The organism is Streptomyces javensis (assembly GCF_039525925.1).
In the GTDB taxonomy this organism is placed as follows: Bacteria; Actinomycetota; Actinomycetes; order Streptomycetales; family Streptomycetaceae; genus Streptomyces; species Streptomyces asiaticus.
Genome location: NZ_BAAAIF010000018.1, coordinates 1 through 108415 on the forward strand (window position 1 = coordinate 1; position 108415 = coordinate 108415).

Sequence of the window (108415 nt, forward strand, 5' to 3'; positions counted from 1 at the left end):
GGGTATCGACGAACCCCAGCAGCACCACCGAACGGTGTGCTAGACGACCAAGATCAATCTCACCGGCACTTTCTGTACCGCAACTACTCACACCCGGGCCCGGCGCGCCCTGCCCGAAGCCGATGCGCCGGGCACCTTCACGCCTGGGGCCGGCCAAGCGGCGGGGGCCGGTGCCGGCCGATGTCCGTCAGGCGGTGCGCCGACCCGCGAGAGTCGCAGGGCGTACCGCGCCAGCGCCGAAGCGCCGGTTGGCCCGGTCGATGGCCGTCTCGATGCGGCGGACGTTCTCCTCGGTGCGGTCCAGCGAGATCTGTTCCGCGACGCGGTCGGCGTCGACGAGCTGATCGGCCCGTACGGTCACCGCGCGGATGCGGGCGCGCTGCAGCCCCATCGCGTCGATGATCCGGTACGCGTGGTCGCGTAGGTCGGCGCTGTGCGCGGTGGCCGTCAGCTTGCGGGCCCGGGCGAGCAGGGAGCCGTCGGCCATCCGCAGTTGCAGCTGGAGGCTGGCGGCGGCCTGCTGGCGCTCCCGCAGCCGGGCGCTGATGGTAACGACGGCGTCGAGGATCGCGGCACGCACCCGCGGGCCGTCGAGTTCGTCGTAGTCGAAGTGGCGGACCTCGGTGGTCGACCGGGGCAGCGCGGTGGGGGTGACGCGCCGCGGGTCCTTGCCGCGGGCGCGCTGCTGCAGAGCCCGGCCCGCCCGGCCGCCGAGGATCCGCTGGGCAGTGACGGTCGGGATGCTGGCGAGTGCGCCGATGGTGTGGACGCCGAGGCCACGCAGAGTCTCGGCCTGGCGGGGGCCGACGCCGTGGAGGGCGTCAATGGGCAGCGGGTGCAGGAAGGAGGCGATGGCGACAGGGTCGTCCAGGACGAGACGGATGCCATCGCGGAGGGGGCGGGCCGAGGCGGTGGCGGCCAACGCCCAGTTCGGTGCGACACCCAGGTGTACGTCGACGCCGGTGTGGGCGAGCGCTCGGACCCGGACGATGTGGGCGAGCTCGAGGGGAGTGCGGCGGTACAGCCGCAGGACTCCGGCGACGTCGACGAGGGCGGCGCCGGGCGGAATAGCCTGGACGACGGGCGAGATGCGCTCGAGCACGGTGAGCACGGCGCGGTACGCGTGCTCGGCAGTGCCGGGCGGGACGCGCAGGTGCAGAACGTGCGCGCGCCGAGCTGCCTCCTGCGGGTCGGGCGCCGATGTGGTCACCCTCTCGAATGTATCGAACCTTTGTTCCAATCGCAGGGGAAGGCCACTCCCCCGTGTGACCTTCCGTCTCATACGGGGCCAGGGCTATGGTGACTCTGGGAGCTGCCCGCCCCCTCGGTGCGGTCGCCTCGGCGGCCGGCGTGCAGGAAGCCCAGCAGGGTAGCGGGCCTCATCGCCTGCCGGCTTTACGCTGTAGCACGGTGCCAGCTCAATTGGTGCGCTTGTTCGTCAGGTGCGGCCCGACGTACCCCACCGACACCAGTCCGGACGCGCCTTTGCCCGCCAGGTCGTCCAGGAAGTGCACCCGCGGGCAGACGGTCCCGCGGGCCGCGAGCTTCAGATGAGCCTGCATCTCCACCTTCCGCCCATCGGCGGCCGGGAACATGCGCTCGTGTCCGTACGCCGCCATGGTGGCCGCTGCCTCGGTCATGGCGACCTGGCTCACCGGGTAGACACGGGCCCCGGCGGGCGGGTTCTTGCAGAACTGGTGGAAGCCGCCAGCGTAGCCCTCCTGTTTGATGTGCTCCGCGTACGAGTTCAGTGCGGTCAGCCCGCTCCATGCCTTCGCCGCCCACGTCCTGGCCTCGGCGTGCTCGTCCAGCCCCAGCGCGATGCGCCGGTCCGCCGTCACGCACAGGTGCGGGAAGGCATCGACACGGTCCCACAGCTCCTCGAACGACACCGGGATTGCGGGCACCACCTCGGTGGCCGCGGCCACCTCCTCCCAGCGACCCTGGCGCAGCAGCATGCTCCGCAGGGCGTCGGCCTCGGCACGCGCCTGCTCCAGCCCCGACAAGGTCAACAGGTGATCCTCCATCTCAGCGTCCAACACCGCGGCCGCCGCCTGCAGCTGCTCGGCCAAGGAGGCATTGGCTCGCTCGGCCAGCCCAACGGACCGGCCCGCCTCGTCCAACTGCACGCTCGCCACCTCAAGCAGCTCGTTCAACACGGCGATCTCGGAGCGCAGGGCATCCTCCGTCTCGCTGGCCTGCGGCGCCGACGTCATGGTCATGGCGCGGGCCTTCTCCATCGACTCCTGCCGCTCCTGACGCCCCTGCTGGGCCAGATCCGGGAAGGACACCGTGCGCAACGCCACCGGCTGGGGCCGGTCGAGGGCCATCCGCTGCACAGTGCGGGCGACGCCGTGCCACGCCCGGTCGCCGGGATCGGCCCAGCGGGCCAGCGCCAGCCACCGATGACGTGCGGCGTCCGGCTCCCAGGCCGGGTCCACCTCGGGCAGATACGTACGCACGGCTCCCGGCGTGACCCGGTGATGCTCACCGACCGCCTCCCGCAGTGCGTCGGCCGCGTCGGTGTCCCACAACACGTATAAGGAGGCGTCCCCAGCAGCTCGCGGCATCGTCGCCGCGACCCGCTCGGACCACAGCGGATCGGGATGTCGAGGACGGGAGGCGACGATGACCGGCAGGGTCCGGTCCGGGTCGCACAGCACGTCGACGAGCTTGGGTACGTTGTCCGCCGTGACGCGCAGCCCCTGCACGCTCAATCGGGACACACCATCGTGGGGCTCGAGTTCCCGCACCAGTTCCTGCACCAGCCGGGGTTTACCGGCGCGCAGCGGTCCGGGGCTGTTGGGGAAACACTCCAGGTCGACCTTCACCGCGCCGGGATGCTCGAGCGGGCACACCGCCGTGACGGTGGTCCGCCAGGTCGCCTCGTCGGTGTCCTGCCGGAGCTCCAGCCGCATGGCGCACTCCGAGCCGTCCGCTGCGTAGGCGGCATGTGAGGTCAGTAGAGAGACACCGTCGATGCGATGCTGCCCGGAGCCGAGCGGGACACGGCGGCGGTACTTCTCCGCCAGCCACTTACCGAAGGCGCCGCGGACGACGTCCAGGAGGTCGCCGCCGACGTGGCGTGCGGTGCAATGCGGGACGGGTAGGACGGACCGGTAGGCGAGGGTGGTGATTGGGCTGGTCATCTGGCTCCTTCCGAGGTCAGGATCACGCGGGCACGCGGCCGCGAGGTGTCCGGTACGGCTGTGGGCCGCCCCCGGCAGAGGGGCGGCCCACACAGGTAGTGACGGCGACGATCAGGGGAAGGTGTTGTTCAAGAAGTCGGCGAAGTGCCGAGCGGCCCGGCGGGTTCTGCGGCTCCCGTCGCCGGAAACGGTGCGCATCTTCTCCAGCAGCACGTTGGCGTGCACGATGTTGATCTCCCGTTTCTCGCCGACATAGTCGCGGTGGAACTGCAGGTGGCCTTCGTTGGCGACAGTGGCCTGGTGGACAGGGAGTACTTGGCCCACGCCGATGCTTCCCAGCGTCTTGCGATTGCGCTCCAGGGCGTCGCGTACCGTCTGGCTGGCCTCGAGCACCCACTCGACCGCAATGTCGCCGTCCAGGGCGCCGCTGTGCAGCGCGCCGTCCTCGTCGAGGTAGATCTCAGCGGCAGTGGGCCATGCCCAGTCCATCAGGACCATGACGGTGTTGGCGGACGGGGGAACGCACAGGTGGTAGACGCGGTCGGGATCCTGGCCGATCGCGCGGGCGTGCAGGAGCCGCCAGCCGTCGTTCCGCAGCGGGTCCAGGCACTCGGTGGTGGCCCGTGTGAGCCGGGCGTTGCGTCGCGTGGCTCTGTCCGGCCGAGCACGGCCGACTTGGGCGCCTGCGACGGCGGTGGTGCCGCCGATAGCGAGCGCCCAGCCCACGCCGCCGGTGAAGGCGCCGACAGCCGCTCCGGCCAAGCCGGTGGCCAGGCCGTATCCAAGCGTGTTCGCCGCGCGCTCGGCGCGTACGCGTACCGCGTTCACCGGGTGCCTTCCTCGGTGTAGCGGGGCAGTACCCGGTCCGCCGCCGCAGCGACGGTCGCAGCCCGGGCGGGATCCGGTGGGCCCGCCAGAGAGCGGAGCACCGACAGCAGCCGGTCGGCCGGGACGACCCGGATGCCGTCCAGGGTGAACCCGCCGCCGGAGACGGGCGCGTTGTGCATGGCGATCAGGGCGGTTACCGGGACCCGAGCGCCCAGTTCCTTCCGCAGAGCCCGCTCGATCTGCCGCGTCTCGTACTTCACTGACCTGATGACCCGGCCGTAGTGCAGCTCGCCGTGGAAGAGGCGGCCGTTGACGGCGTGCACCACGAAGTCCCGGCTCCATAGCTTCGCGTCGGTGGTGAACACGCGTCCGCTCGGCGCGACAAGGAAGAAGTCGCAGTTGGCCACGTCCGCCTCGGGCACCTGGCGGTCGTACAGCCCGTACCAGCCCTCAGGCCCCAGGGCCCGCAGCAGCTCAGCCGTGCGCCGCTCCCCCTCGGCGCCGGCATCCCAGGCGGCGATCTCCGACGCCGCCTCGGCGCTGAGCGAAGCGGCGAAGCCGAACCGGGCCTTCAGCCGTGCCCACCGACCGGTGGGCTGCTGGGCGGCTCGCAAGGTGTCAGCCCGGGCCTGCGCGGAGTTCTTGGTGCTCATGCCCGTGCCCCCAGGACCTCGAGGGCGTGCACCTGGTACAGGGTGGTTCCGTGCCCGCGGAACGCGACCGCGCCGGACGCCCAGCCGCACGTGCACCGCAGTTCGGCCGAGGAGCCACCGCCGGTAGCCTGCCAGGCCGGGATGTGCTGGCAGTCGTTGGCCCAAAGGCGCGCGGCGTGCTCGGGGCAGGCGTAGCCCACAGCCGAGGAGGACATCCAGCCCTCGCCGTGCGAGCCATCCGTCCCCGACCACGCAGCCACCAGGTCGACCTCGTGGGTACAGCCGGGCAGGAAGCACAGACGCCGGGTACTGCCGCGCTCCTCCCACTCCTTCCAGCTGGCACCGAGTCCGCTGATGAGCAGAGCCAGCACGTCGTCACCGAGCACGGCGCCCAGGTCCCGGAGCCCGGTCGGCTTGCTGGCCGCCGCGAGCGCAGCCTGGGCCCCCTCCTTCGCCTCGGCGGCCCACTCGTCGATATCGGCCCCGGCGGGCTTGGTAATGTTCCGCTCGATCCACAGGCCGACGCCCAGCGGGTGAGGCCCGTCTCCTAACGGCCCGCGGTAGAAACTGGCGAGGGCCGCTGCCCGCTCTGAGTCGTCGAGGGCTACGTAATACAGCGCGCGGGCGGCGAGAGCGGCGAGTCCTCCGGCGGTGGTCTGCCAGGCGAGGGTGGCCGGGTTGCGGGGCAGCGGCAGGGCCACGGTGCGCAGGTACAGGCGGGCCAGCTCCTCGAGCACCTCCTCGATGGAGGCGCCCTTCTCCTCGAGCTGGTCAGGCGCAAGTTCGGTCGTCTCGGTCACGGCGGCCGTTCCTTTCGTCAGTGGTCAGGTTCCGGGCGGTGCATACGGCACCAGCGGGGTGTCACCGTGCAGGTAGAGAGGGTGGAGGGGCTGTCCGGCGTTGGTGGTGCCGAGGCAGCGCAGGCCAATACCGCGCCGCAAGAGCCGGTCGGCGACCTGGGCCGCGCGGTCGCGCAGGACGCCGTGCCCGCCCCACGCGGCGATCACGAGGGGCGAGCAGGCGACGGTGTGGTCGATGAAGGAGTCGGCGTACGGAAGGCCGACTGGGTCGGGGTCCGTCTTCAGATCGGCCGGGTCGGTCGCGCAGCGGGCGAAGAGATTGACCACAGCCAGCCCGCCGGCCTTCTCGCGGCGGGCGAAGCCTATGCAACGGGTGATGGTTGGGTCGTTGTCCCGGGCACCCGCCGTGGAGGGGTTGAGCATGATGAACACGGCGAGCGGCCGGGCCGGGTCCCACAGCCGGGTCAGCAGGTAGCGGTGGGTGCGGGCGGCGTTGAAGACTGCCGTGCCCAGGGGCTGGTCGGCGAACCCGTGGTCCTCCTCGACGACCAAGTCGGCCAGCGGCCGGGCGGCCACCGCGCTGGTCACCGGCTGTCCTGCGGGCGGCGCCGGATCTCGAACTCGTCCAACAGCTTCCTCGCGACGCCCTGGTGGTGCTCGCGCTGCGGCTCCGGCAGATCGCTCCACGCGAGCCGGGGCGAACCGGCGGGCCGCGCCGGCTGCGCGCGGCGGGTACCGGCGCGGGCGGTGTGCGCGGCGTGGATCCGCTCGGCCAGGTCGTCCCCGCTGACGCGCTGCGACTCCACGAAGCGCTCCAGGTGGGAGTGGAAGTCGCGATTGAACCGCGCGTCGGCCAGCGCGTGGTGTTCGTCGGCGAGCTGGACGGGCGGCTCGGGCGCGCCGAGCTTGCGCCGCTCGACCTCCAGGTCGGTGAAGATGCGGGGCACCCCCGGCGGCATCTGCAGCCAGTCGTTCCCGAACAGGCGGTGCAGGTAGCCGATGTCGTCCTTGCCCCAGTTGGCCAGCAGCTCCGGCTCCACGGTGCCGGTAAAGTATGCGGCCACCTCCTCGGCGATCTGCGTCGCCGACCGGCCGTAGCGCCGGCAGTCCGGGTGGTCGGTGTCCCAGGTGATCTGGTCGATCGAGCCGTCCGGCCGGCGGGCGATGGTCACCGGAAGGTACGGCAGGACGTGGTCGGGGATGAACGAGTGGTCGGCCAGGGCGTCGAGGTCGGCGTCGAGGTTGACGGCGTAGTAGTCGACGGCAGGGCTCGCGTCGTCCGTCAGTCCGATGGACAGCAGGCCCGTCAGGGTGGGATTGCGGGGGTCGAACTCCGTGTCAAGGTAGACGCGGCGCTGTTCAGCGGTCATGAGGATGACTCCTTGGTCGGTTTGGCCGACCGGTCCGGCCGGTGGTCTTCAATGCGCGGGACGCCAGCCTCGACGTGCTCGGCGCGGTCGGCGGCGGCGATGAGCGCCAGGCCGAGCCGGCGGGCGTCGGTGGGGAACATGGCGCCGAACTCCTCGCCCGGCTCCATGCAGTCGGGCGAGGAGACGTAGACGGCGCCGCTGGTCTCGGGTTCGTCGACGGTGCGCACCCACCAGGTGGGCGTGGTGTGCCGCTGGGTCACGGTGCGCTGCTCGATGACCCACTCCCAGCCCGGCATCGGGTGCCCGGGCGGGTTGATCAGGGTGGGGCGAGGGCGCTCGCCGCTCTGGGCGAGCGCCACCAGCTGCTCCAGCTCCTTTCGGACCTCCTGGAGGGTGAGGTTCTCGATCACAGATGGCCGCCGTGGGTGCCGAACCCGTCGAGCAGCTCGTGCAGCCAGCGGTACTCGTGGCTCACGGCGAAGCTGCGGACGCGGGCGACCTGCTCACGAAGCTCGGCGGTCTCGGCGGCCACGACCGCGTCGACGCGCTCGTTGAACTCGGCCTCGTCCTCCGGCGCCTCGTGCGTCATGTACGCGGACAGGCGAGCGCGGGCCTCCGAGATCGTGGGCGTTGCAGCCTCCGGCGTGATGTAGCCCCGGCCGTCACAGGCGGAGCAGGCGGCCACACTGGCCTCGGCGACCTGGGCGGCCCAGTACTCGATCGCCCGGTCCCACTCGACCAGCGCCGTCTCGTAGTTGGGTCCGTACACCGCGGCGGGGACCGGCAGGTCCAGGCTGCGGTCGACCAGTACCGGGACGGTGCGTCCGCTCTTCAGTTTCCTGCCGCGCCGGTCGGTGTTGTACCGGATGGTGGTCCGCGGCGGGTCGAAGGGGACCTTGACGGTGACGTGGATGCCGGGCTTGCCCTGGTAGTCGACAAAGCAGTACTGCACCTTGGGCATCGTCTTGATGTGCTCGGCGACGATGTCCTTCAGGCCCGGGATGTGGCCGGGGAAGAGATGGCGGTACTCCGCGCGCTGGGTCAGTTCGTGCGGGAGCTCGGCGCGCCACTGCGGCTCGTTCGGCGCCGGGGGCTGGCGTCCCTCGAGCGGCATGAACGGGCCCTCGTAGACGTGCTCTACCGGTACCAGGTCCTCGGTGATTCGGTCGTACAGGTCCCAGTACTCGTCGTGGGCGTTCGATCGCTCGTTCCAGTCGTCGACGCTGAGCTCGGCCGGGTACCGCTCGGACAGCGCCTTGGGGTCGGTGAGCTTGTAGCCGACGGTCTTGGGGCGGGGCTGGTAGATCGCGGTAATCCGTTCGGCATGCCGGTCGGAGACGTACCAGTTGCCCTTGGGGTCGGCGAGCGGGACGAGCCGGTTCATCGGCTCGCCGTCGGCGAAGAGTCCGGTGCGCTCCCCCGGCGGCCTGTCGGGGTCGGGCAGGTAGTACAGCCACCGGCCGTCGGGATGGCGCAGGGCGTAGCGGGGCAGGTCGGTCACGGATCCGTGGCCTTTCGAGTCGTTGCGGGAGCTGAGGCGAGTAGCGGCGGGCCGCCGCCGATGAACGCCAGGAACTGCACGGTGATGTCGAGGCGGCCGCGCCCCGCCGGGGGGAGTAGCAGGGCGCGGCCGGTACGTGCCCCGGGGGTGGGGCGCGCAGAACAGACACTAGCTAAAACCCAATACGTAAGCAACGGGTTTACGCGTCGAGGTGGTACGCCACGGGCCGGACCCCTCTGTCGAGGTCCGGCCCGCTCCAGCGCAGATGTCCGCCGCCTACCCGGCCGACGTCTCCAAGTCGGTCGCCTTCTTCAACTCCCCTACCAGTGCGGTGAGTTCGTTGGTGTGACGACCCAGCGTCTCCGCCATACGAGACACCCGGGCGCGGGCCCGCTGCTGCTCGATGTGCGGCTGTACGAAGGCAGCCAGGGCCTCCGCCGCCTCATCGGTGCCGACGAGGCGTCCCCACCCGTTCGCGCCGAGCCGCCCGCCCAGGGCCTTCTCCAGCCGTTTGAGCAGCGTGAGCTTCTCCTCTACCCGCCAGTCTTGACCGGCACCGCCCTGTTCGCGCAGCCGCTCCATCTCCTGGCGGTGCTGAGCGGCGAGTTCGTCGCGCTGGCGCCGCAGCGCGTTCACCCGCACGGTCTCGGTGTTGGTGATCAATGTGACCAGGAGCCCGGTGGTCAGGTCAGGTGTACGCCGGGTGGGTTCGACCAGGACCTGGAAGCGCCGGCCGCGGGCCTTGGGCACCATCAGTCCCCAGCCCATGGGGATCTCGTCGGGATGGGCGACGTCGGTGTTGGGCACCACCAGCCAGAACCGCGAGCTGTAGGGCCACCACGCTTCGGCCTTGCCCGGGTCACGCAGTTCGCGAAGCCAGTCGGTGCGCTGGGTCTTGACCTCGCATACGTCGATCTCGCCGCCACCCCTCGAGGCCCAGGTGCCGATGTGGACGGCGTCCGCGCGGCGTCCGGTCTGCCCTGGGGCAGTGACTTCGGTCAGGAAGACGGCGCCGGGCAGCGCCTCGCCCGGCTTGATGAAGTGGTCGCGCAGCATCTGGGTCAACGCCTCGGTCGTGGCGGACGGGATGCCTCGGCTGGCGCGGCCGCGTTTCGCGGGGACGGACAGCGCGGTCTGCGCGCTCGCTGTGTTCATCGGCCACCCCCTCCGGCCGGTAAAGCGGACGGTTGCGGTGGTGTCATCGTGTCCTCTCCTCGTGGTCGGTATCGGATGGTGGTCAGGCAGCTGCCAACGCGTGTGCGCGACGCTTCCGGTACGCACGCACGTACGCGCGGTGCGCTTCCCGGCAGGGCTGGCAGGGCTCCTCCCAGCGGCGCAGGTGGCGGTGGTAGGCGGCTTCGGTGCCGCATGGCTTTTGCACGCGGCTGCGCTTGCGGCGCGCGGCGGACTCGAGGCGGCACGCCTCGCGGCAGGGGCCGCAGGCGGGCTCACGGCGCCGGCGGTGCCGGCGGTATCCGCGCATCGTGCCGTGTGGAAAGGGCTCCTCGTCCGTCTCCGGTGGCAGCAGGTGGCGCTCGGCGACGGACAACAGCGTGGCAACCTGCCGGTCGGTCGCCTGGATGCCCATGCGGCGGACGGCGTACAGCATCGCGTCCAGGGCCTGGTCGTGGCCGTACGCCTCCGGTGTTGCGAGCGGCAGCGGGGCTGGGCTGGCCCGCTCGAGGGTCCCGACCGCCGTCAACGGAGCTCCGCGCACTCGGCGACCGGAGCGTGCGGGGTGCACTCATATCCGTGCTCAGGGCAGGTGATGTCCTTCCAGCCCTTGCGCCAGGCGCGCTCGCTCATCATGGCCGGCGCCCACCCGGCGGCCGGGTGACCATGGTGCTGAAAGCCGAAAGCGCGCGGCTCGGTGCTGCCGGGGTAGAGGGCCACGCCCTCGCATCGGAAGGTGACGCCGTTGCGCACGTAGAGGCGCTCGGCCTCGAAGAACGCGTCGTCCACTACGTCGTCGGTGTCGTCGAGGTAGAGGAGCCGCCTGCCGAGGGCCTCGCGCTCTTGTTCATCAATGGCCAGAGCCCCGGGTTGGCCGTCGCTGGTGGTGCACGGGATCCAGCTGGTGTCGTCCGGCGTTGCAGGCGGGTAGACGTCCTTGTTCCAGCGTAGTTCGATCACGGTGGCGGTGTCGTTCACGGCACGATCCCTTTCGGACGCGGGGAGACGAGGACGAAGGCCCGCTCCGGCTCGTGGCGAGTCGAGCCGGAGCGGGCAGCCGGGGGCGATTCAGCCGAGGCCGCTGAGGACGTTCTCGGCGAACCGCACCGCCGTGCTCCGGTCCATCTGGACGGGCTGGTCCTGGTCCGTGCCGGTGGCGGCCCGCTCCAGGAGGGTGGCGAGGTAGCGCAGGGCGTTGGCGGCGCAGGCCAGGGTGGCATCGTCGTCCTTGGGGCGGACGATCACCGGCCCGGTCAGGCTGAGTTCGCCCAACGTCTGGGACATGCAGATCTCGCCATTGATCTGCCCGACCGCGCCTCGGTCGGTGCCCGGGTCGCCGCTCGAGGCGAAGGTGATGCGGGGGTGTCCATCAGCAGCGAAGACTTCGACCGAGGCCGAATCGATGTCGGACTTCTCCAACGCGGTGTTCGCCAGGACGGCGAGCATCTCGGCGGTAGTCGGCAGCGGCATTGGCGGGACCTTTCAAGCGGACCGTGGTGATGGCAGCAGAGCTGGGAGAGGGAAGAGCCGACGGCGAGCGGCGTCGTCGCAGCGTTCGTCGAGGGTCGGCCTGATGGCCGGACCAGGTGCGGCCCGGCCATCAGGGGAAGAGGCGCTCCTCTACGCGCTGGGCAGGTAGAAGGCGACCAGGCCGCTCTTGTTGCGCGCGGGGGCGGCGAAGAGAACCTTGTAGGTCTCGGCCGCCGAGTCGCCTGCCGTGCCGAGAGCGACGAAGACCTTCAGCAGCAGGCGCACCTGCTCGCGGGTGGCCTCGCTGTTGGGCGGGTTCACTCCGGCGGTGCGGGCGGCACGCTTGAAGTCGTCCTCGGTGAGCCGGTCGACCATCGCAGGGGTCGCTTCGGAGCCGAACTCGACGTAGAGGGCCATAGCCATCTCGATGGACTTGACCAGGCGGTTGTGGGCGATGCAGACCTCGCCCGGGGTGCCCTTGGCGTACACGTCGCGGGCGGTGCGCAGTGCCGTCATGGTGGGTCTCCGTTCTCGGGGTTGGGTGAAGCGGGTGCCGACGTGGCTGGCAGTACGGGGGCCGGGGCCCGTGGGCCCCGGCCCGGGCCGGTCAGGCGACCGGCGGGGTGATCCGCACCTCGTAGTGGTTGGCGCGGATCTGGCTGGCCGCCGCGCGCTGGTTGGAGGCGCTGACCCCAGTGAGGCTGGCCGCGTGCGCGAGGTGCAGTTCCCGGCTCTGGTGGGCGTCGGGCCCGGCCAGGGCCTTCAGCTCGGTCTCTACGGTGGCGACCTGGTCGGTCGGTACGCCGTAGCGGACCGCGCCGGGGACCGTGTGGCCGTTGGTGTCGATCAGGCGCATCTCGTGCTGCATGCCAGCTCCTTGGGTGTTTCGCGTGTCTTTGTCGGCACCTCAGACACTACGCGAAACCCAATACGTAAGCAATAGCTTCAATGGTTTCGGGGCATGCACAAAGGCGGCCTCCGCGAGGAGACCGCCCTGGTCAGAAGCCTGCGGGCAGGAGGCCGGCCACCGGGGCGGGCCCCGACGTCCCGCCCCGACAGAAGGCCGCCGCCTCATGCGGCGTTCGCCGCCTGATCCCGCAGGAGCTCGCTCGGCGAGATGTACACCCGCCGCCACGGCGGGGTGCGGCCCGCCTCTCGCTCCTTGGCCTTGGCCCGCTCCCAGGCTCGGGAGACCGCGGCCTCCGTCGTCTCGAGGCGCTCCGCAACCTGCGCGACCGTCAGGTCCGTCCATTCCATGAGGTGGACGAGGACCTCGCGGCGGGACGCGGCGTCCAGGATGACCGACTCCCCCAGCAGGAACCGGTCGGCGAGGTTCTCCCCCTGCCCGAGCAGCGACACCCGCGCATCGGTCTGCGGCAGCGCGGAAGGGTTGTCGATGAGGTCGTCGTCCCACGCGAGCGGCCCGTGAAAGCCAGCGGCCTGTGCCGTTCGGCGTACCCGCTCGGCAACCCAGGCCCGGATGCCGTGGTCCTCGGGACGCTCGTTCCACAACTCGTCGTACAGCTGCACCACCGTCTTCGCCAGCGGCACCGAGGTCCGCGCGAAGTTCAGCGAGTTCCGGAAGGAGCAGTACGGCCGTCCGGCACGCTCGGCCAACATCGCCCGCGACCACCCGCCGACCGCGAGCGCCTCGACACGACGCCGTGTCCCGGTCGGGTCTACGGTGGCGCTGTCGGGGAAGTCCTCCAGCTTCGGCCAGAACCCCAGGACCGCCTCACCGATCTCCCGGGTGACCTTCTCCCCCGGCCCGTAGCCGTAGGTACCGGTCGTCACGTGGCGCAGCGCCTGGGGCTGAAGTCCCAGGGCCTGTTCAACCCCCTTGATCGGCATGCCCAGTTCGGCCAGCGCCCGCAGGTGCGCGCGGACCGGCTCAGCGGGCATGAACGGGTCCCACTGCCCATAGGCGATCAGTCGCCGCCGCCGGGCGGCCCAGCGGGCGTGTGCCGCCCGCTCGGCCGGCCCACGAGTGGGGGTCGCCGTGCTCACGCAGCCACCTCCAGCGACTGCACCGCGCGCGTGGAAGTACCGACGTGGACGCCGAGGTACTCCGCGACGTCGATGTGGCGGGCACCGCTTCCGCGCAGGCGCCGGATCTCGTCGGCGTGGTCGTCGTGCAGGCGCTGCCACAGCGGGCGACGGTCGCGGGAGGCGCGCCGGGCCAGCGCCTTGCCGCTGGCCCCGATCCACCACAGCGCGACCCGCACCGTGATCGCGTCCACCGTCAGGCCCTCGCCGGTGAGGATCTCCGCCATACGCCGCGGCGCGTAACCGCCGTTGCGCAGCTTGTGCAGCCGGTAGCGCCAGCTCGGGGAGAGGAGCTGCTCGGCGCGTTCCAAGTCCGGACGCTCACCGATGAGTTCGGCGACCTTCAGCACGCGCCGCTGGGCCTCGTCCAGGCCACCGACCATGCCCTCGGTGTCGGCGATGCCGTCCGCGGCACGGTCGGTGAGGCACGCGACGCGGACCGGGCAGGACAGGCAGATCTCGCGGGCGCGGGCCCGCGCCGCCGGGCCGGGTCCGAAGAAGTCGTCGGCGTTGGTGGTGTGACAGGCGCTCTGTTGCGCCCAGTGGCTGCCCTCGGCCGAGGCGGGGCGGCCGGCGAGGACGGCGGCGGGGGTCATGCTGCTGCTCCCAGGGGGTCGAGAAGGGTGAGGTGGTCGGGGGCCATCTGGGTAAGGTCCGTGACCACGAGGACGATTTGGGGGCCGGTCTTGAGGACGTCGCCGAGGCGCATGTCCGGGCCGATGACGCGGGTGGCGTCGTCGTCGGTGAGCACGCCGGCGTCGACGACTCCGTCGAGCGCGGCCTTCGCCGAGGGGTACCAGTTGCCCGGGTCGCGGCGGCGCCGGTCCTTCGCGCGCAGGTAGCAGGTGACGTATGCGCGCTCGAGGTGGGGCACGCGGGCGACCTGGGCCGCGATGCGGGCGGCCTGCCGCAGGGCGCGGGTTCGGTCCGAGCGCTGCAGGTGGTGCAGTCGCTCGTTGCTGGTCATCAGGGTGAGCCCGGTGGGCAGTTCGATGTGCCAGCTGCGCGCAGGGCTCGGGGTCAGTTCCGCTACGGTCATCGTCCGGCCTCCGCTCGGGCAGCCGCCGGACGCGTCTCGGGGAACTCCTGGTGAAAGCGGCCGTCGAGTTCGTGGCCCGCCGCCTTCTTGCCGACGCTGTAGACCTGCGTGAGGTTGGCCCGGTGGTGCCCGGCGCGGATGGCTTCGCCGTAGCAGGGGCCGTCCGGGTAAGCCAGGTCGCCGGGGGCGTACACCGTGCCGTCGTTGGCGAGGGTCACGCCCTGGCCGCGGGCGCCGCGCACGATGCGGCCCTCGCCGTCCAGCGGCGCCTCGAGGCCCCACTGTCCCCACTGTTTGAACCAGTAGCGCACGTTGGAGTGGGCGCACTGGTCGCGCAGGAGGCGGAACCAGTCGGGGTGTGCCGGGCGGGCACCCGGGCCGGACTCGCCGCCGGCGACCACCCAGTCGAGCCGGGGCCCGGTGACGAGCGGATGCATCACCAGACCGGTGCCGGTGGTGTACCCCTCGCCCAGGCCGGGGCGTCCGTCGAGCCAGTAGGTCAGCTTGCTGCGGCCCCCGTGCAGGTCGACCTTGCCCCACAGGTCGATCGGGCCCAGGAGCGGTTCGGCGCTGATCCACCGTACGGCGGCCGGGGTCTCGAGCAGGGCAAGGATCCGCATGTCGGCCGTCTTCTGATCCTCGACGGACACGCCGAGCCACAGGTTGGGCAGCTGCCGGAGCTGCTTGAAGGTGGCAGGGTCGCAGACGCTGACGCCTTCCTCGATCCACTCCTCGGCGCCGCGGTGCCGGTAGGCGTCCTGACGTGCGTGCCGTCCGACTGCCTGCCAGAACCCGGGCTTGCCGAGCAGGGACCGCATCCGGCCGTGCCGCTTGGTGAGGACCTGGTAGGTGTGCCGGGGCGTCACGGCCATGATGGCGAAGATGCGGGCGATGAACTCCTCGGGAACCTGCTCGTGGAACAGGTCGCTCTGCGAGTTGACGAACACCCGCAGCGGCTTGCGCCACGTCAGCGGGTCGGGCAGGCGCGCCTCCACCAGGTTGACCTGGCCGGTCCAGTCCAGGCGCCCGTCCGCCCTGTGGACGGTTCCGGCGTACGCCGCCGCGATCTTCGGGTTGGGGTTGTAGGTCCGGATGTTCGCGGTACGGATCGCGTAGCAGCTGTCACAGCCGCGCGTGACGCGAGTGCAGCCGATGATGGGCGACCACGTCTTGTCCGCCCACTCAATGGCGGTGTTCGTCGACACGGCTGTCCTCCTCCTTCGGGGGTGTGTTCATCAGGAACGAAAGGTCGAGGTCGGTCCGCGGGTGCCACAGGCTGAGCGAGCCGGTGTAGGGGATCGGGTCGATGGCGCGCAGGTCGGCGATCTGCCAGTGGAAGACCGGGTCGAGGACCGTGGGATCACCCCATGGGGCGCAGCAGCCGCCCGTCTCCTGGTGGCATTCGGCCAGCCGTCCGTACGCGACGATCGCGCCGGTGACGAAGTCGTCGAGGTCGGGTACGTCGGGAAGCGCGGTGATCCGCGGATCGCTCAGGGCGTCGCGGTCGACCTTCTGGCCGGCGTGCAGCAGCACCGTGGCGCCGAGCAGGGCGGGCGGGATGGGCCAGGTCCGGTTCTCGATGTCCTTGCCGCCTGGCTGCAGCAGCGCCCAGGGCCAGGGCTGTTTGACCGTCAGGCCGCGTACGGGCAGGGCGGGTTCAAGCATGGATGAACTCCCGGGCGGCGTAGGCGAGCAGCTGCTCGGCGGTCTGTTCGGTGACGTATAGCCGGGTGGCGATCTGCGCCGGGGTGAGGCCCAGGCGGGTCTGGGCGACCGCCTCGGTCGCCCAGACCCGCACCCGGTCGGCGACCGGCACGCAGGAGCGTCCGATGCTCAGGCTGTGGCCCTTGGCCCGCTGCGCGTGGCGGTCGCGGTGCGCGTCGTAGGCCGCGGCGCAGCGGTGGCAGTAGCAACCGTGCGTCGGGACCCCGGCGGCCGTGCCGTGCCACTTCTCCTTGCCCGTGTACAGGCTGCGGCCTTCGCGGGACGGGGGCAGCCAGTCCTCGGCCAGTTCGGTCACCGTCCGCGGGGCGCTGGCCTCGGTGATCTGCTCGGGGCAGGGTCTGGGGCAGCCAGCGCACAGCGTGACCGCCGTACGGCGGGCGGCGGCCTGGGCTTCGGAGTCCTCGTCCTCGAACAGGGCGTCCCACACGTCGAGGCGGTCCGTGCACGGCAGGGTGACGGCGACGGTCGCGGCCGTCACGAGCGCTTCCCGTGGGTGCACGTGCCCTGGAAGCAGGGCAGGGCACGCTCGCGCCACTCCTGCTTCGTCAGGCGCTCCATGGCCCATCCCTCGGCCGCTTCCCGGCGCCGGTCGGCGACCTTGGGCACGAACTGCTTGTGCGCGTCCTCGGCCAGGGCACCGACGGAGTCGACGTACGTGGAGCTGACGGCGCAGCCGGTCGGCGCGAAGCGGACCCAGTGGTCGGTGGTGGCGGCGCTCACCGGGTGTCCTCCTGCGGGCCGGGCGTGTCCTGGTTCTCCAGGTCGCGGATCGCCGCGTCGTGGGCGGCGCCCTCGATACCGGCGACCTCCTCGGCGAGCGCCAGGGCGTCCTCCAGGCCGAACCGGTAGACGCTGCTGGTGCGGAAGTCGACGATGGGGCGCCAGGCGCCGTCGGACCAGACGCGCTTACCGAAGAAGGCTCCATCGGTGACAGCCCACTTGCTGTCGTACGGGCCGGGCCCTCGCTCGACAGTGAGTTCGGCGTAGCCGCCCAGGCGGTTCTTCAGGGGGACACGGAAGTCCCGAACCAGCTGCATGCGGGCGTTGAGGGTCTCGGCGCGGTCAGCGAGCCAGGCGATGGACTGAGCCAGCGGGGTGTCCGGGTCGGTCGGTACGCGCCGCGGTTGACTGGCCGGGGCGAGGACCTCGGCGATGGTGCGCAGCTGGGCTTCAGCGGCCGCGGCACGCTGGTACTGCTCCTGGACGATTTGGAGGAGGCGCCGGATATCGCTCGGGGCCTTGGCCATGAAGGTGGCGTCGGCGAGGAGCTGGGCGTAGTCCTGCTCCTCGTCCCAGTCGGCGTGTTCGGGGATGTTGTCGATCGGCTCCTCGTCGAGGCGGGCGATCTGACGACGGCACCGGTAGCCGTGGCCGGTCTCCTCCAGGCCGGCGACGACCTCGACCAGGGTGCCCTGGTCGTAGACTCCCCAGTCACCGTCGGTGGCGGCGGCTTGCCGGGCATCGACTTCGGTGAGGTAGTCGGCGTGCTCGGCGGGGTAGTTCGTGGGATTCGTGGTCATTCGGTGGAGTCCTCGTCTCCCTGACACGCCTCGGCCTCGCGGCGGACGGCCGCCAGGTCGTCGGGGTGCTTGAGGGGCTTGGTGTGGACGTGGTGGTGGCGGCAGCGACTGCGGGCATGCAGGCGGCCGTCGCCGAAGTACAGGTCGCTGAAGTCGTCGACCAGCGCGATGGCGGTGCCGTCGTCGTGGCCGGTCCAGTCGTCGGGCTCGACGGGGAGCATGTCGTCGCCAGCCGAGCCCCAGACCAGCGCGGTGTTGGTCCAGCCCTCATACGCGGCGGCCTGAGCGGGGCTCTGCTCAGCCGGGTCAAGCGTGACGGCGTTGTCGGGGTGGGGCGGGCCGGGCTGATCGACGCGCAGGCGGGTGGCGAAGTCCGCGACACTGAGGGGGCCCAGGCGGCTGGTGTCCAGCTTGGCGGCCGCGCTGGCCAGCTGGGCGGCGATGCCGAGCTCCCGGGTAAGACGGGTCAACTGCTCGGGGCTCCCGGTCAGGATGACGTCGCCGATTCGCACGGTGCCGAGGTAGCGGTCCCCGTCCGCGACTGCATCGACGTCGTAGTCGGCGGCCGCGGACAGGTCGACGCGGACCTCGGGAGGCGCTGTCTTGGCGAAGTAGGCCAGGATGTGGCGCAGCAACTTCCGCATGGATGGGCTCCTCGCCGGTCAGGATCGGCGGCCGGACAGGCTCTTGAGGTCCTGGTCGAAGCGGAGGCCGGCCGTGTAGCCCTTCGCGTACTCCGGGTCGGCGAGCTCCTCGATCCAGCCCTTGCGGACGTCGGTGATGTCCGGGGTGCTGGTCGCGGCGTCCGCGCGGCCGTCCATCAGCCCGGCGACGTAGGGGGTCGGGTACGGGTCGGCGCTGGCGGCGGGGGCGGTGACGATGGTCGGGGTACTCATGGCGTAGCTCCTGTGTCGGCTCAGGGGCGGTCGGTCAGGTCGGTGGCCAGCGCGCGGGCCCAGGCGAGCCGGGCGTGGTGCGTGGCGGGGTCGGTGCGGAGGTTGTGCGCGGCGTCGACCAGGTAGGTGGTGGCCATGGGCCGGCGGATGCCCTCCAGGAGCAGCTCGGCGTGGCGAGCGGCGTGGGCGGCGTCGGTCGGGGTTACGGGCCGGGTGTGGTCGAGTTCGGTGAGGTAGAGGGATATGACGGTGCGGGTGGCGCTGTGCATGGCGGGGTCTCCTGTCCGCCGGTGGCCCGGGCCGTCTGGCGAGTTCGGCCGCCGCCCGGTTTCCCGGTCAGGCGGCCAGTGCGGTGGCCTTGTGGTCGAGGTCCTCAGCGACGCGCAGCAGGCGGCCCATCACCTCGGTACGGGTGGGCGGCCGCGAGTGCCGGTCGGGCGCGGTATTGGCCCAGTGGCTGACCCGGTCGATGACCTCGTCCGGGCCGTCTGCGTCCATGCTGCTGTCGAGGGTGTCGTAGACCGCGCGGATGGCCGCCATCGCCCAGACGCTGGCCTTGATCAGCTCGATCGCGGCGTCAGCATCGGTACGGAAGACCTCAGGCAGGACGCCGGTGGCGCCTTGGTAGATCGCCAGGCAGACGTCGAGCTCCCCGTTGGGTCCGATGAAGCCGTCGCTGTCTCCGGTGAGCAGGCCGTGTTTCTCGATGAGTTCGACGGCCCTGCGCAGATGACCGCGGGTATTCATGGCGATGTGCTCCAGCGGTTCGAAGGGATGAAAGGGCGGTTGGAGGGCCGGGCGCGAGGGAGTGGACACCTCGCGCCCGGCCCGGGGTCCGGCCCGGCCTCGGGAGCTCGGGGGTTGCTCGACCGGCAGGTCGGGCCGGAGTTGGGGGTCAGTCCCAGCGGGACTCGAAGGTGCTGTCGGGGCGGCCGTAGTTGTCGTCGTTGGCCAGCGCCCAGGCGTGCTGATGCTCGGCGCATCGGGTGATGCCCTCGGCCTCGTACGCCTGGTGCGCGTCGAAGATCAGGCCGCAGTCGTGGCACTCGGCCACCTCGTGCCCGGCCGGAAGGGCGATGCCCACGTTGGTGGCCGCCTCCTGGGCGATCTGGGCGCGCTCGGCGGTTTCGATGAGGCCGCCGCCGTCGGTGGCCGCCCCGCTCTCGTAGCCGAGCAGCTCCATCAGGGCCCAGTGCATGTCCTGCTGTTCGGGGGTGAGGTCCTGCAGCATGCGCTCGGTGGGGAGCTTCTGGAGCGGGCGCTCGGGCGCTATCGCGGCCATCGAATCCCTCGATTCGTAGCGGTGTGCGTTCTCTGTCGGCGCTCCAGACACTACGTTAAACCCAATACGTAAGCAAGGGGTTTAGATGAGGTGGGTACGAAGAAACCCCCTCCGGGAGCCGAAGGGGGTTGAGGGAAGAGAATCCGGGCCATGTCGCCGGCGCCCGGACGGGGGGGATCAGGGGTTGGACCGTTCGTGGTGCTCGCTGTGCAGGACCAGCAGATCACTCAGGGAAACGAGATGACGTCTGCCCACCACCCAGATAACGCCGGCGCCTCGGGCCTGGCGGCGCAGAGTGGAAGCCGAGACCGGGTGACCGGTGCGCTCGAAGAACCTCGCCCCGGTGGTGAAGTCCACTAAGTCGTCGGGTGGGGTGGGGCTTGAGGAAGAAGTCGGCATGGAGGATCACCATCATCGGGCCAGGTCCCGCACAGGTCGGGGTCCTTCGAGGGGGAGGGGTGGGCGGTGTGCTCAGTTCGCAACCCGGTACTGGCGATCGGCTACGTGCTCGGCCGCCAGTTGGGTCAGCGTCCACATCCGCGGTTGACCGCGAACAGCGCAGTACCGGTTGACGCACATCGCCGCGTTACTGTCTTCCACCCAGACCAAGCCAAATGTCCGGCAAGCCGGGCAGCGCTCAGGTCGGATGACGTCCTTATCGCCCATCAGCAGTGCTGTTGAGGTGGCGTGCCGCCACTCCATGGCCTCGAGGTAACGCTTCCAGTCCAGGCCGAGCTCCTCGGCTTGGACGCGGGCGCGTCTGTAGACGCTGGCGCGGCCCGAGTCACCGGAGGTGTTGGAGGAAACTGGGGCCTGCCGGGCGGCGGCGATGAAATCGGCTACTTCGCCATCGCAGGCCGCCAGGTGGTCCAGGACCAGGGTGTTGGCAGGTGCGGAGCCGTGCACGCGACGCGCGGTACGACTGGCCCGGCTGCCAGCAGTGGACCCCGCTCGCTTCCAGTCGTCAGTATCGAGTTCGTCGAGAAGCTGTGCGGGCTCCTGCGCACTGGCGGTCGGTCTCGCGCCCGACGACGGCTCGATCATGTTCCCCACCCCCATGGAGCACCCGCACCCAGACGTGCGGTGGGGCGCACAGGATGGGGGGCTACGCAGTGTGCTGATCTACACGCGATTGCAGCCCAATCATGTCACGGGCACATGCGTTCGGGCACTGATTGACGGTGGAAGGTCTTCCGCATACCGCCTTGTTACCGGAACGGGACAAACGCCCGTTCGGCAGCGCTATTCGCCTGCGGGAAGGAAATCCGGTGCCCGGACCGCCTCGACGGCCAGCTTAGCCAGGTACTCCGCCTGGTCTTCCGACAGCACTCCCTGATCCCGTGCTCCGTTGATCAGCAGCCCGAATGTGGCGGCCGTGATCCGGTGGCACTCGGCAGTGCTCGGGTCGCGCAGGGTCCGGCCCTGGCGCAGGAAGATGCCCTCCCAGAAGGCGGCCACCTGCTGGTCGCCTACCGGCTCTTCGGCTGACGCCGGGGCGGCCGGGCGCAGCGGGATCACTGTGGCGTTCGTCGGCACGGAGCGCCCATCGTGCTCCGAGCCAGACTCGCCGCGTGCGGCCAGGCTGGGTCCCATCACTCCACCCACCTTCTTCCGGCTCTGCAATCTCGGTTCACACGGGCTTGCCGCCGGTGGCCGCCGTGCCGGGCCAGCGTGTCAAACACCTCAGGGTGTTAGCCAGAGAAACCGATGAAACGCGTCAGAATGATGTCGGAAACCGCAGACTTGCACACTTTCTTCATAACCAAGGGCGCCCCCACACACGTGAGCTGCCGCGTCCGATGTTGCCGACAAAGAACACGCACACGCCGTGTATGGGGGCGCCAGAGACCCACCAGGGAGGTGCGCACACCCCCCGGTGACACCGTGAGTGTAGCGCGCGATGGTTCCAACCAACAGCGATCTTCGACGTGGTGATTGCGGGGCAATCACTCCACCGCACGTTCCCCCTGCCAGGCCGAGGAGTGATTGCGGCGCAATCACCGCTCCTCTACTTCGAGACTCGCTTGAAGCCCATGGCCCTGGCGACCTCCAGGTAGTCGGCCGTGGCGTCGCCGGCGCGGTCGAAGTAGAGCAGCACCTTCTGGTGTGCGTACGACTCGGGAATCTTCGTCGAGCGACGGATGCCCAGTTGCCCCTCCCCGCTTCCGGGCAGCACCAGGTCGCCATACGCCTCTTTGGCCATCTTCTTGCCGTCGTCCCATACGGCGCCCTGCGAGCGGTGCGAGGGAACGTCGACGAGCAGAACGCCAGTCAGTTGGGCGTGTGCTCCGTACTCGACGAACTCTTCCTGCACGGCTGCGATCTTCTGCTCGATGCGAGTGAGGCCGCGCAGCTCCTTGAAACCCGGTTTGATGCAGGCGACGACCTCGTCGCTGACCAGGATCGCGCCGATCACGACGAGGCCGAGGCTTCCGGGGCAGTCGATGATGATGACGTCGTAGTCGCCCTTCACGGGGTCCAGGAGCCTCTTCAGCCACAGCTCTCGCGCCATGGCCGTGGTCAGGTACTGCTCGGCGTTCTCCATCTCCCCCGAGCCGAGCACCAAGAACAGGTTGTCGATGACCCTGGTGCCCTCGGCGCCATGGGGGCCGCAGAGCGCGGGCACGATCGCGTCCTGGAGCTTCACGCTCTTGTCGGTGAGGCAGTCGTAGATGGTCTTTTGGCCCTCGAGCTGGTCGGGGAACATATAGCCGAGCGCGACCGACGCGTCGCACTGATCATCCGCGTCGACGACCAGTGTCTTCAAGCCGAACTCAGCGAGCTGAGCACCGAGGCTCACAGCCGAGGTGCTCTTGCCGGAGCCACCGACCTGGTTGGTCATCGAGATGATCCGGGGAACACGGTCTGCCTGGACGGTCATGTGAGATCTCCACAGTGATTGCCCCGCAATCACGCACGGGCCTGGCGGGGGAGTAGCGCCAGGTAGTCATGTCCCGGGCGTGCGCATGGCGGGTGAGTACGGGTCCTGCCGTGCAGTCCGCCAGAGCCGCCAGCTGCGCACTGGTCGAACGCTGGGGGAGTGAAGTGATTGCCCCGCAATCACCGCGTGCGCGGGGCCGGCGCTGTGGGCGCGGCAGGCACGGCAGGAAAAGGGAATGCTGGGCCGCACGTTATCGCGGGCAACGGCCGAAACGCCAGTCGCCCCGGCGAGATTTCATTCGCCGGGGCGATCGACAGGTTGAGCAGGGCGGCTATGAGTCGCTCAGCATGAGTTCCTGCAGTTCCTCGAACTCTTCGGGACTGAGCTGCTGCTTGAGGTCGGTGTAGATGTCCTTGACGGTGGTCACCGCGATGACGCCGCGGTTGGTGATTGTGGACAGGCTTCCACTCGAGGACTGTTCAGCTCCAGTGTCGTTGCCCGTCGAGGAACCGCTGGTGGAATCAGCGCCGGTGGTCTCCGGTGAGGGCTGGGGAGAGGGATCCTTCTGGTTCTCACCGGGGCTGGGGGTCTGCTCGGGGTTTGTCTTCGTGTTTCGCTGCTCGGGGAGCGAGTTCTGGCCGCTGTCCGCGGGTCCGGACTCTTCCTTCCCTCCCTGGTCTCTGCCGGTGCCTTCCTGCTGGTTGCCACCGGTCGCACCGGTCCCGGGCTGGCCCTGGCTGTTGTCTCCGCTGCCCTCCGAGTCGTGCGGCTGCGGCGGGGACGGCAGCTTCTGCTGTTCCAGCGGGACTTTGCTCTTGGCGATGGTCTCCGCCTCGTGGAAGGAGAGCGTGCCGTCGACGAATGCCTGCTGCAGGTCCGGACGGAGGCTGGCCAGAACGGTGGCGGCCTCCTTGATCGGCAGGAGTAGCTCCCCGCCGAATTCCACGTCCAGGCCCCTCTGCTTGCACCAGTGGTCGATGACCGCCTGCTGCAGCGGCTCGATGAGCTTCAGGAGCTTGATCTTGTGAGAGATGGCGGTCTGGGATACCCCGCCAAGCCTCTTGGCCAGCTCCCGCTGGGAGATGTTGAGCTCCCCCAGCGCCGCCTGGTATTCCGCGCCCTCTTCGATCGGGTCGAGCCCGAGCCGCTGTTCGTTCTCCTTGATGGCGGACAGTCGAAGAGAGGCGTCTTCTGCCACGGTCTTGCGGATGAAGACCGGTACTCGCTCGAGACCCTTCAGCTTCGCAGCGGCCAGTCGGCGGTGGCCGTGCAGCACAACGTAGGGTTTGCCGGACTTCTCCACATACTCCCGCTGATGGGGGTAGTGAGCGATATACGCGGCTGAGGTGACGACAGTGAGCGCCTGGACGACACCGTCGCCGTCGAAGGATTCGGCAAGTCCTTCGACGGCGCGGAGCCTCTTGCGGCCGTTCTCCGGGCTGGGCAGCAGGTCCGCGACCGGCATTTCGGCCGCTCCCTTGCTGAACAGGCGCTGTTGTTCTGCTGCCGCTCGGGTGTTGTTGAGGTTGAGATTCGGCATTCCGGCCATGGAGTCTCCGGGGTGGGGTGGTGCTGATGTAGTGGGTCTCAGCCGCTGAGCTTATCCGTCGAGGCAGCTCAGTCGGAGGGGTGGCACCTGATTGCGAGCAGCCACTGTGTCCGTGATGGGCGAAAAGCACCCTCGTCGCTGGGGTCTGCCGGAGAACGGCAACGGCTCAAGGTGATTGCGGGGCAATCACCCAGCGTTGGAATCGACAGTGTCGTCCAGCTCAACGGCGCCCAGTATGCCCGCTCCTTCGCAGGCAGGGAGGACGACACCTCGATGTACTTCGGTTTCAGGAAGACTGTGTCCTGTCTCAAACGATCGTGGGCAGAGCGGGGCCGGTGACCTGGGGTGCCCACGATCGGATGAGACGAGTGCGTCTTCATGTCTCAATTGATCGTGGGCGTCCTGTGCCGATCAGCTTGATCTGAGAGGCTCGTTCCATGACGGAGCGGGCTGGTGGTGTGCAGGGTGAGGTCGTCAGCCAGGGGAAGTACGCGCGTGTCGAGCGGGAGCGACGGTTCTTGCTTGCGGGGCCTCCGGCTCCTTCGTCGGTCACAGTCACTCGTGTGATCACGGATCGCTATCTGGTGGGGACACGTCTGCGTCTGAGGCGGGCGGAGCGCCCGGATATCGGCGGTTGTGAGCTCAAGCTCACCCAGAAAGTGCCTGCTGATCGGCCAGGTGCCGTGCAAGGGCTGATCACGAATACGTACCTGTCCGAGGCCGAGTACGACGTGCTCGCCTCGCTGCCAGCCGCGGTGTTGTCCAAGACGCGGTTCAGCGTGCCTCCCCTGGGCGTTGATGTCTTCGACGGTCCTTTGGAGGGCTTGGTCCTGGGGGAGGCCGAGTTCACGAGCGATGAAGAGGCGCTGGCTTTCGTGCCGCCTCCGGAGTGCGTGGCTGAGGTGACGGATGACGTTCGCTTCACCGGAGGGAGACTTGTCGGGGTTTCGCGGCGGGAGTTGTTGGCGTGGCTGGCCGAGTACGGAATCCGCCCGGAGGCTCCTCAGTAGTGGGGAAGGGGCAGGGGGCAGGTGCGGAGGTCGGTCGCGGGCCGTTTGGTGAGGCGGCGGGTGGTCTCGTCGTGGAAGAGGAAGGCCAGGATCTCCCACCTGTTGAAGTGCAGGGCCATGTTGTAGTTGCCGACCCGATCGCGCACCCACTTGAGGAGAGGGTCCGAACGGTCTTCCGGTTCGTAGCCTCCCAGAATGTTGCGGTGGCTGACCTCGTCGAGGAACGAGGCGAGCCCTCCTTTGCGTAGAGCGACGCGTTCCCAGTGGTCAGAAGCGAGTAGTCCGGACAGTCTCACGATCTCTGGATGGAAGCCGGCTGTGAGTGCGAGGTCGTCGGCGACGGGTTTGCCTGAGGGGTGGGAGAGCGCAGTGAGACGGCGTGTGACGGCTTCCTCCGGGTGGAATTCGTAGCGTTCTTTCCAGTCGAGGAAGATCTCTTTGGCGCTGTGGAACGCGAGTCCCACCCAGCGGCGTCCGTGGCGGGCGATGAGGTTGCGGTGGTGCCGCTGGGCGAGCACCGTGTCCGGGAGAGGAGTGATGTCCACCTGGTCCTCGGGCTGTTGGCAGCCGTCGCCTATCCAGAGCAGGTGGCGCAGGCAGACGTTGCGTTCGTGGGTCATCCAGCAGATCACCGGGCTGGTGATGCCGGCCCGGTGAACGCAGAATCGGCAGGCTGGCCGCTGTGCGTTGTGGCTGTCAGGCAGGGGACGGTCGATAAGGCCGGGGGTGTCGGTCCTTTTCGTTGCGATGAACTCGGGCAGGGCCAGGGTCAGGTGGTGTTCGGTGTAGCCGGAGACGGTGGCCAGCGGCGGTCGCAGCTCCGTGATCGGGGTCTTCTTGAGCATGCGGACGTCGAGCAGCGCGCGGAGTTCCTCAATGTCCAGGTGGTTGGCTGCGGCGAGCCGGGCCAGGAACGAGTCGACCGTCTCGTCCCGGAAGAGCGGGACGGTCCTGGGGAGGCGGCGGCTGGGAGGCATCAGCGGCTCCGCGCCCGGAGATAGAGAATGATCGTGGACAGACTGACCGAGGTGTCGTAGTCGTTCATCAGCCGGGTCCAGATCTCGCGAGGTCGGCATCCGCGGTCCGCCATGGGATCGATCACCGGCTGGAGCGGGGTCAGAACGGTGCCGGGCGGGCGTGGCCCGGAACGGGTTCGTGGAAGATCCCGAGTGAGTGCGAGTCGCACCGTGCGCTGGTCCAGGCCGTGCCGCGCCGCCAGCACGGGCAGTGGCAGGCCGTGCATGGCGGCATCGTCGCGGACGGTCCGGAGACGATCGATGTGTTCCTCAGGCCAGCCGGTGCGGACGGGAGCGGGCTTGCGGCGTCGTCGCGGAGAGCTCGCGTCCGCCAGCGCGTGCTGCAGAGCAGCCGCAGGGCGGCCGGTGGCGGCGGCGAGCCGGGCCAGACGGGGCTTGCCGAACCAGGTCGGCGGCCCGCAGAGGAAGCCGTGGAGGTAGCTGGGGGCGAGGTGGTTGGCGCGGGCCAGACGCCGGACGTACGAATCTGTACTCTCCCCCAGCCGCGGCCGGAGTGCCATCGGCAGCCGGGACGGTGCCGCTGTCATGCCCGGTTCACCTTCACCCGCTTCTGGTGACGGTCGGACTCGGCCGCGAAGTCCAGCGGGATAGCTTCGATCCCGGCTTTGGTGATCTTCTCGGTGCCGGTCAGGATCGCATCGATGGCCGCGCCGCGGATGGCGTGGGACAGGGCACCGATCATTCCGCCGGTGTGCGCGTGCAGCCAGCCGTCGAGCCGGCGCAGACTGCCCGACTGGTGTCGGCGCAGCAAGAGGGTGTCCTCCAAGGTGGCGACCAGGCTGCTCCAATCAGCTCCGAGCGGGAAAGGCGCCGTGCGGATCAGGGTGAAGCGTCCCGCGATCTGCGCGCCGCGCGTTCCTTCCAGCAGGCCCTTCTGATCCAGGTCGAGCCCGGCGTAGACGAACGTCGCGGGAATCCGTTCGGAGAAGTACTTGAGGGTGTCGGACACCTCGGCGCCGTTGCGGGTGGCCAGCGAGATGTTGTGGACCTCGTCGACCAGCACCAGGCTGCAGCGCGCGTCGATGAGGACGCCGACCACGGCTTCGATGATGTCCGTCATGTTCAGCCGGGTGCGGACCGGCAGGCCGAGGAACCGGGCGAACTCGGCCGCGATCATCCGTGCGGTCGCGGCGGGTGGGACGGTCACGTAGAGAGTGGGGATGCGGTCGGTGACGCCCGGGTGCCGGGCTCGGTCGACCAGTTCGTGGGACAGCCCGAGTTGAGTGATGGCGATGGACTTGCCGGTGCCCGCCGGTCCGGACACGAGCAGACCGCGGCGGGCGCCGCGCTCGTTCCGGTTCATCAGCACCTGACGGCGCCCGCAGGTTACGATGTGCCGGATCGTCGGAGTGGCCACCACCTGCGTGCGGGCGTGGTGGTCGATGCGGTCCTCGTCGTCCAGAGCCTGCCGCGTGTCGGTGAGCGCCCGGTACTCATGCTCAGCCAGCAACGGCGGCGGTGAGGGAGCGTCGGTGACGAAGTCACGCCATCCCTCCAAGGTCGTCAGCTGCAACTGGGCCTTTGCATCCCGCTCCGCCAGAGACTTCAAGGCCTGTGACTGCCCGGTGCTCATGAACGCCTCCAGGGATCCTCAAGCGGATCAAACAGGCCGAGCGGAATCACGTCGGCCACCTTCTCCGGTGTCTCGGACTCCCGCGCCTGATCCTCTTCGCCGGGCGGAGTGCTGCCCGGCGGCCTGGGATAGGCCGGATCGGCCGTGGCGCGCGTGCGGGCGGCAACCCGTCGGTCGCGCCGCCGCGACGCTGCCCGCTTCGGACAGTCCTGCGGTGGCGAATCCGGCCCCGCGGCCATCCGCCCCAGCAACTCGGCGGCAGCTCGGGCGATCTCCTCCTCGCCCGCGCCGGACGCGCCGCGCCCGGCGAGCACCTTGCGGGCCTGGTCCCAGGCCAGCTCACCCATCGGGACCGGAGCCGTGCGCAGATGCCGCCAGAACACCGTGATCCAATCCTGGGTGCGCGGATGCCGTACCCAGATGCGGGAGATGTCGTAGGGGTCGTAATGCACCTGCCATCGCCGTCCGTCCTGGCCGGAACCGGAGTACTCACGGCGCAGATCGCCCAGGTCCGGGCCGTCGTAGATCCGATGGTTGAGCTTGAATCCGTAAGCGTTCAGTGTGCGGCGCGTGCGCGGCAACAACTCGATGTACTCCGTCGGCGACAGCGTGACCGGGACGTGGCCGGCCGCCGCGACCAGCGCCGCGTACTTCTCGTTCGGGCTCAGCGGCCGGCCCGGCATCAACGGATCCCGCAGCCCGTCGTGCGGCCGGGGCTGCCACCGGGCCACGACCCACTCCTCCAGCAGCGCCTGCAACTGGTGGATGGACCACACCGCCTCGTGCTCCGGCTCCGTGCCGCGGTGCTCGGTGCTGCGGCCTTTGTGGCCGGGCAGGAACTGGGCGAACATCGACGCCACCGACCCCAGCGTCCGCTCGATGTGCGGCTTGTCCGTCGGCGTGTCCGGATGCGCCGGCTGCAGAGAGATCTCCAGCGTGTGGCAGGCCCGGCGGAAGGTGTCGGAGAGGAAGGCCCTGCCGCGGTCGCAGACGATCGTCTCCGGTGTGATCACCGGAACCGCGGCGGCCTGGGCCAGCCGCGCATCCACATCCAGCAGCGAGGCATGCGGCAGCACCGATCGCGTCATCCGAAGGGCCTCCGGCCAGCCCGGCCGCATCGGCTCCGGCGTCATCGCCCGCGCCAGCAGCAGCGCAGCATCCACCGCCTTCGTCGACGGCCGCAGCACCGCCGCTGCCAGCGTCCGCGTCGCCAGATCCACCAGTCCGGTCAGCTCGCAGGAGTCCACCGTGCCGTCGTCGTGCACCACCAGCACGTCCAGCGGCGTCGAGTCGATCTCCATCACCTCGCCCGGCCTGGCGGCGATCACCTGGCCGAACATGCGATCCGGCCGCTTGGCCAGTGACCGGCGCGTGCGGGCCGACTCCAGCGTGTGACGGCCCGAACCCATCACGGACAACAGCCGGTAGAACGTCGCCCGCGACGGCAGCGGCACCACACCACGGCCGTGCTCGTCCTCCAACACCCGCTCCAGGCGATGCCGTAATACCGCCCCGGACACCGTGGACCGCTCGGCCTGGTCCGCCACCACCTGTTCCAGCGCGGCCACCACGCGCGGATCCACTCGCCCCGTCACCTGCGGACGCAGCTGCCAACGCCCGTCGACCAGGCCGGAGAGTCCCTTGTCCTCGAACCGGGCCCGCAGTTGCTGGACCCAGCTCAACGACACCGACAGGCCGCCCTCCCGCAGCTCGGCAACCTTCGCGAGCTCCCGCTGCCGCAGCGATCGAACCGCAGGGTCGTACTTCTCGCGCACCGGCCTGTCCGGATCAGCCAGCGAGCGGCCGGTCAGCATCTCCACCAGATGGCCCTGCCACCATTCCGCCCGCTCGATCACGGCCTCGGGCAGTCCGTCCAGCAGATCCGAAGCCGATACCACCGGGCGGCCTGGAACTGCATGGAGGATCTCGAAGTCCTCCGACGCCAGCAGGTGCGGCAGCAAAACCGCCGCGACGTCCTGAACGTCGTCGACCAGCCGCACCAGCGATCCGGACAGAGCCGCAACCGTGTGCTCGCGGCCACTGAACCGGACCCGGTCACCCACCGACAGCAGCCGCGGACGCGTCAGCATCTCCGTCCCCTTCCCGCCCGATCCGGCCCTGCGACACCCAGGCCGACGGCGACAGCACCGCCGCTTGCAGATCCACGGCGAGCTGCTGACACCACAGCAGGTGGTAGAGCACTGGCAGTACCAGCACCGGATCGCCGACAGCCCGAGCACCGTGCAACAGCCCGGCTCCACTCACGAACACCTCGCGCAGAGCCGCCGCCGTCTCCTCACGCATCACCCGCGCATGGCGGAACCCAGCCAGCCAGTGCAGATTCGCCGCGAACACCGGCTCCAGGGCGCCCACTCTCTCGTAGCGCCAGCCGACCAACTCGCACGCATCCCGAGTACCGGCGAACTTCGCGGCATCACGCTCACTGATCCGATCGTCCGGCCGGACGTCCACCACAAGGCCCGTGCCATCAGATCGCCGCACGAAGAAGTCCGGCGTGTGCTCCAGATGCCCCTTCACACTGTCGTCCCAGGCCAGAGCGAACGGCTGGGCAGCCATGGCGATCATCTCGCGATCGAAGTCGAACCGCATGAGGTGATCACGCTCCAGCCAGGACTCGTAGGCGACGTGCCCCCGGCAGGTGGCCGACCAGTACCAGCCCGTGAAGTTGCGCTGCCCGCGATAGGCGGGAAAGGACCGCGATGGGTGGCCCGCCTCGAACCGTTGCGGCCACATCACACTCAGCGGACCCTGGCGGCGGGCGCCATCCGGCCCAGTCATCGTCACCCAGAAGTCCGCTGCATCCATCACGCCCTCCGCAACCAACGCCGACGCGGTACAACGAAGCTACGGAAGGCCAGGCACCGGTGCCCACGGAAGACTGAGACACGACACCGATTGCCCACAGACGACTGAGACACCGGTCCTTTTGCCCAGAGAAGACTGAGACTGCCCAGGGTCAGCTGAGACAGGACAGACTGATTGGCTACTCCGACCGAAGGTGCGAGACCCAGCCCAACGTGATTGCGGGGCAATCACCGGTGTGCGGCGCGTCTCGTGAGACGGCGGGTTCTGCATGCTGCTCCTGACTTTCATGCAACGCCCCTGGTGCGCTGCGGGGCTGGGGTCGATCGGCCGGCGCGCTCTGCGCGAGCTCGTTGGAGGGCCTTGGAGTGGGTGTCGGCCGCACGGAGGACGCGCTCCTGCTCCGCCTCCTGGACGTACTGGGCCTCCCGGAAGGCGGTCTGCGGTTCACGGAACCAGGCCGGCGTCGCCCGGGATGGTACTGACTGCTCGGCATCGCGGCGTGCTCGCTCGGCCCGTAACCGCTCCCGGATCTCGACGTACTCGCCAGACGTCGGCGGGGCAGCGCCTGGCGGAGCAGCCCGTGTCGGAACCGGTGGCGCCATGGCGGGCGTCGGCGAGGTGAGGGCGGGCGCAGCTCCCTTGCGTACTTCGATGCGGGCCAAGGGGTCCGCCGAACGCGGCGAGCTGTTTCCGCCGAGCGCTCGGTTGACATCGGCGACAACTTGTCGGTGTGAGAGCCGCAGGGTGGCGGCCCAGGCATCGGAGTCGCAGGCGACCGTCAGAGTCCGGGTCCGTTCGTCGTACGCGATGGCTCTCCAGTGGGCCGCTCGGTCAGCTCCTACGAGCGTGGCCCAGCGGTTGACGAGGTTGCCTCCATCGACGTCACGTTGCCAGCCCTGGTCGACGGTGAGCTGCTGCATGACGCTGCCCAGGGCTACGGGGTCGCGGCCATCACCCCGGGTCTTGCGTCGCCCCGCCTTGCGTTCCTTCTTTGGCTTCAGCCCTGCACGCCGGGCCGCTTCTTTCGCCTGGCGCAGCGCGATGCGGGCGAGGTCCGCCCCGCTCCCCGGCACCTGCTCGGTGGTCATGGCACCTCCGGAGGTGATTGCGGGGCAATCACCGACTCCCGTGCCGCAGGCCCTCGCGAGTCCTTCGGTGATTGCCCCGCAATCACGCCGAGGCCCGGGTGAGCGGTCAAGGCAGTGGAGCAGGGCCAGGGATGAACCTTGCAGGCGCGACACATCTGTCGAGCCATCGAGTCCGGGTCGACCGGCCCGTGCAAGTCAACTGCGGCGCGCAGTCGATGCAGTTGGTCGAGGAGGTCCTCGAGCAGGGGATCTGTTATCGAGCTGGCCGTGGGCTGTGAGGTCACGAAATGCTCCTGACGGCATCAGTGCAGGCGGATACGGGTGTTGTCGGAGTTCGCCGCCAGGGCGAGGCACATCTGGACGAGCTCTGCGCCGTACAGCTGGGTGGCGACAACCGGGCCGAGCGTGTCGTGGGCGGCGAGCACCAACGACGGGTCACCGCCGTGCTTGTACGCCGTCCACGCGTCCGTCACCAGCCGTCGCCGGGTTTCGAGGTCCATGTCGCCCAGGCCGTCGAAGACCGAAAGCTCCTCGCCGGCCCGCTGAGCCCGAGTCAGCTCCAGCGCGTCGCCGAAGTCGGCGTTGGGCCGCGCGCCGTGGGCTTGGTCGGCCTGGTGGCGGGCATCCCACTGACGGAACTGGTCGTCACGGCGAAGCTGGCCGGCGATGTACGTGTGCGGGCGCTCCGGGCGCCAGTCGAAGTTCACTGTGACGGCCGGGGAGATCTCCCGTAGCCAGCAGTTGATCTGCTGCTCGGTGCATCCCTCGGCGACCTTGTCGACCAGCACCCATGACAGCTCGCTGATCTTCGATCGCTGCGTCCAGTTGTGCAGCGGACGCAGACGACGCGCGAGGCGGTCAGCTGCCTGGTACACCGCGGCCGTCACACGGCGCCCCAGAATGCTGGTCCTCGGCTGCTTGCTCTTTCGGGCCCGCGCGCCGCGCGTAGCTTCTCTCTTCCCACTCACATCAGCTGCAGATACGTTCCCGGAACCACCACGAGAAGGGGGCGCAAGACGGTTTCCTGTCGACTTTCGGACGGCTGCCACAGCCTGCTCCCGGCCGGCCTCCGTGACGCCGATGACGGTGGCCTCATAGCCCTCGCCACGCAGCCGGTGCCCCTTCGCCGCGTCGTACGCCGGCGGGATAGCAGCGCCGTAGATCGTGGCTGTCCCCGTGTACCGTCGGCCCGGCAGCCGCAAGTTGCGCTTGCTGCCGTGCTCGAGCCACACCAGCGCCCCCAGCTCGCGGAGGTACGCCACGTGGCGCTTGACGTTGGACACCGACATCTTGAGGCGCCGAGCGGTGCCCTCGAGGTCGTACAGCACGATGCCGCGGCGGTAGTCCATGCGGCGGGCCAGATCGCCGACTACGCGCAGTGCGGTCGTCTTGGCCTTCGGGTGCAGATGTTTGGGGTGCAGCCCGGTGTCGATGAGCCAGTTGACGGCGCGGAGCCAGGCCCGTCGCTCGGCGCGGCGCGACCGGGTGTGCAGCACCTCCTGGGCCCGTCCGGTGACCTTCTCGAACTGAAGGGTCAGGACCTCATGAACGGGGGGGAGCGCGGTGGGATTGTCTGCGTATGTGTCGCCCGCAGGGGTGGCGGACAGCTCGATGCTGCCCGACTGGGCCGGGTCGAGCTGACAAACGGCAGCACTGTGCTGCATGATGGGCTAGTCGTCCTCTCCGGAAGGCGGCACAACGAAGCCCCCTTGTGGGTGCTCGTCGCCTCTCGCACAAAGGGGGCGGCAATACCGAAGTAGGAAGCCGACCGGGCCCTTTGGGCTTGGAAGGTGTGTGGTGAAGAGCAGGAACTCCGCCGTGAAGGGCGGTGAAGTCCCGACCGGGCCGAGTAGCGACCGGACCGAACGGGCCCTAGCAAGTCAGATCGATTGAGCGGCGAACTCTCTCGATCAACCCGCAGTGGCAGGTGGCCGCGTAGTTGGAGCGAGTGTCGGCGAAACACTCAGCTTCAGCGCAGCGGCCGCGGAGGAATCGTGATTGCCGGGCAATCACCTCCGCAGCAGAAATCACGTCATGCCAGCCCCCCTTCGGGGGAGACGCTGGCCTTCCCTCTTCCGCTGTGACAGGCGACTGGCGAAGTCGACCCGGAAGCGGCGGGAAGAGCGCGGAACGACACCAGACATGAGACGACCCACCGACGGGCACAGCGCGCGTGCGCTACCCGGGTGGGTCTCCCTGTGCCGTGCAGCGGATGCACGGGTACCATGGCTCATGCCTCGGCCGTCCCTAACTACGGTCTCGGCGCTCGGCCCCTGTTCCCCTCGGCCTGGACTCCGAGGGTTGAGAGCAGGGGCCATTAGCGTGCTCGGACTTGAGTGGCCATCAGAACCGTGATCCCTAAATATGGCCAGGGCTGAGCCTACCTCTGTGACGCCTGGGATTGCGACCACCTTCACTCGGTCGTGTCGTGACCGCGTTCCGCTGTTCGGCATGGGGGGGCAACCTTCCTGTTCAGACGGCTTGTAGGGCAGGGGAGTTGGGGGCATCGGAGGCTGTGGCCCGACGCCGGCCGCGAGCCCGGGTCCCGGCGTGTCGGCACGCAGCGCAAGGGCAGTGGCGCTTGACGTAACTCGCCTCGGTGCCGTGCTGCTCGACCTGGAGCGACTCGAGCACAGCGCGTCGGCGTGCTGCCTTCCCCGCAGACTGAGCCCCCGTCAGCGCCTTAGCGAACTGTGGGTCGTTGTCACGCAGGCGGTACACCGGCGTCCGGGACATCCCCAGCGAGGCGGCCGCCTCAGCGACCGTGGCACCACTGCTGATGTCCGCGAGCAGGCTCTCGATGCGCTCAGGGTCGGTCAGCGCCGCCGGCCGCCCGCGGCCCCGCCGGACAGACGCAGGGGCCGCGGATCGACTGGAGAGAGCCGGGCGGGCGAGGGGGACCACCGGTGACGTCATGCCGTCGCCCCGAGACCGGAGTTGTCAGCGCTACGGGCCGCTGTCGCTCGAGCCGCGGCCTCGAGTACGTCGGGAACCGATAGCTCGTCCGGGTAGAACCCGAGCTGCCGACACACTTGGGAATAGACCCAGCGGGTGTTCGGGTAGGGAATCGCCAGCAAAGAAGCGGCCTCCCGGACATCCGGTTGTTTCCGCAGGGCGTCCAACAGCGCGCGCTGCGTGGTCGACGGCGTCCAGTTCGGGACCGGGGTCGGGCGGTCGCCGCGGTTGGCCACGCGCGCCTGGCGCTTCTTCGCGGCCCGGCGCTCCGCTCGGCGCTCCTCGGAGGTCATCCCGCCCCACACGCCGTACGCCTCCCACCAGCCACTGCCGCCAAGGGCGTAGGCCCGGCAAGCGATACGCACGGGGCATCCGGTGCACACCCGCTTGGCGGCCAATGCCTTGGAGGGCCGGTAGAAGATGTCCGGGTCGACGAGCGGTTCGCCAAGGGGGTCCGTGGCGGCGCAGGAGCGGCTGGGCCAGGCGGGGTGGGCTTCGAGTTCGGAGAGGGCTGTCTTCTCGTCAGAGTGCGAAATCACGATCCTCATTCCTCGCGGGCCTGAGCCTGATTGATCACGTCCGTGGCCGCGGCGAGGACCAGTACCTCGTCCAGCTCGGCACGGACACGGCGGTGCTGAGCACGCTCGAGCACTCGGTCCAGTCGTTCGCCGGCCAAGGCCCGGTCGACCCTGCGGCGGTGCCACCACAGGGCCGTAGCACCGGTCAGCACCGCGGCGGCAACGCAGCGGATGCGCATGGGAGTTCACCTCCGTCCAGGGCGCGGTAGGGGTAGGGGCCAAGTTGACCCGGCGGTCGGGCATCACGCTGCTCGCTGCTCAGCGTTGGCCTGCTGGCCGCGGGCGTACGCCCGGGAGAGACGGAAGGAGACGAGGTCGCCGAGAGTCGTCAGCTGCCCCTTGTGGTCGACGGCGGCCATCCCTGCCGCCCGGCGCTCCTGGATTTCGAGGGCCAGCTGGGACAGCGACTCATATGTGGCCTCTCCGTCGTACGCGCGGTGCAGCATGTCGACGCGCGGAGCCCGGTCGATTCCTTCGTCGGCCCACTTCCTGAGCTCAGCGCCGACGGCGACGGCATCCGTGAAGACCTCGTTGGCCAGGGTGGGCGCAGCAGACTTCGTGACCACCAGTTCGTGGGTCGGCAGCAGGGACGCTGCGAAGTCGACGTCGTACTCGAGGCCGTCGCGCGCTTCGGCGCGCATGCTCACCCGGGTGGGCACCGTCCGCCCTGCGGCATCGGTGATCAGTACTGACTCCAGGCGGTTGCGCAGGATGCCGACGACGTGGCCGGGAAAGCACTGCACCGCCTCGATCATCTGGCGTTCCAGGGGCCGGACCTCATCCCATGCCGCATCCTTGCCGCCCTTGCCATTGCGGTGGGCGACCTGGTCGCGGACGCCTTCGGGACCGCTCCAGAACGCAGACCAGCTGGCGATGATGACCACGTCGTATGAGGCTGCGGCGTACAGCGCCAGGCAGAGGTCCCTCGGATCGAACGAGGTCATCTCTGTGACATCAAACGTGATCTCGTCGGCGTACTGCCGGGACCTCCCGCGCTCGGTGTCGATGACAGCGATCGTGGTGCCCAGGGCGGACGCCATCCGCAGAGCGGAGATCAACCGGCCTGACCCGGGCGGCCCGTCGAGGAGCGCACGTAAGGGACGGGCTTCCTTCGCGGCTTGTGCGAACTGGAATTGGGCGTGTGGAACCAGGCCGCCCGCGGACGCGGGGGCCTCGGCGGCGGTCGCCATAGGTGGGTCTCTTCCTATGAGGTTGTGGCGTCGCGCGGCAGGCCGGTGTCGGCTTCCAGCCCGGTTCACCCGCGCGGTGCTGCTACTCCGGCGCCGGGTGCAGCGTGGTGTCGTCGGCGCAGTAGTCGTCACGCAGGTACTGAGTGATCACCCGGGACGGGTTGACCAGGAAATTCAGCCGCTCTTTGTCTGCCTTGCAGCGGGACTCGATGGGCGCCCAGTCCTCGTCGCTCATACGCAGGCTCGCGCTCGGCAACGACTTGGTCGGCTTCTCGCCAGGAGCCCGGCGAGGGGCCCGCTTCGGCTTGACCGGCTCGATACCGCCGTCGATGTACCGCTTGAAGCCGTCGCGCATGACGACAGCGAGGTCACGCCTTTCGGACCGCGCCTTCCGCTCGGCGGCCTCCTTGACCTCCTGTGGGATGTACAGCGGACGGGGCGGCATGTCGTTCTCCGCATCTCGGACCGCCCACACGGCGCGGCCGGCGGCCTTGGCCAGGGCACCGAAGGCGGCGGAGTCGCCGATGAGGATGCCGAAATCAGAAACGATCTTCGCTGCGCCGCCCTCGGCGGTGACCTCGTAGGAGGTCTGGTCGGTCAGTCGAATGACGGGGGGCTGCTCGTCGGCCACAGCGGCGGGTCCTCTCCATGGCGGGGCGCGCCGGGCTCGTGCCGGCGCGGTGGGGATCGACATTGGTGTCCTCACTTTCGCAGAACGGTGCCAGATCTCCGGCTGGTGCATGTCGCCCCAACCGTCCCGGCGGCCCCACGATAACTAAAACCCTATACGTAAGCAACGGGTTTCAGCTATGGTGTGGTCCGTCCAGCCCACCATCACCCGCAGTTCTGTCGAAGAGGACCACATGACCCAATCCACCGCGACCGTGCCCGCCTGGCTCAGTGCCGCCGTCGTGGAGTACGAGCAACAGCAGCTCACCGAGCGCGCCAACCAGATCATGCACCTCCAGCGGCTCGCCGAGAACATCAACAGCCAACTCAACAAGCTCGGCATCGAACCGCTGAACCCCGCCCACGTCGAGGCGGGCCGGCTGCGGGGCGCTCTCCTCGTCGGACCCGATTTCGACGAGGGCACCTACGAGGTGCGCGCCTTCTGGGACGAGACCAGCCAGCAGATCGAACTGCACACCGCCGACTGGGAAACCCATAACCCGCAGTACGGCAGGGTGCGCCTGCTGAACTCCATCGCCGACATCGCAGCCGCGCGCCACGAGACCCCCAAGCCCCCGGCTCCGCACCGTCACCTCGGAAGCGAGGCACTGCGCGCCATCGACGGGCTGAACGCCGACCGCCTCAACAACCACCAGGTCGAGGCCATCGTGACCGCGGTCAACGGCCTCACCGCCGCGGTGCTGCACATCGGGCAGCTCATCAAGCAGGTCAACGACCGACCCTGATGGATGCGCAGGGGCCGCCACCTCAGGTGACGGCCCCGCAAGATCCACACGCCGCGTACGGCGCGGCAAGCGTATCGGATCTTCGTTCCAGCCAACAGTCCCGATTTCGCAGCCGCTGATTGCCCCGCAATCAACCTCGCCCGGCACATCCGCCCAGGAGGACCCGTTGACCACAGCAGTTACGCCCCGGCGCAGGGTCCGCGAACGCACCCGCGGCTGGCGCAGAGGCGGCGCCATCATCGCCGACCGCACTACCAAGTACCTCGGGAACCCGTTCACGCTCGACTGGGCATACGCCCTGAAGCTGGCCGAGCCCGGCGACCGCGCGGCAGCCCACGAGGCCGTCGTCGAGCTGTACCGCAAGTGGCTGTCCGGCGATCGCACCCACCTCGACAGCGACGAAGACGACATCCGCCGCGAGCAGGTCCTCAACCGCCTCCCGCTGCTGCGCGGCAAGGACCTCGCCTGCCCCTGCCGAGCACACCTCCGCTGCCACATCGAGGTCCTCCTGCAGTGGGCCAACGCCGAGCCCCGCGAGACCGAGCACTACATAGCGCTCGCCCGCCGCCGGGTCGACGCCTCCCGCGCCCGGCAGGGACAGACCCTCCTCCAGCACATCCTGGACTCACTCACCGCAACGAAGAACCGGAGAACCCGTTGACCACCCGGACCGCCATCACGCTGGCCGCCGCCGGAACCCTCGTCGCCGTTCTGGTCGGCTGCGACGCCAGCAGCGGCAAGACCGACGCCGTGCCGCGCTGCCAGATGACACACACCCACAGCGGGGATCTCGTCCCCACCGGCAGCCGCCGCCCGTGCATCGTCCCGGCGCCCCGCGCACGGAAGCCGCACCGGAACACCCCGGGTCCCGGTCAGCAACCCGGCCAGCTGGGCGTACACGACGGGGCCACCGCGCCGAAAGGCCCCACGCCGCCCGCGAAGAAACCCCCGGTCGTGAAGAAGCCCGAGGTGCCCAAGCCCCCGAAGGCCCCAGCAGCACCGGTCCGTAGGTTCCGGTGACCCCGTTCGCCCCGGCCGACGCCGCCTGGATCCGCGACCACGTCCTCGCCCCGCTGGAGATCCCCCCGGCCTGGCCCGAATGCTCCTGCCAGGGCATCTCCAACGCCTGCCGGTACGGCACGCACGGCGACTGCGGCCACGACCAGTGGGTCGCCTGGTGGGGCACCGAGCCGGAGACCGTCATCGGCGGTGGCTTCGGCCCGTTTCCATGCCGCGGCTCCTTCGGCCTAAACCGCAGCGACGCCACGGTCTACCTCGCCGACCGCAAATGCCACACCCGCTGCAACTGCCACTGCCACTGCCACCAGCCCCCACCTCCGCCCAGCCCCGCTCCGACGCACACCGAACAACTTGACTTGCTCCAGGAGGAGTTATGAGCAAACGCCCGGTCGTCCACTACATGGCGACCCGACCCGACGGAACCGTCCCGCCCAGCTGCGAGTACCTCGCCCGGTGCTACACCCAGCGGGGCGAGACCATCACGACCGTCAACCTGGCCGACCACGTCGGCCAGACCATCGACCACCCCAGCCCCGGGAGGAAGTGGTACACCGACACGCCGTTCTCGTACTTCCACATGTACACCAAGCCCGGCGAGATCCTCGAGCGCATCGAGGAGGGCTGGCCGATCCGGCTGTTCGTCGTGCAGCCGCGCGGCGAGACCGGCAGCTGGGGCGAGGAGACCTACCCGTACTGGCTGATGTCCCACCAGATCCATGTCGTCGAAGAAACCGACGCCTGGCGGGCATTCGGGCACCGCGGCGAGAAGGTCCTCAACACCATCGCCCAGCTGCCCGACCTCGCCCGGCAGTGGGCCGACGCCTGGGACGCCGACCCCGACGGCACCCGCCGCCAGTACGCCGCCTGGGACGAGCGCCTGGACGACACCCGTGCCGTGCGACTGGGCACACTCAAGGCGCGGTACTCCCGACGCGCGGCCGGCCTCAAGACGGCCTACACGCTCGCCGGGGCGGCCGCGGAGAAGGCCGCGACCGACGCCGGAGCCGACACGGACGTCGCCGCCGCGATCCGCCTGCGCGCCCGCTGCCTGGTCGCCGGCCAGCTCCTCCACGACCGCATCCGCTCGGGCGAGTACGAAAAGTCGATCCGCGCGCTGCTGCTCGGAGCCGGACTCGACAGCCCCCAACTGGCCACCACCTGAAAGTGCATACCCGGCCACGGTCCCGGTTCCAGACCGCACCATCCCGCCGCCGCCCACCCGGGCGGCGGCCCAACCCCCACTCAGGAGTACCGTGCCCAACCAACTCGCTGCCGTCCGTACCCTCACCGAGAACGTTGTCGGCGCCCAGATCTGGGACCAGCGGGTCGGCGAATGCGAGACCATGCCCACCAGCGCCTACGACGAACTCGAAGAGAGGAAGGCGAACGGCTCCTGGCCCTCGGTCACCCCACCGACCGCCAGGTCTTGGCCGCGCTCAACGCCTACTACCGTCGCGAGTGCGACTGGCGCATCGTGCCCTGCGACGCACTGAGCGACCTGACCGCACACCACACACGCCGCACCTGGGGAACGGCCGTCGAGGGCGGACCGGAGGAGCGCTCCGCCTGGCTCATCGACGACAGCACCGCCGATGACCCCCACGCCCAGCCGGTGACCTGGATCAGCCACGACGGGCTGGACTACCAGGACGTTGCCGTCCAGGAAGAGTGCCCGGACTGCGGTCGGCTCAGCCGCTCCACCACGTTGTCCTGGGGGCCCGGACGCCGGGTAGGCGGTCCGCACCACATCTGCCGCCACTGTGAGTACCGCTGGCCAGCTGCGCCGGTGTACCACGTCAGCTTGTGGAAGGGGCCGCAGCGCGAGTACCCCGAAGGCCCCGGGGCGTGCTTTGCCTGCCACTGCAGCGACCGGTTTCGGTGCGCGACTGACTGCACCGGCGCTACACCGAACGAGATCGTCGGCCAGCTGCTGTGCACGCCCTGCCGCTCCCAGTTCACGTCGGACTCCTGGCGACAGCTCGTCGCAGCCGGGTACGGAACCCCAAACCATCACCCGTATTTCGCCGAACAGCGCGACCTGTGGCTGGTGCTCCGGACCCGGGCCGGCACCGCACCGGGCGACGCCGCCCGCGCCTGGGAGCAGCGTCTCGCCCTGGCCGCCCGGCGAGCACGGTGACCACCACTCAGTCCGCGCTCGGAGACCGCGCCGCCCCCGTCGCGGTCACCCCGGACACCGTCCCGGCCGGCTGCTACTGGTGGACGGACCCGGATGGCGACCTCTGCCTCATGCCCGGGTGCATGGCCCGAGTGCAAGACCCCGAAGCCGAGTGCACCTGCGACAAGCTCGGCGCCCGGCTGGCCCGCGCCGAAGAGAAGCTGCGCACCAAGGAAGCTGCGGAGCAGTATGCCGGCACCTGGTGGGACGCGCTGACCGAAGCCGTCCGAGCACACCCCAACGCGAACCAGATCCTGGCCGACGCCCACCGCCGGACCGGCCGCTGAACCGGAGGACGACCCCTCTCCAGAACACGGAGGCACGACACATGAGCTTCACGTACACCGACCCCGACGGCTTCAACCTGCTCATCACCCGCACCACCGACGAGGCCGGACGCGCGGTCCTCGAGCTCTCCGTCAGCAACCCACCGGACGGAGACGGCTGGCGGACGGGCAGCAGCGTGCAGATCCCCGCGGAGAAGCTGCTGGACGGGGTCCGAGGCATCGATACCCCGTCTACCGGAGCGCCCCGGCCTTGAAGGACGAACTCACCGAACGCCGCAGCTCCCGCACCACCCATCGCCGCCTGGCCCGGCCGGCCGCCACCGTGCGACCGGCCGAACCGCCGCAGTGGGTCCACACCTTCGTCATCCCCGCCGGAGCCTGCCCGCCGTGCGCCGAGCACCTCCACCACCGCTGCCACGGCGTCAATGTGCTGCTCGACCCTCCACCGAACTGCCCCTGCGACTGCGGCGACCGCCGCAACCCTCTGTACCTCAACCCCCGTGCCTGGGCCGACCTCGCCCTACACCACCCCGACCAGGTCTGGATCGCCGCCATGCTCGAGCGACAGCGCGCCGCCGGCATCCACCGCTGCACCTGGCGCCCCGACGACAGCGGCCTGCGCGCCGCAGATTTCCAATGAGAGGACGAACAGCTATGGCCGGCACCTGGAACTCCCGCCTCGACGTGACCGAAGCACTCGAGACCGATGGCTGGGAGGGCGACGCGGACAACCCCCTGGGGCTCCTGCGGAAGAACGGCGCCGTATGGGGAGTCACCAGCGGCAGCGGCGACTCCAGCCTCACCGGCCCCGAGGGCTGGACCATCGACTTCCCCAGCGACGTGCCCGACAAGTACATCGTCGGCTTCTGCAAGGTCGCCGCAGCCCGCCAGTCGTGACCCGTGGACCAGCACGATGACGGCGAGCAGACACTGCTCCCCATCCCTGTACTCCAGCACCGCCCCGTGGTCACCTGTCTCGACTGCGGGGCGCAGTTGACCGACTCGGAGTCCCGGCGATGGGCCCGTGGCCGAAGGTGCCGAAGCGGCATCGTCTCTGCCCCGATGCCCGGCCGGTTCGACGTCGAGCAGGACGCCCTGCCGGGTGCGTGACGATGCGGCGCGTACTAAGGGACGGCACGTTCACCAGGTCATAGACTTGGTGCTGGCGGTGCGCGACCGCCTGGCATCCGTGATGGGGACGTGAGCCCACGCCGGTCCCCGGTATCCGGCAAGTCGTCCCTGACGCATCGTGCGAGAACAGCGTCCGCCTCGTGAGCGGTACGCGCGTGGGGCGTACCGGCATGGAGTGAGGGACGATGTCCAAGAACCGCGCCCGCGACCGGGCCGCACGCGCCGAGATGGCACGCACTGGCGCCCGTCGCGCCCGGGCCGCCCGCAAGGTCGACACCACCAACCAGTCCAGCGACTACCCCGTACGCCTGGTCGACGCCCACGGCGAGAGCTGGTACCTGACCTCCGGGGAGACCAACGCCTACGGCACCCGCAGCCTGGACTGGAACGAGACCCGCACGTACGAGGAGATCACCGAGCAGGCCGGCCCCGTCCGGCACATTGACGTGCCCGCCGACGGGGACCTTCCCAGCATTCGCCAGGCCCTGGCAGACGCCGGGCCCACCGCGCTGTCCACCCTCATCGCCGCCCTGCACACCGCGGCGACCGCCGCCGAGGAAGCCACCGGTCGGCCGCAGGACCTGGTCGCTGGCCGCCCCGGCTCCACCGAGTCCGTCATCGTGCTGCAGATGACCTTGGACCTCGGCCCCCGCGTGCCGAAGACCTCCGTGGACCCGGCCGCCCTCGAGACCATCGCCCCGATCCTCAGCCGCTGGGTGACCGGGGAGACCGTGGTCGAAGTCGCCGAGAACCTGGCGTACGTCCTCGGCGGCCTCGTCGACCAGGCCGGCTGGCACGGCATCGCCGACCCCTGGACCCGCCGGAACGCCGCACCGTACGCCAGCTGGGCCACCGGACACAGCAACAGCCCCGCAGATGCCCAGCGCGCCCGCGGCGCGGCAGAACTCCTTGACGACAGCGAGGAGACCATCGCCGCGACCGCGTTCCTGCTCAACGCGTCCATCCCCAGCGAGCCGGACCCCAGCCTCGTGGGCGACTCCACCATGGAGCAGCTCTTCGCCGCCTTGGTCGCTCGGGCGATCGGCGCGCTGGAACGCGACGGAACCGAATACGACGCCCGGGCCGACGTCTTCGTCCAGCCCCCCAACGCGACGGCGCGCCCCGGAGACGCCCCTCCCGGCTGGCGCACCATCGACGCTCTGGTCGTGGTCACCGCACGCCGACCCTGGGGCGCCGACGTCGACGAGGACCAGCATGTCATCACGGACGCCTTCCACGCGGCGCGGGACGTCCTCAACCGCTACTGGCCCGGCCTGCCCGAGGAGCACCAGCACGCTGCGCTCTCCCTGGACGTGCTGGCCGCGTTGCGTGGCAAGTTCACCGCCTCGGCCGTTCGCGAGCTGTACGCCGACCTCGTCACCGCCGCCGTCTATCACACCCACACCATCGGCGCCGATCCCGAACTGGCGCCCCCCACCGGGGAACTGACGTAACGAGCCGAAAGCACCGGGCCGTCCTACCAAGCCATCGCCGCCGTACAGGAGTGGCTGCTCCACCTGGCCATGGCAGCGGCGCCCGAGTCAGCGGTACCCCGACCCGGTGGTGGCCTAGGCCACCACCGGGTCGGGGTACCGCCGTCACCGACATCGACAACCTTCGGGACTCATCAAGAGAACAGTCCTGCCAGACTGGGCAACCGCACCCTCCTCTCATGAAGGGCAACAGACGATGCCGGTCAGCAACCGGGCCAAGCGACTGCACACCCTGGCGCGGGACCTCACCAAGCGCTTCGAGTTGCCGCCGGACACCGTGCGCGCCGAACTTGACGAGTACTACCGGCCGGCGAAGTGGTTCCTGCGGTGGACGGATGGTCCCACGGTCGCTCAACTCACCCGGGCCGCCACAGAGATCGACTCTGAGGTCCTGGGCGAGGCGACGCTGTTTCGCGGGTACAGCGACTTCGTGTGGGCACTGGCGACCCTCCGGCTCACGATGACCACCGAGGAGCTGCCTCCTGGGGAGGGGTACTACCCCAACGACTGGGACGTCAGGCAGTGGCTGGAGAAGCGCAGGGCGCCGGCGCCCCGCAACAAGCGCGAGCAGGTGCTGGCCGACCGCCTCGCGGCCATCTGCGACGACAGCATTTCCGGCCGGCCGTCGCAAGACCTCATCGTCGATTTCGTCCGCGAGAACGGAGTCGCGCCCCTGCTGCAGGCGGAGGGCCCCGGCGAGGCGCCGATGACGCCCGTGGAGATCCTGACGGCCCGGTACGCCGCCAACGAGGCCCGTAAGACGTGGAAGCGACGGCTCGCTCCCATGGAGGCGCTGGCGGCGTTTCTTGCTGTTCTGGCAGACCCGGAGCCGGAGTCGGCCGTGGCGTCTGCGGCGCTCGCACTGGTACCCGAAGTGCACCGGCGGATCGATGCCGCGGCGGCCGGACTGCAGGCACGAGTCACGGACTAGGCACAGACGTAGCCTCAACGTCAGCGTGCCGGTACCGTCCGATGGCGCCTTCCCGGGTCTCTTCAACCTCGGCGAGCGTCTGGCCCACTCGTGCAAAGTCCGACCAACAGCGTGCGGTCTTGCCCCACTGTCGGTGACAGCCGGTACCGTGTGGACCACGGCATGACGCGAACCGCCGTTTCCGCTGCCGCCCCGCGCCCACGCCGCAACGGGGCAGCGCCGCCGGACAAGGACCGAAGTCGGGTCCCGCGCAGCACCACCAAGTAGTACCCGTCCGTCCGGCTGCGCCCATTCACGCGACGTCCGGCGGGAGGCGTGGGGTCCCGCGTGGAGACGACCGTGACCAAGACCGGCAACGACCAGCTCAAGCGCCGCGCCCGGCGGATCGCCCGGGACACCGGCCGCCGCTTCCCTGACGTCCTCGCCGAGCTGCCTGGCCAGCGCCGCCGTGCCCCGTCGAAGGAACTCGTCCTGGTCTGCTCGGGCCTCGTACACCCCATCGACGGAGGCCACTGCGCCCGCCCGGCAGGCCACCGTATGCACGAATGGGGATGGGGAGGCTGCTCGGACGACCCCCACCACCCCGCCCACATCTGGCAAGGCTACTTCGATGCGCGTGCTGCTGCCGACCGAGCGCAGCACGAGGCGTGGCTGGCCTCCCTCACCCAAGAGGAACGCGCGGAGTACGAGGCCGAGGAAGAGGCCGCGTACTGGGCGGATATGGCCGACGAGGCCCGCGAGCCGTACGACGCCCAGGCGGAGAAGAGCCTGGAGTACGCGCTCGACGCGGCCGATGAGGAACGCTGGGCTGCTGAAGCCGAGGCACAGGAAGACGCCAGCGGATACGACGAGGACGCGTGGGACGAGGACTGCCGATGAACCTCTACTGGTCGATCGTGCAACAGCGCGCCGCCGAGTACTCCTTGGCCCAGGCAGAGCCCGGCGCCTCGCTGGTGGCCGGACTGCCGGTCCTCGCGGCGCACGCCGAGGACTTCTCGCCTTTCCATACGCTGCACGTGGCCCAGTTCTGCCTGGCCGTCATCGTGTTCGAGGACTGCCCGGACCACCTGCGCGCCCCCGGCGGCGTTCCGGACCTCGGCCGCCTGGTGCCGCAGGACGCCGACGCGCTCACCGTCCTGACGGCCGCCGTGGAGCAGCGGGCCCTGTTCGGTACGGCGCTCGACGAGGAGCTGCGCAACGTCGAGGACCAGGTCGCCGCCACCGCCCGGGCCCGGGCGACCGTCCAGCGGGTACTCGAGCAGGTCCCGTACGGAAGCGCGGGCCGGGAGCAGATGCTCGACATCGTCTATGAGCTGCGCGACGACCCGCGGGCCATCGCCGGGGTCATCGCGCTCACCACCGCGGCGCTGCGCGAAGTGGCCGTCCAGCAAGGGCCGGCTGACGCGTCGGCCCGGCGGTGATGGTGGCAGCCGAGCGCCGGGCCTCGCCCCGGCTTCCCGCCGCCGACCACTCCGCACCCGGCCTGGCCCGCACTGTCGGCTCCCGCCGCTACGGTGCTCGTATGCCACGTCCTCAGCCAGCCGACCTGTGGGCCGAACTGAACCCCCGCCAGCAGACGTACCTCACGGTGATCTACAACGCCGACCAGGACGCGGAAGCGAACCAGAAGGGTGGCGCGTTCGACTGGGGCCATGGCCCGCCGGCCAGCGAATGGCGCTGGCAGACGTTCAGCCTCAAGGCCCCGAAGGAGGTCGTGGGCCGCACGGCGATCCAGTATGCGCTCGCGCAGAAGGACGAGCACGACCAGGGTGCCGGATCATCCCTCGCCGCGTTGCGCCGCCGCTTGCTGATCGAGGTGATGGAGGACTACGTCCAGACCATCCTCGGCATGATCCCCCGCGTCCGGGTGAAGCTGACCACCCTCGGCCGTGCCACGGCCCGCGCCGGCCTTGGCCACACCGCGCCGAAGTCGCCGCCGCGCGGCTTGCTCTCCGAGTGGCTGTGGTCCAACCTCGTCCGCCTCTACCGGGCTGGCCCTGCGGGGATGCCCACCGATTCGCCGCGCGGCACCCCCACCGAGGAGCGCGCCCCGTCGGAAAAGGCCCGCTTCTTCCTTGAACGCGACCAGCGACGCCCGGGCGGCCCGCTCGTCGAAACCAAGTGCGTCCGGAACGGCGAGCCGCGCGAGAGCCCCATGTACCCGGGCCACATGATCTATCCGACGGAGTACCGGGTGTACCTCACTGCGGCCGGCCAGGCTCATTACGAGCAGCACGTTAGGTGCTACGCCGAGCTGTGGCCGGACATCGACGCCCCCGTTCCCGAGGAGCTGCCCGAGGATGCCCACAGCAGCCTCGACGACCACAAGGTGCGCAAGCCCCGCGGCCTCCTCGCCCGGGCCCCGTTTCAGCTCCTGGTCGCCCTCGTCCGCAACGACCTGGACGACAAGCTGTGGATCCGCAAGGAGTGGCCCGCATACTGGAAGAACTTCGGCAGCGAGCCGCCGGAGGCACTGATGGCGCTGCCCGCCGGGATCACTACCAACCACGTACACCGGATCACCCGCAGCTCCACCGCGGCCGCCAAGCTGCTCGGGTTCCGCAGCGGCCCGCTCGCTGCCGAGACGGAGATTTACCAGTGGCTGTACCCGCCCGGACGCCGCTACTGGTCTGACGGTTCGCAGGTCTGGCCTGAGGACTTGAAGGTCCTGCACGTGACCGACGCCGGCCGTACGCACTACGCCGCCAACCTCGAGGCGTACCGGACCACGTACGACGATATTGAGGCTCCGGACGCCCCAGACGCGTGGAAGCTTCCTCCATCCGCAAGCTAGGGGCCAGGGCCCGCCCCTGTATCGCGCGGGGTCCGGCGGTCGAGGAGGAAGCCGACGACGCCCACAACCACGTTGCCGGGCGGGGCGCGGCGAGGGAACGTGGACGTGCGCGAGGCCCTGCGCACCATCGTTCGCTCTGCTCACGCGCTCGCGTGTAAGGTGGGCAGACCGACGCGGGGTGGAGCAGCTCGGTAGCTCGCTGGGCTCATAACCCAGAGGTCGCAGGTTCAAATCCTGTCCCCGCTACCAACGCACCGGCCCCCTCGATGCCATGTCGAAGGGGCCGTCGCATAACGGGGTTGCTGTCCTACGGGCGGAGCCCGCAGCGGCCTGGCGCGATGCGATCTGCATCCGCTCTCCGTCGTACTCGACCGTCTCGCCCGGCAGGATCAGCAGCCCCGCTTCGCCGTCCTGCCAGGCCGCGCCGATCCGGCGCACCTGCACGGCGCGGCCGAACGCGCCGGCCATGAAGACGGGTCCGGCTCCCAGCCGTGCTTCGCGAACCACTGCTCCAGGGCCGAGGAGTCAGCGCCGTCCGCCTCACGCGGCCAGTCGATCCTGCCACCTCCCGCCGACACTCCACCGCGAGGAAGAACGGCGCGGCACCGCTCGGCATCCCCGGGCATATGGTGCGGCGAGCCGGGCGGGCCTTGCATTCGTAGGCGCCACCGCGCGGTGGCGCCTACGAATCAGCGGGCGTCAGGTGTCTCGCGGTGTACCACTTCGCCGCGCTCCGCCGTCCATGTACGCAGCTCTTCCAGACCGTCCGGTGTTTCTAGCCACAGCGTGACGGCCGCGCCGGGTCGGCCACCGTGGCTGCGCGCCCACTCGTGGAACTTCCCCTCGGCCGTATCCGGGTTGCTCCAGGTGCCGGAGACGGCCGGGCCGCCCGGGGTGAACGTCACGGTGATGCGGAACGGTCTCTCTGCGGGCATCGCTACGCCCCGGTGCGCTGCTGCTCGGCGACCTTGTGCCAGGGATTCTCGGCCCTGCTCTGCGCGCGGTCGAGGTACTCCTTCTTCACCGTGGCCGAGCCTTCCGCCCACCGGCCCTGCTTGGTCGGGTCGCCGCCGGCGTCCGCGATCTCCTGGGCGCCGCCGCGGCGCAGCCCGTGCGCTGTGATGTCCTGCCAGTTTGGCAGGCCAGCGGCGTACGCCCGGCCGCGGATCCAGTCGTTGACGGCGTCGCCGGTGACGAAGTCGCCGCGGGTGGTCGCGGTGACCCGGGACTGTAGTGTGCCGGCGACCGTCAGCGCTCGCAGCACCGGCCCGGAGTCCACACCCAGCCGATGCAGGAAGTTCAACCAATCTCGGGTTGCCTCCACCGGGTCATACCGCGGGTCGTCGGCATCGGCCGGCACCCAGGTCTCCTCGCCGTGGGCGTCCTGGTCGGTCTTGGAGTAGGCGACCCACTCGGCCACGCCGCCGTCCTCGACCGTCAGGTCCTCAATGGTCAGGTTCGCCAGCTCGATACGTCTGTTGAGCGCCTTGCGCCCAACGAGCAGCACAAACCGGTCTCGCAGCCCGATCGGGTTGCGCAGGTTGCAGGTGTCGACCATCGCCCGGGCCATGGCGGCCGTAATCGCCGGTGCCTTCTTGACGCGGTTGCGCTTGCTCCAGCTCTTCCGGTACTCACGCAGCATGGCCCGGGCCAGGCCGGTGCCCGGCTTCTTGTCGTCCGGCATCCACGTCCGTACGGCCGACAGGTAGGTGCTGATGGTGTTGGGCCGCATCTCCCGAGCGATCAGGTGCGCGCAGTACTCCACATACGTCGCGGTGGTGCACGGCCGCGCTACTCGGCCCATGGACTCGCACCACTCCGCGAACAGACGCCGCTGGTTACGGTAGTTCCGGCCGGTGTTGTGCGGCGCCGACTCCTCCTCCAGCCGGCGTGCGGTCTCCGGGGACACCTCGTAGTCGCGCCGGGTGTACTGCGGGCCGTCCGCGGTGGCCGGCATGGGCTGGCCCGGGTAGAGGATCGTGTGCTGGTCCATCAGCGACTTGGGTGCCGTCGGCGCGAGGGCGGATGGCGGCCGGTCGTCGTCGAGGAGCTCGGCTTCGACGACCTCGACGACCTCGAGGTCAGTGCCTTCGGTGTCGTGGGCCGGGGTCATGGCGTCACCGAGCCGCGGCCGGGGCGGGAGCGACGGGCATGGGCGGGCAGCCTTTCGGGAGCGGGCAACGCCGGGAGCAGGCGCTTCCTTACTAGTTGATCACTGTTTGTGCTGGTAAGCGGTGTGTTGGGCGGCACACCGCTCGGCGGTCAGGGTGAAGCGGTGTGGTCGCGCCAGGTCATGGCGTAGTCGGGGCTGTAGTCGGGGTGGGTGTGCCAGCGGCGGGCGATGTGCCGCAGGGTCTCCCACGCCTCCTCGGCCCGGGCCCCTCGTACGGCTGGGTCGGGATGGACGTGCACGCCGGACCGGAGCAGGTCGGCGGTGGAGGCCGCTCGGGTGGCCAGGTACTGCAGAGCGTCCAGCGCCAGGTCGGCGTCGCGGTAGGGAGGGGCGTCCCCCAGGTCTGGGAGGTCCTTGCGGGCCTCGTCCAGGCGGGCCTGGACGAAGGCGTCGATCCGGTCATACAGCTCCGGGAGTATCGGGTGCCGTACGTCGGTGGAGGCGGCCATGCTCAACTCCCCTCCGGCTGCGCCTGGTCGGCCGGGCCGGCGATGGACGGCTCGCGCTGAGTGAGGACGACCGCGACGGAATCGAGCACCCGCCGGGTGAGCTGGTGCAGTTCGCCATCGCGGCCGGCGACGCTGTCCGCTGGCCCGGCCTCCCGGCTGTCGAGGGCCATGCGCAGCGCGTCGGACGTCATCGCGAGGCGGCCCAGGGCCTGGTCCTCGTCGTAGGCGGCCGGGGTGGGATCGTCGGGGAGCCCATCGAGAAGCCGCCGCAGCTCGGCGTCCGGGACCGTGGTTGCCGGCCGGTTGTCGAGCAGGGCACCGCGCAGCGTCCCGGCGAGAGGGACGGCCCGCGGCGGGATGCGGTCCGGGTCGGCGCGGCGTGCGGCGAGGAAGCGGCTGAAGACGTCGGGGTCGTGGGTCATGGGCAATCCTTGGTCGGCCGCCAGCGCCTCGGCGGAAATGCCGTGCGCATAGCGGAAGTTGGGGCTCTGGCAGGCGTGCAGGTCGCCCGCGGACCAGTAGTACAGCGGGGTGCCGTGGACGGAGCAGTGGCAGGCAGCGTCGCACCGGTGAGTACGAGGCACGGCGGCCTTCACCGGGAGCCCGAGGCGATGTTCTGGGCGCCGGCCACGCCCTCGCTCAGTGTGGCGAGTTCGCGGCGCACGTCCTCGTGCTCGGCGGTGCCCACCAGCGCGGCGGACAGCATCTGCGCGACCGGGTCGGTGGTCGGGTGCTCGCCCCGGTGGACGGCGCGCAGCCGGTGGAGGTTGACGACATCCCAGGCGCGATCGCTGGACTCCCGTACGGCCTCAGTTGCCGTGCGCGCGGTCTGGAGCGAGCGCAGGAAGTCGACCAGGTCGTGGCTCTCGAGGTGCTCGCGCACCTTGGTCTCCAGGTCGGCCGGGTCGCTCGGGTGGGTGACGGGGTCGTCGTGGTGCCAGTCGCAGTCGTCCAGCGGGCAGGCGACACACGTCCAACCGGCGCCGAACAGGGCCCGGCTGTAGTGCGGGGGCTTCCCACGGGCGGCCTTCCACAGGCCGGCGCGTTCGGCGGCGCGCCGCTCGGCGCTCGCGGTGCTCACGAGTCCGGGTGCGCCGTGGCGCGGTAACGGTCACCGAACTCGAGCAGCTGCTCGACCTCGACGCGTGGCGGTGCCCAGTGGGGCTGGAAGCCGGGGTGGGTGTCCCAGCGGGCGGCGACATGGCGCAGCGCCAGGCCGATGCCGTCGATGAACCCGGCGTCGCGTACATCGATGGCGCCGTGGTCGCGGTAGCGCAAAAGGTCGCCGTGGATGACGAGTTGGGCGTTGACGCCGGCGACGAACGGATCCGCCATGGCGCGCGGGCCCAGGTCGGCGATCCGGTCGGCGAGGAACTGGTGGAGCGCCGCGTACTCCTTGGTGGGGAGCTTGGCAGGAGTGGTCATGGGGTCTCTCGATCGCGGGTGAGGAGGTCGATGGTGGTCAGTAGGCGGTGGGCGGCGGCGTGCAGGTCCTCGTCGTACGCCAGCCGGTGACCGGTCGGGTCCTGCTCCCGCGCGCCGAGTTCGTCGCGAAGCTGCTCGCCGTGCAGGATGAGCCGGTCGATGTCTGCGGTGCCCGCGCGCTCGGCGCCGGGCCCGTCGACGCATGGGGTCGAGCTCACGGCCGGGGCTCCTTCACGCGGGCCTCGCCCAACTCGTGGGGTTCGAGGGTGAATTCCGGTAGGTAGTCGGCGTGGTCCCTCCACTCGCAATGTCGCACAGTGACCGCCAGGCGGTGTCGGCCGCCTGCTCGATGTACCGCTGCGACGTGGGCCTCTCCTCGCTGTACCCCGGGATCAGGGTGGCGACGGCGGCTTGGTTCATGACCACCGTTGTCAGGGCGCGCAGGCCGCGGGAGGCGTCATCTTCGGCGTAGCCGTGCCTGCTGCCCGTGGACGTGTCGAGGAGAGGTTTGATGCGGGCGTCAAGGAAGGCGCGGATCCGAGCGATGTGCTCGACGGTGACGTTCAAGGGCACGGGCCGGCTTCCTCTCTCAGGGCCGCTCAGACAAGCAGCCTCGTATAAGGGAATTTATACGAGCCTGATTATCGCTGCGTGCCGAACAGGGCCTCCAGTACGCGTAACGCGCGATCGCGCACCGCGGGGTCTGGATGTGACACCGCCACCACCAGTACCAGCGAGACGGTGAAGGGCAGGACAGCAAGGACGGAAGGTGTGATCTCCATGCCGTCGAACGTAGGGCGAGTTGCTGTGGCGTTGGAAGACGCGCGGCTGTGGCGAAGTGCGCGCCACACCTGCCGCGCGGTGTGGCGCGGTGAACGCGACAGCAGAATCACCCGATCGGGTCGTGCGCTGCGGCTGATGGGAGTCACCGGACGTCGGTAGCCTGGCGACGCCAGGCCCGGAACCCCTACCTGCGCTCTGCGTTCTCGTACCGCCCGGCAAACTCCCCCCGGATTCCGCTCGTGGTGGTCACCGCCGCGGTCCCGCGCCGCCGCGTCGGGTCGGCGACGGCAGCACCGCCAAGAGGAGCCGCAACAGCGCGACAGGCCACGCCACCAACAGCAGCGTCACCAGACCAGGCAGGTTGTCCTCCAAGTCCCACAGGTCGATCCGTGGACTCGCCGACCCGGCGGGCGTGTTCCTCGCAAACGACACGACGGCGCTCGACGTCACCAGCCAGTTGGCGAGCCAGAGCAGGAGTAGCGCGGAAGGCGTCATGAGGTGAACCTACTCGTGTGCGGCTGCCGCCGCGTCACCATCGCGCACGGGCTGCTGGTTCACCCGGTTGGGCGCCGAGCGCGGTCCGACAGAGATCAAAAATCGCTGTGCGGCTCTCTGAGGGACTGCGCGCCACCCTGACGTCCAATCCATCGGCTGACTCATCGTTCGGCCGCGCACGGGCCCATTACGGCGGTCGCCTTTGTGGCGAATTACGTCGAATGGTGGAACTGTGTGAGTTGAGGGCAGCGACCGCCGTGTGGTCCAGCGCGTCGAGATCTTCGAACAGCTTCTCCCCGCTATCGAGAGCTACCGTGTCGACAACCGGGAGATCGCTGCCTGCCTGGCAAACCCGGGCGGCTGTCAGCGGCCGCCCGAGTCCTGACCCTTTGTGGCCCCGCTTCGTCAGGCCGCCGCAGTCGGGTTCACTCACCAAGAGGCAGCCGCCTGTTCAGATGCGGCAGGCGTGGATGCTGGTGGCCAGGATGGCGTGGGCGCCGACGCTTTCCAGCGCGTCCATGATGCGCTGCGCCTGGTCGGCGGGGACCATGGCGCGGACGGCCGACCAGCCGTCGCGGTGGAGCGGGGAGACGGTGGGTGACTGCAGGCCGGGGGTGAGTGCCACCGCTGTCTCTACGTGTTCGGTGCGGATGTTGTAGTCCATCATCACGTAGGCGCGGGCGACCAGGACGCTCTCAAGACGGCGCAGGAAGCGAGTTACGCTCTCGTTCGTGGTGGGAGCGCCGGCGGGGCGGATGACGATGCCCTCGGATTCCATGATGGGGTCGCCGATGACCTTTAGACCCAGGTGGGCCAGCGTTGTGCCGGTCTCGACCACGTCGGCGATCGCCTGTGCGACACCGAGCTGCAGCGAGGTTTCCACGGCGCCGTCCAGGCGGACGAGGTTGCAGCCGTCGACGCCGTGTTCGGCCAGGTGTTTTGCCACCACGCCGGGGTAGCTGGTGGCGATGGCCATGCCGGCCAGGTCGTGCACGGTCGACGCCGTACCGGGGGTTCCGGCGAAGCGGAAGGTGGAGCGAGCAAAGCCCAGCGGCAGGACTTCTTGAGCGGGGGCTGCAGAGTCCAACAGCAGATCACGGCCGGTGATACCGATGTCGAGTCGGCCGGAGCCGACGTAGACGGCGATGTCCCGGGGACGCAGGTAGAAGAACTCGACGTCGTTCTGCTCGTCGACGATGACGAGTTCCTTCGAAGCGCTGCGCTGGCGGTAGCCAGCCTCATGGAGCATCGCCGTCGCAGGCTCGGACAGTGAACCCTTGTTCGGGATGGCGATGCGCAGCATGGGCATAGCAGTCCTTCGTGATCGCGGTGGGTGATTACGTGGACGCCTATCGTTGCAGACCCGAGGGATGCGTGCTGGCCATTACGGCCTTGACCCTCCCGAGTCTGGTGCTATCCCGCAGTGGCCGGGCATGCCTGCTGGCGTCCGAGCTGATGGCGGGTGAGGGCCTCGGTCTCGGTGAGGGAGGCCAACTGGTCGATGACGACGCGGACGCGTGCCGCGTCATCGTCTGTGGTGGTCCAGGAGTGCGCGAAGGCGGGGTCGAGCGTGGCGGGGGCGCGGTGGAGTGTTGAGCCGAACAGCTCGGCCAGCAGTTCGCGCTGGCGGTTCCGTCGCTGTCGCCGCGCGGGCTCGTGGATGACATGGCGCAGGATGAGCGCCTTGAGCCAGGCGACCTGGGCGCGCGCCCATCCGGGGACGCACAGCTCGGCGCGGTAGCGGGTCAGACTGTCGCCGTCGTATTGGCGGCGGGTCTCGGTGACGGCGGCCTGGGTGAAGGTGGCGATGAGCTGGTCGGAGAGGTGCTGAAGTGCTGCTCGGGCAGGGGTGGTGCCGTCGTGCCCGGCGAGCAGTGCGGTCATCGGCGGCAGGTTCATCAGGTCGGCGGCGGCGTGCTCGACCGCGGCCTGGGGCTGGGTGGTCATGCGGTGGGCGGCGAGGTCGGCGACGGCGGCCCGCTCGGAGCGGCTGGCCAGCTGCGCGGGGGTGATCAGACCGGCGCGCAGGGCGTCCTCGATGTCGCCGGTGGCGTTGGCGATGTCGTCAGCCCAGTCCGTGATCTGTGCCTCGAGGCACGGGCGCCGCGGCGGGCTCTGTTCTCTCACCCACATGAGCGCGGGGAGGTCGTCGTGGTAGGCGCCGAACTTCGCGAGCCCGGGCCTCCGCCGCCAGGGGTATTTGCAGGCTGCGTCCAGCGCCGCGCGGGTCAGGTTCAGGCCGCCCGCGGCGTGTGTCCCGGGCTCCAGACGGGAGAGGATGCGCATGCTCTGGGCGTTCGCCTCGAATCCCCCGCAGGGCTGCGCCAGTTCATTGAGCGCTCGCTCGCCGTTGTGGCCGAACGGTGGGTGCCCCAGGTCGTGGGCGAGTCCGGCGGTCTCCAGCAGCAGCGGGTCGGCCCCCAGGGGTGTGCCGATCGCGCGGGCGATGTCGGCGACCTCCAGCGAGTGCGTCAGCCGGACCCGGACCGCGGGGGCCTCGGCGGCGTCCAGGCACTGTGTTTTCCCGCCGAGCGTGCGCCATGCGGCCGAGCGCAGCACGCGCGCCCGGTCGCACACGAAGGGATCGCCCGCGTGGTCGGTTTCGGCGGCGCGCCACCGCTGTACGTCGTGCTCGGTGTAACCGGTTGGTGGTGTCACATGACCTCCCCGGATGCGGTGCTCTGCTCGAACAGGGCCGCGAAGGCGGCAGGACTGAGATAACGGGCGTAGAGGGGATCGCCGATGAGCTGGGCGCGCGTGCGGCCGCGGAAGGCCGCGTCCAGATACATCAGGCGCCGCAGCAGCGCGGCGTGGATCCGGCGGTGGCCGATGTCCAGGGTCCGGCCGGGTGCCAGGGCCCGCAGCGCGCGGGTGTTGATCAGCTGGTTGGTGTCGAGCAGCCGCAGGTCCCCGTCGGTGTCCACCGCGAGATTGCGGAACCGCATATCGATGATGTCCGGCAGGAGTGTCTGCTCCACCGGCGCCCGCTCGAGCAGGGATCTGGTCACCGTCACGAACCGGCCCAGCTGGTGGAGGGTCTCCCGCGTCAAGTCGGCTGCGCGGACGCGGTTCAGCGGCCTGCTGGCGTCCACCTCCACCCACTGTTTGGCCAGCACCGCGCGGGCCAGCGGCGCGCAGGGTGCTGGTGCGAACAGGTGTTGGCCGGGGATGAGGCCGGGGAGGGCGGAGTACGCCTGCCTGAGGTAGGCGTACTCCGCGTTGACCCTGGCTACCGTCAGCTCGGTGTCCGGCCGGAACAGCTGGATGCAGTACCGGCCGCCGGTGCGGCGGTAGACCTGGCTGTGCTCGCCGTCGCCGACCAGGCGGTAGCCGGCGGGCGGTGAGAGCAGCACGGGCGTGGATGTCACCCCGGGACCGCCGCGCGGTCGCCGGTCATTACCAGCGCGTCATCGGTGACCAGCGCGGTCGCGCCCAGGCGTCGTGCGCAGGCCAGGGCGTGGTCGGCGGTCTCCACCAAGGGCTCGCCCGGCCCGTTGAAGCTGGTGTTCAGCAAGACCGGCGGGTGACCGCGCTGGCTCAGGGCCTCCAGGACCGCGTGGACGAAGGGCTCGTCGGCGGCTTGGAGGCGCTGGGGGCGGGTAGTGCCGTCGACGTGCGCCACGGCCGGGATCGCGGCCGCGCCCGCCTCGGTCAGGCGCGCGGCGCCGAGCATGTACCGCTCCAGGTGCCCGGCCGGCTCCCACAGCCCGGGGTCGGCGTGGGTGACCGGCCCGAACGGGCGCCACTGCTCACGCCTCTTGAGAGCGTTCATCCGCTCACGCATGTGCGAGGTGACCGGGGAGGCGAGGAAGGAGCGGTGGCACAGGGCGCGAGGGCCGACCTCGGAGCGGCCCCGGCAGACGCCGATGATGTGGCCGTCCGCCAGGAGGTCGGCCACCCGGTCGACGTCCAGGTCCCTCGGGGTGGCGCCGTGGCCGTCGGACAGCGGGCCGGGCCAGCCGCCGGTGTAGGCGGTCATGACCGACGGCTGACGGGGTGCTGCGAGCGACCAGGCCGCGCCCAGGGCCACTCCGGAGTCGTGCGGCACGGGCGGCACGTACACCTCGCCGGGCAGGCGGCCGTTGGCCGCGCAGTTGAGCCCCACGCCCCCGGCGATGCACAACTGCTGGATGCCGGTCATCTCCCGCGCCTGGCCGGCCAGCCAGCCGACCACCTGCTCGACCGTCGCCTGCGCCGCGGTGGCCACACGCACCGCGGCCGGGTCGGCCGCCAGGTTCCCCGCGGACTCCTGCGGCCCAGGCGCCCCGGCGAAGCTGCGGACGCGCTTGTGCCAGCGGTGCTTGGTCGCCTCGTAGTCCTGACGGCTGTCGGTGCCCAGGGTGGAGATCAGTCCGTGCGGGCCGGTGGTCAGCCACCCGGGGTCCGGCACATTCCAAGTGGCGCCGTAGGCCGCCAGCCCCATCACCTTGCCCGCACCCCGCCGCCCGAGCCCCAGCCACAGACTAGCCGCCTCGTACAGATGGCCGAGGCTGAAGACCTGCGGCCAGCACGCCAGCCGCACCAGCGGGTGACCGCGCCGAGCGCGGTAGATGGAGATCGCCTCGTCCTCGCCGTTGCCGTCGACGACCAGGACAGCCGCCTGATCGTAGGGGCTGCCCCAGAAGGCGGAGGCCGCGTGCGCCTGGTGGTGCGCGATGCACTGCACATCCGGCAGCCGCGGCCCATAGAACCCCAGCTGCCCCAGCAGGACCCGGCGGCTGTCGAAGCCCCAGGGGACGCCCTGGCGGGCACTCAGCCGCGGCTCATCCCAGCCCACGGCCACGACATCAACATCGGCCGCCGTGATGCCGGCCGTCTCCAGACACCGGGCGACCGCCAGCGCCGGCGCCTTCACCCCGGCCGAATGGCGCACCCGGTTCAGCCGCTCCTCCTCGATGGCGGCCAGCACCGTGCCGCGCTCGTCCACCAGGCAGGCGGCGGGATCATGGAAGATGCCCAGGCCCGCGTTGACTCCCAGGATGTACGTCATCGGGCGCCCGCTCCTTCCGCGACCGGCGAGGCGGCGGCCGCGGTGAGCACGGCTTCGTAGCCGTCGACCATGGCGTCCAGGGTGAAGCGCTCGGCGCTGGCCCTGCCCGCCCGCGCGAGGCGGTCATGCAGGGCGTCGTCGTTCAGGACACGCTCCAGCGCGGCAGCGATCGCGACCGGGGAGCCGGGCGGAACCAGCAGCCCGGAGATCTCATCGTCGATGTACTCCAGCGGACCGCCGTGTCCGGCTGCGATGACCGGCACACCGGCCAGCATCGCTTCGATGTTGGCGTATCCGAACGGCTCCGGCTCCCGTGACGGGTGCACGGCCACATGCGCCGCGGCGTAGCAGGAGGCCACCTCCTCAGGGCTCAGCGCATCGAGCAGGACCACCCTGCCGCTCAGCCCCAACTTGGTGATCAGCCGGGCGAGTTCGGCCTCGTAGCCGGGGCACCGCGAATCCACCAGGCCCGCCCCGTTCATCACCACGATGGTGTCCTCCAGCACGCCGCGCTCCTTGAGGCGGGCGGCGGCCCGGATGACGTCCTCGTGCCCCTTCCAGGGCACCCGGCGGGCCGAGACAAGCACGATACGGCTCCCGCTGTAGAGCCAGTTGCGGTCCCGGACCCGGCCGAAGACCTCGGCCTCCCGCGCGTGCCGCAGCCGGGCCTCGAAGTTCCCGAGGTCCAGACCGTTGTGGACCGTGCGGACCCGGCTGGCGGGGACACCCGCTGACAGCAGCGTCTGCCGTACGGATTCCGAGACCGCGATCAGGGTCAGTCCGGCTGTGTCCTCGCTCATCCGACGGGCGAGGTATCGGAATCGGTGCTCGGCGTCCACGGCGTCGTGGACCACGCCGGTGAGCCGCACATCCCCCAGGAGTCCCATCTCCTGGGCCTTGAGGACACCGGTGATCGGGTTGATGTTCTGCAGGAGCAGGTCCGCGATCCCCGCGTCGCGGATGACCTTGGCATACTGCTCCGCCAGCGACCGCCAGACCGGGTTGCCCGGGTCGTCGATCCGCTCCTCATACCACCGGCGCACCAGGAGCTTGTCCTTCGCGCCGGACGGGCCCTGCAGCTGGGGGAACCGCGTGGCGATGTACCGCAGATCCGCCTGCACCCCTTCGGGGGTGAGCAGACTGACCGCGGCTCCCGGCTCGGCCGCACCGGTCTGGGTGACCGCGAGCCGCATGCCCGGATGCCGCTCGGCCAGGCCCCGCAGCAGCTGGTGGGTATGCGTCACCAGCCCCGTTTCCCGGACCGGCTTCGCCGTTCCGGTCGCAAGCAGTGTGCCCCGCACGTCATAGGTACAAATGTGCAGGGCATCGGGGAATAACCCCATGTCTCCTCCGGCATGGTCATCAAGGGTTGAGGCGAAACGCCAGATCAGCCGCCCAGATACGCAGCCGAAGAGAATCCACCCTCCGGCCCGGCGGCTGCCGCATACGCTCGCCCATCCGACGGCCCCTCGGACAGGCTCGCCGCCGTTGCTCCCCGGTGCGCCTGAGAGCAACGGACAGCAACGAGCCTTCGCCTTCCCCCAGAAGAAGGCCAGACGCTACAATCCCGCCACTCTCAGTACCTATTCGCGTACTCAGCGGAGGCATACATGACCCCCCGCACCACCCGAACAGGCACGCCCCGCGGATACCTGCTCACCCAAGCCCTGAAAGTACGCGGGTGGACCCCGGCAGAGCTGGCACGCCGTCTACGCGACCTCAGCCAGGAGCGGGGCTGGCCCATCCGCCCAGGACGCGACGGCGTCTGGTACTGGGAGCGCTGGAGGACACCCGACTTACCCACCCAGTGCCTGATCGCCGTAATACTCGGTATACCGCTCACTGCCGTAGATGAGCGACCATGGCCGGAGTGGCTCGCCGAAGACCCCGCCCAGCGGCCCACACTGCCTCCCTGGACACTGCTCGGCGCCACCCAAGCACTCCAAGCACTCACCGACCTCGCAGGAGAGGGCGCCGTGGAAGCCACCCGCAGGGACATCGCACTCATCGCCGGCAGCACACTCACCACCACGCTGTTATCGTGGCTGACCGCCGACCCCGTAGCCGCCGGCCAGATCACCAGCCAGCGCATCGGTGAAGCAGCCGTCGCGCGGATCGAAGAACGGGCCCGGATACTCAGGCACACAGACGACGAAGACGGCGGCGGATCCCTCCTCACCGAGACAACCAGCGCCCTGATCCTGGTCAAACGGCTGATCCTCCACCACTCCCACAGCACCGCCCACCGCTCCCGCCTCTACGCCACCGCCAGCGACCTCGCGCGGCAACGCGCCGCTGCCCTGTTCGACGTCAAAGGCCAATGCGCGGACAAGGCGTTCGAGACCGCACTCCGCCTGGCAAAGATCGCCGAAGACGACGCCCTCGGCGCCAACGCCCTAGCCTTCTGGGCCGTCTCCGCCTACAACACCGGCCGGCTCCGCGACGCCGTAGCCATGGCCGACACCGGGCTCGCCGCCGTACGCGGCCGCACCACACCACGAGTCGAAGCCATGCTCACCTCCCGCCGCGGCCGCGCCCGCGCACACCTCGGCGATGACCGAGGCTGCTGGGCCGACTTCGACCGGGCCGAAGAACTGCTCGCCCGAGCCCCCGGGCACGACGACCCCGACTGGGCCTACTGGTTCGACAAGGCCGAGCTGCTCGGCGCCCGCGCCTCCAGCTACCGAGACCAGAACCAGCCCGGCCCCGCCGCCGCCGCGTTCGCCCAGGCGCACACCCTCTACGCCACCAGCCACCCGTGCGTCCGCACGCACGCCCTCTACCTGTCGCGACAGGCTGACGCCCAGCTCACCCAGCAGCAGGTCGAGCAGGCATGCGCCACGGCGAACCAGGCGCTGGACCTGACGGAGACCATCAGCTCCCACCGGACCACCGGCCCGCTGCTCGACCTGGCCGAGCGGCTCTCCGCCTTCACGGTGCCGGCGGCACGGGAATTCCGGGACCGAGCCCAGACCGTGCTGGCAGCATGATGCGTCGCCGATCGTCGCTGAAGGCCACCCGCCTCCGGCGCGGAACCCTCGGATCGATGCGAGATCCACTCACAGCATGGCCGTAACCCGGTGCCCTCGTTCGCCCCTTCAGAATGGAGAGGTGAACCCCCGCGATCTCGATCTCACCATCGCTGCCGCACAGGCCGCTGGCCCCTGCCCGCCGGGCGAGGAGGCTGCCTGGGCCAACCGCGTCCGCGACCTGGCGGTCGACCTCTACGTCCTCGGTGACACCGTCGGCCAAGACCTCGCCCGACTCGACGCCGCCCGCCAGTTCACCGCGACCGTGCTGTCCGTGAGAGTCGAGCCGTCCAGCACCCGCGGCGTCCTGGTCCTACGCAACAGCTCCGGCGAACACGAGATGTTGCGCACAGACCGGAGCGACTCCGACGTCGGCAGGGCGATGGTAGAGAAGGCCCGCGCGCTGGTAGGCCACCGCGTCCGGGTCTACCGGGTCAACGAGGCCATGGCCTCCAACGCCAAAATGCAGGTCCGTATGGTCGTGCACCTCGTCGACTTCGGCGTAGACACCGATCCGGTCCCCGAGGCCAGCGCCAAGCAGGTCCTGGTCAACGAGGCCGAGGGCGACACCGACGCCGCCCGGGACGCCTGGGACGTGGCCGGCCTGCCGGACAGCGGGTCCGTCACCGTGCAACAGCTCATCGCAGCCTTGAACCACCTGCCCACCGCCGTGCCGTAGCCAACGACAGGCTGGTACCCGGCGGCCCGGGCCTCTACCATGCGTTCCTGGTCCGGCCCCGATACCTGCGGGGCCGGACCAGGCGCCAGGGTCAGCCAGTTGAGTCGTCCCCTGCCTTCTGCAGCTCCCGCTGGGCGGCGAGCAGCGTCTCCGGTACCGGGGTTGCGCACATCTGCGTGAGTGCCTCCTCGCTGATCACCGGCCGATCGATACCAGCCGGGTCAACCAACCGGCCGAGGAAGGCGCAGATCAGCTCGGCAGGCACGGCGCCGGTGAACGTCGCCTTCCAGGTGAGCGGCCGGGCGGGCACCGCCAGGTTGTCCGCCATGGGGAAGCCGACGCCCTCCACCTTCCACAACACCCCGGTAGTGGCGTACTCGATCGACTCGGGCTGGAACACCAAGCGGACCTGCCCGGTCGGCGCGACAGCCTCGGTGGTGCAGTTCGCGTCGGTGTGCTCGGCCCAGCCAGCGGCGGCCAGCAACTCCCACACCTCGCCCGTCTCACCCGCGCCCGCCAGGGGCGCCGAGACGGTCCGCGTGCTCACTTTATCGGTCACGTATATTCCTTTCGGTAAAGGGGGAATTTCCCCCTGCCGTTTTCGGCTGACAGGAACATAGCTCGCCCCTCGGAACACGGCAACGCCCCTTTTGGAAAAGGACAGAATTAGCGTCGAAATTCTAAATGGCGCCGCTTTAGAGCCGAAGGCCCTGGACGACGCGGAGCCCCTGGCTGCTGCACCCTCGCGGCAGCCAGGGGCTCTTCACGTGCAGGCGGAGCCGGAGGCCGAACCCCAGTAGCACTGTTCCCCAAGACCGGAGCCCGTTTTCGCGCTTCTCAATCCTGAACCACGGATTTGGTGTATGAGTAGAGGCCGTTCCTCAAGGGGAACCGCTAGCAGGGGGGAAAGTCTTGGCGAAGCTGGAGTTGGGGGTCGTCGGGCCCGCTCAGAGTGACGATCTTTACCACTTCACCGGCCGGAACGGGTCCCGGCCGACCTGGGTGCCGGAAGATATCCAGCGCATGACTCCACAAGAGCGGCTGGAATGCATTCTGAAGGAGGAACGCCTCCGGGCGTTTGCGCCCTTCGGGACAACGAGGGCGTGTGTGTGCTTCTCGGAGAGTCCCCCCGATCACCTCGAGCACCTCATCAGTATGGGCCGCTTTTCTCCCTGGGGAGTCGTCAGCGGCCGGGCCGGGCTCCTCGGGCTGGGAGGCGGCGCGGTGGCCTATGTGCCGGACGATGTATTTGATCGGTTCAAGGCGAGGGGGCTTGAACACTGGGCGGTGCGCACGGGCAGTGATTCAGCGTGGATGCACGAACGGGAGTGGCGCTTGCCCCTGACGAAAGACGCCGTCCGAATTTCTAGCGTGCGTGCCATCCTCGTGGGCGATCCCAACTGGCGGCCGTCGCCTGTCGAGACGGGCGAGTGGATCGACCGTTCGACGGGCGAACCGGCGCCAGGCCCGGACGGTAGTCCCCGCGTCGAACAGGTGAAGGGACTGCCCCGCCTGTGGCGGGAGTCAGCTATCTGGGTGTGGGACGCGGGGAGCGGGGCCGTGGTGAAGCACCCTCCCGGCGCATTGTGCTGAGTGATCAGCGGCCACCGCTACTTTCCACTCGGATATCCCCGGCCTCGCCCCCGCAGAATTGCTCCAGCAGCAACGGCGCCCCGAGGGCGGTGGCGGTGAGTTTACGGTGCGCGGCCTCCAGCGTCCGCAGGGCCGCGGGTAGCCCGGCGGGCGGGGCGGGCTGCCCATTGCGGGGGCGGCTGGGCGCGGTGGTCACCCACAGCTCGGCGACGTTGCCGCCCTGCAGGACCTTCAGGTCTCCGGCGGTCAGTGCCTGGTGGGTGGCGCGCCATCGGGCGAGGACCCCGCGGCTGACGGCGTCCAGCGGGTACCACTCGCCATCGACGCGGGCGCGCGGCAGTGCCCGCTCCAGCTCGAGGTCCTCCAGGCGCATCGGGTGTAGCGCGGACATGCCGGAGCCGGAGCACACCGCCAGGGCGACGACGGCGACCGAGCGCTCCCAGGTGGCGGTGAGCATCCCGGCGGGTTGATGGCCGGCGAGCAGGCGCAGCGTGCGGTGCGCCTCGGTAGGGGTGAGACGGTCGGCGAACTCCGGCGCTGGGGGCTTCAGCTCGAGCGGATGGCCGCAGAAGCGGGAGAAGGCGTTGATCGCGCTGGTGCGTGCCGCCTGAGAATTGACCGCGGCCTGGGTGTTCGGGCCCTGGAGGCCGGGGCGGCGCCGGGTGGCGCCCCGGCCGGCGGCGGCGAGCCAGGCGAGCGCGGTCTCCTCGTCGAGCACGTTCTCGGTGTCGATCTGGCTGGGGCCGCACTGGCGTACGGCGGCGAGCCACCCTACGTACTCGTCGAGGAAGGCGCGGCGCTGGCGGCGGGTGGAGTCTGCCTTGAGCGTGGCGACGAACTGGTTCACGGCGGTGGCGGCACGGCTGGGGACGGTGGTCATGGGGTGCTCCATCCCATCTCGCGGCGGGCTTGCTTGACCGCGCGGGCGGTGGGTGCGATGAAGGCGTGCATCAGCTGCAGGGTGCCGTCGCACTGTGCGCCGACGGCCGCGAGGTCGCGGTGCCGGCGTCCGCGGGTGCCCTTGCCCGAGGGGTCGACGAGGTCGAGTTCGTGGACCACCTCGTGGCGGGCGTTGAAGAACGGCTGGTGCCCGGTGAGTATCGCGTCATCGAGGGCGGGCTCGTTCTTCAGGCCCAGGGCGTTGCGGCAGCGGACGAGGTCGGCGGCGCCCTGGATGCTCGCGCCGGTCAGATCGCCGACGTACAGGTCGATCAGTGCGGAGCGGGGGTCGATGTCGACCACCGCCTTCTTCGTGGCCGCGGTCAGGTCACCGGTGAGGCGGTTGGCCATGAAGTGGCTGACGAACGCACCGTGCGCGGCGCCGGCGGTGAGCAGCAGCGTGTGCAGCGAGTCGCGGAGCAGGGTGCGCAGGCAGGCGTCGATACCGGCCGCGGTGAAGACGATGGCGGCCCGGGCCTGGTCGCGGTGGGTTTCGGAGACGGCGCCGCGCATGTCGTCCTGGGCGGCGCGTAGCTCGTTGAGCGTGACGAAGAGCCCGGAGACGGACTTGTGCGTGGCCACCAGGCGGGCCCAGCTGCGTTCGACTTCCGCCGGGCAGCCGTGGGGCTTGCGGGGCATGGCGCTGAGTTCCACGAGGGTCAGCTTCGACACGTCTCTCCTTGCCAGCCGTTCTGCGGCGACTCGCGGGTCTCCTCGTTCCGAAGTATGAAGTGTGTCCGACCCTCGTGTCACTAAATAACAGCAAGAAGCTAGCGATCACCGACCCCCCGCCCCCCAGCTGCCATCGTTTCGGCTCGTGTCGAACCGAGTTGTACGTGACGTTTCGATACGGACAATGCGCCCCTCGAGCCCCGGGACCAGCGCCCGATACCCGAGCCGAGCGTCTGATCTGGGCTTTCGGCTGCTTGCTGTTATTTTGATACACGGGGGTCGGACACACTTACAGCCCCCCGGCGTCTGCCCTCATCGACCGACCGGTGCGCAGACCTCAGTCGATACGGTTGTCCCCGTGGAGACGGTGCACCAACTGCGAGTATCAATGCCGGACATCGAGCCGGTCGTGTGGCGGCGGATCCACCTCTACTCGCAAACCCCACTGTCCGGGCTGCACGCCGTCATCCAAGTTGCCATGGGCTGGGACGATGTCCACCTGTACGAGTTCAGCGCCCAGTGGGAGACCTACGGGCACAGCGGGCGCGAGCCCTCTGCGCACACCGTCGCCCAGATGCTGCCCGAGGTGGGCAGCGGCGCAGGGTACGTGTATGACTTCGGCGACCACTGGATCCACCACATCACCGTGGAGAAGATCCACCGCCCCGCCGCGAACACCCACTATCCGCGGTGCAGCGCCGGCCGCCGGGCTTGCCCGCCCGAGGACTGCGGCGGCCCGCTTGGTTACGAACGCACCCTGCGAGCGGTCCGGGCCCGCAAAGGACCCCGCTACCGCGAACTGCGCGAGTGGGGCCGGCACAACTACAACCCCGCGGCATTCGACCGCGACGAGATCAACCGCGCCCTGGCCGATCCGACGTCCGTCGGCTACCCCGAACCCGCGCCGTGGCAGCGGGAGGTTCTCGACCTCTCCAGCCACCGATACCCCGGCACACCCGCCACGGCCGGTCAACCCGTTGACCACCCCCAGATCGGGCGGGAAGAGGACTCAGAGAAGTCCGAGCCTGCCGCCGAAGCGGTCAAGGCGTTGACCACCGAGCCGCCACCCACCATCCCCGACGCGGTCGACTTCGTCCTGGACGCACTCGACAAGGTCGACAAAGCCCGCGCCCTGCTCGGCGTCGCATTGCGGGCCGAACAGGCAAAGACCGGCGCCAGCGCCAACGAACTCGCCGAGCGCGTTCGCGGAGCGATGTCCCGCCCCCTGGTCCTCAAAGCCCTTCGGTGCACCGACTGACGAGTTGACCGGCCCCGTAGAGCCTTGATCAGGGACATCGGTACAGCGGGGTAGCTCATTCGCCGTTCGGGACATCCGGCGTTTCCAGCTCGTCCAGAAGCCGTTCCAGCTCCCGCCAGGACCGGGTCCGCTGGAGGGTGTGCAGGGGGCTGTCGAAGAGCAGCGCATGGCAGTGCTGGGTGATGGCCTTCAGCCCGTGCAGCTTGGCGTCCTCGTCCCGGTCCGAGATCCAAACCATGCGAGTGGTGCCTGAGTACCGCACCGCCAGCTCGGGGATCCGCGCTCCGCCATACGCGAAAGCGAGCTGTCCGGCATTGTCGGCGAGGTCCTTGGTCGTCTGGTCGACCTTCGCACGCCACCGAGCGCGCTCTTCCCACAGCGCCGTGCGGACTGTGCTAGTCGCCTCCGGGGGCACCGGCGTTGCGAGCAGCCGGGTCGTGACGGAGAGGAGGGTGAGCATGTCGCCCTGAAACGTCTCGCGGACCTTCATCTTCGTCTGGAAGCGCCGGTTGCGGACTTCGAGCAGGGGTGAGATGTACCGTCCAGCGACTATCAAGGTGAGCAAGGACGTCGCGATCGAGATCAACGCGGGCGAAGTGCTCCACGAGGGCATCCAGTCAGACATGGCCGCGATTGTGGCGGGTACGCGTTACCCGCGAACAGGCTGGAACGAACACGGACTGCGGTGCCCGTGGACGGACCACGTTCGGGGTGCCGTCTCGGGCGCGGATAATGCCGGACGCTCTGCCATCAGCTCACTGGAACTGGAGATCGCAGAACAGGTGCACGGTCACGGCCAGCGGCACCCCGGATACGGAACACCCCAGGGCTGATCTCCTCGGAGCGGCGACGGATGTCGGTGTACAACTTGGCTGGCCACTGCGTTTCCAGTGACCACAGGGCCCAGGTCAGGTTGGCGTCAGTCAGAGTGGCACCCCTGAGGTCTGTGTCGGTCAGGACTGCCCGGGTCAGGTCAGCGCGAACCATGATGGCTCCGTTCACAGCGGAGCCGCTGAATCGCGCGAGCGTCAGGGTAGCCTCGCTGAGGTCGGTGTCGGTCAGGACCGCCCGGGTCAGATCCACGCTGATGAGGCGGGCACGCCTCAGATTTGCGCTGCTCAAGTCGGCACGAGGCAGAATGGCTTCGCTGAGGTCGGCCTCAACCAAAGTGGCTCCAGCCAAGTTGGCGTCGGTCAGGCGTGCTCGCGTCAGGCCTGCGCGAGTCAGGTCGGCGCGAGTCAGATTGGCGCCAATCAGGTCGGCGTCATGAAAGCCAACGTCGGTGAGGGTGGCCCCGCTGAGGTCGGCATTGGTCAGAATGGCATTGCCCCTACCATCGCTGAGGTCGGCGCCTCGCAGATCGGCGCCGGTCAGGTCGGCCTTGTCCAGGTCGGCGTGAGTTATCTTCGCCGTGGTCAGACGGACACCAACCAAGCTCCCGCTGGTCAGGTCGCCGCTGGCTAGGCGGATGCCGCTCATGTCCGCCTCGGCCAGACGAGCGCCAGTCAAACGAGCATCGGTCAAGTCAGCGCGAACCAGATTGGCGCCGATCAGGCTGGCATCACTTAGGTCCGCTCCGCTGAGGTCGGTGTCAGCCAGCATGACGCGGGACAGTTCCCTGCCGCGCAGATCCCGACCAGACAGGTCTTCGCGAATCAAGTCAACGGGCAAGGGCCGACATGCGTGGGCCGACGACAGGAAAACAGGATCTGTCCGTGTCATGAGTGCCCAGAAACGCGCCCTCCAGCTCGCCTCACGCGGGGCGGGGGTGACTGAGAAGATTGGATGGGCTCGTGTGAAAAGCGCCCAGAACTGGGCGAACGCGGGGCTGACTTGAATCACCGCTCCGTCTCTCCTACCGGCACGGGCATGGGAACCTCAGTAGGGGCGACCGCCTGGCTGCGGAGGCTATCGATGATCTTCGGTGCTCCGATGCCGGCTACGCCTGCTCCAAGTCCGCCTGAAATATCGCCCCATGAGCCCAGTGCGGCAGCCACGCCGAAACCGAGCGCGGTCCGACAGAGAACCATCAGTAGATAGATCCCGCACGCAGGTCCGTTTTGGAGTTTCCACGGCAGGTTGCCTTTGTCCTTCAGCACCCGGACAAAGTCCGTAAGCTCTCCCAGAGCGGCCCCAACGGCCCCCCACTGAGCTGCTTGCCACCACTCCACCAGCTACTCCTTCGGACAGCCTCCACGCAACTTCAGGCTTGTGGGGGCTCCGCTGCGACCGCTTCGAACGGCTTGGTGTGGGACACAGTGATAGAGGGACCCGGCTTCCCCTTCGCACAGATTAGGACGCATGTGTGCGTAAATTCCAGCAACCACGCCGGGCCGCAGTTGGGGCTCGCTGGAGCGGAGTACGAGAGAAGCATCACGAGGCACAGGCGCTCGAACCGGGAACGGCCCCTGCTCAGCGACCGGATTGTGGTCCGTAGCGCGCGAGCGGCCCGGTACTGAAACGCCAGATGACCCGGCAGTCCGCCTGACGCCGGCGCCCGGAGCGGCCAGCTGTCGTCTCTGGCGCCCCCTTTCCGCGGCACATTCGGCAAGGAGGCGTCGTGAACCGCTTCGTCGTCGGGGGATTCGCCGACCGACGGACCCGGACATGCGTCAGCTCCCCCTGGCGGCCGTCCACGGTCCGGCGCGCCGCGGCAGGGGTACCTGCCTGCGGCGGGACTTCCCGTGACCGGCACAGATGCCATGCCATGATTATGGAGACATCACGGTCGGACACACCGCATGTCTGGGCAGACAGCTTGGCTGCTGCACGCATGCCGTTGGTCTGTGGAGGTTGGGCGCACCGTGTCCGGGGTCCGCGCCCATCCTCCACAGACCAACGGCATGCCCGTACAACGAGGAACGAGGAGACCTGTGCCCAGGGCCACGACGGCTTACCGGCGTGTCGCCGACACGCTGAGGGAACAGATCAAGGACGGCACGCTCAAGCCCGGTGACCGAATCGGGAGCCTGTCCGAGCTGCAGGAGCAGTTCGGCGTCTCCGATACGGTCATTCTGGAAGCGCGCAAGGTCCTGGTGGCCGAAGGGCTGCTACAGCCGCGCGCTGGCGACGGCACCTACGTGCGGGATCGGCCGATACCGAAGCGGCTGCTTCGCAACGGAACGGGCCCGGGCCAGCCGCCGTTCCGGCCCGAGGAGGACGAGGGCGCTCTGTTTCCGGAGGTCGTAGAGGAAGCCGGAAAGGTGGCAGCGCCGGCCGAGGTAGCTCGGCGGCTAGGCATCAAGCCCGGTCGGAAGGTGGTGCGGCTGCGGCAGATCTTCCGGCATGACGGTGCCCCCATACAGCTGGTGACCACGCACGTGGCCAAGGTCGCTGATCTCAGGACGGCTGCGCCGCTGTGGGAAGACGAGCTGTCGGCCCGCCCAGCCACCGACTCTGAGGGGCGAGCCTTGGAGGGTGTTGCCGGTCATCTGGTCACTGTGGTGACGCGGACCGAGCGCAGCGAGAGCGGGCGGACGCTGCGGGTGGTGGAGACGGTGGTCCTCGCCGATCGGTTCACCGTCGTCTACCAGCAGCAGGGCCAGAACTGACATGGCCGGGAGCAGGGAGCATTGGAGCGAACTGCACAGGTAGTTCCGCTGCTTTCCCCTTCCCGGCCGTCACCAGGGCCTGTGTGACGGCATGCTGTACCGCCTGGACGTAGGTTGTGAAGGCGGCGGTGGTGTTGACCCGGTTGGGTCGCGACAGGTCTCCGCCGGCGAAGAACGCCTGCCGCTGGGCGGTGGTCAGTTCCAGCTGCACGCCCATGTTCCGGCTGCTCCGGTTGGCAATGTTCGCCGGGTCGTTGCCGTCGAGGTCGTCGGCGGCCAGCTGGACAGTGAACCCGGCCTGAACGAGGGCCAGGGCGATACGGTCGCGCAGGGCATAGTCCAGGCCGCCGACGTAGGTGGCTGGGTCGGTCCCGGCCGCGCCGTGCCAGGAGATGACGTGGCTGGCGGCTGAGACCAGGGCGAGAGCCTGTGGTTCGTCGAAGCGAGTGGCGGTGATGTGCAGGTTGCCGTTGCCCGCGGGCTTGAGGGCTTCTAAGACATACAGGTCGTTGATAGTGCCAGCCGCGGCCGACGACAGCTCCGAGGTACCCGGCTCGATGCCGCCGCCGTGGATGGCGAGATGGAGCAGGCTGGAGCACTGCGAAGAGCGCCAGGTGCGCTGGTAGTCCACTCCCTCAATCTGGTGACGGGCCAGGTCGGCGTACGAGGTGTACAGGCCGGTCGTCATCAGTCGGCCCTGTGGGTCCAGGCGTTGCTGCACTTGAGGTTCTCCTTCGTGCCTTCGGCAGCGGCGAGGGGTACTGCGGCGTGGCGGAGGCGCACGTTCTCTTCTTCGCGGTGGGGTGTGGTTATCGGCCGAGGGCGGTCCAGATCGCCACGACCAGGCCGCCGAGGGCGATCAGGGCGCTGAGGGCGGGCAAGGGCCAGCGGTTGCGTTCGAGTGCGGCGACCCGCTCTTCGAGTTCCTTCATAGCGGCGTCCGTCTGGTCGGATCGTTGGCCCAGGAGTGCGAGCTGGCCATGGATGCGAGCCAGCCCGACTTCGAGGACGCGGCGAACTTCGGCCAGTTCAAGGGCGACCTCTTCGCCGGGCATCGGCTCGTCTCCTCAGTGGGTCAGGGGTGGGTGGTGGTGGCTGCCGGGTCGGTGGTGGCCGGCAGCCAGGATGCGGTGCCGGTGCGGCCGAGGACGGTGCCGATGGCGCCCTTGAGAATGGTCAGGGCGGCCGGGATGGCGGCGACGGCGGCGGACTGCAGGGTGGAGAGGTTGACCAGGTCGGTGGTGCCGGCTGCGAGCAGCAGGCCGAGGAACGCCTCGACGTAGGTCAGGACTGCGCGCTCGGCGATGTCGGCGAGGGCCTTGGTGCCGCGGGTCAGAACCATGGGTGGTACCTCCAGAGATGGTGGGTGGGGTGGTCGCGGTCAGGCGACGGCCGTGAAGCTATGGCGTGCGGCCAGGCGCTTGAGGCTGGTCAGGCCCGGGATGCCGTCGGCGTCCTTGCCGGTGTAGGAGCCGCCGGCCTTGCTGCGCTGCCAGGCGGCGTATGCGGTGACCGTCTTGCTGCCGAAGGAGCCGTCGGCGTACTTGGCCGCGAGCAGGCCCTCGGCGACGAGGGCGTTCTCAACGACCTTGACTTCCGTCTTGTAGGTGGTGTGGCCGTCCGCCGCGGGGACGTCCGCGCGGGCGGCGGCAGCCAGGTGGGAGACGCTGACCTTCGGCTTGGCCGGGGTCGGTTTCGGATCGGCCGGGGCGGTCTTCTTGTACAGGACCTTGACCGTGCTGATCGCTCCTGGGTCCTTGTGGTCGTTGCCCGGGACGTCGCCGTGCGAGAAGTGGCCGCCCTTGGACTGCCAGACGCTGCGCGAGCGCGCCTTGTCCACCCCCGGGTACTTCGCTGGCGGCCCGGCCGGCCAAGTGTCCGGCACGCCCCACGATCGGCAGGCCGCCAGGATCTTCTGCCAGCCCGGCTTCTTCGCCGGGTCCCAGCCGTTGGTCCAGGGGCTCTTGGCGTAGCCGAGGACCTCGATCTGGATGCAGACGCGGCCTTCCCGGTTGGTCCGCCTCGAGCCGTCGTTGCGCAGTGCCCGGCCGCTCTGGTTCAGCGGTCCGAACTGCCCAACCCTGTCGGTGACGGGGCAGTAGATGAGCTGCGGTTCCGAGGCAACGCGGATGAGGTACGAGCCGACCGACTCGAGGTACTTGCCGCCAGCCGGGGACTCGGTCGTGTGGTGGACGACTCGCGGCGGGTTGCCGGGGGTGTCCATGGCGCCGCCGATGACACCGTTGCCCAGGCGGATCGCGCCGGAGATCCACACAGTTCCGCGAGCCGCGCCGCGCTGCAGCGCCTCGGTGTCGCCGGTGTTCGTGCGGAGGAAGGGCTCGGGGGCGTGGACCTTGGCCGGGGTGGCGTCGGTCGGCTGGTACCAGTCGAGGTCGCCGTCTTCGCGCACGACGAACAGCGAGCCCGGGTGGCTCGGGTGGTCGGCGGTGAAGCGCGGCGTGTGGGCGAGGTCTGCGATGGCGCGGGCTTCGGCGACGTGGTCCTCGTCGACAGTGCCGCAGTAGGTGACGGACTGGTCAGGACGGACAATCGCGGCGTGGTAGCCGGGCATGTGGCGGGCTCCTCGTCAGGCGTGGAGATGGATCACGTCGATCTGCTGGCGCAGCTCGAGGGAGGTGGGCAGACGCAGTCGGGTGATCGCCGTCGTCGCTCCAGGAGCGCGACCAGGCTTGGGTAGCGTCCGCCAGAGCGACGTCGGGGACCTCGCTGGTGAGTTCGGGGGCTTCCAGGCCAGCGGCCGGAGCGTGCGGGTGCCGTGGCGGTGGCGGTCCGCGAGCGAGCGGGCGTCGAGCACCTGGTGGCGGCTGCGCGCCGGATGAAGGTGGTGTCGGCGGGTCAGTACGCCGTGTGAGGTGGGCACCAGTTGGTCCGCTTCTCCCCCGCGCCCTGGGTTGGGCTGTCCCCGTCGTTGCTGTGCTGGGGATCCCTCGGGGCGTGGTGCGGACCGTGGTGACGGCCGGAGGCGGGCGGAGGGTCGCGCGCTGGTTCCGTGATCAATGATAGAGGTGTGCCGTGGGTAGGGCTCCCCGCGTTGGGTTGGGCGTCAGGGCACGGGTTCGAGGCGGAGCCAGGAGTCGGCGAAGACGGTGGTTTCCACCGTGCTTGAGGACCCTTGGGCCCACTGCAGGGCGTAGAGGCCGCCGGTTCCTTGGACCCGCAGGATGCCCATGATGAACACGCTGTAGGGCTGGGCATCACCCGTGCCGCCGAAGGTGCGTGCCTGGGAGATGTCGTTGCTTTCTGCGCGGAGCAGGTAGCCGCGGGTGCTGGCGGTGTCAGCGATCAGCGTTCCTGGGCCGTCGTTCGTGCTGATCAGGGTGACGCCGGGGCCGTGGCCGGCCCATTCGCCGAGTGCTCCGGATGGGATGGTCCAGTCGAGGACGATGTCGCCGTCGGTTCCTGCGCTGTACTTGATCCAGCCGGTGAGGAGATAGGTGGTGCTCGGTGAGACGGTGAACCGGAGTTCTGGGTCGTCGGTGAGCCCGGTTGAGGTGCGGGAGCGGTCGCTGGTGGCGCGGGCGACCAGGGGCGTGCCGATGCCGTTCGCGGTGACTTTCCCGGTGACCTGGAGGTCGCACGGGCCGGACCCGTTGTCGCTGATGGTCACGGTGGGCCGGGCGAGGCTGTTGGACTTGGCGTTCAGCCGGATGGTGGCGGGTGGGTTGGCCTGTGTGGCGCTTCCGGAATCGATGACGAGTTGTGCGGCTTTGCTTGAGGGGGCGAGGGTGAAGGACAGGCCGCCGTCTGTGATGGCTGCGCCGTCGATGGTGTTGAAGATCAGTTTTCCGTTGGCGAGCTGTGAGTAGATGTTCACGGGGGACTGGAAGCCCCTGGACCAGAAGCCTCCGCCGCCGTAGTTCCCTTCCGGGACGACTTGGGCGACGACGTCGTCGTTGGCGTTGTAGACCGTGATGGTGTTGGTGACGTAGTTCAGGACGATGCGCTGGCCGGACGAGGCTGTCTGTATGGTGCTGCCCGTGATCGTGCCGCCGGTGATGTTCTTGCCCGCGATGGCGTCGGCGGCGATGAGGTCGGCGGTGACGGCGCCGGCGGAGATGTCCGTGGTCGCGGCTTTACGGGGGCTGCCGACCACCGTGCTGGTGGCGGCGCCAGCGACACCGGAGGTGGTGCGGGTGCGGAGGCGGACGAAGTGGGTGCTGTAGGGCACCGGCACGGTGACGGTGCCGCCCTGCGGCGACTCGATGGTGTCGCGCAGCGTGGCTTGGTCTGGTGTGAAATCCGGGGCCAGGCCGATGTGGACCTCACATCGCATCCAGTCCAGGGGGGCGTAGTCGGCGTCGGCGAAGCCGCCGTCCCAGGTGATGGTCAGGGCGGCGAGGGCGGATTCGACGAAGGGAGCGGTGGGGGTGGGCGGGGTCGGTCCGTTGACGACGTTGATCCCGGTGGTGCCGTCGGGCTGCTGCCCGACGATCGCGCGCAGGCTGCCGTCGGCGTCGTAGACCTCGACTGCGCCGTCCTCGAGGGAGGAGTACGCCAGGCGGGAGGTGCGGGTCTGCTGGGTGAGTCGGCGCTCGAGGTTTGCGATGCGGGCCGCCAGTTTCGTCAGGTCGTTCGCCATGAGGGGTCAGCTTCCGTAGTAGTAGCGGTCGGCGCGGGCGAGGGTGAGGGTGATGCGCTCGGGTTCTTGGCCCTGTGGGGGGCGCAGCGTCCAGCCGGTGATGCGGCACCAGCCGTCGAAGTCGGACCACTGGTCGTGCAGAGAGACCCGGACGTCGTCACCTACCTGCCAGGCACCGACTGGGGCGGCGGGGTGGTCGATGATCTGGATCTCGGTGACTTCGCCGAGGATCTGGCGTGCGGTGCGTTCGGTGCGGGCCCGGGCGGCGAGCCGGTCGTTGCCCTTCTCTGCGGGCACCTCCAGGACGTGCTCCAGACGGAGGCGGCCGTTGCGGACGGCTTCGATGGCGCGACGGCGGTTGCGGCCCTCGCCGGCGCCGAGGGCGATGACGACCTGGGCGTAGGTGTCGGCGTCGTAGGTGACCGGCACGGTGGTGCCGACGTTGATTCCGGAGGTGAACGACAGGTCGGTGCGGCGGGTGCCCAGGCGGGGCCAGCCCAGGCGGATCCGCCCGGCCGGTCGGCCGACGGACCAGTCCGTGGCCTCGGTCCACTCCGGGCCGCCCTCGAGCTGGGTCATGTCGTCGACGACGTCGCCGAGCACGGGAGCGTCCCACCAGTCGATGCTGTAGGGCTCCTTGGTGTTGCCGGCCTTGACGGTGCTGGTGGTGGTATCGACCCTGACACCCAGGTCGCCGTCGGGCTGGGTTTGGGCGTAGGCCCATACGTCACGGATCACCGTGCACGGATCGGCATTGGCGTAGGGGCCTCGGCCGGCGAGGTTGCCGTGCACATCGTGGCGGCGGTGCAGGTAGCTGCCCCAGCCGGATGCTTCGATCGGGTAGGCGGCGCCCTCCGGTTCGGCGCGCCACAGCAGACCGCCCCATAGGAGCGTGTCGTCGCGTTCGGCGGTCAGCGCTGTGTTGCCCGGGTCGAGCTGGGCGGGCAGCAGGTGGGCGAAGCGCGGCTCCAGACGGCCGGAGAAGTCGCCGGCGGCATTCCGGGCGGACCCGAACTCGACCTGTGACAGCGGCAGGTCGGTGGCGAGCAGCTCTCCGGTCAGCGCGTGCCAGCTGCGGTAGCGGTACATGGGCACGTCTACACCGCGCCCTCGGAGAACTCGATGTCGGCGATCAGGGACGTGCCTCCGTCGACGCTGAGGTCGCCGGTCTCGATCTTGTACATGTATGTCTGCAGATACAGGGTCTGGGTGGTGCCGCGCATGGAGGCGGGGATGGAGAGGCTGTCGGCGAGCACCACGGTGTTGCGGCGGGTCTGGCTGCCCTGGTCGTCGTCAACGGCGGTGTTCTGGCCTTGCACGCTGCCGAAGACGTTTTGCATCGCTGCGAACACGTCGGCGCGGGTCAGGCGCAGTCCGGCGATGGTCGTGACGAGCTTGGCGCTGGTGGCCCAGGTGGGTACCGGGATGGTCCATTTGGCGGCGGTCGGCCAGGTGTGCCATTTGTTGTCAGAGTACGTCAGGGTGCTCAGGGAGGAGGGAAACGCGGTGTACAGCTTGCGGTCGCGGCGCGGGTTCGCGATGTGCCGCACGTCTTTGATCATCGAATCGGTGATGACCGAGGTGTTCGCGGGGATGTCGAGGCGAGCGAGCGGAACGCCGGTCATGCCGGCCGGCACCTCTGTGGTAGTGGCCGGCACGTTGCTGACCACATGGAAGTAGCCGATCGCGTCCTTCTCCGGGTCCCGGGTGCCCTCGTACTCGGGGTCTTCGACGCGCAGGCACAGCAGGTCCGAGCGGGCGGTCGCTCCGGTGGGAGCGATCGGCACGGTGGCGTAGCCCACGTTGTACTGGGTGTATGAGCCCTGTCCCCAGGTGGCGCCGCGGATGACGGCCGAGCCGTCGGCCACCCGCACAGCGGCGTCCGGGGTGGCCGACTGGCGCACTTTCAGGTCGTCGCCCTCGGTGATGCCCTGGGAGTTGTGGGAGAGGTCGCGGACCATCATGCGGAACGCGCGGGCTTCATGGGTGCCGCCGTGGGTGAGCAGGGGCGGGTTGATCAGCGTCACGAGCGACTCCTCCGAGGGTCACAGGGCGGCGTAAGCCGCCCGCCAGGTCGCCGTCAGGCGGGTGGCGTTGGTGTAGTTGCGGGCGGTCCACCACAGCTCGGTGGTGCCGGGCGGGACGGTGAAGGTGTCCAGGCGGGATGCGGCGGACAGGGCGGGAGCGAGGTTGCTGACGCCGTCCTTGAGGACCCATCGGGTACCAGGCCGGGTCTCGATGTCGATGTGCTCGCCGGTCGTCAGGGACACCGCGAGTTCGATCACCCGGCCCGACTCGACGTGCCGGATGCGGGGGTTGGTGCATGGGCCGGTGATGCGCAGGCTCGGCCAGGCCGGTCGGTCGCCGTCGTTGGTCACCCAGCCGCGCCGTTCGTCGGGGATCGCTACCCCGGTGGTCAGCGGGGCCACGAGCGGGGCGCGAAACCCGCCCAGGCCGCCCGCGGACAGGGCGAGGGTGAGCGAAGAGGAGTCGTCGGCGTGGAAGAGCGGGTCGACGGCGGCGAACTCCAGGTCCAGGGGGATCCAGCCGTTGACGGCGTTGGCGGTGCTGGTGGCCTCCACGCGGCGCAGCCGTCCGTACAGGCGACGGGTGGTGCGCCCGGGCCAGCGCATGCGCAGCACGTTCGTGGCGCCCGGCGCCTGGCGCACGTCCGGGTCGGCGGCGGCCCGCTGCAGTTGGGCCAGGAGGTCCAGGCCGCGGCCGGGCTCGCCGGGGGTGCGGATACCGGCCTCGAGGCGTACGGTGCGCGCCCCGTACAGGTCGATGCCGGGGAAGGTGCCGTCGCCGGCGGGGTTGTCCACGTCCTGGGTGCGGGCTTCGGGCGCGCCGAGGCCCTCGACCTCGCCGACGGGGATGTCGGTGCCGGTGCCGAGGAGGACCCCGGCGATGTCGAACTGCCACTCCATCAGCTCGGTCATCACACTCGCCCCCCGCGCTGGGCGTTGCGGAGGCGGCGCATGACCTCGGCACCGAACTGCTCGGGGCTGGCGGCGCCTGCGGGCGAGGAGACCGTGACGGGCATGCTGCCGATGAGGGAGGCGGGCTGCCGGATGATGATGACGCGGGTCCGCCCGGCCTGGGCGTCCTGCGCGCCGGTGAGGGTGTATCCGAAGCGGCCGGCCACGTCGTCGAGTACGGCGGTGGCCCGGTGTCGCTTGCCGAGGGCCAGGGGGATGTACGCCTCGCCGTGCGTGCTGGGTTCGGCGAAGCGCAGGAGGCCGCCGCGGGTGGCGTAGATGCCCTCGCGGATGCCGCCGTCGGCGTACGCGAGCCCTTTGGTGGCCTTGTCCAGGTCGGCGAGGAACTGGGTGGCGCGTGTCCCCAGCGAGGTTTTGATCTGCCCTTTTGCCTTGCTGGCGACGTCGATGATGTCGTCCTCGGTCAGCCCGGTGGTCTCGGCCACCTTGTGGATGCCGACCTTGCTGCTGGTGATGGCGGAGATGATCTGGACGAGTTCTTCGACCTGGTCGGAGGGCAGCGCGGAGTTCGCGGTCTTGGCCGCGGTGTTGGCCGTGGAGGCTTTCTTCTTGTCCTTCACCGCCACGGCGGCCAGCTGCTGGGCCGCCTCGTCGTTCTGGGCGGCCAGTTGGCGGGCGAGATCGCCGTAGCCCTGGGCGGCCAGGGTGGCGAGGTTCTTGGAGAAGGCCGCGTCGACCTGGTTGGCCTTGGTCAGCTGGCGGGTGTAGTCGGTGAGGGTGGCCTTGGCCGTGGTCTGCAGGTCGCGCAGGGCCTTGGACATGTTCTGGATGTACTTGGTGCTCCCAGTCGCCATCTTGTGGGCGATCTTCATGCCGTCCTGGCCCATGGAGGCGAGCGCCTCGGCGACGTCTCCCCCGGCGCGCTCGGCGACCTTCTCCAGGTCCCGGTTCCAGGCGCGCGTCGCCTTCGCCGCGGACTTCAGCTTCTTCTCGACCGCGGAGATGTCGAAGTATTCGACCTCCTTGGTCTGCCACTTGCCCTTGACCCGTACCCGGACCTTGCGGGTCTTGTTGCCGGCCTGCCCGGCGTCGCTCGGGCTGTACAGGGAGCCGCTCTGCGGGTCGTAGCGCCAGTCGGTGACCGAGCCGTTGGCGTTCCACTGGATGCCGGTAGGGTCGCCGCCGAGGCGGCGCACGATCTCCTCGGTGATGGCACGGGACCGGGGTCGTTTCGCTCGGGCGAACGGCACATAGCCCTCGCCTTGGGTCTCGGGCTCCCCCCACACCCTCCAGCTCCCCGCTGGGGCGATCTGCGCGATGTGGTTCTCCGCGCCGCCGGCGAAGCGGCGCACGCCGCCCCGCTGGATCCCACCCTTGGCGTAGTAGTCCACGACCCCGCCGTCGGCCTTGGTCAGGTTGCGGGCCTGCCGACGGATCGCGTCAGCGGCTGAGGAAGCCGTCCTGCGGACTTCGAAGACCTCGACGCGGTGGGTAGTGATGGTCACCGACTTGTCGCGCAGGCTCTCGATGGACCGGCTCAGGGCGTCCACGTTGGTGCGCGGGGTGCCTGTGGGCGCGGTGATCGTGACCTTCTTGCCCTTGGTGTTCTTGATCCGGAAGCCCAGCAACTCCAGCTGCCTCCGGGCCTCTGTGGTCGGGGCGCGCATCGTGATCGTTCGACCCTTGGTCGATCGGATCCGCTTCTGGACTTCCTCCAGGTCCGCGATCGCGGCCCGGGTCGCCGCGTCGACCTTGACGTTCTTGTGGCTGGGTGTGGCGGCCATCTTGGCGATGAGTTCGTCCAGCTCCTTGCGGGCACCCAGGGTCGGAGCGGTGATCTTGTATTCGCGGGTGCCGGGGATCAGCTCGATGGCGTAGCCGAGTTTCTTGAGCTCCTTCTGGGCTTCCTCTCCCAGCGCCTCGACCTTGACGGTCCGCCGGTCGGGGAACCTGGCGAATTCCGCTTGGACGGCGAGCAGCTCGGCGAGCGCCTGGTCCACTCCTTGGGTCTGCAGCAGGATGGAGACCTGCCCGGGGATCAGCCCCATGGCGTCGGCGACCTGTTTGGCCTTGTCCCCGGTGATGCCGTACTGCTCGAGCAGGTCCAGGGCGGCCGTGCGGGCCTTGGTCATCTCGGTGCGGGCGGTCTGCAGGGACTGGGGCAGGTCCTTGCCCTGCTTCTGGGCGAAGTCGAACGCCGCGATCGCGGAGGAGGCTGCGGCGTCGGAGATGCCGTTGAGGCTGTTGAACAGTTGCTGGCCGTTGCGGCTGGCGGTGTTCAGGGTCCCGTTGAGGCCGAGCAGGCTCTTGCCGTAGTCGCCGGACTTCTTGATCTGGTCGTCGACGGCATCGTTGGCGTTGAGGATCGCTTCGTTGAGCCGGGCCTGGGCGGCCTGCACGCTCACCGAGCCACCGGACAGCAGGTCGAGAGCTTCCTTCAGGGCCCGGGTGCGCTGGTCAGCGTCGGCGGTGCGGTCGGCCAGGCCGCCGACGGCGAGCTTGAGCTTGTCGTAGGCGCTTAGGGCCTTACCGGACGGGTTCTGCGCCTCGGCGAGCCGCTTGGCGTCCTTGACGCCTTGTTCCATCTCCCCGCGCATCGACTTCAGCGCGTCGGCGGCCTTCTTGTACCGCTCGCCGGTGTCGGTGTACTCGAGCTTGCTGGCTTTCCCGCCGGCGTAGTCGACCCACTCCTTGTTGGCCTCGGCCAGGTCGCGGTACTTCTTCTCGAGCGCTCCGAGGCTGGTGCCCTGGCCGAGGTATGCGTCGGTGAGGGTCCGCATGGAGACGCCGGACTGCTCCATGACGTCGACGAGCTTGGTCTTGCTGTCGCGGAGCTTGTAGTCGAGCAGGGTCTGGGCGGCCGCGGCGCGGACGTTCGCGTCGACCACACCCCCGGAGTCGCGCAGTGCCCGGGTCAGGTCGGCGATCCGCTGCTGGTGCTCGGCTGCGGCCTGGGCGGCTTTCTGCTGCTGGGAGGCGAGCAGCCCGAGGCCGACCGTGATGCCCGCCAGCGCCACGCCCCAGGGCCCTCCCATCACGCCCATCAGGCCGGTCATCGCGCCGCGCAGGCCGGTGCCCGCGGCCCGGGTGATGCCGTTCAGGGTGCCGGTGAACCCGGTACCGGCGGCCGCGGCGGTGCGGAAGGAGGATGACATCGCGCCGATGAGCGGCACGCGGGTCTGCAGGACGGCCATGGCCGCGCCGTACCGGGTGAGTGATTGGCCGGAGGCCGCGGCGAGGCTGCGTTGCACGGCCATCTGGGCGTTGAGGCTGGCGAAGGCCCCCGTCACCCGGCCTCTGACGGTGGTGGCCAGGCCGGACATGACCGGCCCGACCCGGCGGTACAGGAGCAGCCCGAACAGGGCGGTCTGCACGGGTCCCGGCAGCGCACCGAAGGCGGAGACCAGGCCGCCGACGAGGTGGCCGATGGGCACGAGGACGGTGGACAGGGCCTCGACGGCGGCGGCTGCCGCGTCGAGCACGAGGACGATGACATCAAGGGCGTTGGCGGCGCCGTCGGTTTGGCTGCCGAGGGTGGCCAGGGCCTCGCCGATCGGGGTGAGCCCGTCGGCGAGGTTGGTCAGCACGGTCATCAGGGCCTGGCCGGCGCTGATGAGGAGGTGCAGGCCATCGGCGAGTGCGGTCTCTCCGAGGGCCTTCAGTGGCTTGAGGAGACTTCGGGCCTGGTCGGCCAGACCTCCGAGGCCGTTGCGGGCCTGCTTGGCCAGGTCTGGGCCGAGCAAGGTGGCCAGGTCGTGGGTGTAGTTGATGGCGCTGGTGATGTACGGCGTGGCGGCGGCCATGCCGGAGGTGAGTCCGCGGGTGAGCCACTCCAGGCCGGGTGCGAGGGCGGAGTAGATCTCCAGTCCGGTCTGGCGGGTCTGCTTCTTGAGCAGCGTCATGGCGCCGGCCAAGCCCTGGTTCTTCGCCGCAGCGATGGCTGCTGCCGCGCCGTTCTGCTTGACGGCCAGGTTGAGGGCGTCGTAGGACGCCACTCCCTGGTGGGCGAGCGCGATCGCGCCGGAAAGTGCTGGTTTACCAAAGGCTTTTGCCGCTGCCGCCGTGAAGTCCTGCTGAGACATCTCGTGCTGAGCGCTACTCAGTTTCTCGATGACGTACCGCAGACCCTTGAAACGCCCCTGCGTGTCCCACGCCTCAATTCCCATTTCACGCAGGCCCTCAGTCATCTGCGCCGTGGGCTTGGCGAGATTCGTGAATATGCCGCGCAAGGTCGTTCCAGCGGTCTGGCCGAGGATGCCCGCCTTGCCGAGCATGCCGACGGCCGCGGCGGCCTCTTCCATGGAGACACCCAGGCCATGCGCCACAGGCCCGGCATATTTCATCGAGTAATAGATATCGATAATGTCACCGGACGCGCTATTCGCGGTCGCCGCGAGAATATCCGCCGCCCGGCCCGCCTGGTCCGCACCCAGAGCGAATTGATCCATCATATCGCCGAGATATTTTGCGCTGTCTGCGGCGTCTACATTCGCGGCAGCGGATAGTTGCAGCGATGCCCGGGTCGCGCTGATCGCCTGGTCGGTCCGGAAACCGGCTTTGGCCAATTCGACCATGGCCTCGGCCGCGCCTGCGGCCGTGGCGGTGGGCAGCTCCATGTCGGCGCCCAGGGCCTTCGCGGTGGCCGAAGCGCGCTGCATCTGGGACGCCGACGCACCGGTGACCGCTCCGAAGGTGGCCATCCCGCGCTGGAACTCGTTGCCCTGTTCGATCATGTCGTGCAGGCCGAGGACGAGTCCGCCTCCCGCCAGCAGTCCGGTCAGTCCGGACAGTTCCGCGCGGACACGGCGGGCGGCGGACTCCGTCTCGCGCAGGGAGCGGGTGCCGCCGCGGCCGATGTTGGCCAGACGGCCGTCGGCGGTGCGCGCGGCCCGGGCCAGTGCCGCCAGGTCACCGGCGGCCGTCCGGATCTGGCGGGACATGGCCCGCAGGTCGTTCGCGGCGGCCTGGGAGGCTCGGGCACTGGATCGTTGGGCGCTCGCCGCGCGGTTGGCGTCGCTGCCCAGACGGCGCAGGTCCCGGCCGGCCCCGGCAGCTCCTGTGCGTAGCGTGCGGAGCGGGGAGGTCGTAGTGCGCAGCCCGGTAGTCAGCGAGCGCAGGGAGCGATCGCCTGCGCTGATGCGGTCCAGTTCCCGGCGGACGGCGGCGAGCTCGCGGGAGAGGCCGCGGGCCTCGCGGCGGGAGAGGCCAAGGACACGGACGAGACCGTCGCCGTTGCCGGTCAGGGCAACGGACAGGTTCCACGCGACCACCGCCGCTCTCCTTCCTGGTCGCTAGGGGCGGTGATCCCGGCGGGTGTGCGCCCGGGTGCGCTGTTCGTGCACTGCTCGAGGAATGAGGCCGACCTTCACGCCGTAGCCGTGCTGGCCGTCGGGGACGTGGTCGCGTTCGTGGGCGATCAGCTCGCAGCCGGGGCAGCGGGAGGTGGTGCCGACGTACGCGAAGCGGTCACCGCCGGCGTCCTCGTCCCACTCCTCTCCGCGGGTGCCGCAGTCGGGGCAGGTGTGGCGCTGAAGCTCCCGGTAGGCGAGGGCCTTGGCTCGGTCGTCCGGGGACCAGGTGCCGTCGCCGCCGAGGAAGGCGGAATGTGGGATGCCCCAGCGGTCGCACAGCTCCAGTTCGGCTCTCAGCTGCGGGTCGGCCCGGAGCCTTTTCCCCAGTCGCTCCGCTTGGTGTTCTGCGCGGCGAGCGCGGCCTGGAAGAGTTCGACGCGGTCGGCCATGCCCCACCCGGCGAGCAGCTCGGCAGCCTCCTCCTCGGTCATGCCGTCCACGCTGGCGGCGGAGATGAGGGCCGCGGGGAAGGTGTCCTCGTTCCAGTCGCTGCCGGACTCGGCTTGTTCCTCGGTGGGCGGGTGCTCTCTGACCAGTTGGGTGAAGGTATCGCCGGGCAGGGCGCGGAAGGTGAGGACCTCGCAGTCGGCCTGGTATGCCGCGCGGGTCTCCTCGAGGGCGGTCTCGGCCGCCTTCGCTTCGTCGGCCAGGGCCTTGTTGCCGGGGTCGGCGTCGGCGAGCTGCCGCGCGGTCTGTGCTGCCTGGCGGGCTTCCTCGAATCGGTCGCGGAGTTCGGGGTCCTGCCACAGGTACAGCGGGACCTGGGCAGCCGTGCGGGCCCTCAGTCGGGCCATCTTCGCGGCCCAGTGCGGGTCGGCGGCTACTGCGGCGGCTGGCGGCTCGTGGTGTGCGGCGGCGCTCACGACGTCAGCTCCTTCTTCAGGCTCTTGGTGCTGCCGGAGCCGACGGCCGGGACGGCGAGGCCCTGGGCCGGGCGGCGGGTGATGGTGAACTTGGTCTCGAACTTCGCCGCTTCGTTGTCCGTGGTGAAGGCAGGCGACTGGGAGCCGACACGGACCGGGAAGACGTCCACCGACTTGCTGCCGGGGACGTCGCCCTTGCGGAGGATGACCATGTTGCCGACGGAGCCTTTCCTCAGCAGCTGCTCGATCTCGTCGGTCGTCTTGTCCTCGTAGAAGGTGAGCGAGGAGTCCTCGGCCTTGTCGGAGCCGGGGATGGAGGAGTCGAAGTCATCCCCCATGTCCGGCGTCTCGATGCTCTGGTTCTCGAGCGTGAAGCCGGAAATGTTGGCGATCGCTGCCGACAGGTTGGTGCCGGCCTCAAGTTCGGCCCGGGTCGGGATGAGGCCCGCGGTGTCGGCGATGGTGGGCAGCCACAGGAAGATGGAGACGCCGCGCCGGGAGAACTTCTCGACCGGCTTGGCGATGGGCAATGCCATGGGAAGGCCCCTCGGGTCTGAGCGTGTCAGAGCAGGTCGGCCACCAAAGTGCTGATGGCGTGTCCGCGAGGGGGCCGCCGCGGTGCGGGGTGGCCGGGGTGGGGGTTATCCGGCCGGGCTCCGGTGGAGCTGGAACCTGATCACATAGGAAACGATAGCCGCAGCTGGGTCGTCCTCGGGGTCAGCGTCTGAGTCTGGGCGGCTCGCCATCGCTCGGTGAGCCTCCCGCCCGAGTTGGCCCGGGGCCTCCGGCCGGGCCAACGTCAGGCGGCCTGCGTCCAGTCGAGTCGGAACTGGAGGATGTAGGTCACGACGGCGGCGGCGGCATCCGGGTCGGTGCCGGCATCCAGGTCAAGGCCGCGGGCGTAGCAGGTCCGGCCCGGAACGGTCAGAGCGTGCAGCCATGCCCCGCGAACGTCGCGGCCGAGAACAGCGGTACGCGCTCGGTCAGCCAGCCATTCGGCCTGGGTGTGGCTGCGGGCCACGCAGTCGACCTGGTAGCGGGTGACGCTGTCCTCGTGCCGATCGGTGAACGGAGCCCCATCCAGGGTGAGGGTGAGGGAGCGCAGCACACAGTACGGGGGTTCGGCTGGCTTACCTGCGACCTGGGGCAGTGCCCCGGTACCGCACGGCTTTCCCGTCGCCGCGGTGAGCAGCGTCTCCAGCGCCTGGGTCACGAGGCGGCGTTCGATCACTCGAAGGCTCCCATGGCGGCGGTTGCGATCCGCTCGGCGAAGCGGGGCTGGAGCAGGGCGAGCGCAGGGGCGACGTGCGGGAGGGGCGGCTGCGCGTAGACGCGGCCGAGCGCGTCGGCGCCGTAGAAGCCGAGTTCCAGACGGCGGGCCTGCGGGGCGAAGGTGCCCACAGTGGCGGTGGCTCCGTGCCGGTGCGGGTGGACCTGGGCCTGCCAGCTGGCCCGGTAGCGGCCGGTGATGGCGTTCGGTCCGGGACGGCCGCTGGCTGCGGCTTGGATGAGGGTCTGAAGCACCACGGCCTCGTGCCGGACGGCGAGGGCGATCGCCGGGCCGACCCGGGCGGCGGCCTGGGCCATCGCGGCGGCGAGCTGGTCGGGGTCGGTGAAGCGCCGAGCGCTGGTCACGGCGTGCCTTCTCTCGGGTTGTTCTCGTCCAGCCAGGTCACGCGGACGGCGATGACCGTGGCGGCCAGCCCTGGCTGGGTGCAGCGCCAGGTGCGGCCGAGCAAGGCCGGATCCTGTGCGGCGCGCAGAACGCGGACGGTGTCGTCGCGGGCGGCGACCGGGGCGTCGGTCGGCGTGAGGAGCCGGTAGGTGGTCTTGGGGTTGTCCTGGTAGGGCTGGCCGGCGACCGGCACGGTGATGCCGGGGGCGGCGGAGCTGTCGAGGATCGCGCCGGGCCCCTCATAGACGATGTCCGGTGCTGGATCCTCGAGGTCGCCGGTGGCCGGGTTGAGCACAGGCGGCCCGGCCGGGCGGCTGATCTGAATGGTGTCGCCCATCACCAGGTCCTCGACGAACGTGCCCAGGGAGCGCAGGTCCAGGAGGTTCATGCGCGTCCTCCGGCCCACTCGGTGAGCTGGCGGAGCATTGCGCTGGTCAGTTCGGTGGGGCTGCCGTCCAGGTCGTCGCGGTTCAGGGCGGCCTGCTGCAGGCGGGCCGGTTCGATGCTGGTCAGGAAGGCCACGATGGCGTCGGCGGGTGGGACTTCACTGGCGACGGCGACCTGGGCGCAGCCGTCGAAGGCGACGCCGTCGATCGGCGGCCGGGCGTACAGCACGAGCAGCGGGGGCTGGTTGGCGCGGTGCTCGAGGGTGTAGCCGGATAGCGACGAGGACACTTCGTGCCCATCGAGCGTGACGCTGGCGCGCACCCCGTCGGTGGTGATGCGGACGGAGTGCAGGGCGTCGGCCAGGGTGGCTTCGTTCATGTGGTGGTTCCCTCGTCGGTCGGGGTGTCGTCTGCCGTTGGGTGGCCAGTCCTCTCGCGGCCGCCCCGTCTCTGCCGGGGCGGGTGGCGCGCCCGGTGTCGGTGCTGGCGGTGAACCAGACCAGAAGGGGGCGGTCAGGCGTGTCGGTGGCTGTCCTGGTGGGTGGTGGGCCAGTGCCAGGTGCCGCCGGTCAGCGGCTCGGCGTCGGCGTGCGGCAGGGGGTCGCTGAAGAAGAGGCCCTCGGGGCTGAAGACGGCGAGGGCGGGCTGGCCGTGGTCCACGGCGGTGACGATCGCGGCGCGGCAGGTGCTGGGGTAGCGGCCGTCGGCGCTGCCGCGGGCGACGTAGTGGACGATGCGGCCGATGGTCACAGGCTGGTTGTTCATGCGGGTTGTCCCTCTTCGATGGCGGGGTCGTTGTTGAGGTCGGGGCGTGGGATGAAGCGCCGCAGGCATCCGGGGTGGGCGATGGGGTAGATCGCTGCTTCCTCGGCCGAGCGGAGGGTGCCGTGGGCGCGGTCGAGTTCTGGGTGACTGGTCCAGCCGCATTCGGGGCCGTCGGTGACCTGCACCCAGTGGGCCCCGAGGTCGGCGGTTGTGGCGGTGAGCGCACCGGTGTTGGCGACGGTGATGGATTGCGCCGACAGAGCCGCCTGGGCCCAGGAGGCGGCCGGGTGCTGGGTGCCGCGGCCGTAGGGGACGGTGTCCAGCCGGTGCTGGGTAGCCAGGTCCGTCGTGGGCGGATCGGGGGCCCGGGCGGCTGCGGTAGCCGCCCGGGCGAACGCTTGGGCGCGGCGGACGATGTCGTTGATGCGGCGGATGAGGACCGGGTAGCAGGCGGCGGTCAGCATGGACAGCACGTCCTGGTGAGTGGAGATCCAGTCGAAGGTCGGCCTGCGGGCGTCCGGGGCGAGGATGGCGGAGCGGAGCGCGTCCTCGGCGCCCAGTCGGTAGGCCCGGGGGAGGTCGACTGCGTTCCAGCGTTCGATGAGCGCGGCCGCGTCGGTGTTGAAGCGGGCGGTCGCCGCGGTAAAGGCGATCAGCGTCTGCCGGACGGCCGGCGGTACGGCGCGGGGGCGGGAACCGCGGCGCCGCGCGGTGGCCAGGGCGCGCAGCACGTCCTGCTGTGCGGTGGTCAGCCGCAGCCATTCACGTTCGAGTTGGGTCTGGGCGGCGGTGATGAGCTGGCGCAGGGCTTCGTCGCGGGAGGGTTCGCGCGGGGTGCTCATCGGCGGGGCCGCTCGCGCAGGTAGAGCATGCCGCCGCCCGGGCCGTCGCCTTCGCCGGGCGTTTCCTCCCCGGGGACGGGGGTGGCGGGGTCCTCGAGTTCTTCGATCTGCCGGTCCAGGGCGGCCACATTGCCGCTGGTGTCGACGGAGACGACACCGGACAGCGCCACTTTCAGGGGCTGCGCGAGCAGCGTCGCTCGGCGTTCGCGCAGCACCTCGAGCGCTACGGCGCGCAGCGAGTGCAGGCGGGCGTAGCGCTGTTCGAGGTCGGTGGTATCGGTGGCCGGGCCGAGCGTGGCCAGCAACCAGCGGCGCGATGCTTCGTCCACGGGACAGCCTCACGGGTGAGAAGAAGGGTGGCCGGTGCGGGCCGGGTGAGGACGGGCCCGGCCCGCACCGGCGGTGAAAGGGGCCGGGCTACTCGTCGGCCTTGGTGGTCCGGCGGCTGCGCGTCTTGTTGTCCGGCTTCGGTTCCGGGTCGGCCAGCTCCTTGGGCGCGGGCTCCTGCGCGGCCGGGTCCTGGACGGGCTCGGGCGGTTCGCCGTCCTCCCACGCGGACGGGGTGCGGATGAGCGCGGCCAGCCGCGGCTCCGGCTCGGTTCCGGCCGCGCAGATGGCCCACTCGTGGGTCTCGGGGTCCTTGACGTAGACGGTGGAGAGGAGGCGGGGCACGGTCACCACACCCGCGCGGCGATGTGGATGTCCGGCACGTACATCACCGGCATGGCGGACGCGGCCACCTTGGTCCACACGGTGACCGGGTCGTCCGTGTAGCCGTGGGTGACGACGATGCCCGGCGCGTCTTCGCGCAGGATCGCCGGGTTGGTGCCTCGGGAGAGCACGAGCGACTCGGCGGTGACGCCGTACTGCGTCTCGCCCCACTGGCGCGGGTTGGGCGGCAGCATCAGCCACAGGTTCTCGGGCAGCGCCCGCGGGTTGGTGCCGTCGTCCAGGGGGATCTGTACGTCGTACACGGTGATCGGCGGCAGCCCGTACCTCGCGCGGACCACGTCGACCTCGTTGGGGGCGAGCACGGCGGTGGGGATCTGCGAGCCGAGCAGGCTGCCGTAGTAGGCCGCCCGGTAGGACTGGTTGCCCGCGAGCAGGCTCTTGGCCTTGAAGGACGTAAAGATCCGGGTGGGCAGCGGCGCCCGGGCGTCGCGCAGTGCCTGGATCCAGCGCATCTCGTCCGCCAGGGCGTCGGCGGTCGGGTCGGTCCACGGCACCGCCGCGGTGGGCATGTGGGCCGCCGGGACCTGGGCGTCGTACTCAATGTACAGGTTGTTCTCGCCCTTGAGCGTGAACTTTCCGTCGGCCAGGAGGTCACCGGCGGCCAGCTCCATGCGGGAACGGATGGACAGCACGTGCGCGGCGACGTCGTCGTACACGGCCTGGACCAGCTCGTCGGAGTTCGCGCCGCGGTCGGCGTCGAGCAGCAGCTGCTCCATCTCGCCCACGAGGTACTTCTGGCCCAGCGGCGGGAGCTTGCCCTCGGTCTCGACCATGGTGATCTCGCGGGTCGCGACGGGCGTGGTCGCGTCCCAGGCGCGGTACTTGGCCGCCGGCACCCGGCGGTTGGTGCGCTTCACGCGCCACTTGACGGTGTTGAGCCGGACTTCCGGCAGCACGCTGCGGGTCAGCTCGTAGTCCTCCGGGCCGGGGATCGCGCGGACGAAGGCGTTGATGTCGGTCGGCGTGAGCTCCCGGAGCAGGAGCTCGAGCATGTCGTGTATCTCGGTCGGCATGACGGGCTCCCTCTCAGGATGCGTAGATGACGGAGGCGGTGGTCTGCTTCACGGCGGCCGGGTCGAAGGGGACCGGGAGCTTCGCCGGGGCGATGAGGCCGTGGATGCGCAGCGCGGCACCGATGCGGGTGGCTCCGATACCGAAGGCGGTTTCCGTGTCGAGGAAGCCGGCGAGGACCTCGTGGCCGTCGGTGGCGGCGGGGTCGTACGGCTCGTACAAGCTGCTGGTGGCGTTGTAGGCCAGTGGCAGGCCGGACTTGAAGTGCGCCTCGACGGTCTTGATGCCGCGCACCCAGTGGGTGTTCTCGGTGAACTTGGCGACGTCGAGGGTGATGGTCTGGTTGGTCTCGGTGCCGTGGCCGGACAGCAGCCAGGGGCGGCCGACCTGCAGGCGCTGAGTGGTGGTGATCGGCTGGATATCCATGCCGGGTCGTCCTCCCGTGGGACGGGCGCAGCAGCGATACGGGGCACCGGAGCGGTGCCGTCGTCCACGGGAGGAAGGGATGGGCGTGGTCCCAGGGGTGATGCGGTAGTGCGCGCTGCGGCCGGTCAGGCCGCCGCTTTGCCGGTTCCGAACATGCGGGCGGCCATCGCGCGCCCGGCGTCGCCGGGCTTGCCGGTCGGGGCCTGGCGCTGCGGGGGCCCACCGGCCGGCGACCCAGACGGCGCGGGCGGGGTCGGGGGCTTGAGTGCGGGCGCGGTCCCGAATAGAGCGGGGCGGCGCTTCTTCAGGCCCTTGGCCGCCTCGGCGATCGCGTCGGCGTCGGCGTCCGGGGTGTCCTTGAGGGCCTTGTCGAGCAGCACGAGGGCGTCCTCGAGGTCTTCGTCAGCGGCGCCGAGGCTGAGGAGCGCGGCGGTGCGCTGCGCCTCCTGCAGCTTGGCCTGGGCAGTGGCCAGGCTCTCGGCTGCTGCGGTCTCCTTGGCGGACACGGCCTTCTCACGCTCGTCGAACGCGGCCTCCCGGCGTTGCTCTTCGGACAGCTGTGCGTCCTTGAGCTTCTTGGCGTCGGCGAGTACCTGCCGGAGCTGGTCGGCATCGATGCTGTCCGGGTCGAGGCCGGCCTCCTTGGCGAGGTCGCGTAGCGCGGCCTGCCGGCCTTGGTCCTTCTCCCGGGTCATCATCAGGTTCAGGCGCTTCTGGGTGACCGTGACGGTCTCCTCATCGCCCAGGCCGCCCTGGCGGTCGGCGACGTCCTTGGGTGTGGGGACCGGCGGGGCCGCGGGCGGGTCGGGATTCGGGTTCGGCGGGATGGGCGGGTCGGCCTCGCCGGAACCGCCGGCGATGACGCGGACCGGACGGCCGCCGACGTAGCCGACGATCGCGCCGGGCACGGGCCGCGGTCGGGGGGTGCTGCGGTGCATGCTGGTAGTCCTCCACCGGTGCGCCCCCGCGCCGTTTACGAGTTTACGGTCGATCTTCACTGCTGCTGTCCCGCGTCGTCTTCGGCGTGTGGTGGGGTGCTCGGTCCGGTCAGGACGGGGGCAGGGATCTTTTCGGGGTCGGCGGGCTTCATGCCGAGGTAATCGCGTACGGCCTCGGCATCGCCGGTGGCGTCGGCGAGCGCGGCGGCCTGGTCGAAGGCCCGACCCTGGATGCGTTCGATCTCTGCGGGGATGTCCTCGATCGGCCAGCCGCCCTCGGTAAGCATCCGTAGCGCGGTCTCCAGGCTGATCAGCCGGGCCGCGAAGGCGGTGGCCACCTCCTCGAGAACTCCCATCCGGTCGGTGGGGGTGTACGCGCCGAAGACCAGGTTCGCCGGGTGCACCGCGCGGCCGACCCAGTCCGGGTGCTGCCCGGCGAGGAACAGCCTCTGCGTGAAGCGCAGCAGGAGCTGGTACTTGTGCCGACGGGCCAAGCGCATGGAAGCGATCAGCTTGTCGAGCGGGCCGAGACTGATTTTCAGGGCGTAGCCGGAGGGCAGCTGAGCCGGATCGTGGGTGCCCAGCGCGATCGGGGGCAGCCGCAGGTTGACCGCGGCGCGCTCACGCAGGGTCTCCACGGTGGCCAGGAGCTGGGCGAGTTGAGGGGCGGTGTTCACGACGTCCATGCGTCCGCCGTCGGCAAGGCGGAAGACGGTGCCTGGTTCGACCTGCACGCTGGCCCGGCCGTCCTGCAGGCCGGAGACGGACAGGATCGGGATGCCGGTGGTCGCCGAGGCGCGTGCCGCGTCGGTGTCGGATGCCGCCAGCTCGTCCATGATCTGAAGGACAGCGGCCAGGGAAGCCTTGCCCCAGTGCTCTTCGGCGCCGGGCACCGTGTTGGGCAGATGGACCACCGGAATGAAATCGATCAGGAGGTCGAGGGCGTCGAGCACCTCGCCGTCGCCGCGCTGGGCGTAGGTTGCTTTGCCCATCGGCAGGTTGTCGACGTCGTCGGTGCGCTCGAGGTCTTCCAGCAGCCAGGTGGCGTCGGTGAGGTAGCAGGTGAGGTCGGACGGTTCGTCGTTCCAGGCGTACTGGCGCCAGATCCTTCCGTGCTCGTCAGCGGTGTCGCCCGGAATGAGCTGCGGGTTGTCCTCGTCGCCGACGAAGGCACGCAGAGGCCGGCCGCGCCGGTCGGCGCCCGAGGCGGTCGCCGGGCGGATGGGAGCGAGCTCATAGGTGATGCGGCGCAGCCGCGCCTTGAGGCCGCGCCGTTTGTCCTCTGGGATCTCCCAGGCGAAGTGCACGCGGTGGGGGAACTCCCCGCCGTCGTCGCCAAGGATGGGGAAGTAGAAGCCGGGGTCCATGACGCGGACGGCGGGGCGGCGCTTGTCGGGCTCCCAGGAGACCCGGTAGACCGCGTCGCCGAGTCCGACGGCCTTGCGCTCGGCCTGCTGCATCCGCATGGCCAGTTGCTCGTCCTCGGCCCAGGTGAGGAGGTCCTCCTGAACCGCGCGGGCTTCCTCGTCGACCGTGGTGGTGTCGTCCGGCTCGGTGCCGGCCACCACGATGCGCTGCTCGTCGCCGAGGACGTCGGAGGTGATGGCGTCGATGAAGGCGGCCGGGTCGCCGTACTCGCGGCGCTCGCGGGCGGAGGGCCCGTCGCGGACTTCGGCGAGTTCTCCGGCTTGGCCGCCGTCGTAGGCGGCGAGCACGGTGTACGCGGCGAGGCGGCGCGTGTCTTCATCGGGTACCCAGGTGGCGTACGCGGACGGGAAGGCCCGTTGGTTGGGGTCGCCGGTCGTCGGGTCGGCGTACACCGGTTTGAAGTTGAGCCATCCCCAGGCGTCGATGAGGAATTGCCGCAGGCCCACGTCGTCCCTCCGGACAAGGTCGGCCCCGCGCCGTGATCAAGGATATCGGCGGGGGGCCGCCGGGCTTGCGGGCGTCGCAACGGGCGGGGCCGGTGGACGGCCGCGTGTCAGGAGTATCGGTGGCCGGCCTCGTAGTGCTCGAAGCCCCGTTCCACGACCAGCCGCCAGGTGCGGCGCTGGCCGATGACCTTGTTCGCCCACCGCTTGGCCAGCAGGAGGTCGCGCTCCGGTATGTCGCTGAACTGCTCGTGGCAGTCGCGCTTTCCGCCCTCCAGTTCCCAGCCCAGCACGTCCACGTCGATCCATGTCGAGGTCAGCTTGTACCAGGCGAGTTCATCGCGTTCGTCGTGCATCCGTTCCTCCGTCCGATGCGGACTTGGGGGCTTCAACGCTTCCCACCCTATAACGTAATGTTGTATTGTGGCAATGGAGCCAGAGAAAACGGACCGTTGTATAGTCAGTGCCGGTACGGCTCACCCGGCGCGGAAGGAGAAGCCGTGCACGACACCATCCAGCAGGCCCAGGGACCCACGCACCCCGACGTGACGGTGCAGCTGTCCGGCGAGGACGGCAACGCGCACTACGTCATCGGACGGGTGCGCCGGGCCCTGCGCGAGGCCGGGCACGCCGAGGCAGCCGCGGAGTTCGCGTCGGCCGCACTGCGGTCGGAGTCGTACGACGACCTGCTCCAGCTCGCGATGCGCACGGTCGACGTGCACTGAACTACCCCGCAACAGTCTGCGGTCCGCCCCGAGGAGAGCGGGGCGGACCGCACGCCCATCGTTCCACTCCCCCGACAGCAGAGGACAGAAGGATCATGACGAAGGAATCGAGCCGACCTCCCAAAAAGGGGGGCGGGGCCGAGGTGTGGGGCTACGCGGAGGTCGCTGCGGAGATCGGCGTGGCACCCGGGACCGTCCGCTACTACTGGTCGAAGAAGCGCCACCTCCTGCCGGACCCTGATGTGATGGTGAGCGGTAAGCCCGGCTGGTACCCGGAGACCGTGAAGGACTGGAAGAGCAAGCGGCCCGGGCAGGGCTTCCGCTCCGACCTCCAGGACCAGGACTCCTAACCGGACAGGCCCGGCCCGCACCGCCGCGGCGCGCCCCGCTCCCCCGCTGGAGCCGGGGCGCGCGGCGTTTCCGGAGGCGTGAGGAAGATCGGCAAAGCACTTCAACCTTACAACGAATAATTGTATAGTTGGAAGGCGAGGGCGGGACCGGCCCGCCCGCGAACCGAGGAGGATGCCGTGACCGCCACCGCGCGCCGCACCCCGGCCCAGGTGACCGCCGACCGCCTGGCGGTGATCGCCAAGGCCGTCGACCACCTGGACACAACCGATCGGGCGACGCTGCTCGACCAGCTCACGGCCACCAATATCCGCGACCACTACAAGAGCGACCCGGTCGCGCTCGCCGATACCCTCCGCGCGATCGACGCCGACTCGCCGACCGGCCTGCGCTACAGCGGCTTCGCAGGCGCCCTGGACCTCCTGCGCGCCGCAGGCAAGGACCCCCGGTGACCGACGGGCAGGAGGCGCCGTACGCGGCGGGCGAGCGCGTGGAGCTGGTGTGCACATCCGACGAGCACACGCGACTGAAGCCCGGCGACCGGGGAACAGTGACCGCCTTCCGGCCGCCGGGCCCGCTCGGCGGCCGGGTGCTCGATGTGGGCTGGGACTCCGGCTCGACCTTGCCGATGCTGCTGGACGAGGGGGACGCGGTCCGGAAGGTGTAGCCGCGCACCACCCCGGTCAGGCCACCCCAGGGGTGGCCTGACCTCCTTGTTTTCCAGGTGGATCGGCGCCACGACTTCCAACCTTACAACGCATCATTGTATAGTTGGGGTGCAAGGAACGGACCGGCGCATACACCCGAAGGAGACGGTCATGGACGAGGCCACCGCGAGCCAGGTCTTCGAGGCCGCCCGTACGGCGACCTTCCGCAAGACGAACCTCGGCCTGCTCGCCGACGTAGCGGTCGGCAACTACACCTACAGGGTCGAGGCGGGCGGCACCTTCCTGGCCTGCATCGACGGCAGGGAGGGCTACGGCGGCACCGAGTACGTATTCGCCAACGCCACTCCAGAGCAGGACCAGGCGCTGCGCGCGGCGATCGCCGCCCAGGCCGCCAGCTAGCCGCGTACAGAGGGGGCTTGCCCTGGGGCAAGCACGGCAAGCCCCCTCCGACCGGCCCAACCCGACCCGCCACCCCCGAGGAGGGACCGTGTCCGTCACCTTCACCGCAGCCCACGTGCCGCCCGTGGGTCACGCCGTCAGCTGCGGCTGCCCCCAGGCCACCCTGCTCGCCCCGCGCTTCGGCGACTACCGCGACGCCCAGGCCGCCGCCGACAAGGCCAACGCCCGGCCCGGCGCACGCCGTCCGCTGCCCGGCTGCGACCACCCCGACGCGTGCGCGGACTACCCGCTGGTCGCGGACGAGGTCGACCCCGACGGGGTGGTGCCCTGGGTGGACTTCAGCAGCGTCAACGCGGTGGTCGTCCTCGAGGCGCTCGGCTTCCAGCTCGCCCCGGACACCGACGACGTGGCGAGCGACCTCCTCGAGCCGGGCCTGCCGGTCGAGGTGCCGGACGACGCCCTGGTGATCCCCGTGGCCGTGGTCGACGCCTGGGGACAGGTGTCCGCCGAGGACTTCCGCGCCCGGGTAGTGACCGCCCTGGGGCTGGCACCGGAGGACCCGGGCGTGCCGAACATCCAGCTCGGCCGCACCTTCGTCGGCGGGCGCCCGCCGGGCTACCTGCAGCGGCGCCTGCGGGACCTGTACGAGCTGGCCGACTGGTGCGCCGTACACGGCCGCGACGTGGCCTGGCACTGATCCGGTCCGCCCCGCTTGCCCTGGGGCGGACCACGCGTCACACGACGCCGGTCCGACGGTACCGGCCACGGTGTTGCCGGGCGCCAAGTGCCGTTCTCACCAGGGGTTTTCCTCGGATGAGCTGGGCCGCACGACTTCAACTATACAGCGAATCGCCGTATAGTTAATGGCGGAAGGGCGGCCGACCGCCCAGGACAACAGGGAGAACCCCCATGGACAGCGCACGACGCCGAGCCCGGATCTGCATAAGCTTCGCCCACACGGAGGTCACAGAGACCTTCGGTCCGGCCGCCGACCTGGACACCGAGGGGCGCGCCTGGAGGCGCGAGGCCCTCGCCTCCACCTTCAAGGGATACATGGAGTATCGCGTGACAGGGGTGGGGGCCGACTGGCGCGAGGCCCTCACGGACGCGGCCACCAGAGGGCGAATCAACCTCGCCGAGTACGACGGAGACCTGACCATCGCCCGCGACGCACTCCTGCACGGGGCGATCTGGGAGTTCGTCAACACCCCGGACGGGACGGCGATTGTGGACACCTGCGCCGCCTAGCCACCCGCAGCTTTGCCAGCCGCCCGAACCCACCGGGCGGCTGGCAAAGCTGCGGAACGAACCCGCCACCCCGAACGAAGAAAGATCACCAAACCCCTTTCAACCTTACAGCGTTGCGTTGTATAGTTGATCTCGAAGGGGCAGCGGAAAGCCCCCGGACCTTGAGCCCAGAGGGAGAGCAGAATGAACGAGATGACGGTCGCCGACCTGATCAGAGCGCTCGAGCGGATGAACCCGGAGGCCAAGGTTCGCCTGGCCACCCAGCCGAGCCACGCCCTCGAGTACACGGTTGGCGAGGTGGCCGAGGCGGAGGACGGGACCTGCTGGATCGCCGAGGGCGAGCAGCGGGGCTACCTCAGCGCCGAGGCTCAGGAGGCCCTGGGCTGGGGCCGCAACTAGCCGAACGGCCATGGCGGGCCCGCCTCGAGGAGAGCGAGGCGGGCCCGACGCCGTTCACCGGCGCCCGTTGAGGCGCCCGTCGCGGTAGCCACCCGTCCCGCTGTCTGCGGCCGCCGGATTGGCGAGCTCGGTCAAACCGTGCACCGCCGCGTCCATGCGGTCCGGCGAGTCGAGACCCGGCATCCAGGTCACCATCTGGACTTCGAGCGCCGGCCACTCCCCCACGTGCCGCACCCGGCCCTGCTCGTACAGCTGCGCGATCGGCTCGGCCCTGAGCCTCTTGCCCTGCTTCGCCGTGACCGGGATGATCCGCGGGCGCAGCGCCCCGGCCGCCTCGGGCCCGCCGCCGCGCACCAGTTCTTCCCAACCCTGGACCAGCACCTGTCGGGTCATGTCCCCGCCGAAGTTGGCCTCGACGACCAGGGCGTCGGCGTCGACCTCGAGGGCGAGTTCGCACGCGGCCCGGCCCCAGTCGGCCGCGCCCATCTTCCCGGAGCGGTCGGCCAGGACGTACAGGTTCCCGGCGGCGTCGCGGCCGACAGCCACGATGCCGACCTCGTCGCTGTCCTCTCCGCCTCCGGCCGGGTCGACTGCGACGACGACACGGGTGAGGTTGATGCCGCGCAGCTGCTCGGGGGTGATGCGGTGGCCGCGGATCCACTCCCACCGCCAGATGCCGCCCTCGAGCGGCCTCGGCTGCTGTTGGTACAGCGCCCACCAGCCGCGCTCGCCGACTTCGTCGCGGAAGTCCTGCAGGTGCTCGAGGCCGAAGCGCTCGGGCCACAGCGGTTCGCCGATGGCGCGGCCGAGGGCGTCGTCGGTGCTGTCGGCGATCGCGGGGAGGTTGATGACGGTCCAGCGGGCGGTGTCGCGTGCAGCGTCCTGGGTGAGGATCCGGCCGGCCAGGTCGTTCTCGCTCCAGCGGGTCTGAATGACGACGATGGAGCCGTTGGGCTCCATGCGGGTGTTGAGGACCTGCTGCCACCAGTCCCACAGGTCGCCGAGCACCGTCGGGCTGGCGGCGGCCTTGGCGTCTTTCAGCGGGTCGTCGACGATCGCCAGGTGCGCGCCCATACCGGTCAGCGATCCGCCGACACCGGCGGTGACGAGGCCGCCGGGCCCGCCGGTCAGGTCGAAGCGGCCGGCCGCCTTGGAGCCGTAGCGCAGAGAGATGCCGAGCTGCTCGCCGTACTCGTTGATGGAGTCGCGCAGCCAGCGCCCGTGGCCCTCGGCGAGCACGGCGCTGTAGGAGGCGATCATCAGCCGGTGGGTGGGGTTGCGGCGCAGGTACCACAGGGGCGCCCAGCGGGCAGCCCTCTGGCTCTTCCCGTGTCGAGGAGGCATGTTCAGCAGCAGCCGGATCCGCTCGCCGCGGGCGATCCGCACGAACGCGCTGTCGATGAGGCCCAGGTGCCGGGCCTGGAGTTCGCGGCCGTCGGTCAGCAGTGCGGCGAGCGAGCCCGGCGATCGGTCCATCGCCATCTGCCGTTCGATGTGGGCCAGGCGGATCCGCAGATCGGGCGAGGCGACGCGCGCGACGGCGAGACGCTGGGCGCGCGAGAGGGCGCGGTAGCGCTCAAGGAGGCGTTGGTCCTGATCCGGCGCCTGCATCATCAGGGGCTCCGTGCACCCCCGCGCACCCTTCCATGATCTCTCAAGTCAGGGAGTGGCTGATCAGCGTTGCCTGGGGCGCCCCGCTCGAGCGGGGCGCCCTGGGGCTGTCATACCCCCTTGGGCCGCGGGCCGGAGAGGCAGTGAGCGGCCATCGCGTTCAACAGCGCGCGGTTCTCGGTGCTCAGGGTCCCGTAGGGATGGACTTTCAGGGCTCCCTCGGGGATCCCTCCCTCGTACTCGTCGCGTACGGCCTCCAGGCTTTGGTGGCCGCGGGAGGCGAAGTAGAAGTGCTCGGTCGGCTCGTCGGCCTCGAGGTCGTAAAAGCCGATGCTCCAGGTGCCGTCGATCTGCTGCCAGGTGATGCATTCGGCGTGCGCAGTGGCCTTCATGCTTTACCCCCTTGGTCGGTTCGCTCACCCCTAACTATACAACGTTTCGTTGTAGTCTCAAGGGATCGCCGACCTTCAAATTCCGGGCCCGCCTCACGGGCGTCGACGCCGGACTCCGCGACGAGCGCAAGGAGCTCATCCAGCTCGGCGGCGGTGACAGTGGCCGGGTCGACGGCGGGGCCGGCGGGCTCGAGGCGGGCCCGGACGTCCAGGCCGCGGCGGCGGCTTCGGGCGTCATGAATGGCAAGCGCGGTAAGGATGGCGTCGAGGTCACCGCCGACAGCCGAGTCCCAGATGGCGTACTGGAGTTCGTCGAGGGTGCGCTGGTCGGCTTGGTGGCGCGCGGTGGGCTCGAGCGGCTCGGCGTCGGCGAGGGCCTGGGCGAGAGCAGCGGCGGCCGCGGCTGCGTCGGCGTAGTTGAGCTCGCGGGCGAGGGTGGTGAAGTCGTCGCCAGCCAGGCGGCGCCGGAGCAGTTCGGCGGGCAGCTGGTCGAGGTGGCGCATGGCGTCCTCCATGAGACACACCGCCCGGAGGCGGTGTGGTGCCCCGGCGTGCGGGGCAGTCGCTCGCTGCGTCTACGGGCCTTCTCCTTCGGGTCAGGGGCAGGGGATGGAGGTGTTCGGGCCGTTCTCGGCCTTGAACTTGGCCGCGAGGGCCTCGTAGCGCGCGATCGCCTTCTCGGCCCCGGCGTCGGTCCAGGGGCGGACGATGTACGTCGTGACGGGGTTGGGCTCCTCCTTGCGGTAGGCGTCCATGGCCGCCTCCGGGGAGTAGTGGCCGGTGGAGCAGAACCAGAAGGCGTCGTCGTAGTACTCGGTCGACCACTCGTGGTCGAAGTCCTTGTGCTCGGGGTCGAGGGTGTACTCGAAGCGCCAGAATCCGATGCTCCAGGTCCCGTCGGGGGCCTGCCAGGTGACGTTGTCGCGGTTGCAGCTCATAACTCGGCGCCTTTCGGTGGGGTCCTCTCCAACACCCGAACTATACAACACTTCATTGTATAGAGGGAAGTGGGGAGAACCTGTTTTCTCTGGTCACCGCATCAGAGGACCCTGTTACGCAGGGTCTGGGCAATGGCCCGCATCAACAGGGGCGGCACGGAGTTCCCGAGGCGGGCCCAGACCTTCTCGACTGAGCTGCCGCCCCAGTCGTAGGCGTCAGGGAAGCTCTGCAGGCGCGCGAGTTCCCGTACACCAAGCAGCCGGTCCTCATCCGGATGGAGCAGCCCGTTGCGGGAAGCGGACACCTCCTTGATGAGGGTGAAGGAGGGCTTGTCCCAGTCGAGCCGCTCGAGGCTGAAGAACGCCTTCTTGCCGCCAAGGTCCAGGAGTGTGTCGCCGCCGTTGCGGCCGGGCCGGATGAGGGGCGCAACTCGGGACGCCTTGCCCGAAGGCCGCTGGAAGGAGCCCGGATCGTCCAGGCCAGCCAGTGCCTCGCGGACGGTCAGTGGCCGGTCGACGGGCGCCGGGTGGATCGGGTCGAGACCGAGGTCGCGCCGGACACCGATGAAAATCATACGCAGGCGCTTCTGGGGCACGCGGAAGTAGGAGGCGTCCACCAGCCGGGCGGTGACCCGGTAGCCGGGCCCGGCGGCCTTGAGCGTGCCAAGGATCTCGGCGAACAACGAGCGCATCTGGCCGCGGACCATCCCGGCGACGTTCTCCATCACGAACGCCTTTGGCTGCCAGTAGTCGATCAGCCGGACGTACTGCCGGAAGAGCTGGTTGCGTGGATCGTCGATCTGCCGACGTCCGGCCGTGCTGAAGCCCTGGCACGGTGGCGACCCGTCGAACACGTCCAGCTGGCCCGGTTCTAGGCCGAGTACGGCTGGGTCGAGCGCGGCGATGTCGCCGTGGTGGAGGAGGACGTGGGGGAAGTTGCGGCGGAAGCAGTCGGCGGCGTGGTCGTCCCATTCCACGGCGAGCAGCTCCCGGTACCCAGCCATGGAGTAGCCCAGGGAGCTGCCCCCGGCCCCGGCGAAGGTCGACACGACGGTCGGCGCCTCCGTCTCGCGCGGGGCGAGGTGGGCGGCCCAGGCGTCGGCGAGCAGCTGGCCGTAGTCGAGGCGGGTGCGGGCGACGGCCGGGCTCACGAGGTGGCCTCGGCGCTGGTGAAGGTGTGCCCGCACTGGGGGCAGGTGTGCGTGGTGGGGTTGAGGGCCTCGGCGATCGACTCGTCGAAGGCGGGGAAGCCGTCGGGGAGTTCGGCGGTCAACAGCCGGGTGACCTCCTGCTGGCTCCAGCCGGTGCCCTCGAGATCGCCGTCGAGCGCGGCGAGCATCGCGGCCAGGTCCTCCTCGTCGTAGTAGCCCAGCTCGGCGAGCTTGTTGTCCGCCAGGTTGATGCGGCGGGCGGTGTCGTTGTCGCAGGTGATGACCTCGCAGCGGGCCGTGGCGAGCCCTTCGGCGCGCAGCGCGTCGCTGGTGTGGTTGCCGGCGAGCACGACCAGGGCGTCGCCGGTGTCGCGGACGACCAGCGAGCGGTATTGGCCGTGACGGCGGATGGAGGCCCGGATCGATTCGACGTCGCCGCGGCGGGGGTTGCCGGGGTAGCGGATCAGGTCCTCGAGCGGGATGTCGCGGGTGCCGGTGTAGGTGGCGCCGGGCAGGCCGGCGCTCGTCTCGCTCATGCGGGGCGTCCTTCGTCGTGGTCGGCGATGATGTGCCGGGCCCAGTTGTCGGGGTCGAAGCCCCATTGGCGAGCGTCCCATTCAGTGGCGCGGTCGCGGATGTCGAGCCAGATGTCGAGGAGCTGGTCGCGCCAGACCGGGTCGCGGGTGCGGCACAGCCGGGCGGCGAGGTGGGCGAAGGCGGCCGGGTGGGCGGGCATCACGCCTCCTTCGGATTCTCGTCGCCGGGCGTGGTGTCGTCGGTGAGCGTGATCAGGCGTTCGAGTTCGGCGAGGTCGACGGCTTCGACCTGGAGCGGGCCGCCGTCGGCGCCGGTGATCTCGGTACGGGTCGGCCGGTCAAGCCCGAGGAGCCGGGCCCGGCGGTCGATGACCTTCAGGACGGTCTCGATCGCCTTCAGGTCGCCCTTGGCTGCCTTGGCCCAGGCGGCGGCCTGCATCCGGTCCAGGCGCTGGACTTCGAGTTCGCGCAGGGTGGCCGCCGCCGCGGACTCGGCCTCGAGGTTCGCCTCGAGGGCACGGTGGACGTCCTTGGAGGCGGCACCGCGGTCGGAGTAGTCGAGCCGTTCGGCGATGGTCTGGTAGTCCATGCCGGCCAGCCGCAGAGCGATGGCCTGCGCGCGACGGTGTGCGGTGGCGGCGCGTTGCGCCTTGGATGCGGGCACGGGTCAGCTGCCTATCAGTCGCCCTGGTCAGGGAGCGTGAAGTCGTGCGGCTCACTGGTCGACTTGAGCAGGGGCAGTTCTCCCGTGTGTTCCTGATATCTGCGCGCGATGACGTCGGCGTACCGGGGATCCAGCTCGACGACGCGGGCGGTGCGCCCGGTGATGTGGGCGGCTATGAGTGTGGAGCCGGAGCCGCCAAACGGCTCGTACACCAACCCGTCGGGGCGGCATGAGTTGCGCAGGCCGGCGGTGATGAGGTCGACGGGTTTGGAGGTGGGGTGCTCGGCGTTGCGGGCGGGCTTGGGCACCTCGAACACCGTGGTCTGCGCGTTGTCGCCGTACCAGCGCTCCCCGCCGCGGCCCAGGCGCCCGGATCCGGCCGGGGCGTCGGTGAACCCGTACAGGATCGGCTCGTGCCGGTAGTGGTAGTCCGAGCGGCCCAGGACCATGGTGTCCTTCGCCCAGATGAGGTTCTGCCGTACCAGCCACCCGGCGTCCGTCATCGCGGTCTCGAAGGTGATGCGGGCGGTGTCGGCGTGCGCGACGTAGAAGGGGGCGCCGGGCTTGAGGGCGACAGTGGCCACGGCGAAGGCGCCGGCCAGGAGTTCGGGCAGGTCGGTGGCGCCGTCGTTCTGGATGGTGAGGGCGTCCTTGGTCTTGCCGACGTAGTCGACGCCGTACGGCGGGTCGGTCCACATCGCGTCGCAGCGGTCGCCGTCGAGCATGTCCTCGACGGCTGCGACGTCGGTGGAGTCGCCCACCAGGAGACGGTGCCGGCCGAGGATCCACACGTCGCCCGGCTTCGAGTGCGGTTCGGCCGGGGCGTCGGGGATGTCGTCGGGGTCTGTGAGCGCGGCGGGCTCCGCCTCGGTGCCGAGCAGCGCGGAGACGTCATCGGCCGTGTAGCCGGTGCCCTCGAGGTCGCCGTCGAGGTAGGTCAGCAGTTCGGCCAGGGCGTCGTTGTCGTACGTGCCGAGTTCGGCGAGCCGGTTGTCGGCGAGGTTGATGCGGCGGGCCTGGTCGTCGTCGCATTCGATGACCTCGCACCGGGCGGTGGTGTAGCCCTCGGCCCTGAGTGCGTCGTGCGTGTGGTTGCCGGCCAGGATGACGAACTGGTCCTCCCCCAGGGCGCGGACCACCAGGGAGCGGTACTGGCCGTGCCGACGCAGGGAGCCGCGGATGGCGTCGACGTCACCGCGCCGGGGGTTGCCGGGGAAGCGCTCGAGCTGGTCGAAGGGGATGTCGCGGGTGCCGAGGTAGGTCACCGCGGCGGTGGGCGTGGGGGTGCCCATGGCAGCTCCGTCCACCCCCACAGTGCCGTGATCCATTTTCCCCGACCGGGACGGTGGCCAGGACGTGCGTCGCAGGCGCCCGGAAATGCGAAGTGCCCCGTACCCAGGGCGGGTTCGGGGCGTCGGGGTGGGCCGCCGTGTGGCGGCCTGGTGGGTCAGTCGTCGCAGACCGGGCAGACGATCGCCTGGCAGCCGCCGCCGGTGCAGTGGGGCGCGAGGTTCGCGTCGCAGCCGTCGTTGTCGCAGGTGCCGTAGCCGTAGTCGGTGGGGTCGTCGTACATCGCTGTCTCCTCGTGTCGGGCGGGGCCGGTGCCTGCCTCGCAAGAACAACTATACAACGGAGCATTGTAATGATGGAAGTGGGATCGCAATCTTTCTCCATCCGGCCACCCCGCAAAGGAGCTCGCCTCACCCCCTTCCGACTTTACAACGATGCGTTGTATGGTTGGGGGTGTGAGGACGACCCGCCCCCAGGAGGCAGAGATGCAGCGCACAGCCGGACACGCCCACTGCCTCCGCTGCGGGCGCGCCCTCCGTTCGGCCCACTCCACCGCTCTCGGCTACGGCCCGACCTGCCTGCGCAAGGTCAAGGCCGCTGCCTTGGTGCACGGGCAGACCAGTGGCGACAAGCCCGAGCAGGTCGCGAAGGCGACCGAGTTGATCGAGCAGGGCGGCCTGGTGCCCCTGCGTGCCCGCCGGGTCTTCCAGGTGGTGGCCTCCGACGGGGTCACCACCTACCGGACCGCCGCGCAGGCGTGCACCTGCCCGGCCGGACTGCGCGGGCTGCACACCTGCTACCACCGCATCGCCGCACAGATCGTCACCGCCGCCTGACCGGCGGCCCCCCCCAGACAGAGAGGATTCCCATGGACACCTGCGAGGCCAGCTGGGAAGACAGCAATCAGGACATCGCCGAAGCCGTGATGTGGGCCGCCGACGAGGGCAAGCCGCTGGTCGTCACGACGGCAAAGGGCGACATCGTCCGCATGATTCCGGAGGCCGCCGCGGAGACCGAGCCCGAGGATCGCGCCGCCGCTGCCGAGGGCGTCGTGGCCTATCTGATGGCCGAATAGCGGGCCAAGGCTCTGCGCGTCGGACCCCCTCGACCGGCCCGAGAGGCCGGCGTCCGTCCTGCGCCCCGCCCGCCGGCGGGGCGTTCGGCTTTCCCCGGCCGGTGCCGGCATCGACGCAGCACACGCCGGGTTTTCCTGGGGTTGCAAGTCCTGCCCGAGCGGAGTGATGAATGGGCCGCCGCACCGGATGGGCGGTGCCAACCGCTTTGCGAGGACGAGGAGTTATCCATGCTGGACCGCGATGTCACCAATGCCGATCGGGCTGCCCTGGGGCGGGCAGCGCTGGAGTACTACGAGGCCGCCCGGGCCATGGTCGGCCACGACCCGGACGAGCCGGTCGACGCCGAGCTCGCCCTGGCCGCCTGCGCGCACGGCGCCAGCGGGGATCGCCGGGACCCCGTGCGGGCCGAGGACCTGCGCGAGGACGCCGAGTGGACCGCCGAGGTGATCCGGGACATCGTCGCGGATCTCTTCCACACCGCGGACGGGGCGGCAACGCCCCAGCTCCTGCTGCGCGCGGCCACCGCCCTGGAGGACGCGGACGATGCCGCACAGGCGGAAGCGTGGCGCCGTGCGGGCCCGGGGGGACGGCGTTTCGCGCTCTTTCTGACGGCCGTGCGGCACGCGCTGGTGCGGCTGGCCGAGATGAGCGGACCGGACGCGGACAGCCTCCTTGATGACGCCCGGGCGGTGTTCGCGGAGGAGGTCGAAGAGGAGCGGTTCGCAGCGGCGACCGCCCGGCTCCGGAGCGCGTGAGTTCGACTGGTTCGGGCCTGGCGGTCTTCTCGGCACGGGGGGTTTAGAGAAGGGAATGGGATGGTCCGCGCCAGGCCCGAACTGCTCTCCGATGATCAGTTCAGCGGTGGCGGGCGTCAAAGATTTTCGCCTCCGGCGGGCTCTGTATTGCGCATACGCGCGATCGTCAGGCTGACGTCGGGCGTCTCGCCCAGTAGCGACGCGGCGCTGGCGCAGGCCATGGTGGCCGAGGGGCGGCTGGGCGTGACATGAAGCAGTCGTTCTCCATCGGCGAGCATTCCCGCGGCACGGGCGCAGGCGAGTGTCGCCGATGGGGGCTGGAGTGCGGGGTCGTGTGCGGCCTCGGTACCACTCTGCCGGGGCGAGACCTCTGGTAACGCGCGCAGGCCCGGGGCCGCCGCGGTGAACAACACCACGTCTTCGCAGGCGCTGCCCCGGGCGGCGGGGACCGCGCGGGTAGCCCGGAGGGCCTGAAGCGTGGCCGGGGTGGTGCTGGAAGAGGTGTCCAAGCCGTTCATCAAGATCTGCCCTCGTCTCTGGATCTGAGCCATGCGGTCGCGTGGAAGGGACACGAGGACCGGTGACCGGGGCGGGCGGTGATGCGCGGAGGGGTCAAGTCCCCGACGATGGCTGCTCGTCGTTGTGCCGCCATCACCCCCATCGGGACGAATGGCACTCCCGACGTGGTCATCACGGTTGAGACCTCCCCCTGGGTACTGGTGTGGCCTCCGCATCTCAGGAGCTGGTCGAGGCACCTGTGCGGTGGGTGTGTACTGGAGTTAACAGTGACGTAGAGTGGGTGCGCAAGCCGGACACGTGATTGATTACAGGTTCGACCATAGATTCGAACGGGTGAGCGCGACGCCGCCACCCGCAGGCGCAGCATGCGCCTGAACTGGAAGGGGGACCAGGTGGGTGGCGGAGAGACCAGGCCCGAGCCGCAGACGCTGCAGGAGAAGATCATCTATCTGCTCGAGGAGACGTTCCCGGACGGGCCTCCGTCGGACCGGGAGTTCTCCCGGATGGTCGAGGCTCGAGGCGGGGCACTGTCGCACAGCTACTTCGGCAGGCTCCGCAAGGGCGAGGTAGACAACACCAAGGTCAGCGACGACATCCTCAAGGCACTCGGACTCGGCTTCGGCGTGGCCTGGCAATTCTTCAAGGACGAATCGGATGTGGCACACGACGCAGTGGCCGCCCTGGCGTTCCTGGCCATGAAGCGGTCCGGTGACATCACGGGAATCGCGGGCCGAGGCGTGGGCGACCAGGGGCTCACGCCCGAGCTCCTGAACTTCGCGATGTCGCTGGTCGATGAGGCCAAGGCGAAACACCAGGCCAGGGCAGCGAAAACCGAGGAGAAATAGCGAACTTTCTGTTCGTTTTCGGTGGCTACAATCTGCCGCCTCCACCGCGCCCCCGCGCGAGAGTCCTGATTTACGAGGTCCGAATGTCTCTGCGTGAGCTGCAAAAGCGTGTCGAAGAGGAGCTGGCCGACCTTCCCATCCCGGCCCCGTTCACCATCGACGCTCTGGTAGCCAACATGGAAGAGGCCCGCGGTCGGACCTTGCTCCTCAAGGAGGTTCCTGAGCAATTGGTCCGTCCCGGCACTGCCTGCGGGCTGCGGATCAGTACCGCCGAGTTCAGCATCATCTTGTACCGGCGCCGGCCGACGGAGTACCAGACCGACCACGTCATCCTCCATGAGCTGTGCCACGAGTGGCTCGACCACGGCACCACGCTCAGCCCACAGGAACTCCAGGTGCTGTTGCCCGTCCTCGACACCACGCTCATCGAGCGCGTCGGGCAGGGCGAGGTCACCATCCAGGCCCGCGCCAACTACGAACAGGAAGAGGAGAAGTTCGCCGAGCTCGGCGCTTCCCTCATTCCCCGCATGGCCCGGGCGGTCTCGAGCGACGACATGCTCGGCCGCCTCGGAGACACGCTCTCGCGGCCCACCGGCGGACACCGCGCCCGCCCGCACCGCTTCAACCCTTTCCGCCGTACGTAACACCGAGGGGACACCCGTGCTGGACATAGCTGGCTACGCCGTAGCCACCTTGATAACGCTCGTCGCGATCTGGCGGGCAATGGGCGGCAAGGATGCCAGCCGCCGCTCTCTGTGGGGCTGTTTCTTAGGCTTCGGCATAGCCTTATGGACCAAGACCAGAGTGGTGCGGATCGGCCTGAACAACAGCGCCATCACCGATATCTCCATCTTGATCAAGCACTACAGCGCCGGCATCGCGATCCTGGCGATCATGTATTACATCGTCGCCGTCTACGGGCAGGACACAGAACGGCCCCAGGCGGTGCGGGTGGCCCGGATCATGCAGAAGGTAGCGACGAAGACCGCCCTGGCCGCATTCGCGCTGATGACGCTCATGTTCTTCACGATCGTCGACCGGTCGACGCCCTCGGACCGCTTCGTCTCCGACCACGCCGGCCAGGCGGGTGCCACTGCCTACATGAGCGTCTTCTACATCTACCTGGGCTCAGCCTCCGCGCTGTGCCTCTACCAGTGGAGCAGTGCGTTCTTCGGGGAGAAGCGCCCGCTGCTCAAGACGGGCCTGGGTCTGATGGCCTTTGCCATGATCCTTGGCGTCATGTACTCGTTCGGCCGGATGTTCTTCATGTGGGGCTGGCTCGTCGAGCACCCGGGCTACGACAGTGCGCACCTGGTCGAGTCCATCACCGAGGCCATGCAGGACGCGCTCTTCGTGTTCTTCGCGATCGGCGTGTCCATCCCCACGACCCAGGAGTCCGTCCGCCGCGCACGGTCCTGGTGGGCGCTGGTGCGCCTGTACCCGATGTGGCGTCAGTTGATGGAAGCCTTCCCCGAGACCCCGATGGAGAAGCCCGGTTCTCTGCGTCACGAGCTGACCCGGAACGATGTCGCCGTCGAAATACGTCTCGACCGCTGGATCAACGACGTCGGCGACGCAGTCGAGAAGCTACGCCACTACGTGCCGGACGAGCTGCTGCCTGCGGCCCGGGAGGCCGCTGCCGCTCAGCGCGGCCGGAACCACGTCGGTCCACTGGCCCAGGCGTACTGGATCAAGGCCGCCCTGGCGGCGAAGCACAGCGGCGCGGCCGCCGGGCCCGTCGCGGCGTTCGAACAGCGGCCGGCCGCCAGCCAGGACGATGAATCGGCCTGGCTGCGCAGCGTCGCCCGGGCGTACAAGAAGGTGGAGTACCACCGTGCTCAGGTTCTTCTGGCCTCGGCCGGGCCCATGGGGGTAACGGCGTGACCAGTACGACCACGACTAGCCCCATCGGGATCCGCATGGCCCGTACGGTCACCGATGTCCTCCAGCCCCGTAACGTACTGCTCGCGGGGATGCTCGCCATCGGCCTGGCGGCCGCCGGCGACTGGACCGGCATTCCCTGGGGCCTGCTCGGCGCCACGCATGCCGGGATCATTCCCGCCGCCTACATCGAGTGGGAGCGGACGCGCGGCACCTGGGGCGACCGGCACGTCGTCGACCGGACCAAGCGCGCCCCCATTTTCGTGGTGATCCTGGCGTCGATCGGTGTGGGCTCGGCAATCATGGTGCTCGGTCACGCACCGACCGGCATTCTCCTGGCAATGATCGCTCTGTGGGCCATGACCGTCATCTTGCTGGCGGTCAACGCCATCTGGAAGATCTCAGTGGACTCGGCGGTCGCCTCAGCCGTCGTCGCCCTGCTCGCCGCGGTCCAGTCGCCCTGGTGGCTGCTCGCCTACCTGTTGACGGTGGCCGTGTGCTGGTCCCGGGTGGCGCTGACCTACCACACCATCGCTCAGACGGTCGCCGGCGCCTCGCTCGGCGCCGCGACGGCGGCGGTGTACCTGCTCGCCTGAGCCGACCGATTCCCGCGCACGCGTGAGCCCCGGACGACCGGTCCGGGGCTCATCTGCGTTCAGGGGTCAGCGGCGCGGCAGGCGCACGTCGAGGCCGTACAGGCGCGTGATCTCGGTGGTGCTCTCACCGTCGTCGGTGACGAGCGTCAGGTGCAGGCCACCACGGCGTAGGCCAGTGATGGCCATGCCCTCGATGTTCCCCAGCAGCGGGTTGGCCTGCCCCTCCACCTTGGACGGGGCGCCCAGCGGCGGGCAGTCTTCGAGGCGGGCGATCAAAGTCTTGGACGCGAAGCGGACCCCCGAGGCGAGATTGGCCAAGCCCGTGATGCCGCTGACGTTGGTGGCCGAGCGGGGGTCGGCGACGTAGAGGTGCGCCGTCCAGCCGACGCTGGAGGCGAAGGACCGCTCGAGGACCAGGAGGCGGCCGTCGCCGATCGCCTCGATCTCCGCGATGCCGTATCCGGTGTCGCCCATGTAGGCAAACTGCCGGCCGAGGCGGAAGTCGCCGCGGTGGCCGCGCCGCCAGGTCTGGATGCGCCGTGTGTCGGTGCCG

Annotated in this window: 137 protein-coding genes and 1 tRNA gene (1 of these 138 cut by a window edge); 38 read left to right on the plus strand and 100 right to left on the minus strand. The window is 69.8% G+C overall.

Features of this window, described 5'->3' with window-relative positions:
- Window positions 1-187 precede the first annotated feature (187 nt).
- The 32 genes from ABD329_RS18135 to ABD329_RS18290 form a co-directional block, all read right to left on the minus strand.
- The gene (locus ABD329_RS18135; RefSeq protein ID WP_309142747.1) at window positions 188-1210 is read right to left on the minus strand and encodes a DNA polymerase Y family protein; all 1023 of its coding nucleotides are present in this window, start codon (window positions 1208-1210) and stop codon (window positions 188-190) included.
- Window positions 1211-1418: 208 nt separating this feature from the next.
- Window positions 1419-3149: a hypothetical protein gene (locus tag ABD329_RS18140; protein WP_198277761.1), complete on the minus strand. Its 1731-nt coding sequence runs from the start codon at window positions 3147-3149 to the stop codon at window positions 1419-1421.
- A 111-nt stretch (window positions 3150-3260) separates the two neighbouring features.
- The gene (locus tag ABD329_RS18145) at window positions 3261-3977 is read right to left on the minus strand and encodes a hypothetical protein (protein ID WP_198277760.1); all 717 of its coding nucleotides are present in this window, start codon (window positions 3975-3977) and stop codon (window positions 3261-3263) included.
- A complete protein-coding gene (locus ABD329_RS18150; protein WP_198277759.1) occupies window positions 3974-4630 on the minus strand; it encodes a nuclease-related domain-containing protein in 657 nt (218 codons plus the stop codon). The genes ABD329_RS18145 and ABD329_RS18150 overlap by 4 nt, the downstream gene beginning before the upstream one ends.
- Window positions 4627-5430: a hypothetical protein gene (locus ABD329_RS18155; protein WP_198277758.1), complete on the minus strand. Its 804-nt coding sequence runs from the start codon at window positions 5428-5430 to the stop codon at window positions 4627-4629. Before ABD329_RS18155 ends, ABD329_RS18150 begins: the two co-directional genes overlap by 4 nt.
- 24 nt (window positions 5431-5454) lie before the next feature.
- Entirely contained in the window at window positions 5455-6018 is a 564-nt protein-coding gene (locus ABD329_RS18160; RefSeq protein ID WP_198277757.1) for a DUF1643 domain-containing protein, read from the minus strand.
- Window positions 6015-6800, minus strand: a complete 786-nt coding sequence (locus ABD329_RS18165) for a hypothetical protein (RefSeq protein WP_198277756.1) — start codon at window positions 6798-6800, stop codon at window positions 6015-6017. The genes ABD329_RS18160 and ABD329_RS18165 overlap by 4 nt, the downstream gene beginning before the upstream one ends.
- Window positions 6797-7210 (minus strand): hypothetical protein, encoded by a 414-nt coding sequence (locus ABD329_RS18170; protein WP_198277755.1) that lies wholly within the window; start codon window positions 7208-7210, stop codon window positions 6797-6799. Before ABD329_RS18170 ends, ABD329_RS18165 begins: the two co-directional genes overlap by 4 nt.
- Window positions 7207-8301 carry a hypothetical protein gene (locus tag ABD329_RS18175; RefSeq protein ID WP_198277754.1) on the minus strand — a complete coding sequence of 365 codons (1095 nt, stop codon included), beginning with the start codon at window positions 8299-8301 and terminating at the stop codon, window positions 7207-7209. Before ABD329_RS18175 ends, ABD329_RS18170 begins: the two co-directional genes overlap by 4 nt.
- 276 nt (window positions 8302-8577) lie before the next feature.
- Window positions 8578-9456 (minus strand): hypothetical protein, encoded by an 879-nt coding sequence (locus ABD329_RS18180; protein WP_198277753.1) that lies wholly within the window; start codon window positions 9454-9456, stop codon window positions 8578-8580.
- Between the two features lie 82 nt (window positions 9457-9538).
- Window positions 9539-10003 carry a hypothetical protein gene (locus tag ABD329_RS18185; RefSeq protein ID WP_198277752.1) on the minus strand — a complete coding sequence of 155 codons (465 nt, stop codon included), beginning with the start codon at window positions 10001-10003 and terminating at the stop codon, window positions 9539-9541.
- Window positions 10000-10452 (minus strand): hypothetical protein, encoded by a 453-nt coding sequence (locus ABD329_RS18190; protein ID WP_198277751.1) that lies wholly within the window; start codon window positions 10450-10452, stop codon window positions 10000-10002. Before ABD329_RS18190 ends, ABD329_RS18185 begins: the two co-directional genes overlap by 4 nt.
- 90 nt (window positions 10453-10542) lie before the next feature.
- Window positions 10543-10944 carry a hypothetical protein gene (locus ABD329_RS18195; protein WP_198277750.1) on the minus strand — a complete coding sequence of 134 codons (402 nt, stop codon included), beginning with the start codon at window positions 10942-10944 and terminating at the stop codon, window positions 10543-10545.
- Between the two features lie 150 nt (window positions 10945-11094).
- The gene (locus tag ABD329_RS18200; protein ID WP_198277749.1) at window positions 11095-11460 is read right to left on the minus strand and encodes a hypothetical protein; all 366 of its coding nucleotides are present in this window, start codon (window positions 11458-11460) and stop codon (window positions 11095-11097) included.
- 91 nt (window positions 11461-11551) lie between these two features.
- Entirely contained in the window at window positions 11552-11812 is a 261-nt protein-coding gene (locus ABD329_RS18205) for a hypothetical protein (RefSeq protein ID WP_198277748.1), read from the minus strand.
- 203 nt (window positions 11813-12015) lie between these two features.
- A complete protein-coding gene (locus ABD329_RS18210; RefSeq protein WP_198277747.1) occupies window positions 12016-12951 on the minus strand; it encodes a helix-turn-helix domain-containing protein in 936 nt (311 codons plus the stop codon).
- Window positions 12948-13586 (minus strand): WhiB family transcriptional regulator, encoded by a 639-nt coding sequence (locus ABD329_RS18215; RefSeq protein ID WP_198277746.1) that lies wholly within the window; start codon window positions 13584-13586, stop codon window positions 12948-12950. The genes ABD329_RS18210 and ABD329_RS18215 overlap by 4 nt, the downstream gene beginning before the upstream one ends.
- Window positions 13583-14029: a RusA family crossover junction endodeoxyribonuclease gene (locus tag ABD329_RS18220; protein WP_198277745.1), complete on the minus strand. Its 447-nt coding sequence runs from the start codon at window positions 14027-14029 to the stop codon at window positions 13583-13585. Before ABD329_RS18220 ends, ABD329_RS18215 begins: the two co-directional genes overlap by 4 nt.
- Window positions 14026-15234, minus strand: a complete 1209-nt coding sequence (locus ABD329_RS18225) for a DUF5131 family protein (protein WP_198277744.1) — start codon at window positions 15232-15234, stop codon at window positions 14026-14028. The genes ABD329_RS18220 and ABD329_RS18225 overlap by 4 nt, the downstream gene beginning before the upstream one ends.
- Window positions 15212-15694, minus strand: coding sequence for an ASCH domain-containing protein (locus ABD329_RS18230; RefSeq protein ID WP_198277743.1), 483 nt, complete (start codon window positions 15692-15694; stop codon window positions 15212-15214). Before ABD329_RS18230 ends, ABD329_RS18225 begins: the two co-directional genes overlap by 23 nt.
- The gene (locus ABD329_RS18235) at window positions 15687-16232 is read right to left on the minus strand and encodes a hypothetical protein (protein ID WP_198277742.1); all 546 of its coding nucleotides are present in this window, start codon (window positions 16230-16232) and stop codon (window positions 15687-15689) included. Before ABD329_RS18235 ends, ABD329_RS18230 begins: the two co-directional genes overlap by 8 nt.
- Window positions 16229-16474 (minus strand): hypothetical protein, encoded by a 246-nt coding sequence (locus tag ABD329_RS18240; protein ID WP_198277741.1) that lies wholly within the window; start codon window positions 16472-16474, stop codon window positions 16229-16231. Before ABD329_RS18240 ends, ABD329_RS18235 begins: the two co-directional genes overlap by 4 nt.
- On the minus strand, window positions 16471-17274 hold the full coding sequence (locus ABD329_RS18245; protein WP_198277740.1) for a hypothetical protein: 804 nt from the start codon (window positions 17272-17274) through the stop codon (window positions 16471-16473). The genes ABD329_RS18240 and ABD329_RS18245 overlap by 4 nt, the downstream gene beginning before the upstream one ends.
- The gene (locus tag ABD329_RS18250; protein WP_344316647.1) at window positions 17271-17918 is read right to left on the minus strand and encodes a hypothetical protein; all 648 of its coding nucleotides are present in this window, start codon (window positions 17916-17918) and stop codon (window positions 17271-17273) included. The genes ABD329_RS18245 and ABD329_RS18250 overlap by 4 nt, the downstream gene beginning before the upstream one ends.
- A gap of 18 nt (window positions 17919-17936) precedes the next feature.
- Window positions 17937-18170 carry a hypothetical protein gene (locus tag ABD329_RS18255; RefSeq protein ID WP_344316648.1) on the minus strand — a complete coding sequence of 78 codons (234 nt, stop codon included), beginning with the start codon at window positions 18168-18170 and terminating at the stop codon, window positions 17937-17939.
- 20 nt (window positions 18171-18190) lie between these two features.
- A complete protein-coding gene (locus ABD329_RS18260; RefSeq protein ID WP_198282317.1) occupies window positions 18191-18439 on the minus strand; it encodes a hypothetical protein in 249 nt (82 codons plus the stop codon).
- Window positions 18440-18506: 67 nt separating this feature from the next.
- Window positions 18507-18917 carry a hypothetical protein gene (locus ABD329_RS18265; RefSeq protein ID WP_198282318.1) on the minus strand — a complete coding sequence of 137 codons (411 nt, stop codon included), beginning with the start codon at window positions 18915-18917 and terminating at the stop codon, window positions 18507-18509.
- A gap of 148 nt (window positions 18918-19065) precedes the next feature.
- Window positions 19066-19452 (minus strand): hypothetical protein, encoded by a 387-nt coding sequence (locus tag ABD329_RS18270; RefSeq protein ID WP_198282319.1) that lies wholly within the window; start codon window positions 19450-19452, stop codon window positions 19066-19068.
- Between the two features lie 471 nt (window positions 19453-19923).
- Window positions 19924-20496, minus strand: coding sequence for a hypothetical protein (locus tag ABD329_RS18275; protein WP_198274948.1), 573 nt, complete (start codon window positions 20494-20496; stop codon window positions 19924-19926).
- 198 nt (window positions 20497-20694) lie between these two features.
- Complete coding sequence (locus tag ABD329_RS18280) at window positions 20695-20988, minus strand: hypothetical protein (protein WP_198274947.1); 294 nt, start codon at window positions 20986-20988, stop codon at window positions 20695-20697.
- A gap of 472 nt (window positions 20989-21460) precedes the next feature.
- Window positions 21461-22333 carry a ParA family protein gene (locus ABD329_RS18285; protein WP_198274946.1) on the minus strand — a complete coding sequence of 291 codons (873 nt, stop codon included), beginning with the start codon at window positions 22331-22333 and terminating at the stop codon, window positions 21461-21463.
- A gap of 331 nt (window positions 22334-22664) precedes the next feature.
- Complete coding sequence (locus ABD329_RS18290) at window positions 22665-23873, minus strand: ParB/RepB/Spo0J family partition protein (protein ID WP_198274945.1); 1209 nt, start codon at window positions 23871-23873, stop codon at window positions 22665-22667.
- Window positions 23874-24445: 572 nt separating this feature from the next.
- On the opposite strand from ABD329_RS18290, the gene ABD329_RS18295 reads away from it, so the two are divergent.
- Window positions 24446-24892 carry a CYTH domain-containing protein gene (locus tag ABD329_RS18295; protein ID WP_309142592.1) on the plus strand — a complete coding sequence of 149 codons (447 nt, stop codon included), beginning with the start codon at window positions 24446-24448 and terminating at the stop codon, window positions 24890-24892.
- Here the strand turns inward: ABD329_RS18295 and ABD329_RS18300 are convergent.
- The 11 genes from ABD329_RS18300 to ABD329_RS18350 form a co-directional block, all read right to left on the minus strand.
- Entirely contained in the window at window positions 24886-25869 is a 984-nt protein-coding gene (locus tag ABD329_RS18300) for a TniQ family protein (protein WP_198274943.1), read from the minus strand. The two genes, ABD329_RS18295 and ABD329_RS18300, sit on opposite strands and share 7 nt — an antisense overlap.
- Window positions 25869-26456, minus strand: coding sequence for a TniQ family protein (locus ABD329_RS18305; protein ID WP_198274942.1), 588 nt, complete (start codon window positions 26454-26456; stop codon window positions 25869-25871). Before ABD329_RS18305 ends, ABD329_RS18300 begins: the two co-directional genes overlap by 1 nt.
- Window positions 26453-27502, minus strand: coding sequence for a TniB family NTP-binding protein (locus ABD329_RS18310; protein ID WP_198274941.1), 1050 nt, complete (start codon window positions 27500-27502; stop codon window positions 26453-26455). Before ABD329_RS18310 ends, ABD329_RS18305 begins: the two co-directional genes overlap by 4 nt.
- On the minus strand, window positions 27499-29592 hold the full coding sequence (locus ABD329_RS18315; protein WP_198274940.1) for a Mu transposase C-terminal domain-containing protein: 2094 nt from the start codon (window positions 29590-29592) through the stop codon (window positions 27499-27501). Before ABD329_RS18315 ends, ABD329_RS18310 begins: the two co-directional genes overlap by 4 nt.
- Complete coding sequence (locus ABD329_RS18320; protein ID WP_246618104.1) at window positions 29558-30346, minus strand: TnsA-like heteromeric transposase endonuclease subunit; 789 nt, start codon at window positions 30344-30346, stop codon at window positions 29558-29560. The genes ABD329_RS18315 and ABD329_RS18320 overlap by 35 nt, the downstream gene beginning before the upstream one ends.
- Window positions 30347-30612: 266 nt before the next feature.
- Window positions 30613-31416, minus strand: coding sequence for a DciA family protein (locus tag ABD329_RS18325; protein ID WP_198274939.1), 804 nt, complete (start codon window positions 31414-31416; stop codon window positions 30613-30615).
- A gap of 302 nt (window positions 31417-31718) precedes the next feature.
- On the minus strand, window positions 31719-33080 hold the full coding sequence (locus tag ABD329_RS18330) for a hypothetical protein (RefSeq protein ID WP_198274938.1): 1362 nt from the start codon (window positions 33078-33080) through the stop codon (window positions 31719-31721).
- 1248 nt (window positions 33081-34328) lie between these two features.
- Window positions 34329-34910 carry a WhiB family transcriptional regulator gene (locus ABD329_RS48240; protein WP_425574350.1) on the minus strand — a complete coding sequence of 194 codons (582 nt, stop codon included), beginning with the start codon at window positions 34908-34910 and terminating at the stop codon, window positions 34329-34331.
- Between the two features lie 5 nt (window positions 34911-34915).
- The gene (locus ABD329_RS18340) at window positions 34916-35128 is read right to left on the minus strand and encodes a hypothetical protein (protein WP_198274936.1); all 213 of its coding nucleotides are present in this window, start codon (window positions 35126-35128) and stop codon (window positions 34916-34918) included.
- 63 nt (window positions 35129-35191) lie between these two features.
- Complete coding sequence (locus ABD329_RS18345) at window positions 35192-36139, minus strand: AAA family ATPase (RefSeq protein WP_198274935.1); 948 nt, start codon at window positions 36137-36139, stop codon at window positions 35192-35194.
- An 82-nt stretch (window positions 36140-36221) separates the two neighbouring features.
- Window positions 36222-36770: a hypothetical protein gene (locus tag ABD329_RS18350; RefSeq protein ID WP_198274934.1), complete on the minus strand. Its 549-nt coding sequence runs from the start codon at window positions 36768-36770 to the stop codon at window positions 36222-36224.
- Window positions 36771-37002: 232 nt separating this feature from the next.
- Between ABD329_RS18350 and ABD329_RS18355 the strand changes: the two genes are divergently transcribed.
- The 17 genes from ABD329_RS18355 (at window position 37003) to ABD329_RS18430 (ending at window position 47635) form a co-directional block, all read left to right on the plus strand.
- Window positions 37003-37554: a hypothetical protein gene (locus ABD329_RS18355; RefSeq protein ID WP_198274933.1), complete on the plus strand. Its 552-nt coding sequence runs from the start codon at window positions 37003-37005 to the stop codon at window positions 37552-37554.
- A 166-nt stretch (window positions 37555-37720) separates the two neighbouring features.
- The gene (locus ABD329_RS18360; RefSeq protein WP_198274932.1) at window positions 37721-38215 is read left to right on the plus strand and encodes a DUF4326 domain-containing protein; all 495 of its coding nucleotides are present in this window, start codon (window positions 37721-37723) and stop codon (window positions 38213-38215) included.
- Entirely contained in the window at window positions 38212-38574 is a 363-nt protein-coding gene (locus ABD329_RS18365) for a hypothetical protein (protein ID WP_198274931.1), read from the plus strand. Before ABD329_RS18360 ends, ABD329_RS18365 begins: the two co-directional genes overlap by 4 nt.
- Window positions 38571-38951: a hypothetical protein gene (locus ABD329_RS18370; RefSeq protein ID WP_198274930.1), complete on the plus strand. Its 381-nt coding sequence runs from the start codon at window positions 38571-38573 to the stop codon at window positions 38949-38951. Before ABD329_RS18365 ends, ABD329_RS18370 begins: the two co-directional genes overlap by 4 nt.
- Window positions 38948-39736 carry a hypothetical protein gene (locus ABD329_RS18375; RefSeq protein WP_198274929.1) on the plus strand — a complete coding sequence of 263 codons (789 nt, stop codon included), beginning with the start codon at window positions 38948-38950 and terminating at the stop codon, window positions 39734-39736. Before ABD329_RS18370 ends, ABD329_RS18375 begins: the two co-directional genes overlap by 4 nt.
- 264 nt (window positions 39737-40000) lie before the next feature.
- A complete protein-coding gene (locus ABD329_RS18380) occupies window positions 40001-40711 on the plus strand; it encodes a hypothetical protein (RefSeq protein ID WP_198274928.1) in 711 nt (236 codons plus the stop codon).
- Window positions 40708-41037, plus strand: coding sequence for a hypothetical protein (locus tag ABD329_RS18385; RefSeq protein WP_198274927.1), 330 nt, complete (start codon window positions 40708-40710; stop codon window positions 41035-41037). Before ABD329_RS18380 ends, ABD329_RS18385 begins: the two co-directional genes overlap by 4 nt.
- Before the next feature lie 41 nt (window positions 41038-41078).
- Window positions 41079-41291, plus strand: coding sequence for a hypothetical protein (locus ABD329_RS18390; protein WP_198274926.1), 213 nt, complete (start codon window positions 41079-41081; stop codon window positions 41289-41291).
- Window positions 41288-41677, plus strand: a complete 390-nt coding sequence (locus ABD329_RS18395; RefSeq protein ID WP_198274925.1) for a hypothetical protein — start codon at window positions 41288-41290, stop codon at window positions 41675-41677. Before ABD329_RS18390 ends, ABD329_RS18395 begins: the two co-directional genes overlap by 4 nt.
- Window positions 41678-41691: 14 nt before the next feature.
- Complete coding sequence (locus ABD329_RS18400) at window positions 41692-41934, plus strand: hypothetical protein (protein ID WP_198274924.1); 243 nt, start codon at window positions 41692-41694, stop codon at window positions 41932-41934.
- A gap of 66 nt (window positions 41935-42000) precedes the next feature.
- Window positions 42001-42147, plus strand: coding sequence for a hypothetical protein (locus ABD329_RS48245; protein ID WP_425574352.1), 147 nt, complete (start codon window positions 42001-42003; stop codon window positions 42145-42147).
- Between the two features lie 206 nt (window positions 42148-42353).
- Window positions 42354-43622 (plus strand): hypothetical protein, encoded by a 1269-nt coding sequence (locus ABD329_RS18405; RefSeq protein WP_198274922.1) that lies wholly within the window; start codon window positions 42354-42356, stop codon window positions 43620-43622.
- Window positions 43623-43857: 235 nt separating this feature from the next.
- Window positions 43858-44592: a hypothetical protein gene (locus ABD329_RS18410; protein ID WP_198274921.1), complete on the plus strand. Its 735-nt coding sequence runs from the start codon at window positions 43858-43860 to the stop codon at window positions 44590-44592.
- A gap of 327 nt (window positions 44593-44919) precedes the next feature.
- Window positions 44920-45471 (plus strand): hypothetical protein, encoded by a 552-nt coding sequence (locus tag ABD329_RS18415; protein WP_198274920.1) that lies wholly within the window; start codon window positions 44920-44922, stop codon window positions 45469-45471.
- On the plus strand, window positions 45450-46013 hold the full coding sequence (locus ABD329_RS18420) for a hypothetical protein (RefSeq protein WP_344316651.1): 564 nt from the start codon (window positions 45450-45452) through the stop codon (window positions 46011-46013). Before ABD329_RS18415 ends, ABD329_RS18420 begins: the two co-directional genes overlap by 22 nt.
- A gap of 101 nt (window positions 46014-46114) precedes the next feature.
- Complete coding sequence (locus ABD329_RS18425; protein WP_198274918.1) at window positions 46115-47386, plus strand: hypothetical protein; 1272 nt, start codon at window positions 46115-46117, stop codon at window positions 47384-47386.
- Between the two features lie 172 nt (window positions 47387-47558).
- Window positions 47559-47635: transfer RNA gene (locus ABD329_RS18430), tRNA-Met, on the plus strand.
- Here ABD329_RS18430 and ABD329_RS18435 read toward each other — a convergent pair.
- The 16 genes from ABD329_RS18435 to ABD329_RS18510 form a co-directional block, all read right to left on the minus strand.
- Window positions 47630-47893 carry a hypothetical protein gene (locus tag ABD329_RS18435; protein ID WP_344316652.1) on the minus strand — a complete coding sequence of 88 codons (264 nt, stop codon included), beginning with the start codon at window positions 47891-47893 and terminating at the stop codon, window positions 47630-47632. The two genes, ABD329_RS18430 and ABD329_RS18435, sit on opposite strands and share 6 nt — an antisense overlap.
- Window positions 47894-48075: 182 nt before the next feature.
- Complete coding sequence (locus ABD329_RS18440; RefSeq protein ID WP_198274916.1) at window positions 48076-48321, minus strand: hypothetical protein; 246 nt, start codon at window positions 48319-48321, stop codon at window positions 48076-48078.
- Between the two features lie 2 nt (window positions 48322-48323).
- Window positions 48324-49499, minus strand: coding sequence for a site-specific integrase (locus ABD329_RS18445; protein WP_198274915.1), 1176 nt, complete (start codon window positions 49497-49499; stop codon window positions 48324-48326).
- Window positions 49500-49648: 149 nt separating this feature from the next.
- Complete coding sequence (locus ABD329_RS18450; protein WP_198274914.1) at window positions 49649-50008, minus strand: hypothetical protein; 360 nt, start codon at window positions 50006-50008, stop codon at window positions 49649-49651.
- A 2-nt stretch (window positions 50009-50010) separates the two neighbouring features.
- A complete protein-coding gene (locus ABD329_RS18455) occupies window positions 50011-50592 on the minus strand; it encodes a hypothetical protein (protein ID WP_198274913.1) in 582 nt (193 codons plus the stop codon).
- 8 nt (window positions 50593-50600) lie between these two features.
- The gene (locus ABD329_RS18460) at window positions 50601-51089 is read right to left on the minus strand and encodes a hypothetical protein (RefSeq protein WP_198274912.1); all 489 of its coding nucleotides are present in this window, start codon (window positions 51087-51089) and stop codon (window positions 50601-50603) included.
- Window positions 51086-51433 (minus strand): hypothetical protein, encoded by a 348-nt coding sequence (locus ABD329_RS18465; protein ID WP_198274911.1) that lies wholly within the window; start codon window positions 51431-51433, stop codon window positions 51086-51088. The genes ABD329_RS18460 and ABD329_RS18465 overlap by 4 nt, the downstream gene beginning before the upstream one ends.
- The gene (locus tag ABD329_RS18470) at window positions 51430-51651 is read right to left on the minus strand and encodes a hypothetical protein (RefSeq protein ID WP_198274910.1); all 222 of its coding nucleotides are present in this window, start codon (window positions 51649-51651) and stop codon (window positions 51430-51432) included. Before ABD329_RS18470 ends, ABD329_RS18465 begins: the two co-directional genes overlap by 4 nt.
- Before the next feature lie 13 nt (window positions 51652-51664).
- On the minus strand, window positions 51665-52006 hold the full coding sequence (locus tag ABD329_RS18475; RefSeq protein ID WP_344316653.1) for a hypothetical protein: 342 nt from the start codon (window positions 52004-52006) through the stop codon (window positions 51665-51667).
- A gap of 68 nt (window positions 52007-52074) precedes the next feature.
- Entirely contained in the window at window positions 52075-52362 is a 288-nt protein-coding gene (locus tag ABD329_RS18480) for a hypothetical protein (protein ID WP_198274908.1), read from the minus strand.
- 100 nt (window positions 52363-52462) lie between these two features.
- Window positions 52463-52711 (minus strand): hypothetical protein, encoded by a 249-nt coding sequence (locus tag ABD329_RS18485; RefSeq protein WP_198274907.1) that lies wholly within the window; start codon window positions 52709-52711, stop codon window positions 52463-52465.
- Window positions 52712-53162: 451 nt separating this feature from the next.
- The gene (hisG, locus tag ABD329_RS18490; protein WP_198274906.1) at window positions 53163-54014 is read right to left on the minus strand and encodes an ATP phosphoribosyltransferase; all 852 of its coding nucleotides are present in this window, start codon (window positions 54012-54014) and stop codon (window positions 53163-53165) included.
- A 110-nt stretch (window positions 54015-54124) separates the two neighbouring features.
- Entirely contained in the window at window positions 54125-55369 is a 1245-nt protein-coding gene (locus tag ABD329_RS18495; protein ID WP_309142591.1) for a deoxyguanosinetriphosphate triphosphohydrolase, read from the minus strand.
- Window positions 55366-56079 carry a hypothetical protein gene (locus ABD329_RS18500; protein ID WP_198274905.1) on the minus strand — a complete coding sequence of 238 codons (714 nt, stop codon included), beginning with the start codon at window positions 56077-56079 and terminating at the stop codon, window positions 55366-55368. The genes ABD329_RS18495 and ABD329_RS18500 overlap by 4 nt, the downstream gene beginning before the upstream one ends.
- Window positions 56076-57701: a carbamoyltransferase C-terminal domain-containing protein gene (locus ABD329_RS18505; RefSeq protein ID WP_198274904.1), complete on the minus strand. Its 1626-nt coding sequence runs from the start codon at window positions 57699-57701 to the stop codon at window positions 56076-56078. The genes ABD329_RS18500 and ABD329_RS18505 overlap by 4 nt, the downstream gene beginning before the upstream one ends.
- On the minus strand, window positions 57698-58945 hold the full coding sequence (locus ABD329_RS18510) for a glycosyltransferase family 4 protein (protein WP_198274903.1): 1248 nt from the start codon (window positions 58943-58945) through the stop codon (window positions 57698-57700). The genes ABD329_RS18505 and ABD329_RS18510 overlap by 4 nt, the downstream gene beginning before the upstream one ends.
- A gap of 366 nt (window positions 58946-59311) precedes the next feature.
- Here ABD329_RS18510 and ABD329_RS18515 point away from each other — a divergent pair, with 366 nt between their 5' ends.
- Both ABD329_RS18515 and ABD329_RS18520 read left to right on the plus strand, forming a co-directional pair.
- Complete coding sequence (locus ABD329_RS18515) at window positions 59312-60691, plus strand: NsdA family TPR-like regulatory protein (RefSeq protein WP_198274902.1); 1380 nt, start codon at window positions 59312-59314, stop codon at window positions 60689-60691.
- A 121-nt stretch (window positions 60692-60812) separates the two neighbouring features.
- Window positions 60813-61409, plus strand: a complete 597-nt coding sequence (locus ABD329_RS18520) for a hypothetical protein (RefSeq protein WP_246618103.1) — start codon at window positions 60813-60815, stop codon at window positions 61407-61409.
- 91 nt (window positions 61410-61500) lie between these two features.
- Here the strand turns inward: ABD329_RS18520 and ABD329_RS18525 are convergent, their stop codons facing one another.
- Window positions 61501-61968: an SPDY domain-containing protein gene (locus ABD329_RS18525; RefSeq protein ID WP_198274901.1), complete on the minus strand. Its 468-nt coding sequence runs from the start codon at window positions 61966-61968 to the stop codon at window positions 61501-61503.
- Window positions 61969-62321: 353 nt separating this feature from the next.
- Here ABD329_RS18525 and ABD329_RS18530 point away from each other — a divergent pair, with 353 nt between their 5' ends.
- Window positions 62322-63002 carry a hypothetical protein gene (locus ABD329_RS18530; protein ID WP_198274900.1) on the plus strand — a complete coding sequence of 227 codons (681 nt, stop codon included), beginning with the start codon at window positions 62322-62324 and terminating at the stop codon, window positions 63000-63002.
- Window positions 63003-63006: 4 nt separating this feature from the next.
- Here the strand turns inward: ABD329_RS18530 and ABD329_RS18535 are convergent, their stop codons facing one another.
- Window positions 63007-63882, minus strand: coding sequence for a hypothetical protein (locus ABD329_RS18535; protein WP_198274899.1), 876 nt, complete (start codon window positions 63880-63882; stop codon window positions 63007-63009).
- Entirely contained in the window at window positions 63879-64613 is a 735-nt protein-coding gene (locus tag ABD329_RS18540; protein WP_198274898.1) for a hypothetical protein, read from the minus strand. The genes ABD329_RS18535 and ABD329_RS18540 overlap by 4 nt, the downstream gene beginning before the upstream one ends.
- 358 nt (window positions 64614-64971) lie before the next feature.
- Here ABD329_RS18540 and ABD329_RS18545 point away from each other — a divergent pair, with 358 nt between their 5' ends.
- Window positions 64972-65871 carry a plasmid pRiA4b ORF-3 family protein gene (locus ABD329_RS18545; RefSeq protein ID WP_198274897.1) on the plus strand — a complete coding sequence of 300 codons (900 nt, stop codon included), beginning with the start codon at window positions 64972-64974 and terminating at the stop codon, window positions 65869-65871.
- 55 nt (window positions 65872-65926) lie between these two features.
- On the opposite strand, the gene ABD329_RS18550 is transcribed toward ABD329_RS18545, so the two are convergent.
- Together ABD329_RS18550 and ABD329_RS18555 are read right to left on the minus strand one after the other, a co-directional pair.
- Window positions 65927-66496 (minus strand): hypothetical protein, encoded by a 570-nt coding sequence (locus ABD329_RS18550; RefSeq protein ID WP_198274896.1) that lies wholly within the window; start codon window positions 66494-66496, stop codon window positions 65927-65929.
- Between the two features lie 125 nt (window positions 66497-66621).
- Window positions 66622-67593 (minus strand): pentapeptide repeat-containing protein, encoded by a 972-nt coding sequence (locus ABD329_RS18555; protein WP_281404581.1) that lies wholly within the window; start codon window positions 67591-67593, stop codon window positions 66622-66624.
- Between the two features lie 1151 nt (window positions 67594-68744).
- Here ABD329_RS18555 and ABD329_RS18560 point away from each other — a divergent pair.
- Window positions 68745-69422, plus strand: coding sequence for a GntR family transcriptional regulator (locus ABD329_RS18560; RefSeq protein WP_198274894.1), 678 nt, complete (start codon window positions 68745-68747; stop codon window positions 69420-69422).
- Here ABD329_RS18560 and ABD329_RS18565 read toward each other — a convergent pair.
- The 25 genes from ABD329_RS18565 to ABD329_RS18685 all read right to left on the minus strand — a co-directional run bounded on the left by ABD329_RS18565 (window position 69388) and on the right by ABD329_RS18685 (window position 92177).
- Window positions 69388-70143 (minus strand): poly-gamma-glutamate hydrolase family protein, encoded by a 756-nt coding sequence (locus ABD329_RS18565; protein WP_344316655.1) that lies wholly within the window; start codon window positions 70141-70143, stop codon window positions 69388-69390. The genes ABD329_RS18560 and ABD329_RS18565 overlap by 35 nt on opposite strands.
- Window positions 70144-70231: 88 nt before the next feature.
- Complete coding sequence (locus tag ABD329_RS18570; protein ID WP_198274892.1) at window positions 70232-70477, minus strand: hypothetical protein; 246 nt, start codon at window positions 70475-70477, stop codon at window positions 70232-70234.
- Window positions 70478-70497: 20 nt separating this feature from the next.
- Window positions 70498-70764: a hypothetical protein gene (locus tag ABD329_RS18575; RefSeq protein ID WP_198274891.1), complete on the minus strand. Its 267-nt coding sequence runs from the start codon at window positions 70762-70764 to the stop codon at window positions 70498-70500.
- Between the two features lie 39 nt (window positions 70765-70803).
- Window positions 70804-71994 carry a peptidoglycan-binding protein LysM gene (locus tag ABD329_RS18580; protein WP_246618101.1) on the minus strand — a complete coding sequence of 397 codons (1191 nt, stop codon included), beginning with the start codon at window positions 71992-71994 and terminating at the stop codon, window positions 70804-70806.
- Between the two features lie 15 nt (window positions 71995-72009).
- On the minus strand, window positions 72010-72303 hold the full coding sequence (locus ABD329_RS18585; protein ID WP_198274890.1) for a hypothetical protein: 294 nt from the start codon (window positions 72301-72303) through the stop codon (window positions 72010-72012).
- A 183-nt stretch (window positions 72304-72486) separates the two neighbouring features.
- Window positions 72487-74022, minus strand: a complete 1536-nt coding sequence (locus ABD329_RS18590) for a hypothetical protein (RefSeq protein ID WP_344316656.1) — start codon at window positions 74020-74022, stop codon at window positions 72487-72489.
- A gap of 6 nt (window positions 74023-74028) precedes the next feature.
- Complete coding sequence (locus tag ABD329_RS18595) at window positions 74029-75117, minus strand: hypothetical protein (protein ID WP_198279635.1); 1089 nt, start codon at window positions 75115-75117, stop codon at window positions 74029-74031.
- Between the two features lie 2 nt (window positions 75118-75119).
- Window positions 75120-76049, minus strand: coding sequence for a hypothetical protein (locus ABD329_RS18600; protein WP_198279634.1), 930 nt, complete (start codon window positions 76047-76049; stop codon window positions 75120-75122).
- An 18-nt stretch (window positions 76050-76067) separates the two neighbouring features.
- A complete protein-coding gene (locus tag ABD329_RS18605) occupies window positions 76068-76961 on the minus strand; it encodes a phage distal tail protein (protein WP_198279633.1) in 894 nt (297 codons plus the stop codon).
- Entirely contained in the window at window positions 76961-82231 is a 5271-nt protein-coding gene (locus ABD329_RS18610; RefSeq protein WP_198279632.1) for a phage tail tape measure protein, read from the minus strand. Before ABD329_RS18610 ends, ABD329_RS18605 begins: the two co-directional genes overlap by 1 nt.
- A 374-nt stretch (window positions 82232-82605) precedes the next feature.
- Window positions 82606-83175, minus strand: a complete 570-nt coding sequence (locus ABD329_RS18615; RefSeq protein WP_198279631.1) for a hypothetical protein — start codon at window positions 83173-83175, stop codon at window positions 82606-82608.
- Complete coding sequence (locus tag ABD329_RS18620) at window positions 83172-83711, minus strand: phage tail tube protein (RefSeq protein WP_198279630.1); 540 nt, start codon at window positions 83709-83711, stop codon at window positions 83172-83174. The genes ABD329_RS18615 and ABD329_RS18620 overlap by 4 nt, the downstream gene beginning before the upstream one ends.
- A gap of 263 nt (window positions 83712-83974) precedes the next feature.
- Entirely contained in the window at window positions 83975-84406 is a 432-nt protein-coding gene (locus tag ABD329_RS18625) for a hypothetical protein (protein WP_198276211.1), read from the minus strand.
- A complete protein-coding gene (locus ABD329_RS18630) occupies window positions 84403-84810 on the minus strand; it encodes a hypothetical protein (RefSeq protein WP_198276212.1) in 408 nt (135 codons plus the stop codon). The genes ABD329_RS18625 and ABD329_RS18630 overlap by 4 nt, the downstream gene beginning before the upstream one ends.
- Window positions 84807-85238: a DUF6093 family protein gene (locus tag ABD329_RS18635; RefSeq protein ID WP_198276213.1), complete on the minus strand. Its 432-nt coding sequence runs from the start codon at window positions 85236-85238 to the stop codon at window positions 84807-84809. The genes ABD329_RS18630 and ABD329_RS18635 overlap by 4 nt, the downstream gene beginning before the upstream one ends.
- Window positions 85235-85615, minus strand: coding sequence for a hypothetical protein (locus ABD329_RS18640; RefSeq protein WP_198276214.1), 381 nt, complete (start codon window positions 85613-85615; stop codon window positions 85235-85237). Before ABD329_RS18640 ends, ABD329_RS18635 begins: the two co-directional genes overlap by 4 nt.
- 134 nt (window positions 85616-85749) lie before the next feature.
- Entirely contained in the window at window positions 85750-86001 is a 252-nt protein-coding gene (locus tag ABD329_RS18645; protein ID WP_198276215.1) for a hypothetical protein, read from the minus strand.
- Window positions 85998-86843 (minus strand): hypothetical protein, encoded by an 846-nt coding sequence (locus ABD329_RS18650; protein WP_198276216.1) that lies wholly within the window; start codon window positions 86841-86843, stop codon window positions 85998-86000. The genes ABD329_RS18645 and ABD329_RS18650 overlap by 4 nt, the downstream gene beginning before the upstream one ends.
- On the minus strand, window positions 86840-87172 hold the full coding sequence (locus tag ABD329_RS18655; protein ID WP_198276217.1) for a hypothetical protein: 333 nt from the start codon (window positions 87170-87172) through the stop codon (window positions 86840-86842). The genes ABD329_RS18650 and ABD329_RS18655 overlap by 4 nt, the downstream gene beginning before the upstream one ends.
- An 88-nt stretch (window positions 87173-87260) precedes the next feature.
- Complete coding sequence (locus tag ABD329_RS18660; protein ID WP_198276218.1) at window positions 87261-87521, minus strand: hypothetical protein; 261 nt, start codon at window positions 87519-87521, stop codon at window positions 87261-87263.
- Window positions 87518-88588 carry a major capsid protein gene (locus ABD329_RS18665; protein WP_198276219.1) on the minus strand — a complete coding sequence of 357 codons (1071 nt, stop codon included), beginning with the start codon at window positions 88586-88588 and terminating at the stop codon, window positions 87518-87520. The genes ABD329_RS18660 and ABD329_RS18665 overlap by 4 nt, the downstream gene beginning before the upstream one ends.
- Window positions 88589-88601: 13 nt before the next feature.
- Window positions 88602-89012, minus strand: a complete 411-nt coding sequence (locus ABD329_RS18670) for a head decoration protein (RefSeq protein ID WP_198276220.1) — start codon at window positions 89010-89012, stop codon at window positions 88602-88604.
- A 125-nt stretch (window positions 89013-89137) separates the two neighbouring features.
- Complete coding sequence (locus ABD329_RS18675) at window positions 89138-89950, minus strand: hypothetical protein (RefSeq protein WP_198276221.1); 813 nt, start codon at window positions 89948-89950, stop codon at window positions 89138-89140.
- A gap of 56 nt (window positions 89951-90006) precedes the next feature.
- A complete protein-coding gene (locus ABD329_RS18680) occupies window positions 90007-91824 on the minus strand; it encodes a hypothetical protein (protein WP_198276222.1) in 1818 nt (605 codons plus the stop codon).
- Between the two features lie 107 nt (window positions 91825-91931).
- Complete coding sequence (locus ABD329_RS18685; protein WP_198276223.1) at window positions 91932-92177, minus strand: hypothetical protein; 246 nt, start codon at window positions 92175-92177, stop codon at window positions 91932-91934.
- A 144-nt stretch (window positions 92178-92321) separates the two neighbouring features.
- On the opposite strand from ABD329_RS18685, the gene ABD329_RS18690 reads away from it, so the two are divergent.
- From ABD329_RS18690 to ABD329_RS18725, 8 genes are all read left to right on the plus strand, one after another.
- On the plus strand, window positions 92322-92546 hold the full coding sequence (locus ABD329_RS18690; RefSeq protein ID WP_198276224.1) for a hypothetical protein: 225 nt from the start codon (window positions 92322-92324) through the stop codon (window positions 92544-92546).
- 95 nt (window positions 92547-92641) lie between these two features.
- Window positions 92642-92896 carry a MerR family transcriptional regulator gene (locus tag ABD329_RS18695; RefSeq protein WP_198276225.1) on the plus strand — a complete coding sequence of 85 codons (255 nt, stop codon included), beginning with the start codon at window positions 92642-92644 and terminating at the stop codon, window positions 92894-92896.
- 177 nt (window positions 92897-93073) lie between these two features.
- Window positions 93074-93346, plus strand: coding sequence for a hypothetical protein (locus ABD329_RS18700; RefSeq protein WP_198276226.1), 273 nt, complete (start codon window positions 93074-93076; stop codon window positions 93344-93346).
- Window positions 93343-93561, plus strand: coding sequence for a DUF4314 domain-containing protein (locus tag ABD329_RS18705; protein WP_198276227.1), 219 nt, complete (start codon window positions 93343-93345; stop codon window positions 93559-93561). Before ABD329_RS18700 ends, ABD329_RS18705 begins: the two co-directional genes overlap by 4 nt.
- Before the next feature lie 151 nt (window positions 93562-93712).
- On the plus strand, window positions 93713-93961 hold the full coding sequence (locus ABD329_RS18710) for a hypothetical protein (RefSeq protein WP_198276228.1): 249 nt from the start codon (window positions 93713-93715) through the stop codon (window positions 93959-93961).
- An 88-nt stretch (window positions 93962-94049) separates the two neighbouring features.
- Window positions 94050-94658 (plus strand): hypothetical protein, encoded by a 609-nt coding sequence (locus ABD329_RS18715; RefSeq protein WP_198276229.1) that lies wholly within the window; start codon window positions 94050-94052, stop codon window positions 94656-94658.
- 212 nt (window positions 94659-94870) lie between these two features.
- Window positions 94871-95209 carry a hypothetical protein gene (locus tag ABD329_RS18720; protein ID WP_198276230.1) on the plus strand — a complete coding sequence of 113 codons (339 nt, stop codon included), beginning with the start codon at window positions 94871-94873 and terminating at the stop codon, window positions 95207-95209.
- 183 nt (window positions 95210-95392) lie between these two features.
- Window positions 95393-95608, plus strand: coding sequence for a hypothetical protein (locus ABD329_RS18725; RefSeq protein WP_198276231.1), 216 nt, complete (start codon window positions 95393-95395; stop codon window positions 95606-95608).
- 54 nt (window positions 95609-95662) lie between these two features.
- Here ABD329_RS18725 and ABD329_RS18730 read toward each other — a convergent pair whose 3' ends face one another.
- From ABD329_RS18730 to ABD329_RS18775, 10 genes are all read right to left on the minus strand, one after another.
- Window positions 95663-97222: a terminase large subunit domain-containing protein gene (locus ABD329_RS18730; protein WP_246618313.1), complete on the minus strand. Its 1560-nt coding sequence runs from the start codon at window positions 97220-97222 to the stop codon at window positions 95663-95665.
- Window positions 97223-97329: 107 nt separating this feature from the next.
- Entirely contained in the window at window positions 97330-97611 is a 282-nt protein-coding gene (locus ABD329_RS18735; RefSeq protein ID WP_198276232.1) for a hypothetical protein, read from the minus strand.
- Complete coding sequence (locus ABD329_RS18740; protein ID WP_198276233.1) at window positions 97608-98114, minus strand: hypothetical protein; 507 nt, start codon at window positions 98112-98114, stop codon at window positions 97608-97610. Before ABD329_RS18740 ends, ABD329_RS18735 begins: the two co-directional genes overlap by 4 nt.
- A gap of 93 nt (window positions 98115-98207) precedes the next feature.
- Entirely contained in the window at window positions 98208-98549 is a 342-nt protein-coding gene (locus ABD329_RS18745; RefSeq protein WP_198276234.1) for a hypothetical protein, read from the minus strand.
- A gap of 101 nt (window positions 98550-98650) precedes the next feature.
- A complete protein-coding gene (locus tag ABD329_RS18750; protein ID WP_198276235.1) occupies window positions 98651-99700 on the minus strand; it encodes a DNA cytosine methyltransferase in 1050 nt (349 codons plus the stop codon).
- A complete protein-coding gene (locus ABD329_RS18755; RefSeq protein ID WP_198276236.1) occupies window positions 99697-100236 on the minus strand; it encodes a ParB/RepB/Spo0J family partition protein in 540 nt (179 codons plus the stop codon). Before ABD329_RS18755 ends, ABD329_RS18750 begins: the two co-directional genes overlap by 4 nt.
- Window positions 100233-100436, minus strand: coding sequence for a hypothetical protein (locus ABD329_RS18760; RefSeq protein WP_198276237.1), 204 nt, complete (start codon window positions 100434-100436; stop codon window positions 100233-100235). The genes ABD329_RS18755 and ABD329_RS18760 overlap by 4 nt, the downstream gene beginning before the upstream one ends.
- Complete coding sequence (locus tag ABD329_RS18765; RefSeq protein WP_198276238.1) at window positions 100436-100900, minus strand: hypothetical protein; 465 nt, start codon at window positions 100898-100900, stop codon at window positions 100436-100438. Before ABD329_RS18765 ends, ABD329_RS18760 begins: the two co-directional genes overlap by 1 nt.
- A 14-nt stretch (window positions 100901-100914) precedes the next feature.
- Window positions 100915-102192 (minus strand): DNA methyltransferase, encoded by a 1278-nt coding sequence (locus tag ABD329_RS18770; protein ID WP_198276239.1) that lies wholly within the window; start codon window positions 102190-102192, stop codon window positions 100915-100917.
- Window positions 102193-102347: 155 nt separating this feature from the next.
- Complete coding sequence (locus ABD329_RS18775) at window positions 102348-102473, minus strand: hypothetical protein (RefSeq protein ID WP_281404622.1); 126 nt, start codon at window positions 102471-102473, stop codon at window positions 102348-102350.
- A gap of 202 nt (window positions 102474-102675) precedes the next feature.
- Here ABD329_RS18775 and ABD329_RS18780 point away from each other — a divergent pair, with 202 nt between their 5' ends.
- The 7 genes from ABD329_RS18780 (at window position 102676) to ABD329_RS18810 (ending at window position 107862) form a co-directional block, all read left to right on the plus strand.
- Window positions 102676-103026 (plus strand): DUF6011 domain-containing protein, encoded by a 351-nt coding sequence (locus tag ABD329_RS18780; RefSeq protein ID WP_198276240.1) that lies wholly within the window; start codon window positions 102676-102678, stop codon window positions 103024-103026.
- A 32-nt stretch (window positions 103027-103058) separates the two neighbouring features.
- A complete protein-coding gene (locus ABD329_RS18785) occupies window positions 103059-103265 on the plus strand; it encodes a hypothetical protein (RefSeq protein ID WP_198276241.1) in 207 nt (68 codons plus the stop codon).
- Window positions 103266-103493: 228 nt separating this feature from the next.
- Window positions 103494-104021, plus strand: coding sequence for a hypothetical protein (locus ABD329_RS18790; protein WP_198276242.1), 528 nt, complete (start codon window positions 103494-103496; stop codon window positions 104019-104021).
- A 911-nt stretch (window positions 104022-104932) separates the two neighbouring features.
- On the plus strand, window positions 104933-105385 hold the full coding sequence (locus tag ABD329_RS18795) for a hypothetical protein (RefSeq protein ID WP_344316657.1): 453 nt from the start codon (window positions 104933-104935) through the stop codon (window positions 105383-105385).
- An 83-nt stretch (window positions 105386-105468) separates the two neighbouring features.
- Window positions 105469-106029, plus strand: coding sequence for a toxin (locus tag ABD329_RS18800; RefSeq protein ID WP_198276244.1), 561 nt, complete (start codon window positions 105469-105471; stop codon window positions 106027-106029).
- A 16-nt stretch (window positions 106030-106045) separates the two neighbouring features.
- Window positions 106046-107269 carry an MAB_1171c family putative transporter gene (locus ABD329_RS18805; RefSeq protein WP_198276245.1) on the plus strand — a complete coding sequence of 408 codons (1224 nt, stop codon included), beginning with the start codon at window positions 106046-106048 and terminating at the stop codon, window positions 107267-107269.
- A 35-nt stretch (window positions 107270-107304) separates the two neighbouring features.
- Entirely contained in the window at window positions 107305-107862 is a 558-nt protein-coding gene (locus tag ABD329_RS18810; protein WP_198276249.1) for a phosphatase PAP2 family protein, read from the plus strand.
- Window positions 107863-107928: 66 nt separating this feature from the next.
- On the opposite strand, the gene ABD329_RS18815 is transcribed toward ABD329_RS18810, so the two are convergent.
- Window positions 107929-108415, minus strand: partial view of an esterase-like activity of phytase family protein gene (locus tag ABD329_RS18815; protein ID WP_214664674.1) — the 3' portion only. Its footprint extends 545 nt past the window's final position; only the last 487 of its 1032 coding nucleotides appear in the window; the start codon falls outside the window, past its right edge — the gene reads right to left on this strand; its stop codon occupies window positions 107929-107931.

Excerpts from the sequence above, each read along its gene's own strand:
- ABD329_RS18140 (WP_198277761.1), bottom strand. The coding sequence starts at position 3,149 with ATGACCAGCCCAATCACCACCCTCGCCTACCGGTCCGTCCTACCCGTC.
- ABD329_RS18150 (WP_198277759.1), bottom strand. The coding sequence starts at position 4,630 with ATGAGCACCAAGAACTCCGCGCAGGCCCGGGCTGACACCTTGCGAGCC.
- ABD329_RS18165 (WP_198277756.1), bottom strand. The coding sequence starts at position 6,800 with ATGACCGCTGAACAGCGCCGCGTCTACCTTGACACGGAGTTCGACCCC.
- ABD329_RS18180 (WP_198277753.1), bottom strand. The coding sequence starts at position 9,456 with ATGAACACAGCGAGCGCGCAGACCGCGCTGTCCGTCCCCGCGAAACGC.
- ABD329_RS18195 (WP_198277750.1), bottom strand. The coding sequence starts at position 10,944 with ATGCCGCTGCCGACTACCGCCGAGATGCTCGCCGTCCTGGCGAACACC.
- ABD329_RS18200 (WP_198277749.1), bottom strand. The coding sequence starts at position 11,460 with ATGACGGCACTGCGCACCGCCCGCGACGTGTACGCCAAGGGCACCCCG.
- ABD329_RS18205 (WP_198277748.1), bottom strand. The coding sequence starts at position 11,812 with ATGCAGCACGAGATGCGCCTGATCGACACCAACGGCCACACGGTCCCC.
- ABD329_RS18215 (WP_198277746.1), bottom strand. The coding sequence starts at position 13,586 with ATGACCCCCGCCGCCGTCCTCGCCGGCCGCCCCGCCTCGGCCGAGGGC.
- ABD329_RS18220 (WP_198277745.1), bottom strand. The coding sequence starts at position 14,029 with ATGACCGTAGCGGAACTGACCCCGAGCCCTGCGCGCAGCTGGCACATC.
- ABD329_RS18230 (WP_198277743.1), bottom strand. The coding sequence starts at position 15,694 with ATGCTTGAACCCGCCCTGCCCGTACGCGGCCTGACGGTCAAACAGCCC.
- ABD329_RS18245 (WP_198277740.1), bottom strand. The coding sequence starts at position 17,274 with ATGACCACGAATCCCACGAACTACCCCGCCGAGCACGCCGACTACCTC.
- ABD329_RS18250 (WP_344316647.1), bottom strand. The coding sequence starts at position 17,918 with ATGCGGAAGTTGCTGCGCCACATCCTGGCCTACTTCGCCAAGACAGCG.
- ABD329_RS18255 (WP_344316648.1), bottom strand. The coding sequence starts at position 18,170 with ATGAGTACCCCGACCATCGTCACCGCCCCCGCCGCCAGCGCCGACCCG.
- ABD329_RS18260 (WP_198282317.1), bottom strand. The coding sequence starts at position 18,439 with ATGCACAGCGCCACCCGCACCGTCATATCCCTCTACCTCACCGAACTC.
- ABD329_RS18265 (WP_198282318.1), bottom strand. The coding sequence starts at position 18,917 with ATGAATACCCGCGGTCATCTGCGCAGGGCCGTCGAACTCATCGAGAAA.
- ABD329_RS18270 (WP_198282319.1), bottom strand. The coding sequence starts at position 19,452 with ATGGCCGCGATAGCGCCCGAGCGCCCGCTCCAGAAGCTCCCCACCGAG.
- ABD329_RS18275 (WP_198274948.1), bottom strand. The coding sequence starts at position 20,496 with ATGATCGAGCCGTCGTCGGGCGCGAGACCGACCGCCAGTGCGCAGGAG.
- ABD329_RS18285 (WP_198274946.1), bottom strand. The coding sequence starts at position 22,333 with ATGACCGTCCAGGCAGACCGTGTTCCCCGGATCATCTCGATGACCAAC.
- ABD329_RS18290 (WP_198274945.1), bottom strand. The coding sequence starts at position 23,873 with ATGCCGAATCTCAACCTCAACAACACCCGAGCGGCAGCAGAACAACAG.
- ABD329_RS18300 (WP_198274943.1), bottom strand. The coding sequence starts at position 25,869 with ATGCCTCCCAGCCGCCGCCTCCCCAGGACCGTCCCGCTCTTCCGGGAC.
- ABD329_RS18305 (WP_198274942.1), bottom strand. The coding sequence starts at position 26,456 with ATGACAGCGGCACCGTCCCGGCTGCCGATGGCACTCCGGCCGCGGCTG.
- ABD329_RS18310 (WP_198274941.1), bottom strand. The coding sequence starts at position 27,502 with ATGAGCACCGGGCAGTCACAGGCCTTGAAGTCTCTGGCGGAGCGGGAT.
- ABD329_RS18315 (WP_198274940.1), bottom strand. The coding sequence starts at position 29,592 with ATGCTGACGCGTCCGCGGCTGCTGTCGGTGGGTGACCGGGTCCGGTTC.
- ABD329_RS18325 (WP_198274939.1), bottom strand. The coding sequence starts at position 31,416 with ATGACCACCGAGCAGGTGCCGGGGAGCGGGGCGGACCTCGCCCGCATC.
- ABD329_RS18330 (WP_198274938.1), bottom strand. The coding sequence starts at position 33,080 with ATGCAGCACAGTGCTGCCGTTTGTCAGCTCGACCCGGCCCAGTCGGGC.
- ABD329_RS18340 (WP_198274936.1), bottom strand. The coding sequence starts at position 35,128 with ATGCGCATCCGCTGCGTTGCCGCCGCGGTGCTGACCGGTGCTACGGCC.
- ABD329_RS18345 (WP_198274935.1), bottom strand. The coding sequence starts at position 36,139 with ATGGCGACCGCCGCCGAGGCCCCCGCGTCCGCGGGCGGCCTGGTTCCA.
- ABD329_RS18355 (WP_198274933.1), top strand. The coding sequence starts at position 37,003 with ATGACCCAATCCACCGCGACCGTGCCCGCCTGGCTCAGTGCCGCCGTC.
- ABD329_RS18375 (WP_198274929.1), top strand. The coding sequence starts at position 38,948 with ATGAGCAAACGCCCGGTCGTCCACTACATGGCGACCCGACCCGACGGA.
- ABD329_RS18390 (WP_198274926.1), top strand. The coding sequence starts at position 41,079 with ATGAGCTTCACGTACACCGACCCCGACGGCTTCAACCTGCTCATCACC.
- ABD329_RS18400 (WP_198274924.1), top strand. The coding sequence starts at position 41,692 with ATGGCCGGCACCTGGAACTCCCGCCTCGACGTGACCGAAGCACTCGAG.
- ABD329_RS18405 (WP_198274922.1), top strand. The coding sequence starts at position 42,354 with ATGTCCAAGAACCGCGCCCGCGACCGGGCCGCACGCGCCGAGATGGCA.
- ABD329_RS18410 (WP_198274921.1), top strand. The coding sequence starts at position 43,858 with ATGCCGGTCAGCAACCGGGCCAAGCGACTGCACACCCTGGCGCGGGAC.
- ABD329_RS18425 (WP_198274918.1), top strand. The coding sequence starts at position 46,115 with ATGCCACGTCCTCAGCCAGCCGACCTGTGGGCCGAACTGAACCCCCGC.
- ABD329_RS18440 (WP_198274916.1), bottom strand. The coding sequence starts at position 48,321 with ATGCCCGCAGAGAGACCGTTCCGCATCACCGTGACGTTCACCCCGGGC.
- ABD329_RS18445 (WP_198274915.1), bottom strand. The coding sequence starts at position 49,499 with ATGACCCCGGCCCACGACACCGAAGGCACTGACCTCGAGGTCGTCGAG.
- ABD329_RS18450 (WP_198274914.1), bottom strand. The coding sequence starts at position 50,008 with ATGGCCGCCTCCACCGACGTACGGCACCCGATACTCCCGGAGCTGTAT.
- ABD329_RS18465 (WP_198274911.1), bottom strand. The coding sequence starts at position 51,433 with ATGACCACTCCTGCCAAGCTCCCCACCAAGGAGTACGCGGCGCTCCAC.
- ABD329_RS18485 (WP_198274907.1), bottom strand. The coding sequence starts at position 52,711 with ATGACGCCTTCCGCGCTACTCCTGCTCTGGCTCGCCAACTGGCTGGTG.
- hisG (WP_198274906.1), bottom strand. The coding sequence starts at position 54,014 with ATGCTGCGCATCGCCATCCCGAACAAGGGTTCACTGTCCGAGCCTGCG.
- ABD329_RS18505 (WP_198274904.1), bottom strand. The coding sequence starts at position 57,701 with ATGACGTACATCCTGGGAGTCAACGCGGGCCTGGGCATCTTCCATGAT.
- ABD329_RS18515 (WP_198274902.1), top strand. The coding sequence starts at position 59,312 with ATGACCCCCCGCACCACCCGAACAGGCACGCCCCGCGGATACCTGCTC.
- ABD329_RS18535 (WP_198274899.1), bottom strand. The coding sequence starts at position 63,882 with ATGACCACCGTCCCCAGCCGTGCCGCCACCGCCGTGAACCAGTTCGTC.
- ABD329_RS18550 (WP_198274896.1), bottom strand. The coding sequence starts at position 66,496 with ATGTCTGACTGGATGCCCTCGTGGAGCACTTCGCCCGCGTTGATCTCG.
- ABD329_RS18555 (WP_281404581.1), bottom strand. The coding sequence starts at position 67,593 with ATGACACGGACAGATCCTGTTTTCCTGTCGTCGGCCCACGCATGTCGG.
- ABD329_RS18570 (WP_198274892.1), bottom strand. The coding sequence starts at position 70,477 with ATGCCCGGCGAAGAGGTCGCCCTTGAACTGGCCGAAGTTCGCCGCGTC.
- ABD329_RS18575 (WP_198274891.1), bottom strand. The coding sequence starts at position 70,764 with ATGGTTCTGACCCGCGGCACCAAGGCCCTCGCCGACATCGCCGAGCGC.
- ABD329_RS18580 (WP_246618101.1), bottom strand. The coding sequence starts at position 71,994 with ATGCCCGGCTACCACGCCGCGATTGTCCGTCCTGACCAGTCCGTCACC.
- ABD329_RS18590 (WP_344316656.1), bottom strand. The coding sequence starts at position 74,022 with ATGGCGAACGACCTGACGAAACTGGCGGCCCGCATCGCAAACCTCGAG.
- ABD329_RS18605 (WP_198279633.1), bottom strand. The coding sequence starts at position 76,961 with ATGACCGAGCTGATGGAGTGGCAGTTCGACATCGCCGGGGTCCTCCTC.
- ABD329_RS18620 (WP_198279630.1), bottom strand. The coding sequence starts at position 83,711 with ATGGCATTGCCCATCGCCAAGCCGGTCGAGAAGTTCTCCCGGCGCGGC.
- ABD329_RS18635 (WP_198276213.1), bottom strand. The coding sequence starts at position 85,238 with ATGAACCTCCTGGACCTGCGCTCCCTGGGCACGTTCGTCGAGGACCTG.
- ABD329_RS18640 (WP_198276214.1), bottom strand. The coding sequence starts at position 85,615 with ATGAACGAAGCCACCCTGGCCGACGCCCTGCACTCCGTCCGCATCACC.
- ABD329_RS18645 (WP_198276215.1), bottom strand. The coding sequence starts at position 86,001 with ATGAACAACCAGCCTGTGACCATCGGCCGCATCGTCCACTACGTCGCC.
- ABD329_RS18650 (WP_198276216.1), bottom strand. The coding sequence starts at position 86,843 with ATGAGCACCCCGCGCGAACCCTCCCGCGACGAAGCCCTGCGCCAGCTC.
- ABD329_RS18665 (WP_198276219.1), bottom strand. The coding sequence starts at position 88,588 with ATGCCGACCGAGATACACGACATGCTCGAGCTCCTGCTCCGGGAGCTC.
- ABD329_RS18670 (WP_198276220.1), bottom strand. The coding sequence starts at position 89,012 with ATGGATATCCAGCCGATCACCACCACTCAGCGCCTGCAGGTCGGCCGC.
- ABD329_RS18675 (WP_198276221.1), bottom strand. The coding sequence starts at position 89,950 with ATGCACCGCAGCACCCCCCGACCGCGGCCCGTGCCCGGCGCGATCGTC.
- ABD329_RS18685 (WP_198276223.1), bottom strand. The coding sequence starts at position 92,177 with ATGCACGACGAACGCGATGAACTCGCCTGGTACAAGCTGACCTCGACA.
- ABD329_RS18695 (WP_198276225.1), top strand. The coding sequence starts at position 92,642 with ATGACGAAGGAATCGAGCCGACCTCCCAAAAAGGGGGGCGGGGCCGAG.
- ABD329_RS18710 (WP_198276228.1), top strand. The coding sequence starts at position 93,713 with ATGGACGAGGCCACCGCGAGCCAGGTCTTCGAGGCCGCCCGTACGGCG.
- ABD329_RS18720 (WP_198276230.1), top strand. The coding sequence starts at position 94,871 with ATGGACAGCGCACGACGCCGAGCCCGGATCTGCATAAGCTTCGCCCAC.
- ABD329_RS18725 (WP_198276231.1), top strand. The coding sequence starts at position 95,393 with ATGAACGAGATGACGGTCGCCGACCTGATCAGAGCGCTCGAGCGGATG.
- ABD329_RS18730 (WP_246618313.1), bottom strand. The coding sequence starts at position 97,222 with ATGATGCAGGCGCCGGATCAGGACCAACGCCTCCTTGAGCGCTACCGC.
- ABD329_RS18735 (WP_198276232.1), bottom strand. The coding sequence starts at position 97,611 with ATGAAGGCCACTGCGCACGCCGAATGCATCACCTGGCAGCAGATCGAC.
- ABD329_RS18740 (WP_198276233.1), bottom strand. The coding sequence starts at position 98,114 with ATGCGCCACCTCGACCAGCTGCCCGCCGAACTGCTCCGGCGCCGCCTG.
- ABD329_RS18745 (WP_198276234.1), bottom strand. The coding sequence starts at position 98,549 with ATGAGCTGCAACCGCGACAACGTCACCTGGCAGGCCCCCGACGGGACC.
- ABD329_RS18755 (WP_198276236.1), bottom strand. The coding sequence starts at position 100,236 with ATGAGCGAGACGAGCGCCGGCCTGCCCGGCGCCACCTACACCGGCACC.
- ABD329_RS18760 (WP_198276237.1), bottom strand. The coding sequence starts at position 100,436 with ATGCCCGCCCACCCGGCCGCCTTCGCCCACCTCGCCGCCCGGCTGTGC.
- ABD329_RS18770 (WP_198276239.1), bottom strand. The coding sequence starts at position 102,192 with ATGGGCACCCCCACGCCCACCGCCGCGGTGACCTACCTCGGCACCCGC.
- ABD329_RS18775 (WP_281404622.1), bottom strand. The coding sequence starts at position 102,473 with ATGTACGACGACCCCACCGACTACGGCTACGGCACCTGCGACAACGAC.
- ABD329_RS18780 (WP_198276240.1), top strand. The coding sequence starts at position 102,676 with ATGCAGCGCACAGCCGGACACGCCCACTGCCTCCGCTGCGGGCGCGCC.
- ABD329_RS18785 (WP_198276241.1), top strand. The coding sequence starts at position 103,059 with ATGGACACCTGCGAGGCCAGCTGGGAAGACAGCAATCAGGACATCGCC.
- ABD329_RS18790 (WP_198276242.1), top strand. The coding sequence starts at position 103,494 with ATGCTGGACCGCGATGTCACCAATGCCGATCGGGCTGCCCTGGGGCGG.
- ABD329_RS18800 (WP_198276244.1), top strand. The coding sequence starts at position 105,469 with ATGTCTCTGCGTGAGCTGCAAAAGCGTGTCGAAGAGGAGCTGGCCGAC.
- ABD329_RS18810 (WP_198276249.1), top strand. The coding sequence starts at position 107,305 with ATGGCCCGTACGGTCACCGATGTCCTCCAGCCCCGTAACGTACTGCTC.